The 115,343-nt window shown below is 53.1% G+C and carries 108 protein-coding genes, 1 tRNA gene and 1 pseudogene (2 of these 110 only partly in view); 59 read left to right on the top strand and 51 right to left on the bottom strand.

The genetic code is table 11. From position 1 onward, the window contains the following. From bcsE to OGV50_RS19895, 5 genes are all read left to right on the top strand, one after another. A protein-coding gene (gene bcsE, locus OGV50_RS19875; protein ID WP_200093132.1) for a cellulose biosynthesis c-di-GMP-binding protein BcsE crosses the window boundary here: on the top strand, positions 1–824 show its 3' portion. Its footprint begins 736 nt before the window's first position; the window shows 824 of its 1,560 coding nt (coding positions 737–1,560); its start codon lies off the left edge, out of view; it ends in the stop codon at positions 822–824. Further along, positions 821–1,012: a cellulose biosynthesis protein BcsF gene (gene bcsF / locus OGV50_RS19880; protein WP_012135666.1), complete on the top strand. Its 192-nt coding sequence runs from the start codon at positions 821–823 to the stop codon at positions 1,010–1,012. Before bcsE ends, bcsF begins: the two co-directional genes overlap by 4 nt. Next, positions 1,009–2,688, top strand: coding sequence for a cellulose biosynthesis protein BcsG (gene bcsG, locus OGV50_RS19885; protein ID WP_200093129.1), 1,680 nt, complete (start codon positions 1,009–1,011; stop codon positions 2,686–2,688). The genes bcsF and bcsG overlap by 4 nt, the downstream gene beginning before the upstream one ends. Before the next feature lie 282 nt (positions 2,689–2,970). Continuing rightward, complete coding sequence (gene megL / locus OGV50_RS19890; protein ID WP_012135669.1) at positions 2,971–4,167, top strand: methionine gamma-lyase; 1,197 nt, start codon at positions 2,971–2,973, stop codon at positions 4,165–4,167. A gap of 115 nt (positions 4,168–4,282) precedes the next feature. Beyond that, on the top strand, positions 4,283–5,581 hold the full coding sequence (locus tag OGV50_RS19895) for an aromatic amino acid transport family protein (protein WP_012135671.1): 1,299 nt from the start codon (positions 4,283–4,285) through the stop codon (positions 5,579–5,581). A gap of 33 nt (positions 5,582–5,614) precedes the next feature. On the opposite strand, the gene OGV50_RS19900 is transcribed toward OGV50_RS19895, so the two are convergent. From OGV50_RS19900 to OGV50_RS19945, 10 genes are all read right to left on the bottom strand, one after another. Beyond that, positions 5,615–6,817 carry a sigma-54 interaction domain-containing protein gene (locus tag OGV50_RS19900; protein ID WP_047460384.1) on the bottom strand — a complete coding sequence of 401 codons (1,203 nt, stop codon included), beginning with the start codon at positions 6,815–6,817 and terminating at the stop codon, positions 5,615–5,617. Positions 6,818–6,971: 154 nt separating this feature from the next. Continuing rightward, positions 6,972–7,976, bottom strand: coding sequence for a dipeptide ABC transporter ATP-binding subunit DppF (dppF, locus tag OGV50_RS19905; protein ID WP_012135673.1), 1,005 nt, complete (start codon positions 7,974–7,976; stop codon positions 6,972–6,974). Further along, positions 7,973–8,956 carry a dipeptide ABC transporter ATP-binding protein gene (dppD, locus tag OGV50_RS19910; RefSeq protein ID WP_012135675.1) on the bottom strand — a complete coding sequence of 328 codons (984 nt, stop codon included), beginning with the start codon at positions 8,954–8,956 and terminating at the stop codon, positions 7,973–7,975. The genes dppF and dppD overlap by 4 nt, the downstream gene beginning before the upstream one ends. Before the next feature lie 10 nt (positions 8,957–8,966). After that, positions 8,967–9,869: a dipeptide ABC transporter permease DppC gene (dppC, locus tag OGV50_RS19915; RefSeq protein ID WP_012135676.1), complete on the bottom strand. Its 903-nt coding sequence runs from the start codon at positions 9,867–9,869 to the stop codon at positions 8,967–8,969. Between the two features lie 9 nt (positions 9,870–9,878). Further along, entirely contained in the window at positions 9,879–10,898 is a 1,020-nt protein-coding gene (gene dppB, locus OGV50_RS19920; RefSeq protein WP_012135677.1) for a dipeptide ABC transporter permease DppB, read from the bottom strand. A 196-nt stretch (positions 10,899–11,094) separates the two neighbouring features. Next, positions 11,095–12,702, bottom strand: a complete 1,608-nt coding sequence (gene dppA, locus OGV50_RS19925; protein WP_012135678.1) for a dipeptide ABC transporter periplasmic-binding protein DppA — start codon at positions 12,700–12,702, stop codon at positions 11,095–11,097. Between the two features lie 1,310 nt (positions 12,703–14,012). Further along, positions 14,013–14,089: transfer RNA gene (locus OGV50_RS19930), tRNA-Pro, on the bottom strand. A gap of 91 nt (positions 14,090–14,180) precedes the next feature. Continuing rightward, complete coding sequence (gene eptB / locus OGV50_RS19935; protein WP_071259263.1) at positions 14,181–15,872, bottom strand: kdo(2)-lipid A phosphoethanolamine 7''-transferase; 1,692 nt, start codon at positions 15,870–15,872, stop codon at positions 14,181–14,183. A 213-nt stretch (positions 15,873–16,085) separates the two neighbouring features. Beyond that, positions 16,086–17,288, bottom strand: coding sequence for an L-lactate MFS transporter (locus OGV50_RS19940; RefSeq protein ID WP_024131048.1), 1,203 nt, complete (start codon positions 17,286–17,288; stop codon positions 16,086–16,088). Positions 17,289–17,540: 252 nt separating this feature from the next. After that, positions 17,541–18,245: an autotransporter outer membrane beta-barrel domain-containing protein gene (locus OGV50_RS19945; protein WP_104868051.1), complete on the bottom strand. Its 705-nt coding sequence runs from the start codon at positions 18,243–18,245 to the stop codon at positions 17,541–17,543. Between the two features lie 158 nt (positions 18,246–18,403). On the opposite strand from OGV50_RS19945, the gene tag reads away from it, so the two are divergent. Next, the gene (gene tag / locus OGV50_RS19950) at positions 18,404–18,985 is read left to right on the top strand and encodes a DNA-3-methyladenine glycosylase I (protein ID WP_012135682.1); all 582 of its coding nucleotides are present in this window, start codon (positions 18,404–18,406) and stop codon (positions 18,983–18,985) included. Next, entirely contained in the window at positions 18,963–19,394 is a 432-nt protein-coding gene (locus OGV50_RS19955; RefSeq protein ID WP_200093125.1) for an N-acetyltransferase, read from the top strand. Before tag ends, OGV50_RS19955 begins: the two co-directional genes overlap by 23 nt. On the opposite strand, the gene OGV50_RS19960 is transcribed toward OGV50_RS19955, so the two are convergent. Beyond that, complete coding sequence (locus OGV50_RS19960; RefSeq protein WP_286488721.1) at positions 19,372–21,705, bottom strand: molybdopterin guanine dinucleotide-containing S/N-oxide reductase; 2,334 nt, start codon at positions 21,703–21,705, stop codon at positions 19,372–19,374. The two genes, OGV50_RS19955 and OGV50_RS19960, sit on opposite strands and share 23 nt — an antisense overlap. A gap of 166 nt (positions 21,706–21,871) precedes the next feature. On the opposite strand from OGV50_RS19960, the gene OGV50_RS19965 reads away from it, so the two are divergent. The 6 genes from OGV50_RS19965 to ghrB all read left to right on the top strand — a co-directional run bounded on the left by OGV50_RS19965 (position 21,872) and on the right by ghrB (position 27,836). Further along, on the top strand, positions 21,872–22,534 hold the full coding sequence (locus tag OGV50_RS19965) for an OmpA family lipoprotein (RefSeq protein ID WP_049008917.1): 663 nt from the start codon (positions 21,872–21,874) through the stop codon (positions 22,532–22,534). Between the two features lie 148 nt (positions 22,535–22,682). Next, entirely contained in the window at positions 22,683–23,699 is a 1,017-nt protein-coding gene (locus OGV50_RS19970) for a LacI family DNA-binding transcriptional regulator (RefSeq protein ID WP_047463855.1), read from the top strand. Positions 23,700–23,799: 100 nt separating this feature from the next. Next, the gene (locus OGV50_RS19975; RefSeq protein WP_047460363.1) at positions 23,800–24,549 is read left to right on the top strand and encodes a sugar phosphate isomerase/epimerase family protein; all 750 of its coding nucleotides are present in this window, start codon (positions 23,800–23,802) and stop codon (positions 24,547–24,549) included. 3 nt (positions 24,550–24,552) lie between these two features. Beyond that, the gene (locus OGV50_RS19980; protein WP_012135690.1) at positions 24,553–25,491 is read left to right on the top strand and encodes a sugar kinase; all 939 of its coding nucleotides are present in this window, start codon (positions 24,553–24,555) and stop codon (positions 25,489–25,491) included. A 67-nt stretch (positions 25,492–25,558) separates the two neighbouring features. Continuing rightward, positions 25,559–26,839 (top strand): MFS transporter, encoded by a 1,281-nt coding sequence (locus OGV50_RS19985; RefSeq protein ID WP_049008241.1) that lies wholly within the window; start codon positions 25,559–25,561, stop codon positions 26,837–26,839. Between the two features lie 22 nt (positions 26,840–26,861). After that, positions 26,862–27,836, top strand: coding sequence for a glyoxylate/hydroxypyruvate reductase GhrB (gene ghrB / locus OGV50_RS19990; protein ID WP_047460360.1), 975 nt, complete (start codon positions 26,862–26,864; stop codon positions 27,834–27,836). A gap of 93 nt (positions 27,837–27,929) precedes the next feature. Here the strand turns inward: ghrB and OGV50_RS19995 are convergent, their stop codons facing one another. After that, the gene (locus tag OGV50_RS19995) at positions 27,930–28,640 is read right to left on the bottom strand and encodes a DUF3053 domain-containing protein (protein WP_024131051.1); all 711 of its coding nucleotides are present in this window, start codon (positions 28,638–28,640) and stop codon (positions 27,930–27,932) included. Between the two features lie 356 nt (positions 28,641–28,996). On the opposite strand from OGV50_RS19995, the gene OGV50_RS20000 reads away from it, so the two are divergent. Then, on the top strand, positions 28,997–29,287 hold the full coding sequence (locus tag OGV50_RS20000; RefSeq protein ID WP_012135694.1) for an HTH-type transcriptional regulator: 291 nt from the start codon (positions 28,997–28,999) through the stop codon (positions 29,285–29,287). 280 nt (positions 29,288–29,567) lie between these two features. Beyond that, entirely contained in the window at positions 29,568–29,780 is a 213-nt protein-coding gene (gene cspE / locus OGV50_RS20005) for a transcription antiterminator/RNA stability regulator CspE (RefSeq protein WP_000014594.1), read from the top strand. A 114-nt stretch (positions 29,781–29,894) separates the two neighbouring features. On the opposite strand, the gene glyS is transcribed toward cspE, so the two are convergent. The 3 genes from glyS to OGV50_RS20020 form a co-directional block, all read right to left on the bottom strand. Then, positions 29,895–31,964 carry a glycine--tRNA ligase subunit beta gene (gene glyS / locus OGV50_RS20010; RefSeq protein ID WP_058668264.1) on the bottom strand — a complete coding sequence of 690 codons (2,070 nt, stop codon included), beginning with the start codon at positions 31,962–31,964 and terminating at the stop codon, positions 29,895–29,897. A 9-nt stretch (positions 31,965–31,973) separates the two neighbouring features. Then, positions 31,974–32,885: a glycine--tRNA ligase subunit alpha gene (gene glyQ / locus OGV50_RS20015; RefSeq protein WP_001168544.1), complete on the bottom strand. Its 912-nt coding sequence runs from the start codon at positions 32,883–32,885 to the stop codon at positions 31,974–31,976. A gap of 95 nt (positions 32,886–32,980) precedes the next feature. After that, entirely contained in the window at positions 32,981–33,283 is a 303-nt protein-coding gene (locus OGV50_RS20020; protein WP_012135698.1) for a YsaB family lipoprotein, read from the bottom strand. Positions 33,284–33,472: 189 nt separating this feature from the next. Here OGV50_RS20020 and OGV50_RS20025 point away from each other — a divergent pair, with 189 nt between their 5' ends. Beyond that, positions 33,473–34,468 (top strand): acyltransferase, encoded by a 996-nt coding sequence (locus OGV50_RS20025; protein ID WP_047460352.1) that lies wholly within the window; start codon positions 33,473–33,475, stop codon positions 34,466–34,468. A gap of 7 nt (positions 34,469–34,475) precedes the next feature. On the opposite strand, the gene OGV50_RS20030 is transcribed toward OGV50_RS20025, so the two are convergent. The 3 genes from OGV50_RS20030 to xylA all read right to left on the bottom strand — a co-directional run bounded on the left by OGV50_RS20030 (position 34,476) and on the right by xylA (position 37,835). Further along, positions 34,476–34,829 carry a YiaA/YiaB family inner membrane protein gene (locus tag OGV50_RS20030; protein WP_071259248.1) on the bottom strand — a complete coding sequence of 118 codons (354 nt, stop codon included), beginning with the start codon at positions 34,827–34,829 and terminating at the stop codon, positions 34,476–34,478. Between the two features lie 174 nt (positions 34,830–35,003). Further along, the gene (xylB, locus tag OGV50_RS20035) at positions 35,004–36,458 is read right to left on the bottom strand and encodes a xylulokinase (protein WP_200075901.1); all 1,455 of its coding nucleotides are present in this window, start codon (positions 36,456–36,458) and stop codon (positions 35,004–35,006) included. A 54-nt stretch (positions 36,459–36,512) separates the two neighbouring features. Next, on the bottom strand, positions 36,513–37,835 hold the full coding sequence (gene xylA, locus OGV50_RS20040; protein WP_024131052.1) for a xylose isomerase: 1,323 nt from the start codon (positions 37,833–37,835) through the stop codon (positions 36,513–36,515). A gap of 366 nt (positions 37,836–38,201) precedes the next feature. Here xylA and xylF point away from each other — a divergent pair, with 366 nt between their 5' ends. From xylF to xylR, 4 genes are all read left to right on the top strand, one after another. After that, entirely contained in the window at positions 38,202–39,194 is a 993-nt protein-coding gene (gene xylF / locus OGV50_RS20045) for a D-xylose ABC transporter substrate-binding protein (RefSeq protein ID WP_012135703.1), read from the top strand. 77 nt (positions 39,195–39,271) lie between these two features. Continuing rightward, positions 39,272–40,813: a xylose ABC transporter ATP-binding protein gene (locus tag OGV50_RS20050; RefSeq protein WP_012135704.1), complete on the top strand. Its 1,542-nt coding sequence runs from the start codon at positions 39,272–39,274 to the stop codon at positions 40,811–40,813. Continuing rightward, positions 40,791–41,972, top strand: coding sequence for a xylose ABC transporter permease XylH (xylH, locus tag OGV50_RS20055; protein ID WP_012135705.1), 1,182 nt, complete (start codon positions 40,791–40,793; stop codon positions 41,970–41,972). The genes OGV50_RS20050 and xylH overlap by 23 nt, the downstream gene beginning before the upstream one ends. A gap of 82 nt (positions 41,973–42,054) precedes the next feature. Then, entirely contained in the window at positions 42,055–43,233 is a 1,179-nt protein-coding gene (xylR, locus tag OGV50_RS20060) for a D-xylose utilization transcriptional activator XylR (protein WP_012135707.1), read from the top strand. Between the two features lie 102 nt (positions 43,234–43,335). Here xylR and OGV50_RS20065 read toward each other — a convergent pair whose 3' ends face one another. Further along, entirely contained in the window at positions 43,336–44,160 is an 825-nt protein-coding gene (locus OGV50_RS20065; RefSeq protein ID WP_024131053.1) for a protein bax, read from the bottom strand. Between the two features lie 316 nt (positions 44,161–44,476). Between OGV50_RS20065 and malS the strand changes: the two genes are divergently transcribed. Further along, positions 44,477–46,507: an alpha-amylase gene (gene malS / locus OGV50_RS20070; protein ID WP_200093288.1), complete on the top strand. Its 2,031-nt coding sequence runs from the start codon at positions 44,477–44,479 to the stop codon at positions 46,505–46,507. Between the two features lie 175 nt (positions 46,508–46,682). Beyond that, the gene (gene avtA, locus OGV50_RS20075; protein ID WP_058668269.1) at positions 46,683–47,933 is read left to right on the top strand and encodes a valine--pyruvate transaminase; all 1,251 of its coding nucleotides are present in this window, start codon (positions 46,683–46,685) and stop codon (positions 47,931–47,933) included. 35 nt (positions 47,934–47,968) lie between these two features. Here avtA and OGV50_RS20080 read toward each other — a convergent pair whose 3' ends face one another. Both OGV50_RS20080 and yiaJ read right to left on the bottom strand, forming a co-directional pair. Continuing rightward, a complete protein-coding gene (locus OGV50_RS20080; RefSeq protein ID WP_012135712.1) occupies positions 47,969–48,442 on the bottom strand; it encodes a 4Fe-4S dicluster domain-containing protein in 474 nt (157 codons plus the stop codon). Between the two features lie 117 nt (positions 48,443–48,559). Continuing rightward, the gene (gene yiaJ / locus OGV50_RS20085; protein WP_058668270.1) at positions 48,560–49,375 is read right to left on the bottom strand and encodes an IclR family transcriptional regulator YiaJ; all 816 of its coding nucleotides are present in this window, start codon (positions 49,373–49,375) and stop codon (positions 48,560–48,562) included. A gap of 218 nt (positions 49,376–49,593) precedes the next feature. On the opposite strand from yiaJ, the gene yiaK reads away from it, so the two are divergent. The 8 genes from yiaK (at position 49,594) to araD (ending at position 57,242) form a co-directional block, all read left to right on the top strand. Further along, positions 49,594–50,592 carry a 3-dehydro-L-gulonate 2-dehydrogenase gene (yiaK, locus tag OGV50_RS20090; protein ID WP_071259234.1) on the top strand — a complete coding sequence of 333 codons (999 nt, stop codon included), beginning with the start codon at positions 49,594–49,596 and terminating at the stop codon, positions 50,590–50,592. 11 nt (positions 50,593–50,603) lie between these two features. Further along, positions 50,604–51,068 (top strand): YhcH/YjgK/YiaL family protein, encoded by a 465-nt coding sequence (locus OGV50_RS20095; RefSeq protein ID WP_200093286.1) that lies wholly within the window; start codon positions 50,604–50,606, stop codon positions 51,066–51,068. Between the two features lie 22 nt (positions 51,069–51,090). Beyond that, a complete protein-coding gene (locus OGV50_RS20100) occupies positions 51,091–52,020 on the top strand; it encodes a DUF4862 family protein (RefSeq protein ID WP_104868035.1) in 930 nt (309 codons plus the stop codon). Between the two features lie 105 nt (positions 52,021–52,125). Further along, entirely contained in the window at positions 52,126–53,445 is a 1,320-nt protein-coding gene (locus OGV50_RS20105) for an MFS transporter (protein ID WP_047460323.1), read from the top strand. Between the two features lie 90 nt (positions 53,446–53,535). Further along, positions 53,536–55,041, top strand: coding sequence for an FGGY-family carbohydrate kinase (locus OGV50_RS20110; protein WP_071259226.1), 1,506 nt, complete (start codon positions 53,536–53,538; stop codon positions 55,039–55,041). Continuing rightward, a complete protein-coding gene (ulaD, locus tag OGV50_RS20115) occupies positions 55,038–55,700 on the top strand; it encodes a 3-keto-L-gulonate-6-phosphate decarboxylase UlaD (protein ID WP_058668274.1) in 663 nt (220 codons plus the stop codon). Before OGV50_RS20110 ends, ulaD begins: the two co-directional genes overlap by 4 nt. After that, the gene (locus tag OGV50_RS20120) at positions 55,693–56,553 is read left to right on the top strand and encodes an L-ribulose-5-phosphate 3-epimerase (protein WP_012135721.1); all 861 of its coding nucleotides are present in this window, start codon (positions 55,693–55,695) and stop codon (positions 56,551–56,553) included. The genes ulaD and OGV50_RS20120 overlap by 8 nt, the downstream gene beginning before the upstream one ends. Beyond that, positions 56,547–57,242, top strand: a complete 696-nt coding sequence (araD, locus tag OGV50_RS20125) for an L-ribulose-5-phosphate 4-epimerase (protein ID WP_012135722.1) — start codon at positions 56,547–56,549, stop codon at positions 57,240–57,242. Before OGV50_RS20120 ends, araD begins: the two co-directional genes overlap by 7 nt. Positions 57,243–57,327: 85 nt before the next feature. Here araD and OGV50_RS20130 read toward each other — a convergent pair whose 3' ends face one another. From OGV50_RS20130 to OGV50_RS20165, 8 genes are all read right to left on the bottom strand, one after another. Then, a complete protein-coding gene (locus tag OGV50_RS20130; RefSeq protein WP_012135723.1) occupies positions 57,328–57,741 on the bottom strand; it encodes a winged helix-turn-helix domain-containing protein in 414 nt (137 codons plus the stop codon). 510 nt (positions 57,742–58,251) lie between these two features. Further along, positions 58,252–59,790, bottom strand: a complete 1,539-nt coding sequence (aldB, locus tag OGV50_RS20135; RefSeq protein WP_047460312.1) for an aldehyde dehydrogenase AldB — start codon at positions 59,788–59,790, stop codon at positions 58,252–58,254. A gap of 210 nt (positions 59,791–60,000) precedes the next feature. After that, positions 60,001–61,152, bottom strand: a complete 1,152-nt coding sequence (gene yiaY / locus OGV50_RS20140; protein ID WP_024131056.1) for an L-threonine dehydrogenase — start codon at positions 61,150–61,152, stop codon at positions 60,001–60,003. 186 nt (positions 61,153–61,338) lie between these two features. Then, positions 61,339–63,186 (bottom strand): selenocysteine-specific translation elongation factor, encoded by a 1,848-nt coding sequence (selB, locus tag OGV50_RS20145; protein ID WP_058668276.1) that lies wholly within the window; start codon positions 63,184–63,186, stop codon positions 61,339–61,341. Further along, positions 63,183–64,574, bottom strand: coding sequence for an L-seryl-tRNA(Sec) selenium transferase (gene selA, locus OGV50_RS20150; protein WP_286488722.1), 1,392 nt, complete (start codon positions 64,572–64,574; stop codon positions 63,183–63,185). Before selA ends, selB begins: the two co-directional genes overlap by 4 nt. 99 nt (positions 64,575–64,673) lie before the next feature. Continuing rightward, positions 64,674–65,282, bottom strand: coding sequence for a glutathione S-transferase (locus OGV50_RS20155; RefSeq protein WP_200093282.1), 609 nt, complete (start codon positions 65,280–65,282; stop codon positions 64,674–64,676). Positions 65,283–65,456: 174 nt separating this feature from the next. Continuing rightward, entirely contained in the window at positions 65,457–66,593 is a 1,137-nt protein-coding gene (locus OGV50_RS20160) for an HlyD family secretion protein (RefSeq protein WP_200093280.1), read from the bottom strand. 2 nt (positions 66,594–66,595) lie between these two features. Continuing rightward, positions 66,596–66,979, bottom strand: coding sequence for a DUF3302 domain-containing protein (locus tag OGV50_RS20165; RefSeq protein WP_200093278.1), 384 nt, complete (start codon positions 66,977–66,979; stop codon positions 66,596–66,598). A gap of 531 nt (positions 66,980–67,510) precedes the next feature. Here OGV50_RS20165 and mtlA point away from each other — a divergent pair. The 3 genes from mtlA (at position 67,511) to mtlR (ending at position 71,387) form a co-directional block, all read left to right on the top strand. Then, positions 67,511–69,424, top strand: coding sequence for a PTS mannitol transporter subunit IICBA (gene mtlA / locus OGV50_RS20170; RefSeq protein ID WP_012135735.1), 1,914 nt, complete (start codon positions 67,511–67,513; stop codon positions 69,422–69,424). A gap of 227 nt (positions 69,425–69,651) precedes the next feature. Beyond that, positions 69,652–70,800, top strand: coding sequence for a mannitol-1-phosphate 5-dehydrogenase (gene mtlD / locus OGV50_RS20175; protein WP_286488723.1), 1,149 nt, complete (start codon positions 69,652–69,654; stop codon positions 70,798–70,800). Further along, entirely contained in the window at positions 70,797–71,387 is a 591-nt protein-coding gene (gene mtlR, locus OGV50_RS20180) for a mannitol operon repressor MtlR (RefSeq protein WP_012135737.1), read from the top strand. Before mtlD ends, mtlR begins: the two co-directional genes overlap by 4 nt. A gap of 12 nt (positions 71,388–71,399) precedes the next feature. On the opposite strand, the gene OGV50_RS20185 is transcribed toward mtlR, so the two are convergent. Beyond that, on the bottom strand, positions 71,400–71,609 hold the full coding sequence (locus OGV50_RS20185) for a hypothetical protein (RefSeq protein WP_012135738.1): 210 nt from the start codon (positions 71,607–71,609) through the stop codon (positions 71,400–71,402). 290 nt (positions 71,610–71,899) lie between these two features. On the opposite strand from OGV50_RS20185, the gene OGV50_RS20190 reads away from it, so the two are divergent. From OGV50_RS20190 to trmL, 5 genes are all read left to right on the top strand, one after another. After that, positions 71,900–72,262, top strand: a complete 363-nt coding sequence (locus tag OGV50_RS20190) for a YibL family ribosome-associated protein (protein WP_012135739.1) — start codon at positions 71,900–71,902, stop codon at positions 72,260–72,262. 270 nt (positions 72,263–72,532) lie between these two features. Continuing rightward, positions 72,533–74,188 carry an L-lactate permease gene (lldP, locus tag OGV50_RS20195; RefSeq protein WP_012135740.1) on the top strand — a complete coding sequence of 552 codons (1,656 nt, stop codon included), beginning with the start codon at positions 72,533–72,535 and terminating at the stop codon, positions 74,186–74,188. After that, a complete protein-coding gene (gene lldR, locus OGV50_RS20200) occupies positions 74,185–74,961 on the top strand; it encodes a transcriptional regulator LldR (RefSeq protein ID WP_012135741.1) in 777 nt (258 codons plus the stop codon). Before lldP ends, lldR begins: the two co-directional genes overlap by 4 nt. Further along, positions 74,958–76,148, top strand: a complete 1,191-nt coding sequence (gene lldD, locus OGV50_RS20205) for a quinone-dependent L-lactate dehydrogenase (RefSeq protein WP_047460285.1) — start codon at positions 74,958–74,960, stop codon at positions 76,146–76,148. Before lldR ends, lldD begins: the two co-directional genes overlap by 4 nt. Before the next feature lie 140 nt (positions 76,149–76,288). Beyond that, positions 76,289–76,762, top strand: a complete 474-nt coding sequence (gene trmL / locus OGV50_RS20210; protein ID WP_012135744.1) for a tRNA (uridine(34)/cytosine(34)/5-carboxymethylaminomethyluridine(34)-2'-O)-methyltransferase TrmL — start codon at positions 76,289–76,291, stop codon at positions 76,760–76,762. Between the two features lie 82 nt (positions 76,763–76,844). Here trmL and cysE read toward each other — a convergent pair whose 3' ends face one another. The 5 genes from cysE to OGV50_RS20235 all read right to left on the bottom strand — a co-directional run bounded on the left by cysE (position 76,845) and on the right by OGV50_RS20235 (position 79,988). Then, positions 76,845–77,666 (bottom strand): serine O-acetyltransferase, encoded by an 822-nt coding sequence (gene cysE / locus OGV50_RS20215; RefSeq protein WP_012135745.1) that lies wholly within the window; start codon positions 77,664–77,666, stop codon positions 76,845–76,847. 77 nt (positions 77,667–77,743) lie between these two features. Further along, the gene (gene gpsA, locus OGV50_RS20220; protein WP_012135746.1) at positions 77,744–78,763 is read right to left on the bottom strand and encodes an NAD(P)H-dependent glycerol-3-phosphate dehydrogenase; all 1,020 of its coding nucleotides are present in this window, start codon (positions 78,761–78,763) and stop codon (positions 77,744–77,746) included. Then, a complete protein-coding gene (gene secB, locus OGV50_RS20225; RefSeq protein ID WP_003024155.1) occupies positions 78,763–79,230 on the bottom strand; it encodes a protein-export chaperone SecB in 468 nt (155 codons plus the stop codon). The genes gpsA and secB overlap by 1 nt, the downstream gene beginning before the upstream one ends. 47 nt (positions 79,231–79,277) lie before the next feature. Then, positions 79,278–79,529 carry a glutaredoxin 3 gene (grxC, locus tag OGV50_RS20230; RefSeq protein WP_200093274.1) on the bottom strand — a complete coding sequence of 84 codons (252 nt, stop codon included), beginning with the start codon at positions 79,527–79,529 and terminating at the stop codon, positions 79,278–79,280. A 27-nt stretch (positions 79,530–79,556) separates the two neighbouring features. Then, complete coding sequence (locus tag OGV50_RS20235; protein WP_012135748.1) at positions 79,557–79,988, bottom strand: rhodanese-like domain-containing protein; 432 nt, start codon at positions 79,986–79,988, stop codon at positions 79,557–79,559. Positions 79,989–80,235: 247 nt separating this feature from the next. Between OGV50_RS20235 and gpmM the strand changes: the two genes are divergently transcribed. From gpmM to OGV50_RS20250, 3 genes are read left to right on the top strand one after another with little or no spacing between them, the layout of a single operon-like run. Next, positions 80,236–81,780 carry a 2,3-bisphosphoglycerate-independent phosphoglycerate mutase gene (gene gpmM, locus OGV50_RS20240; RefSeq protein ID WP_286488724.1) on the top strand — a complete coding sequence of 515 codons (1,545 nt, stop codon included), beginning with the start codon at positions 80,236–80,238 and terminating at the stop codon, positions 81,778–81,780. Positions 81,781–81,813: 33 nt separating this feature from the next. Beyond that, a complete protein-coding gene (gene envC, locus OGV50_RS20245) occupies positions 81,814–83,073 on the top strand; it encodes a murein hydrolase activator EnvC (RefSeq protein WP_286488741.1) in 1,260 nt (419 codons plus the stop codon). A gap of 3 nt (positions 83,074–83,076) precedes the next feature. Beyond that, on the top strand, positions 83,077–84,042 hold the full coding sequence (locus OGV50_RS20250; protein WP_101744171.1) for a divergent polysaccharide deacetylase family protein: 966 nt from the start codon (positions 83,077–83,079) through the stop codon (positions 84,040–84,042). Here OGV50_RS20250 and OGV50_RS20255 read toward each other — a convergent pair. Next, positions 84,029–85,063 carry a glycosyltransferase gene (locus tag OGV50_RS20255; RefSeq protein WP_115608705.1) on the bottom strand — a complete coding sequence of 345 codons (1,035 nt, stop codon included), beginning with the start codon at positions 85,061–85,063 and terminating at the stop codon, positions 84,029–84,031. The two genes, OGV50_RS20250 and OGV50_RS20255, sit on opposite strands and share 14 nt — an antisense overlap. A gap of 179 nt (positions 85,064–85,242) precedes the next feature. Here OGV50_RS20255 and rfaY point away from each other — a divergent pair, with 179 nt between their 5' ends. Further along, positions 85,243–85,929, top strand: a complete 687-nt coding sequence (rfaY, locus tag OGV50_RS20260; protein ID WP_110493650.1) for a lipopolysaccharide core heptose(II) kinase RfaY — start codon at positions 85,243–85,245, stop codon at positions 85,927–85,929. 53 nt (positions 85,930–85,982) lie between these two features. On the opposite strand, the gene tdh is transcribed toward rfaY, so the two are convergent. Both tdh and kbl read right to left on the bottom strand, forming a co-directional pair. Beyond that, positions 85,983–87,008, bottom strand: a complete 1,026-nt coding sequence (gene tdh, locus OGV50_RS20265; protein ID WP_012135756.1) for an L-threonine 3-dehydrogenase — start codon at positions 87,006–87,008, stop codon at positions 85,983–85,985. A 9-nt stretch (positions 87,009–87,017) separates the two neighbouring features. Beyond that, complete coding sequence (kbl, locus tag OGV50_RS20270) at positions 87,018–88,214, bottom strand: glycine C-acetyltransferase (protein WP_012135757.1); 1,197 nt, start codon at positions 88,212–88,214, stop codon at positions 87,018–87,020. Between the two features lie 215 nt (positions 88,215–88,429). Here kbl and rfaD point away from each other — a divergent pair, with 215 nt between their 5' ends. The 7 genes from rfaD to OGV50_RS20305 are packed head-to-tail and all read left to right on the top strand — an operon-like array spanning position 88,430 to position 95,699. Further along, on the top strand, positions 88,430–89,362 hold the full coding sequence (gene rfaD / locus OGV50_RS20275) for an ADP-glyceromanno-heptose 6-epimerase (protein WP_012135758.1): 933 nt from the start codon (positions 88,430–88,432) through the stop codon (positions 89,360–89,362). A gap of 8 nt (positions 89,363–89,370) precedes the next feature. After that, positions 89,371–90,417: an ADP-heptose--LPS heptosyltransferase RfaF gene (gene rfaF / locus OGV50_RS20280; protein WP_058668282.1), complete on the top strand. Its 1,047-nt coding sequence runs from the start codon at positions 89,371–89,373 to the stop codon at positions 90,415–90,417. Positions 90,418–90,420: 3 nt separating this feature from the next. After that, positions 90,421–91,389, top strand: coding sequence for a lipopolysaccharide heptosyltransferase RfaC (gene rfaC, locus OGV50_RS20285; RefSeq protein ID WP_200093270.1), 969 nt, complete (start codon positions 90,421–90,423; stop codon positions 91,387–91,389). Between the two features lie 18 nt (positions 91,390–91,407). After that, positions 91,408–92,691, top strand: coding sequence for an O-antigen ligase family protein (locus tag OGV50_RS20290; RefSeq protein ID WP_181421280.1), 1,284 nt, complete (start codon positions 91,408–91,410; stop codon positions 92,689–92,691). Continuing rightward, positions 92,684–93,697 carry a glycosyltransferase family 2 protein gene (locus OGV50_RS20295; protein WP_101744167.1) on the top strand — a complete coding sequence of 338 codons (1,014 nt, stop codon included), beginning with the start codon at positions 92,684–92,686 and terminating at the stop codon, positions 93,695–93,697. The genes OGV50_RS20290 and OGV50_RS20295 overlap by 8 nt, the downstream gene beginning before the upstream one ends. 1 nt (position 93,698) lies before the next feature. Further along, positions 93,699–94,754, top strand: a complete 1,056-nt coding sequence (gene rfaQ / locus OGV50_RS20300) for a lipopolysaccharide core heptosyltransferase RfaQ (protein WP_286488725.1) — start codon at positions 93,699–93,701, stop codon at positions 94,752–94,754. After that, a complete protein-coding gene (locus OGV50_RS20305) occupies positions 94,755–95,699 on the top strand; it encodes a glycosyltransferase family 8 protein (protein WP_200093264.1) in 945 nt (314 codons plus the stop codon). It abuts the gene before it with no gap. 26 nt (positions 95,700–95,725) lie between these two features. Here the strand turns inward: OGV50_RS20305 and OGV50_RS20310 are convergent, their stop codons facing one another. Genes OGV50_RS20310 through OGV50_RS20325 form a run of 4 tightly spaced genes read right to left on the bottom strand, consistent with a single transcriptional unit; the run spans position 95,726 to position 99,721 of the window. Beyond that, entirely contained in the window at positions 95,726–96,718 is a 993-nt protein-coding gene (locus tag OGV50_RS20310; RefSeq protein ID WP_047460263.1) for a glycosyltransferase family 8 protein, read from the bottom strand. A 37-nt stretch (positions 96,719–96,755) separates the two neighbouring features. Beyond that, positions 96,756–97,775 (bottom strand): glycosyltransferase family 8 protein, encoded by a 1,020-nt coding sequence (locus tag OGV50_RS20315; protein ID WP_012135766.1) that lies wholly within the window; start codon positions 97,773–97,775, stop codon positions 96,756–96,758. A gap of 31 nt (positions 97,776–97,806) precedes the next feature. Next, the gene (gene rfaP / locus OGV50_RS20320; RefSeq protein ID WP_101744165.1) at positions 97,807–98,604 is read right to left on the bottom strand and encodes a lipopolysaccharide core heptose(I) kinase RfaP; all 798 of its coding nucleotides are present in this window, start codon (positions 98,602–98,604) and stop codon (positions 97,807–97,809) included. Then, positions 98,597–99,721, bottom strand: a complete 1,125-nt coding sequence (locus OGV50_RS20325; RefSeq protein ID WP_047460257.1) for a glycosyltransferase family 4 protein — start codon at positions 99,719–99,721, stop codon at positions 98,597–98,599. The genes rfaP and OGV50_RS20325 overlap by 8 nt, the downstream gene beginning before the upstream one ends. Before the next feature lie 422 nt (positions 99,722–100,143). On the opposite strand from OGV50_RS20325, the gene waaA reads away from it, so the two are divergent. Beyond that, positions 100,144–101,421: a lipid IV(A) 3-deoxy-D-manno-octulosonic acid transferase gene (waaA, locus tag OGV50_RS20330; protein ID WP_012135770.1), complete on the top strand. Its 1,278-nt coding sequence runs from the start codon at positions 100,144–100,146 to the stop codon at positions 101,419–101,421. Positions 101,422–101,429: 8 nt separating this feature from the next. After that, on the top strand, positions 101,430–101,909 hold the full coding sequence (gene coaD, locus OGV50_RS20335; RefSeq protein WP_012135771.1) for a pantetheine-phosphate adenylyltransferase: 480 nt from the start codon (positions 101,430–101,432) through the stop codon (positions 101,907–101,909). A 51-nt stretch (positions 101,910–101,960) separates the two neighbouring features. Here coaD and mutM read toward each other — a convergent pair whose 3' ends face one another. The 4 genes from mutM to radC form a co-directional block, all read right to left on the bottom strand. Further along, a complete protein-coding gene (gene mutM / locus OGV50_RS20340; protein WP_047460253.1) occupies positions 101,961–102,770 on the bottom strand; it encodes a bifunctional DNA-formamidopyrimidine glycosylase/DNA-(apurinic or apyrimidinic site) lyase in 810 nt (269 codons plus the stop codon). 98 nt (positions 102,771–102,868) lie between these two features. Next, positions 102,869–103,036: a 50S ribosomal protein L33 gene (rpmG, locus tag OGV50_RS20345; protein ID WP_001051798.1), complete on the bottom strand. Its 168-nt coding sequence runs from the start codon at positions 103,034–103,036 to the stop codon at positions 102,869–102,871. Between the two features lie 20 nt (positions 103,037–103,056). After that, entirely contained in the window at positions 103,057–103,293 is a 237-nt protein-coding gene (gene rpmB / locus OGV50_RS20350) for a 50S ribosomal protein L28 (RefSeq protein WP_003024071.1), read from the bottom strand. A 216-nt stretch (positions 103,294–103,509) separates the two neighbouring features. After that, positions 103,510–104,172, bottom strand: a complete 663-nt coding sequence (gene radC, locus OGV50_RS20355; protein WP_047460249.1) for a RadC family protein — start codon at positions 104,170–104,172, stop codon at positions 103,510–103,512. A gap of 173 nt (positions 104,173–104,345) precedes the next feature. Here radC and coaBC point away from each other — a divergent pair, with 173 nt between their 5' ends. The 3 genes from coaBC to slmA all read left to right on the top strand — a co-directional run bounded on the left by coaBC (position 104,346) and on the right by slmA (position 106,708). Then, positions 104,346–105,566 carry a bifunctional phosphopantothenoylcysteine decarboxylase/phosphopantothenate--cysteine ligase CoaBC gene (gene coaBC / locus OGV50_RS20360; protein WP_112001689.1) on the top strand — a complete coding sequence of 407 codons (1,221 nt, stop codon included), beginning with the start codon at positions 104,346–104,348 and terminating at the stop codon, positions 105,564–105,566. Next, the gene (dut, locus tag OGV50_RS20365; protein WP_006687626.1) at positions 105,544–106,002 is read left to right on the top strand and encodes a dUTP diphosphatase; all 459 of its coding nucleotides are present in this window, start codon (positions 105,544–105,546) and stop codon (positions 106,000–106,002) included. The genes coaBC and dut overlap by 23 nt, the downstream gene beginning before the upstream one ends. 109 nt (positions 106,003–106,111) lie before the next feature. Beyond that, positions 106,112–106,708, top strand: a complete 597-nt coding sequence (gene slmA / locus OGV50_RS20370) for a nucleoid occlusion factor SlmA (RefSeq protein ID WP_012135776.1) — start codon at positions 106,112–106,114, stop codon at positions 106,706–106,708. A gap of 75 nt (positions 106,709–106,783) precedes the next feature. On the opposite strand, the gene pyrE is transcribed toward slmA, so the two are convergent. Next, the gene (gene pyrE, locus OGV50_RS20375) at positions 106,784–107,425 is read right to left on the bottom strand and encodes an orotate phosphoribosyltransferase (protein ID WP_112001400.1); all 642 of its coding nucleotides are present in this window, start codon (positions 107,423–107,425) and stop codon (positions 106,784–106,786) included. A 64-nt stretch (positions 107,426–107,489) separates the two neighbouring features. Then, positions 107,490–108,206 carry a ribonuclease PH gene (rph, locus tag OGV50_RS20380; protein ID WP_012135779.1) on the bottom strand — a complete coding sequence of 239 codons (717 nt, stop codon included), beginning with the start codon at positions 108,204–108,206 and terminating at the stop codon, positions 107,490–107,492. Positions 108,207–108,331: 125 nt separating this feature from the next. Here rph and OGV50_RS20385 point away from each other — a divergent pair, with 125 nt between their 5' ends. The 3 genes and pseudogenes from OGV50_RS20385 to OGV50_RS20395 all read left to right on the top strand — a co-directional run bounded on the left by OGV50_RS20385 (position 108,332) and on the right by OGV50_RS20395 (position 111,898). After that, a complete protein-coding gene (locus tag OGV50_RS20385; RefSeq protein WP_012135780.1) occupies positions 108,332–109,195 on the top strand; it encodes a YicC/YloC family endoribonuclease in 864 nt (287 codons plus the stop codon). A 193-nt stretch (positions 109,196–109,388) separates the two neighbouring features. Next, positions 109,389–110,651, top strand: a pseudogene (locus OGV50_RS20390) (tyrosine-type recombinase/integrase). Between the two features lie 83 nt (positions 110,652–110,734). Then, positions 110,735–111,898, top strand: coding sequence for a hypothetical protein (locus OGV50_RS20395; protein ID WP_286488726.1), 1,164 nt, complete (start codon positions 110,735–110,737; stop codon positions 111,896–111,898). A 100-nt stretch (positions 111,899–111,998) separates the two neighbouring features. Here OGV50_RS20395 and OGV50_RS20400 read toward each other — a convergent pair whose 3' ends face one another. From OGV50_RS20400 to OGV50_RS20410, 3 genes are read right to left on the bottom strand one after another with little or no spacing between them, the layout of a single operon-like run. Continuing rightward, entirely contained in the window at positions 111,999–112,508 is a 510-nt protein-coding gene (locus tag OGV50_RS20400) for a restriction endonuclease (protein ID WP_193940949.1), read from the bottom strand. Further along, positions 112,508–112,963, bottom strand: a complete 456-nt coding sequence (locus OGV50_RS20405) for a hypothetical protein (RefSeq protein WP_193940950.1) — start codon at positions 112,961–112,963, stop codon at positions 112,508–112,510. The genes OGV50_RS20400 and OGV50_RS20405 overlap by 1 nt, the downstream gene beginning before the upstream one ends. After that, positions 112,960–113,601: a nucleotide-binding protein gene (locus tag OGV50_RS20410; RefSeq protein WP_193940990.1), complete on the bottom strand. Its 642-nt coding sequence runs from the start codon at positions 113,599–113,601 to the stop codon at positions 112,960–112,962. Before OGV50_RS20410 ends, OGV50_RS20405 begins: the two co-directional genes overlap by 4 nt. A 396-nt stretch (positions 113,602–113,997) precedes the next feature. On the opposite strand from OGV50_RS20410, the gene OGV50_RS20415 reads away from it, so the two are divergent. Both OGV50_RS20415 and OGV50_RS20420 read left to right on the top strand, forming a co-directional pair. Next, positions 113,998–115,041 (top strand): hypothetical protein, encoded by a 1,044-nt coding sequence (locus OGV50_RS20415; protein ID WP_193940951.1) that lies wholly within the window; start codon positions 113,998–114,000, stop codon positions 115,039–115,041. After that, positions 115,038–115,343, top strand: partial view of a hypothetical protein gene (locus OGV50_RS20420; protein ID WP_193940952.1) — the 5' portion only. Its footprint extends 213 nt past the window's final position; only the first 306 of its 519 coding nucleotides appear in the window; the start codon lies at positions 115,038–115,040; its stop codon lies off the right edge, out of view. Before OGV50_RS20415 ends, OGV50_RS20420 begins: the two co-directional genes overlap by 4 nt.

Below are 115,343 nucleotides of genomic sequence, written 5' to 3' on the forward strand. Positions count from 1 at the left end.
ATAACCAAACCTTGTTCAACGAAGCGCGAACTGCACAGGCGGCGACGATCATCTTCTCCCTGACGCAAAATAGCCAAATCGAACCCATGGCGCGAAATATCCATACGCTGCGCCGCCAGCGCGGAAGCGCGCTGAAAATTATCGTCCGCGAAAATCTCGCCAGTTTGCGAGCGACCGACGAGCGACTGCTGTTAGGCTGCGGCGCGAATATGGTTATTCCGTGGAATGCGCCGCTTTCCCGCTGCCTGACGCTGATTGAAAGCGTGCAGGGACAGCAATTCAGCCGCTACGTCCCGGAAGAGATCGCCACACTCCTGTCGATGACGCAGCCCATGAAGCTGCGCGGTTTCCAGACATGGGACGTCTTCTGCGAAGCCGTACATAACATGATGAGCAACACGCTGCTGCCCGCTGACGGGAAAGGCGTGATGGTCGCATTGCGCCCGGTGCCGGGTATCCGCATCGAGCAGGCGCTGACGCTCTGCCGCCCAAACCGTACCGGCGATATCATGACTATCGGCGGCAACCGGCTGGTGCTGTTTTTATCATTCTGTCGGGTCAACGATCTGGACACTGCGCTGAACCATATCTTCCCGCTGCCGACCGGCGATATCTTTTCCAACCGCATGGTCTGGTTCGAAGATAACCAAATCAGCGCTGAACTCGTGCAAATGCGCCTGCTGTCGCCTGAACTGTGGGGCACACCGCTGCCGCTGACTCAGGGGCCGAACCCTGTGCTCAATGCCGAGCATGACGGGCGGGTCTGGCGACGTATTCCCGAACCCTTACGACTGCTGGATGACAGCGTGGAGCGCCCACAATGATGAACGTCAACGATATCATCCAGATCATCGTCTTTTGCGCGCTGATCTTTTTTCCTCTGGGCTATCTGGCGCGCCATTCGCTTCGCCGCATCCGTAACACAGCCCGACTGTTATTCGCCAGACCCCGTTATGTAAAACCCGCCGGAACCTTGCGCCGTGCAACAAACGTCAAGGCAGACAAAAAATGACTCAGCATACTCAAACCCCATCCATGCCTTCACCACTCTGGCAATACTGGCGCGGCCTTGCGGGCTGGAATTTCTACTTTCTGGTAAAGTTTGGCCTGCTCTGGGCGGGATATCTCAACTTCCATCCGTTGCAGAACCTGGTATTCATGGCCTTTTTGTTAATGCCAGTCCCCAAACTCAGCCTGCACCGTCTGCGCCATTGGGTCGCTATCCCAATCGGCTTCGCGCTTTTCTGGCATGACACCTGGCTGCCTGGCCCACAAAGCATTATCAGTCAGGGCTCGCAGGTCGCGGGTTTTAGCGCGGACTATATGCTCGATCTGGTGACTCGCTTTATCAACTGGCAAATGATCGGCGCCGTGTTTGTGCTGCTCGTCGCCTGGCTGTTTTTATCGCAGTGGATTCGGGTCACTCTTTTTGTTGTCGCCATTATGATCTGGCTGAACGTGCTGACGCTGACAGGGCCAGTCTTTACGCTGTGGCCTGGCGGCCAGCCGACCGACACGGTGACGACCACCGGCGGCTCTGCGGCGGCGACGGTCGCAACGGCAGGAGACACCCCGGTGGTCGGCGATATCCCGGCGCAGACCGCGCCTCCGACCTCAGCCAATCTGAACGCGTGGTTGAACACCTTCTATAACGCGGAAGAAAAACGAAAAACGCCGTTCCCGACGGCGCTGCCGGCCGATGCGCAGCCGTTTGAACTGCTGGTGATCAACATCTGTTCCCTCTCGTGGTCTGATGTTGAAGCCGCAGGCCTGATGTCACATCCGTTATGGTCGCATTTCGATATTCTGTTTAAGCACTTTAACTCCGCCACCTCCTACAGCGGCCCGGCGGCGATCCGCCTGCTGCGCGCCAGCTGCGGCCAGTCGTCGCACACGAATCTGTATCAACCGGCAGGCAACGACTGCTACCTGTTTGATAACCTGTCGAAGCTGGGCTTCACGCAGCATTTGATGATGGGTCATAACGGCGAATTCGGCGGCTTCCTGAAAGAAGTGCGTGAGAATGGCGGTATGCAGACGGAGCTGATGGATCAAAAAGGGCTGCCCGTCACGCTGCTGGGCTTTGACGGTTCTCCGGTTTATGACGACACCGCCGTGCTCAATCGCTGGCTGGAAACCACCGAGAAAGATCAGAACTCGCGTAGCGCAACGTTCTATAACACGCTGCCGCTGCACGACGGGAACCACTTCCCTGGCGTCAGCAAAACGGCGGATTACAAAATTCGCGCGCAAAAGCTGTTCGATGAGCTGGACGCCTTCTTTACCGAGCTGGAGAAATCGGGCCGTAAAGTGATGGTGGTGATGGTCCCGGAACACGGCGGCGCGCTCAAAGGCGACAGAATGCAGGTTTCCGGGCTACGCGACATCCCCAGCCCGTCTATCACCAACGTACCGGCAGCGGTGAAATTCTTCGGCATGAAAGCGCCTCACCAGGGCGCATCGATTGAGATTGACCAGCCGAGCAGCTACCTGGCGATTTCCGAACTGGTGGTGCGCGCCCTTGACGGCAAACTGTTTGTCGAAGACAACGTCAACTGGGATCAGCTCACCCGTGGGTTGCCGCAGACCGCGCCGGTCGCTGAAAACGCCAACGCGGTGGTTATCCAGTATCAGGGTAAACCGTATGTGCGTCTGAACGGCGGCGACTGGGTGCCTTATCCGCAGTAAACGAAAAAGGCCTGATGGCGCTACGTTTATCAGGCCTACAGGTCAGGCACAATCTCCTGAAATTATGCCGATTTGTAGGCCGGATAAGACGCTTTCGTCGCCATCCGGCAAAACTCGCGCAAGCGCCGCAACACGCTGGAAAGATTCTTGCCAGCTGGCAACTTTTCTGACGACCCGTAAAAAACGAAACCCACTAACTCTTTGATATATAAAAACTCCTTTTCTGGCACAGCGATTGCTATTTGAGTGTGAGCTGTTCTGTTCCGAATCAAAGGAGATATCATGTCTGACTGTCGTACTTACGGATTCAACACCCAGATCGTTCACGCGGGGCAACAACCCGATCCTTCAACTGGCGCGCTCAGTACGCCAATCTTCCAGACGTCGACGTTTGTTTTCGACAGCGCCGAACAGGGGGCCGCCCGCTTTGCGCTCGAAGAGTCCGGGTACATTTACACCCGCCTGGGCAACCCCACGACGGACGCGCTGGAGAAAAAGCTGGCGGTACTGGAAAGAGGCGAAGCGGCGCTGGCGACCGCGTCCGGCATTTCCGCCATCACCACCACGCTGCTGACGCTCTGTGAGCAGGGCGATCACATTGTCTCAGCCAGCGCGATTTATGGCTGCACGCACGCATTTTTGTCGCACAGCATACCGAAGTTCGGTATTGACGTGAGTTTCGTTAATGCCGCCAACCCGGATGAGATCCGCGAAGCCATCCGCCCGGAAACCAAAGTGGTGTACATCGAAACGCCCGCCAACCCAACGCTCTCCCTGGTCGACATCGAAACAGTCGCCGGGATCGCCCATCAGCGGGGCGTGCTGTTGGTTGTGGATAACACCTTTATGTCGCCGTACTGCCAGCAACCCCTGCTCCAGGGAGCCGATATCGTGGTTCACAGCGTCACGAAGTACATCAACGGACACGGGGATGTTATTGGCGGGGTCATCGTCGGCAAGCAGGAGTTTATCGATCAGGCGCGGTTTATCGGGCTGAAGGATATCACCGGCGGCTGCATGAGCCCCTTTAACGCCTGGCTGACGCTGCGCGGCGTGAAGACGCTGGGGATTCGCATGGAGCGCCACTGCGAGAACGCGCTGAAAATCGCCCGTTTCCTGGAAAGCCATCCGAAGATTACCCACGTCTGGTATCCGGGGCTTCCTTCGCACCCGCAGTATGAACTTGGCAGACGCCAGATGAGCCTGCCCGGCGGCATTATCAGCTTCGAAATCGCGGGTGGCCTGGAGGCTGGCAGACGCATGATCAATTCGGTAGAATTGTGCCTCCTCGCGGTCAGTCTCGGTGATACCGAAACCCTCATTCAGCACCCTGCGTCTATGACACATTCGCCTGTTGCGCCAGAGGAACGGCTTAAAGCAGGTATTACCGACGGGCTAATCCGTCTTTCTGTGGGTCTTGAAGATCCAGAAGATATTATTAACGACCTTGAACACGCCATCAGAAAGGCGACATTCTGACCATTACGGTCGGAGCTGGCCTGCGTCGGCTCCGGCTGTTGAGAATCAAGGCACAACGGCCTGGCTATACGCATCATCCTTCCCGGGGTGACGCGTATTTTGGGCAGGGGGCTCTATGCAGGACAACACATTACAATTAAGCAACAGTAAAGCGACCACCGCAGCGTTCTCAGGAAAACTACCGTTTACGAAATACGATTTTGGCTGGGTGCTGTTATGTATCGGCATGGCCATTGGCGCCGGAACGGTGCTAATGCCGGTACAGATTGGGCTAAAAGGAATTTGGGTCTTTATCACCGCGTTTATTATCGCCTACCCCGCAACCTATATCGTGCAGGATATTTACTTAAAGACGTTATCAGAAAGTGAAACCTGTAATGACTACACCGATATTATCAGTCATTACCTGGGGAAAAACTGGGGCGTCTTCCTCGGCGTGATCTACTTTTTGATGATTATCCACGGCATTTTTATCTACTCTTTATCCGTGGTTTTCGACAGCGCGTCGTACATTAAAACCTTCGGTCTGACCGATGCCGATCTCTCGCAGTCCATCCTCTATAAAGTGGCGATCTTCGCCGTACTGGTCGCTATCGCCTCCGGTGGAGAAAAGCTGCTGTTTAAAATCTCCGGCCCTATGGTGGTGGTGAAAGTAGGCATCATCCTGATCTTCGGTTTCGCGATGATTCCGCACTGGAACTTCAGCAATATTACGGCCTTCCCGCAGGCGTCGGTCTTCTTCCGCGATGTGCTGCTCACCGTCCCCTTCTGTTTTTTCTCGGCGGTGTTTATTCAGGTGCTAAACCCAATGAACATTGCCTACCGCAAACGAGAAGCCGACAGAGTGCTGGCGACGCGCATGGCCATTCGTACCCACCGCATCAGCTATATCACGCTGATTGCCGTGATCCTGTTCTTCTCGTTTTCGTTTACCTTCTCCATCAGCCACGAAGAAGCCGTTTCCGCCTTTGAGCAGAATATCTCCGCGCTGGCATTGGCTGCGCAGGTCATTCCCGGACAGATCATTCATTTCACCTCAACGGTACTGAATATCTTTGCGGTTCTCACCGCCTTCTTCGGTATTTACCTGGGTTTTCATGAAGCGATTAAGGGCATCATTCTCAACGTGCTGAGCCGGGTTATCGACGTGGAGAAGATCAATCCGCTGGTACTGACGCTTGGCATCTGTACCTTTATCGTTATCACGCTGGTCATTTGGGTATCGTTCCGCGTCTCGGTGCTGGTGTTCTTCCAGTTGGGTAGCCCGCTGTACGGCATTGTGTCGTGCATCATCCCTTTTTTCCTGATCTATAAAGTCACGCAACTGGAAAAACTGCGCGGCCTGAAAACCTGGTTGATTCTGCTGTATGGGATTTTGCTGTGCCTGTCGCCGCTCCTGAAGCTGATTGAATAACGCGTTCTGTGCGCCGTCGGTTCCTGGCGGCGCTTAACTCACCCCCTCCAGTTGGTAGCTGCGTATTTTATTCAGCACCGTCGTGTGCGAAACCCCCAACGCTTTCGCGATATGCCGGGAGGAGACATTCTCTTCCACCATCTGCTCAATCAGCTGCCGCTCAGCATGTTGCACCTGCTCTTTGAAGGGGCGGTCGGGATGCCCCGGCAACGCTTGTGACACCGTTGAAAGCCCCAAATCATCGCAGGTGATGACATCACTTTCTGACATCAGCATCAGACGGATAATGGTGTTCTCCAGTTCGCGAACGTTGCCCGGCCAGTGGTGGTGACGCAGTGACTCAAAACAGGCTTTGTCCAGTATCAGCCGCCGTTGAAACTCTTTGGCATATTTCTGTACAAAATGGCGGATCAGTAAAGTGATATCCGAAGGGCGCTCGCGCAACGGCGGAATCGTGAGCGTCAGTACGTTAATGCGATACCAGAGATCGGCGCGCAGCAGGCGCTGTTCGACCATCTCTTCCAGGTTCGCGTTGGTGGCGACAATAATACGCGCGTTAACCGGGATCACCTGCGCCCCGCCGACGCGGCGGATGCCGCCGTCCTGAAGCACCCGCAGCAGCTTGGCCTGTAAATTCAGCGGCATTTCGCCAAATTCATCAAGAAACAGCGTTCCCTTATCCGCCATTTCAAACAACCCTTTTTTCCCTCTGCCGTCCGCACCGCTGAACGCCCCTTTTTCATAACCAAAAAGTTCGCTCTCCATCAATGCCTCAGGCAGCGTTGAGCAGTTGACGGGGATAAACGGATAAAAGCGCCGCTGCCCGGAATTATGAATGGCGCGCGCCAGTAGCTCTTTACCCGTGCCGGTCTCACCACGGATCAGGACGGTATATTTGCTGTCAGCGATTTTTAGCGCTTTTTCAATCAGCACCTGCATACTCTGGCTGCTACAGATAATGTCGGAGAAATAGCGCGGTCGCGTCAGTTCGGGCGTGGTCAGTTCAGAAAGATTCTCAGAGAGATAAGCGACATTAATAATATCGGCATGTTGATTGAGGCAGGTCTGGACGCTGGAAATATCCTGCAACTGGCGGCACCAGGATTTAATCAGAATCCGACCCGGCGTGACCTTCATGGAGATAATATTAATATCGCGGCAGGAAAACTCCTTGAGGACATCCTCAACCATAGACAGACGATCGATTGTTTTAATATCCCAGCGTATCGTGACCACGTTGGCTCCAGATATTTCTGTGGCAATCAGAAATCTGCTTACATTCTAGTCGCTATGGGATAATGTTCTGCCGATGGACTCACATTGTGGAGCCAAAAAAGGAATATAAAAAAACCGGAGCACAAGGCTCCGGTTATGAGGCAATAACCAACAGTTATTGCTGTCGGTTCTCATCCTGATCGACGGCGAAACAGGCCACCAGTTGACCGCCGTAATCTTTAAGCTGCGGCTGCAACTGGGTGCAGGGGCCAAAGCGACGACGGCAACGGGCGTTGAAGGCGCAGCCCGGTGGCGGATTCAGCGGGCTTGGCAGCTCGCCGGTCAGCTTGATGCGCTCGCGGCGGTCATCCGGGTTCAAACGCGGCGTCGCGGAGAGCAGCGCCTGCGTATACGGATGGCGCGGGTTGGTAAAGATCTGCTCTTTCGTCCCTTTCTCCACGCAGCGGCCGAGATACATCACCATCACCTCATCGGCAATGTGTTCGACCACCGACAGGTCGTGCGAGATAAAGACGTAAGACAGCCCCAGCTCCTGCTGCAAATCCATCATCAGGTTCAACACCTGCGCGCGCACGGAAACGTCCAGCGCGGAGACCGGTTCATCGGCGATCACCACGTCCGGGTCAAGCATCAGACCGCGGGCGATAGCAATACGTTGACGCTGGCCGCCGGAAAACATGTGCGGGTAGCGATCGTAATGCTCGGTTTTAAGGCCGACTTTCGCCATCATCGCCAGCGCTTTTTCACGACGCTGCTCTTTGCTGAGCGAGGTGTTGATCAGCAGTGGCTCTTCCAGAATCTGCCCCACTTTCTTACGCGGGTTCAGCGAACCATACGGGTTCTGGAACACAATCTGGATTTTCTGCCGACGCAGTTTTTGCGCCTGCGGATCGTGCCTGAGCAGATCCTGCCCCTGATAATACAGTTCTCCGCCGGTCGGCGTTTCAATCATCGTCAGCAGGCGGCCCAGCGTGGATTTCCCGCAGCCGGACTCGCCCACGACCGCCAGCGTTTTGCCGCGCTCAAGGGTGAACGATACGCCATCCAGCGCTTTTACCAGGCGCTCGGGCGCAAACAGCCCCTTCTTCACCGGGTAGTGTTTTTTCAAATCGATGGCCTGCAACAGCGGCTGTTGCAAGGTGGCCTCGTGCGTACTCATAGTGTGGGCCTCCCGGCATCATCGAGTGGATAGTGGCATTTGGACTGGCGGCCGTCGCCGAGCAGATTCAGATCCGGCTCTTCGCTACGGCACTTATCCGTGGCATACGGGCAGCGCGGGTTCAACAGACAACCGTTCGGGCGGTCATATTTTCCCGGCACCACGCCCGGCAGCGACGCCAGGCGCGCTTTATCCTGCGCGAATTCCGGCAGTGCGCGCAGCAACGCCTGCGTATACGGATGACGCGGCGCGCGGAAGATATCGTGCGCCGCCCCTGTCTCTACCACCTGTCCGGCATACATTACGATGATTTTATGCGCGGCTTCCGCCACCAGCGCCAGATCGTGAGTAATCAGCACCAGCGCCATATTTTCTTTCTGCTGCAATTCCAGCAACAGTTCGATGATTTGCGCCTGGATGGTCACGTCCAGCGCAGTGGTCGGTTCATCGGCAATCAGCAGTTTCGGACGACAGGCAATCGCCATGGCAATCATCACGCGCTGGCTCATCCCACCGGACAACTGGTGCGGATAGACATCCAGACGCGACGCCGGATCGGGAATCCCCACCTGAGTCAGCAGGTCAATCGCCCGCTGCCGACGGGTTTTCCTGTTGCCGCCCTGATGCACCTTAATCGCTTCCATAATCTGGAAACCTACGGTGTAGCACGGGTTCAGGCTGGTCATCGGGTCCTGGAAGATCATCGCCACTTCCGCGCCCACCAGGTTGCGGCGCTCTTTCTCAGAGATGCGCTGCAAGTCCTGGCCGTTGAATTCCAGTTTTTCCGCCATCACGCGGCCCGGGAAGTCAATCAGCCCCATAATCGCCAGCGAGCTAACCGATTTACCGGAGCCGGACTCGCCGACAATACCAACGACTTCGCCCTGATTTACGCTGTAGCTTACGCGGTCTACCGCGCGAAACGGCGTACCTTCGTCACCGAAGTGCACCGATAATTTATCTACGTTTAATAACGCCATCTCGAACCTCTTACTGCTTCAGTTTGGGATCGAGCGCGTCACGCAGACCGTCACCCATCAGGTTAAATGCCAGCACCGTCAGCAGGATCGCCAGACCCGGGAAGGTCACGACCCACCAGGCACTTTGTGCGAACTGCAACACGTCGGAGAGCATAGTGCCCCACTCCGGTGTCGGCGGCTGCGCACCCATGCCGAGGAAGCCCAGGGCGGCCATATCGAGAATGGCGTTAGAGAAACCGAGCGACGCCTGAACGATCAGCGGCGCAAGGCAGTTCGGGAAGATATTGACGAACATCTGGCGCATCGCGCCTGCGCCCGCCACGCGGGAAGCGGTAACGTAATCGCGGTTCACCTCCACCAGCACGGCGGCGCGGGTCAGACGCACGTAGTGCGGGAGCGCCACAAAGGTCAGCGCCAGCGCGGCGTTACCGATAGAGGGGCCAAAGATCGCCACCAGCACCAGCGCCAGCAGAAGGCTTGGCAGCGCCAGCATGATATCGACGACGCGCATGATGATGTTATCAACAATGCCGCCGAAGTAACCCGCGACCAGGCCGAGCACAATCCCCATCACCAGCGACAGCACCACCACCAGGCAGCCCACCAGCAGCGACAGACGTGCGCCATACATCAGGCGCGACAGCACATCGCGACCGACATCATCCGTTCCCAGCAGGTGCGCGATACTGCCGCCTTCCTGCCACGCAGGCGGCGCCAGCAGCACATCGCGGAACTGATCTGCCGGGTTATACGGCGCAATGACGTTCGCGAACACCGCAATCAGGATCATGATGACGACATACGCCAGACCGACAACCGCACCCTTGTTGCGTTTAAAATAGTGCCAGAACTCCTGCAACGGGGTCATCGGCACCGGTGCAGAGATAACTTTATTTTCAGTAACCTGTGACATGATGGCCCCTTACTTCTTATGACGAATACGCGGGTTCACCACGCCGTACAGCAGGTCGACCAGCAGGTTGACGAGAATAATCATCGTCGCTACCAGTAACACCCCGCCCTGTACAACCGGATAATCGCGTCGTTGCAGCGCATCAATCAGCCAACGGCCAAGGCCAGGCCACGAGAAGATGGTTTCGGTCAGGATCGCCCCTGCCAGCAGCGTCCCCACCTGCAAACCGATCACGGTCACGACCGGCAGCATCGCGTTACGCAGCGCGTGTACGATGATGACGCGCATCCTTGTGAGACCTTTGGCGCGCGCGGTACGGATATAATCTTCACCCAGCACTTCCAGCATGGAGGAGCGGGTCATACGTACGATAACCGCCAGCGGTATCGTACCGAGCACCATCGCAGGCAGGATCATGTGCGCGACAGCATCAATAAAGTTGCCCTCTTCGCCCCAGATAGCCGTGTCAATCAGCATAAAGCCGGTTAACGGATTGGAGTCATCAAGGAACACCATATCGCTGACGCGCCCGGAAACCGGCGTCAGGTTCCATTGCACTGATACCAGCATGATCAGCATCATGCCCCACCAGAAGATAGGCATAGAGTAACCGGTCAGCGCCAGGCCAACAGCGGTATGATCGAAAATGGAACCGCGCTTCACGGCGGCCAGCACGCCGACCGGAATCCCTACCGCGGTGGCGAAAATCATGGCGCAGACGCCAAGTTCCAGCGTCGCTTTAAAGCGAGGCACGAACTCGTCCCACACCGGCAAACGGCTTTTCAGCGAGATGCCCAAATCGCCATGCATCACCCCCCAGATGTAATGGAGGTACTGCTGCCACATCGGTTTATCCAGACCGAGTTCAGCCAGCAGTTGAGCATGACGCTCAGGAGAGATACCACGTTCACCTGCCATGATCATGACCGGATCGCCCGGGATCATATGGACGAAGGCAAAGGTGAGAAGGGTGATACCGATAAACGTGGGGATGACGAGTCCCAAACGTCGGAGGATGAACTGCAACATAACCCGGATTCTCTCTAATGACGCGCCGCCTGGTGACAGTGCGTCTGTATTGCTCACAAATCTTATCCCACGGCATACGCCGCCGTGGGGTAAAGCATTACGCCGGGTGGCGATGCGCTTATCCGGCCTACGATCGTAGGTTCGTGCAAACGCAGCGCCGCCGGGCATGGGGTGCTCAGGCACCCCTGGCTTTTAATTATTCGACAGAGACGTTTTCGAAGTGGTGTTTGCCCAGAGGATCAACCACATAGCCTTTGACTTCTTTACGCACAGGTTCGTACACAGTGGAGTGAGCGATGATCAGCGCAGGCGCCTGGTCATGCATCACCACCTGAGCCTGTTTGTAGAGTTCAACACGCTTGTTGTGGTCGTCAGTGGCGCGCGCCGGTTGAATCAAGTCTTCAAACGGCTTGTAGCACCAGCGAGAGTAGTTGGAACCGTCTTTCGCCGCAGCGCAGCTAAACAGGGTCGCGAAGAAGTTATCCGGGTCCCCGTTATCACCGGTCCAGCCCATCATCACCGCCTGATGTTCACCTGACTTCGCACGCTTGAGGTATTCACCCCACTCGTAGGTGACAATCTTGGCCTGTACGCCAATCTTCGCCCAGTCAGCCTGAATCATCTCAGCCATACGGCGAGCGTTCGGGTTGTACGGACGCTGTACCGGCATCGCCCACAGTTCAACGGTGAAGCCTTTATCCTGGCCCGCTTCTTTCAGCAGCGCTTTGGCTTTTTCTGGATCGTAGTTGTAGTCTTTAACGTCGTCGTTATAGCCCCACATGGTCGGCGGAATCAGGTTCTTGGCTTCAACGCCCGCGCCCTGATAAACCGCTTTAATGATCGCCTCTTTGTTCACCGCGTAGGTCAGCGCCTGACGGACTTTCACGTCATCAAACGGTTTCTTCTCGGTGTTGAAAGAGAGGTAGCCGACGTTCAGACCCGCCTGCTCCATCAGATTGATGTTTTTGTCCTGCTTCATGCGCGCGATGTCCGCCGGGTTCGGGTACGGCATCACCTGGCACTCATTTTTCTGTAGCTTGGCGTAACGCACGGACGCGTCAGGCGTAATGGAGAACACCAGACGGTCGATCTGCGGCTTGGTGCCCCAGAAACCATCAAACGCTTTATACAGAATGCGGGAGTCTTTCTGGTACTGCAACAGCTGGAACGGCCCCGTACCGATTGGGTTCAGATCCACTTTCTCCGGCGTACCGGCTTTCAGCATGTTGTCAGCATATTCTTTAGAGAGGATGGAGGCGAAGTCCATCGCCAGGTCAGCGAGGAACGGCGCTTCTGGACGGGTCAGCACGAACTGAACGGTGCTATCGTCCACTTTCTTCACTTCGCTTATCAGGTCTGGCAGACCCATCCCTTCGAAGTATTCATAGCTGCCGCCGGACACTTTGTGGTACGGGTTTTCAGCATTTTTCTGACGATCGAACGAGAACACCACGTCATCGGCGTTGAAATCGCGCGTCGGTTTAAAGTCTTTGCTGTCCTGCCACTTCACGCCCTGACGCAGGTGGAAGGTGTAGGTTTTGCCGTCTTCGCTGACATCCCACTTTTCAGCGAGGCCTGGAATAACTTCGGTTGTACCGATTTTAAATTCCACCAGACGGTTATAGATAGGTACTGAGCTGGCGTCATAGGTGGTGCCGGAGGTAAACAGCTGCGGGTTGAAGCCTTCTGGAGAACCTTCTGAACAATAAACCAGAGTTTTAGCCTGTACACTTGCTGCGACGGTCATGGCCACCAGGCTCAGACCAAGCTTCAGCATCCCTGACTTCTTCAAGGAAATACTCATTCTTCTGCTCCAAATGTGATGTTGTTGTTTTACCCTTTGCAGTGGGTTTGCACCGCCTGGCCTTTTTTGTTTTTTACCCGGCCGGGTCGGCGTTAAGAGGATGGGGATTCCGTTCACATAAGCGCCTGAGTTGCAGTGCGGATTCTCCATGAAATGCCCCTCATGCCCTACAATCTGTCAACAGAATGTGAAAACGTCAATACAGGCAACCATGATTTACAACAACGGTGAGAATTCACAAACAAAGATTAAAAAAACTTCAAACGACTATTTTCAGCAGGGAAATTTGTGCTACTCCGTTAACACCAGAATTAATCGCTTCATATTTCGCAACATTTGGTGATTAACGTTTGTGCAGATTGTGAAAAATTTCTGACGAAATGCTGCATATCTGAGCGATTAATATCACGAACGCTAAAACGCACAGCGGAAAATGCTGGGCTCAGCCATAAGTAACGCAAAAAAAAATTTAAGCAAAGATAAAAAAAGACAATGGAATATGTCACAAAAACGTGAACAAACAGTGAGAAGTGATGCACATTTTTTGCCAATGGCGAAATCGCCGTAGGCCGGATAAGGCGCTTGCGCCGCCATCCGGCGTTGCCGAAAGTGAGCGACCGATCCTGCCTGATGGCGCAGGCCTACAATGCTGAGCCGTAGGCCGGATAAGGCGCCTGCGCCGCCATCCGGCATTGCCGAAAGTGGGCTACCAATCCTGCCTGATGGCGCTGCGCTTATCAGGCCTACAATGCTGAGCCGTAGGCCGGATAAGGCGCCTGCGCCGCCATCCGGCGTTACCGAAAGTGGGCGACCGATCCTGCCTGATGGCGCTTCGCTTATCAGGCCTACAATGCTGAGCCGTAGGCCGGATAAGGCGCCTGCGCCGCCATCCGGCGTTGCCGAAAATGAGCGACCGATCCTGCCTGATGGCGCTGCGCTTATCAGGCCTACAATGCTGAGCCGTAGGCCGGATAAGGCGCCTGCGCCGCCATCCGGCGTTACCGAAAGTGGGCGACCGATCCCGCCTGATGGCGCTGCGCTTATCAGGCCTACAATGCTGAGCCGTAGGCCGGATAAGGCGCTTGCGCCGCCATCCGGCGTTACCGAAAGTGGGCGACCGATCCTGCCTGATGGCGCTTCGCTTATCAGGCCTACAATGCTGGGCCGTAGGCCGGATAAGGTGTCTGCGCCGCCATCCGGCGTTGCCGAAAATGAGTGACCGATCCTGCCTGATGGCGCTGCGCTTATCAGGCCTACAATGCTGAATTCCAGACAGCAAAAAGCCAGCCCGTAGGCTGGCTTTTCTGAATTGGTCGGTGATAGAGGATTCGAACCTCCGACCCCTTCGTCCCGAACGAAGTGCGCTACCAGGCTGCGCCAATCACCGAATGCGGGGCGCATCTTACTGCTCAGGTGCGCGCCCGTCAATCCCTTAGTTTGAAAATGCCATTCAATCGGCGAGAAAGTCAGCAGACCGCTTACTGCACCGCTGCATTCTGTTCAGCCGGAATATGGCACCAGTCGTTGTTTTCGTTAATTCCGCCATCTGGCGAGGTGTAGCCGAGACATCCCATCACCGTGTCATACAGCTCCACATGACGGCGCGGCGTTTTCATCGCCGCCGCCTGTTGCAGGCGCGCAAGCATCTGCGCATGCTGCGGGTTCTCCAGATACTTATCCGACATCCACACCAGCATTGGCACCCGGAACTGTTCTGGCGGCGCCATCTTGCGCGGCGTGCCGTGCAAATGCTCGCGCTCATTGATCGATTCGCCATGATCGGCGGCGTAAAACACAATGGCTTTCTTATCGCGCAGCTGATCGAACACGCGGGTAATAAAGTGATCAACATAGCTCACCGAGTTATCGTAAGAGTTGATCATCTCCGCTTTTGTGCAGCCGTCGTCAACGCCGACACACTCCGGCGTCCACTGCGCAAAGCTGCGGGGATAACGCTGCGTATAGTTATAATGCGACCCTTTGGTATGCATCACGATCAGGTGTTTCCCGTCAGGGGTTTGCGCTAACGAACGCTGCATTTCATCCACCAGCAACATATCATCAACCGTCTTACCCCGGTTGCGCGGCTCTGCGCCGATTTGCTCGCGGTAGGCAATGTTATCCGCCATCGTATTGCTGTAGAACCACATCTCGCTCTGCATCGCATACAGATCGGCGCTAAACCCTAACTGCTTCAGCACCGCAAAAATGTTTTGCTCTTTCAGCGTACGCTGCGGATTCTCCGACGCGCCACCCTCGCGCACAAACATACAGCGCAGCGAAAGTTTGGTCGCGGTATCACACGACTCACCCCGGAACGCCGCGAGATTTTTTTCCTGCGCCAGCTTCGGCGTCGTATTCCGCTCGTAGCCGAAGATGCCCATATGATCCCAACGCGTGGTTTCGCCGATGATAAACACAACATACGTGTCATCAATGCCTTCTGGCGCAACATAGGTAAACTTCTTCGCCGGGTTCATCAGCGAGTTATTATCCGACGACTCATCCACCTGCGCCCAGGCGTACAGCCCTAAAGCCGATAGCCAGTTCGACGGTAAATAAGAGTTCGCCACCACGCCGCCATAGCTCGGCAAATCGATACCCGTTGTTCGTTCAACATTCTTTTGCTGAACGTCGAGCAGGCGAATCGGCGCCCACACCATCACCCCAGCCAGAACCACCGCCGCCACGCTGCGAACGCGCTGGCCCGGCGTGCGTAACTGCCGCAGCAGGGTGTAACGACAGCGGTTACTCCAGATAAAGACCAGCGGCAGAATGCTCACCGCCACCAGCCACAAAATGAAGTGCCAGCCGACGACCTCTTTCGATAAATCGATATCCGTGGTCATCACGGAGGCAATAATGCCGTAGCCGATCACCACGTTCAGGAGGGTCATGTAATAGCTGGCGCTCGCGGAGAACAGCACCACCAGCGTAGCCAGAACCCGCCAGACGCGGCGACCAAACAGGGAAAGCAGACGGAGTAAGAAGAACGTGGCGAGAACCGTGGCCCCAAGTTCAACCACTGCCGAGAGGCCTTTCCAGACGGTAAATTCCTGCGCATAGCTGCCGAACCGGCGGTAAAACACTGCGCAATTCATAAACAGGCCGATATAGAGCGCAAGCAAGAAGCTCAGCTTCTGCTGCGTCATCGATTTAATGTATTTCATGCAAGCAAACCCTGGAAATCGGGATAAAAACCACCCGCAAAAGGCCATTCCAGACCGGGCAGGTGGATAAATGCGGTAACAGCAGATGTCAGACAGTCTACACGCGCGGGTATGTAGACCACAGGGAAGCGTAAAAGTGTCGGAAGAATAAGCAAGCGGCCCGGATATTTACAAAAATATCCAGGCCGGGAAGTGGTTAAATGATGAATAAAATCAGGCGTGAGCCTCTTTAAAGACGCGGCGCTGAGGCTGGCGAATCGTGGTCGAGAGCGCCAGAGAGAGGATCAGCAGAGCGAAAATAACGCAGAAGGTGACGTAGAACCCACCGAACAGCGAGGCGATAATCGACCCGCAAATACTGCCAATCCCAAAGCCCAGGTAAATCACGCCGTAGTTTTTCGCCAGGTTGTTCAGGCCGAAGAACTCGCTCACCAGCGACGGGAATACCGTGATCGTACCGCCGAAGTTAAAGGCGACGCAGGCAATCGCGGCAAAGAACGTCACATCATTCAGCGGCGCGAACAGTAACGCTGCCATCCCGACCAGCGAGACAACCTGACCGAGGGTAATCACGCGGATACGGGCGATTTTGTCAGACAGAATGCCCAGCACCAGGCGGCCTGACAGGTTAGCGATGGAAATCACCGTGACCGCGTTGGCCGCCGAAGCAACATCCATATGCGCCAGCCCCTGAGCAATGTCTTTCGCCACGCCGATGACATACAGACCGCTCATGCAGGCCGTCAGGAACATCACCGCCAGCATCCAGTACTGCGGTTTACGCATGGACTGCGCCAGGGTGAAGTCGTTTTCCACCACCCCGTTTACCGCTTTAACATCCTGATTCGGCGCGTCTTTCATCAGCGTTGAACCAAAGACAATCATCACCAGCACAATCGCGCCCCAGATCATAAATGTCTTTTCCAGACCGACCGTCGCCAGCAGCTGGCTGTCGATGAATTTGAAGCCGAGGCTACCGAGGCCATAAGAACCAATCGCGAAGGCGGAAATCAGCCCTTTACGTTCCGGGAACCATTTTACGCAGTTAGACAGCGTTAACAGGTATCCCGCCCCGTCCGCCAGGCCAACCAGCACCCCGGCGCTCAGCCACAGCATCATAAGGTTGTTGGAATGCGCCGTTAAAAAGAAGCCGATGCCCAGTAAAACACCCGACGCCATCGTGACGCGTTTTACGCCGAAACGTTCCTGTAATTTACCCGCCACGGAAGAGGAGATCGCCAGTCCCAGGCTCAACAAGCCAAATGAAAAGGCCACCTGACTGACGGGCTCATCCAGTTTCGCAGAGAGCGCGCCATTAAACAGGCTCCAGGTGTAAACAGAACCTAACGCAAATTGTGTGATGATGGTGCCGATAAGCGTCAGCCAACGGGTACGCTGATAATCAGAAGTTTTCATGGCAGTCTTCCTGCATAAACAAAGGAGAAATTCACTGCCGACAACAATAACGAAGTGCTTTTTATGCAGGGGAAAAACGGCATGAAATGCCATCAGAACGGAATGAAATGCCTGGATTGCGGAATGAATGACGAGACAAAGACTGCGCGGCGTGATTTTTTTAAGGTCAGTTAGTACCTACTATCGCTGTACACCTTGTTATGAAAGAGACTTAATTGTAAAAAACTTGTTTTTATTACGTGCGTATTCTCGTTAAAATCTGGCGCTAACGCCCAGGGTGTACAGATAGTCGCTATTGCTTGCGCTGTTATCTGCCTGAGAGAGCGCCGCATACGCCGCGATATGCGGGTTCAGTAGCATGTCCGCCCCCACCGTCACATCCAGCCAGTTGCCATTCTGATCCGCTGCCGTCATTCGACTCAGCCCCGACTGCGCTTTCCAGATGTTCTCGCCGTATTGCTGGTTATAGCTGATTTGCGCCCAGGGACGGATATCGCCAAACTGCGAATTCACCCGCCAGCCCAACGTACTGACGCTGGCATGCCACAGAGGGTCGGTCAGCGTCTGCGCCGTCACGCTGTCGCCAAATTCATTAAACATCGAGGTGGTTGAGCCGTCGTAATGCAGGCTGGCGACCGGCCCGGTCGTCACGCGCCCGGCAAGCGGAAAATTCCAGCCCATGCTCATGCCGCTGGTCGCGTCCAGTGGCGTTTGATCGGCCAGGCTCAGCACAGGGCCAGGCGCATTCTGGCTGGACCGAATCCGCTCCGCCAGAATATCGTTGTAACTTGGTTGGTGATCGCTGTCCCATGTATAGCGTTCTGTCGTATGACCCGATACGGCATCAGCGATATATTCTTGTTGCCAGGCATATGCTGTGTTAGTGAAAATTGCACAGACGATAACGCTCGCCAGGCAGCACCACACCTGGCGACCACTGCATTTTTTTATAATCATCAACGCGACTCCAGAGAAGAGCCGAATTCGGCGATATTATTGTCATTGTTTGGCGGTTCCAGGGCTTATTAGCCCTGTATTAAATATTGTCTTTTTAGCTGGCGCGTCAAGGCGGGCCGAATGAAATTTTTGCGGTAGTCAAAACAGCGAGGAAGAGTATGCAGCGTTGCGGATGGGTCAGTCAGGACCCACTATACATCGCCTATCACGACAAGGAGTGGGGCATTCCCGAAACCGACGGCAAAAAGCTGTTCGAGATGATCTGCCTTGAAGGCCAGCAGGCGGGGCTTTCCTGGATCACCGTGCTGAAGAAACGGGAAAACTATCGCGCAAACTTCCACCACTTTGATCCCGTTCGCGTCGCGGCGATGCAGGAAGACGACGTTGAGCGTCTGTTGCAGGATGCGGGCATTATTCGCCATCGGGGAAAAATTCAGGCCATCATCGGCAATGCCAGGGCGTATCTCGCGATGGAGCAAAATGGCGAACCGTTTGCTGAATTCGTCTGGTCTTTTGTCGAAAACCAGCCGCAGGTAACGCGCGCCGCCAGCCTGAGCGAGATCCCCACCTCAACCCCCGCGTCGGATGCGCTGGCAAAAGCGCTGAAAAAACGCGGCTTCAAGTTCGTCGGCACCACCATTTGCTACTCCTTTATGCAGGCGTGCGGGCTGGTCAACGACCATATCACGGGCTGTTTCTGCCATCCTGGAGGTCAGCATGATTCGCGAATCCCGGACTGACGATATGGCGTCAATTTTGACGCTCTGGATGGAAAGCACGATCTATGCCCACCCGTTTATCGAAGCGCGCTACTGGCGCGAAAGCGAAGCGATAGTGCGTGACGTGTACTTGCCCGCCGCGCAGACCTGGGTGTGGGAAGAAGCAGGTTTACTGAAAGGCTTTGCCAGCGTGATGGAAGCGCGCTTTTTGGGCGCGCTGTTTGTCACGCCAGACGCGATCCGCCGCGGGATTGGCAAGGCGCTGGTGCAGCATGTTCAGCAGCGCTTTACCGCGCTCAGCCTGGAGGTTTACCAGAAAAATCAGTCGGCGGTGAATTTCTACCATGCGCTGGGTTTTCGTATCGAAGACAGCGCATGGCAGGAAGATACACAGCATCCGACATGGATTATGGGCTGGCAGGCGGATTAAACGCCGTAAGCGTCAGCGAAGGGCCGGTATACTTTTCAATCCACGCCAGCGCGGTGTTGCCCGCACAGCCGTTCCCCAGTCGCGAGCTGGGGAGATCTTTGGTCAACACGTTTACCGCGCCATTTTTACAGATGCCGCCAGCCGACACCTCTAAATCCGGCCATGCCCCTTCATGAATGCAGATAACGCCGGGTCTAATGCCCTCCGTCACCACCGCGCCCGCCAGAATTTGTCCTCGGTAATTCCAGACCCGCACCGTGTCGCCGTCGGCAATGCCCCGCGTCTGCGCATCCTGCGGATGCAGAGTAACCGGTTCGCGCCCCGCCACCGCATACTGTTCACGAAGCTGGCTGTAGTTAAGCTGGCTGTGCAGACGATGCGCCGGATGGGCGGACAGCACCTGTAGCTGACCGGGTTCGGCATTGCCGTGCCATTCGTCTGGCTCCAGCCACATTGGGTGTCCTGGGCAGTCCGCATAGCCGTAGTCCGCAATTCGCCGGGAGTAGATCTCTATCTTGCCGCTGTCCGTTTTCAGTGGATGCGCGTCGGGGTCACGGCGGAAATCCGCAAAGCGGATAAACTGCGCGTTGGCCGCATTCTCCGGCATTTCAATCAGATCGTTGGCTTCCCAGAACTGTGCAAACGGCGGCAGCGTCACCTGCTGGCTGGCGCCGCGTTGCCCGGCGATGTTGTAGAAGGTTTCCAGCCACTCAAGCTCGCTTTTCCCTTCGGTGAAGCGCGCATGACCGCCCGTTTCCCAGCGCTCGCTCAGTTCGGCAAACACGTCAAAGTCATTACGGGCCTCATCACGCGGCGGCACAACCTGCTTCATCGGCACCAGATGCTGGTTGCTGTAGTCGCCGGTCATGGTTAAGTCGTTACGTTCATAAGAGGTCGTGGCAGGTAACACGATATCGGCATGTTTCGCCGCAGCGGTCCAGAAACATTCGGAGATCACCACCAGTTCCGGCTTTTGCCAGGCGCGAATCAGACGGTTGGTATCCTGATGATGCGTAAAGTTCGCGCCACCGGCCCACCAGACGAAGCGGATATCCGGGAAATGGCGGTTCATACCGTTGTGCTGATAGGGCGCGCCGGGATTCTCCAGCGCCTCGACAATGCGCGCCACCGGAATTTTGTCTACCGCATCGGTGCCGCCTGGCAGACTGCCCTGCATTGAAGCCAGTACGGCGGCGCGGCGCGTCGGGTTTCCCCCGTTGGCGAAATGGTACGAGAGGCCAAAACCGCCGCCGGGCGTGCCAATTTGCCCTAACATGGCGGCAAGCGTTACCAGCATCCAGTGTTTTTGCTCGCCGAACTGCTGACGCTGCATCCCCCAGCCAGACATCAACATGGTGGTGTTTTTATGGAAGAGTTCCGCCAGTTCGTGAATTTTAGCGGCGGATACGCCGCAAATATCTGCCGCCCATTCCGCCGTTTTCGCCACGCCGTCGCTCACGCCCAGCAGATAGTCGGCGAATGTCTCGTAACCGGTCGTGCAGCGCGCCAGAAACGCGTTATCATGCCAGCCGTTTTTTACCAGCGTATGCGCAATCCCCAGCATCAGCGCCACGTCAGTCCCCATATGCGGGGCGATCCACTCCATCTTATCGCCAAAGAACGCCGCGCTTTCCGATCGCATTGGATCGATGCAGATCAGTCGTTTCCCGCTGTTGCGCAGCGCGGCAAAGTAAGCAATGCCCTGCTCATCCGACGCATTCCAGGCAATTTTTAGCGTATTCAAAGGGTTGGCGCTCCATAGCACCACCACGTCACTGTGTTCCAGCACAACCGGCCAGCTGGTCTGCTGCTGGTAGACTTCGTTTCCGCCCACCACATACGGCATGATGGCCTGCGCCGCCCCCGTGGAGTAATCCCCCAGATGCCCGGTATACCCGCCCGCCAGCGCCATATAACGCTGCAACAGGGTGGAAGCTTTATGCAGCACGCCATTCGAGCGCCAGCCATAAGAACCGGCAAAAATCGAGGACGGCCCATATGTTTCACGAATACGTTTGTGTTGGGTATGGATCAGATCCAGCGCCTCATCCCAACTCACCCGCACAAATTCATCCTGACCGCGCACGCCCTGTGGCTTCTCTGGCGAGGCGAGAAATCCTTTACGCACCATCGGGAAACGCACCCGGGTAGGGCTGTGAACCTGGTCGCGCACGACGGTTTGCAGGGAATTGAGATGCGAAGTGGGCAGCGCCCCGCGAGACGCGAGAATCGTCTCGCCGTCAGTGTCGACCCGGACAGGTCCCCAGTGGGCAGCGGTTAATACCGAATAGTGCGATGGTGCGTTGATCAAAATGCGCTCCTGAATGCGATGCAGGTGTGACGGCTTATTTATTATGCCGCTCAATGTTACTTACAAATTTAAGAGTCTTCCCTGGAATTTTCTTCATGTTCGCACATCATAATCAACCGCCACCGTCGCTGTGGCGAAAAAATAAAAAAGTCATTAAGGAACTAAGATGAAAAAACGTGTTTTGGTCATTGCTGCTATCGTGAGCGGCGCCCTGGCAGTATCTGGCTGCACAACAAACCCTTACACCGGCGAGCGCGAAGCGGGTAAATCCGGCATTGGCGCGGGCATTGGTTCTCTGGTCGGCGCAGGCGTCGGCGCACTCTCCTCTTCCAAGAAAGATCGCGGCAAAGGCGCGCTGATTGGCGCAGCGGCAGGCGCGGCGCTGGGCGGCGGCGTTGGCTATTACATGGACGTACAGGAAGCGAAACTGCGTGACAAAATGCAGGGAACGGGCGTGAGCGTGACGCGAAGTGGCGATAACATCATCCTGAATATGCCGAATAACGTCACCTTCGACAGCAGCAGCGCAACCCTGAAACCGGCAGGCGCCAACACGCTGACCGGCGTGGCGATGGTGCTGAAAGAGTACAACAAAACCGCCGTTAACGTAGTGGGCTACACCGACAGTACCGGCGGGCAGGATCTGAACATGCGTCTGTCGCAGCAGCGCGCGGACTCCGTGGCCAGCGCGCTGATCACCCAGGGCGTTGCCGCCAACCGCATCCGCACCAGCGGCATGGGCCCGGCGAACCCGATCGCCAGCAACAGCACCGCCGAAGGTAAAGCGCAAAACCGCCGCGTGGAAATCACCTTAAGTCCGTTGCAGTAATCGTTGTGCCGGGTGGCGACAGCGCCACCCGGCACATCGCCAGATGGCGGCTTCGCCTTATCCGGCCTACATTCTTATCCGGCATGAAGCGCTTGCCATCGTTGATTTTCGCGTTAAGGTGTTGTCACCAAATTCAGGGAAATCAGCGATGAGCAAATCAACACGGGCAACCATCAGCGATGTGGCGAAAGCCGCTAAAACCGGAAAAACCAGCATTTCACGCTACCTCAACGGTGAGAAGCATTTGCTGTCCGAGGCCCTGCTGGCGCGCATTGAAAAAGCCATTGCCGAACTCGATTATCGCCCAAGCCTGATGGCCAGAGGCCTGAAACGCGGCCGTACCCGTCTGATTGGCCTGATCATCGCCGATATTACCAACCCCTATTCCGTTAACGTGTTGAGCGGCATTGAAGCCGCCTGCCGCGAGAAAGGGTTCACTCCTCTGGTCTGTAACACCAACAATGAGGTGGATCAGGAACTGCACTATCTGGATCTGCTGCGCAGCTACCAGGTGGAAGGCATCGTGGTGAACGCCGTCGGGATGCGCGAGGAGGGGCTGAACCGCCTGCAACAGTCGGCGCTGCCGATGGTTCTGATTGACCGTAAAATCCCTGATTTCGCCTGCGATGTCGTCGGTCTGGATAACACCCAGGCGGCAACAACCGCCACCGAACATCTCATTGAGCAAGGGTTCGAGGCGATCCTGTTTCTCAGCGAACCGCTCGGTATGGTCAATACCCGCCGCGAGCGCCTGAACGCATTTCGTGCGACGCTGGCGCGTTACCCTGGCGTGGTGGCGGAAAACGCCGAGGTGCCGCTGGCGGAAAATACGCAACTGGATAACACCCTGCGCCAGTTTCACCAGCAGCACCGGGGGATGCGCAAAGCCGTGATCTCCGCTAACGGCGCGCTCACATTGCAGGTCGCCCGTTCGCTCAAACGCATTGGTCTTAACTGGGGCAGCGACATCGGCCTGCTCGGTTTTGACGAACTGGAATGGGCAGAGCTGGCAGGCGTCGGCATCACCACGCTGAAACAGCCGACCTGGCAAATTGGTTTTGCCGCTGTCGAGCAGGTTGTACGCCGCATTGAAGGGGGCAGCGACGCGATTCACGAGCAGGTTTTCTCCGGCGAGCTGATCGTTCGCGGCTCCACCGCCCGCTAATTTTCCTTCGTGATGGTGATCATAATTTCGACACACTGCACTTTTCTTTGGAACCGGTTCCATCTAGCGTAATAGCAAGAGCGATAGATTTGGAGTTCCCATGCAAAGAAAAATTATGGTGGTCACCGCCGCCTATGGCTACGACCAGGTGCGTGCCGCAGGCGGGCAAACCGCGATGCTGCCCATCATTGCCGGAGCGGGGGCGGATGGCGTCGAGATTCGCCGTGAAATGTTCACTGACGCCGAGCTTAACGCGCTCCCGCTGCTGGCGGCCGCCATTGACATTTTCGGCCTGCTGGCCTGCTATTCCGCGCCGGAACCGCTGTTCCTGGAGGATGGCAGCCTCAACCCCCACCTTCCCGACCTGTTACAGGAAGCCCGTACGCTGCAAGCGCTGTGGCTGAAAGTGTCGCTGGGTCATTTTGAACGCCAGGATCAGCTCGACACCCTGCGTGACTGGCTGGAGAGCAGCGGCATGGCGCTGGTGGTGGAAAATGATCAAACCGCCTGCGGGAAATTGCGCCCGATGCAACGCTTCAATGCCGCCTGTCAGGTACAGAACCTGCCCATCAGACTGACGTTTGATATGGGGAACTGGCTGTGGGTAGGCGACTCGCCGGAAGACGCCGCACGCTACCTGGCGCCCGCCGTCGGCTATATCCACGTTAAAGCCGCCACGCCCCATCACGACAGTTTCCGCGCCGTTGCGCCGGATGACGCCGATCCCCGCTGGCTGGCGCTGCTGAACGCGCTGCCTGTTGATGTACCGCGCGGTATTGAGTTCCCACTGGAAGGGCAAGATTTGACGGCGGTGACTCGTCGCTACGTCGATTTGTTACGTGAGGAGTAACGCATGAAAAATTCTCTGGATGTCATCACGATTGGTGAAGCAATGGCGATGTTCGTCGCCACGCAAACGGGCGATCTCGCGGACGTAGACGCGTTTATCAAACGCGTCGCCGGGGCCGAACTTAACGTAGCGACCGGCCTGGCGCGCCTGGGGTTAAACGTCGGCTGGGTAAGCCGCGTCGGTGATGACAGCTTTGGCCGTTTTGTCCTTAAGTCGCTTGAAAAAGAAGGGATTGATGCGCAGGGCGTCACGCTGGACGGACGTTACGCAACCGGCTTTCAGCTTAAATCTAAAGTCGAAAATGGAACCGATCCCATTGTGGAATATTTCCGTAAAGGTTCTGCTGCAAGCCACCTTTCCGTGGACGATTACCACGATGCGTACTTCTCCGGCGCGCGTCATCTGCACTTAAGCGGCGTTGCGGCGGCGCTTTCCGCCAGCTCTTATGAACTGCTGGCGCATACCGCCCGCACCATGAAAGCGCAGGGCAAAACGATTTCATTCGATCCGAATCTGCGCCCGGTGCTGTGGAAAAGCGAAGCCGAAATGGTGGAAAAACTTAACCGCCTCGCCTTCCAGGCCGACTGGGTGCTGCCCGGTCTGAAAGAGGGAATGATATTAACCGGACAGCAAACGCCTGAGGGCATTGCCGATTTTTATCTGCGCCACGGCGTGAAAGCGGTGGTGCTGAAAACCGGCGCGGATGGCGCCTGGTACAAAACCGCTGAGGGCGAGCAAGGCTGCGTCGCACCGGTGAAAGTGGACAACGTGGTCGATACGGTTGGTGCGGGCGATGGCTTTGCCGTGGGCGTGATCAGCGCCCTGCTGGAAGGCCGCACGCTGCATCAGGCAGTGACGCGAGGCAATAAAATTGGCGCGCTGGCGATTCAGGTTCAGGGCGACAGCGAAGGATTACCCACTCGTGAAGCGTTAGGCGAATAACTTCACGCAATGATAACAGCCCCCTGTACCCTACATACAGCGGCGGCATAGTGACAGAGGCAGGCCTATGACAAGCTCAACAAATGCAGCAAAACGCTGGTGGTACATCATGCCTATCGTGTTCATCACGTACAGCCTGGCGTACCTGGATCGCGCAAACTTCAGCTTCGCTTCCGCAGCGGGGATTAACGAAGACCTCGGCATCACGAAAGGGATCTCCTCCCTGCTGGGCGCCCTGTTCTTCCTCGGTTATTTCTTCTTCCAGATCCCAGGCGCGGTGTACGCCGAGCGTCGCAGCGTACGTAAGCTGATCTTCATCTGCCTGATTTTATGGGGAGCATGCGCATCGCTGACCGGGATGGTGAGTAATATCCCAATGCTTGCCGCCATCCGCTTTATTCTCGGCGTCGTGGAAGCGGCCGTTATGCCCGCCATGCTGATTTACATCAGCAACTGGTTCACGAAGTCAGAGCGTTCGCGCGCCAATACGTTCCTGATTCTCGGCAACCCGGTGACGGTGCTGTGGATGTCCGTAGTTTCAGGCTACCTGATTCAGGCGCTCGGCTGGCGTGAAATGTTCATTATTGAAGGTTTCCCCGCCATCATCTGGGCGTTCTTCTGGTGGGTGCTGGTGAAAGACAAACCGTCACAAGCTGGATGGCTGACGGAGTCAGAAAAAGCCGCGCTTCAGGCGCAGTTGGAAAAAGAGCAGCAGGGCATCAAAGCGGTACGCAATTACAGCGAGGCATTCCGCTCACGCAACGTCATCCTGCTGTGCATGCAGTATTTCACCTGGAGTATCGGAGTGTACGGGTTTGTTCTGTGGCTGCCGTCCATCATCCGTAGCGGCAGCGCGAATATGGGTATGGTGGAAGTCGGCTGGCTCTCTTCAGTGCCGTACCTGGCGGCGACGATCGCGATGATCGTGGTCTCCTGGGCATCCGATAAACTGCAAAACCGTAAACTGTTCGTCTGGCCGCTGCTGTTGATTGCCGCCTTTGCCTTTATCGGCTCATGGGCCGTTGGTGCGAACAACTTCTGGCTCTCTTATACCCTGCTGGTTATCGCCGGTGCGGCGATGTATGCCCCTTATGGCCCGTTCTTCGCCATTATTCCTGAAATGCTGCCGCGTAACGTCGCGGGCGGCGCAATGGCGCTGATCAACAGTATGGGCGCGCTGGGCTCTTTCTTTGGTTCATGGTTCGTCGGCTATCTCAACGGCGCAACCGGCAGCCCGGCCGCCTCGTACATTTTTATGGGGGTGGCGCTTTTCGCCTCAGTATGGCTAACTTTAATTGTTAAGCCTGCTAACAATCAGCAATTACCGATTGGCGCACGCCACGCTTAAACCTTAACTCACGGAGATCCGCATGAAGCCGTCCATTATTCTCTACAAAGCGTTACCTGACGATTTACTGCATCGCCTGGAAGAGCATTTCACCGTCACGCAGGTGCCAAATCTTCGCCCGGAAACGGTAGAACAACACGCCCAGGCTTTCGCCAGCGCGGAAGGTTTGTTGGGCTCCAGCGAAACCGTCAATAGCGCACTGCTGGAGAAGATGCCGAAACTACGCGCGGCATCGACCGTCTCCGTGGGTTATGACAATTTTGATGTGGCTGCCCTCAACGCGCGCAGCGTATTGCTGATGCACACGCCGACCGTGCTGACGGAAACCGTTGCGGATACGGTAATGGCGCTGGTGCTGAGTACCGCCCGCCGCGTGGTGGAAGTGGCCGAACGCGTCAAAGTGGGGGAATGGACAAAAAGCATCGGGCCAGACTGGTTTGGCACTGATGTACACCACAAAACGCTGGGGATTGTCGGGATGGGGCGCATTGGTCTTGCGCTGGCGCAACGCGCCCACTTCGGCTTTAACATGCCGATTCTCTACAACGCCCGCCGCCATCATCCTGAGGCGGAAGAACGCTTCAACGCCCGGTACTGCGATCTGGACACCCTGTTACAAACGGCGGATTTTGTCTGCCTGATCCTGCCGCTGACGGAAGAGACGCATCACCTGTTTGGCGCGGCGCAGTTTGCCAAAATGAAGTCCTCCGCCATTTTCATTAACGCAGGGCGCGGCCCGGTCGTGGATGAAAACGCGCTGATTGCCGCCCTGCAAAGCGGTGAAATTCATGCGGCGGGTCTGGATGTGTTTGAACAAGAACCGCTGCCGGTCGATTCGCCGCTGCTGTCGCTGCCGAACGTTGTGGCGCTGCCGCACATCGGCTCCGCCACCCATGAGACGCGCTACAACATGGCCGCCTGCGCGGTGGATAACTTAATTGATGCGTTACAAGGCAAGGTGGAGAAGAACTGCGTGAACCCGCAGGTCGCAGGATAATAAATGGCCGGGCGGCGGCGTTGCCCTGCCCGGCCTACAACGTTGCTTAACCGTATGCCCGATCGACGCCAGCGCCATCGGGCATAAACAGCGTTACTGGATCGCGTTTACCGCAGTGGTCCAGGCCTGATTAAATGCCTGGTGCTGAGACGCCAGCGGCCCAATCAGCGTGTTGTACTGGCTGGCCTGCTGTGACGTTGGGAACTGAATGCCGTTCGCGACAAAGCTCACCTGCGTATCCTGCTGCGCCACAAAGTCGCCGACCTGCACCAGTTGCTGCGTGAAAATTTGCGCAGCCGGAATCAGCGGCTGTAACGCCTCCGAAGGCGCCGTCACCACTTTACTGTAAACCTGATCAAAGACCGGTTTCAGGTCGTCGGACTGTTTCAGCGCGCTGTGCGCGGCATCTGCCTGCAATTTCGCATTCTGCAACTGCTGGCCCAGCACGCCCAGAGAACCATTTGCCTGACGCAGCGGCTCGCGCTGAGTGACATAGTCCTGAGGAACGCGGATTGCATTGACGCTATCCACAACCGGACGCAGACCGGAATCCATCGCCTGATTCACCTGCTGCGAATAGCCATACAGAATCGCATAATCAGACACGAACGGACCAAATTGTTTTTTCTGATCGGCGGTCAACGTCGGCAGACGCTCCCCGCTACGCATCGCAGTATTCTGCAGGAAATCAATAAACGCTTTACGCTGATCACCTTCTTTATCAAAACACCCGCTCAGGCTAACTACCATTAATAACGCCATAACAGGCGCAAACCAGCGAGAGCAGGACTTACCTGTCGCCATTTTAATACTCCTTTCACCCAAAAATGCGCACAACGATGCCGCGTGCCTGACGCTGACAAGGATAGTCCAGGACAGCCTTGCAAGATACCCTTTCTGCGTAATCTTGCCGTGGAATATTATACGAAGAAACGGCCAGCTTTTTTACGTGATAAAATTTTTGTTATCTTTACAATTGCGCGCCGTCGATCCGATATGTCGGCCTTTTTCAGATCCTTAGCCAACGCGCGATCCTGACCGGAATGCGCTGAAACGAATCCACTTCTTTGCCGCTTCCAACCGGCTTCACGTTTCCCGACTATTCTTAATGAGCTTCGATGAAATTCACGATCCCGCTGTGTGATTTATAGGAGTTCTCAATGGAATACAAAGATCCTATGTTTGAACTGCTGAGCAGTCTGGAACAAATTGTTTTTAAAGATGTATCGCAGACGATTATCCTGACAAACAAGCCCAACCCTTTTACAGAGTTTGAACAGTTACGAAGAGGAACCGGGCTAAAAACAGATGATTTTGCCCGGGCGATGGGCGTAACCGTTGCCACGGTGCAGGAATGGGAATCCAGACGGGTAAAACCGTCGAGTACCGAGTTAAATCTGATGCGCCTGATCCAGGCCAACCCAGGTTTAAGTAAGCAGTTGATGAAATAGATTATTGCCTGATTTTTTCGTTTAACGGTCCTGTTAAGGGGCCGTTTCCCGACAGACTTACCCGAAAGAAGTAAAATAAAAGTTGCATCCACAAGCGTTACATGAGTTAATGCGTCCAACGGTTTGACGTACAGACCATTAAAGCAGTTTAGTAAGGCAGTCCCCTTCAAGAGTTATCCGTTGATACCCCTCGTAGTGCGCATTTCCTTAACGCTTAAAAAATCTGTAAAGCACGCCATATCGCCGAAAGGCACACTTATTTTTTAAAAGGTAATACACTATGTCCGGTAAAATGACTGGTATCGTAAAATGGTTCAACGCTGATAAAGGCTTCGGCTTCATCACTCCTGACGATGGCTCCAAAGACGTGTTCGTACACTTCTCTGCTATCCAGAACGACGGTTACAAATCCCTGGATGAAGGTCAGAAAGTTTCCTTCACCATCGAAAGCGGCGCTAAAGGCCCGGCAGCTGGTAACGTAACCAGCCTGTAATCTTAGCTTTATAAGCTCAGAATTGAAGATCCCTGCCAATCGGCGGGGATTTTTTTTACCTTTTTCCCCATAAAAAAACCTGCCAGATGGCAGGTTTTTTTTATTGCGACGAACTTACTGCAACAGGGAAATATCCGCTACTTGCAGGAACAGCTCACGCAGTTTCGCCAGCATAGAGAGGCGGTTGATGCGCAGATCTTTGTCATCAACCATCACCATCACTTTTTCAAAGAACGTATCGACCGGTTCACGCAGTTCAGCCAGTTCGACTAACGCTTCCTGGTAACGACCTTCAGCAAACACGGGTTCAAGTTTGTCACGCAGAACCACAACTTGCAGAGCCAAAGCAATTTCCTCTGGTTCCTTCAACGTTGCCGCATTGACACGATCGTTCAGCACTTCGTCGGACTTCGCCAGAATGTTGGACACACGTTTGTTCGCCGCCGCCAGCGCGGAGGCTTCTTCCAGCGTGCGGAAGTGCGACACGGCCTTCATACGGGCATCGAAATCCGCCGGACGGGTCGGACGACGCGCCAGAACCGCCTGAATGGTGTCCACGGTGTAACCTTCATCCTGATACCAGGCGCGGAAACGACCGAGCATAAAGTCGATAACGTCATCAACCACATTCGCGTTGGTCAGCTTGTCGCCGTACAGACGCGCCGCTTCTTCGGTCAGCGTTTGCAGATCCAGATTCAGGTTCTTCTCAACGATGATACGCAGCACGCCCAGCGCGGCACGACGCAGCGCGAACGGGTCTTTATCGCCTTTCGGATGCTGACCGATACCGAAGATACCCGCCAGCGTGTCCATCTTGTCGGCAATCGCCAGCGCGCAGGCAACCGGGTTAGACGGCAGATCGTCACCAGCAAAGCGCGGCTGATACTGCTCGTTCAGCGCGACAGCTACATCTTCCGCTTCGCCGTCATGGCGCGCGTAGTGCATCCCCATGACGCCCTGCGTGTCGGTGAACTCAAAGACCATGTTGGTCATCAGGTCACATTTCGACAGCAGGCCCGCACGGGTAGCGTGGTTGACATCCGCGCCAATTTGTTCAGCAATCCAGCCCGCCAGCGCCTGAATACGGTCGGTCTTGTCGCGCAGCGTACCCAACTGTTGCTGGAACAGCACGGTTTGCAGACGCGGCAGGTTATCTTCCAGACGTTTTTTACGGTCGGTATTGAAGAAGAACTCGGCATCTGCCAGACGCGGACGCACCACCTTCTCGTTACCGGAGATGATTTGCTGCGGATCTTTAGATTCGATGTTCGCCACGAAGATAAAGTTCGGCAGCAGTTTGCCGTCTGCGGCGTAAACCGGGAAGTATTTCTGGTCGCCCTTCATGGTGTAAACCAGCGCTTCAGACGGCACCGCGAGGAATTTCTCTTCGAATTTCGCCGTCAGCACCACCGGCCATTCCACCAGCGAAGTGACCTCTTCCAGCAGGCTCTCGCTCAGGTCAGCGTTACCGCCAATCTGACGCGCCGCTTCTTCTGCATCGGCTTTGATTTTCGCTTTACGCGCTTCGTAATCAGCAACAACTTTACCGCGCTCCAGCAGGATTTGCGGATACTGGTCAGCAGTGTCGATGGTGATTTCCGGCTCGCCCATAAAACGATGGCCGCGAATGACGCGATCGGACTGGATACCCAGAATCGTTGCCGGAATGAGCTTGTCGCCCAGCAGCAGCGTTACGGTGTGTACCGGACGCACGAAGTGAACGTCAGACGCGCCCCAGCGCATCAGTTTCGGAATCGGCAGTTTCGCCAGAGAGGTGGCAATCATGTTCGGCAGCAGCGCTTCTGCGCTTTCGCCTTTCACATGCGCGCGATACAGCAGCCATTCGCCTTTGTCAGTGGTCAGACGTTCAGCCTGGTCCACGGTAATGCCGCAACCACGCGCCCAGCCTTCCGCCGCTTTGCTCGGTTTGCCTTCCGCGTCAAACGCCTGGGCAATCGCCGGGCCGCGTTTTTCAACTTCGCGATCGGGTTGAGAAGCAGCAAGATTCGCCACTTTCAGCGCCAGACGGCGCGGTGCGGCGAACCACTCTACGTTGCCGTGTGCGAGGCCAGCGTTATCCAGCTCCGCAGTAACGTTCGCAGCAAAGGACTCCGCCAGGCTGCGCAGGGCTTTTGGTGGCAGCTCTTCAGTGCCGATTTCCACCAGAAAAGTTTTCTCAGACATGGCCGCCTCTTATTTGTCTTTGTTGCACATCGGGAAGCCAAGGGCTTCACGGGAAGCGTAGTAAGCTTCTGCCACTGCTTTGGTCAGGGTGCGAATGCGCAGGATGTAGCGCTGACGCTCGGTAACGGAGATGGCTTTACGCGCATCCAGCAGGTTAAAGCTATGGGCGGCTTTCAGAATACGCTCGTAAGCAGGCAGCGGCAGCGGGTTTTCCAGCGCCAGCAGTTGCTGTGCTTCTTTCTCATACTGTTCGAAACAGGTGAACAGGAAATCCACATCGGCGTATTCGAAGTTGTAGGTGGATTGCTCCACTTCGTTCTGATGGAACACGTCGCCATAGGTGGTTTTACCCAGCGGGCCGTCGCTCCAGACCAGGTCGTAAACGCTGTCTACGCCCTGAATGTACATAGCCAGACGTTCCAGGCCGTAGGTGATCTCACCGGTAACCGGCTTACACTCCAGACCGCCAACCTGCTGGAAGTAGGTGAACTGAGTCACTTCCATGCCGTTCAGCCACACTTCCCAACCCAGACCCCAGGCGCCCAGCGTCGGGTTTTCCCAGTTATCTTCCACGAAACGGATATCGTGGATAGTCGGGTCCATCCCCAGCTCTTTCAGAGAACCGAGATACAGCTCCTGGATGTTATCCGGCGATGGCTTAATTACCACCTGGAACTGATAGTAGTGCTGTAAACGGTTCGGGTTTTCGCCATAGCGACCATCGGTCGGACGACGAGAAGGCTGCACATAGGCAGCCGCCATCGGCTCTGGCCCCAGCGCGCGCAGACAGGTCATTGGGTGAGAAGTCCCCGCGCCGACTTCCATGTCCAATGGTTGAACAATGGTGCAGCCCTGGCGAGCCCAGTAATCCTGTAAGGTCAGGATCAAGCCCTGGAAGGTCCTGGTATCAAACTTTTGCATATTATTTCGTGCTGGATACGTGTGGATTTAAAGGAAGGGATCAGTATACCCGCTGACCGCAAGATATACAGTACGAAACGGGAAAAAGGGGGAACTTAGCGCATGGAAAGATGTAAAAACTGCCCTTCTGCGTCAAAAGAGCAAACAAAACTCTCTTTGCGGAAAGTATTGCCGCGCATCTCATAGCTACCCTGGTATTGCTCAAAACCGGTCACATCAATTTTCTGCGTGCCGGTGTTATAACGCCGCGCCGCCTGCGCTTTGCACAATGCTTCCATATCCAGTGAGCGTTCCGGGTTCACGTTGACCTTCTGCGCCTTCTGAACCGGCTGCGCCGTCGTCGCGCATCCCACCAGCAGGAGGGTTAACAGCGCCGGAAAAACAGACTTCATCATCATTTTTATTACCGCCTTATTTGCCGGTCGCTCTTATTATTATTAAGGTTAGGGTTTAGCCCAAAAGACAGGCGCATTTTGCGAATCTCGCTGAGCCATCACAAGCTTTAGCGTAAAAACTCAGAATATTCCAGTGAGATACCGCGCCAATAAACAAGTCAGACCCTATTTAAAACGGAAGCAGAGGAACTGATGCAACCCAAAATATACTGGATTGATAATTTGCGAGGGATCGCCTGTTTAATGGTCGTGATGATCCACGCCACCACCTGGTACGTCACCAATGCGCAAAGCATCAATCCGTTTAGCTGGGATTTTGCCAATGTCCTGAACTCCGCCTCACGCGTCAGCGTACCGCTGTTTTTTATGATCTCGGGCTATCTCTTTTTTGGCGAACGTAGCGCCCAGCCGCGACATTTCCTGCGCATTGCGCTCTGCCTGCTGTTCTATAGCGCCGTCGCGCTGGTATATATCACCCTTTTTACGTCGATTAACGCAGAGCTATCGCTGAAAAACCTGCTGCAAAAACCGGTGTTCTACCACCTGTGGTTTTTCTTCGCGATCGCGGTGATCTACCTGGTATCGCCGTTAATACAGGTTAAAAACATCAGCGGCAAAATGCTGTTGGTGCTGATGATCGTCATTGGCGTTGTCGCCAACCCCAATACCGTGTCGCAAAAAATCGGCGGATTTGAGTGGCTCCCCGTTAACCTGTATATCACCGGCGACACGTTTTACTACATCCTCTATGGCATGCTGGGTCGGGCGATTGGCATGATGGAGACACAAAAACGTTCGCTGACCTGGATAAGCGCCGCGCTTTTCATTACGGCGGTATTGATTATTTCTCGCGGAACGCTACATGAACTCAACTGGCGCGGAAATTTTGCCGATACCTGGTACGTCTATTGCGGCCCAATGGTGTTTATTTGCGCCGCGTCGCTGCTCACGCTGGTCAAAAATACCCTGAATACGCGCACGGTTCCCGGGCTGGCGCTGATTTCCCGCCACTCACTCGGTATTTACGGGTTTCACGCGCTGATAATCCATGCGCTACGGACGAATGGCGTGGAGTTTAAACGCTGGCCGCCGCTGGATATCGTATGGATTTTTACCCTCACCCTGGCCGGAAGTTTGCTGCTGTCGATATTGCTACAGAAGATTGATACGCGCAGGCTGGTCAGTTGACCGGCCCTTATTCGTCATCAGAATACGTGGCGTACATATCCGTACCCAACAGACTCACGCCCAGCCCCAGAAGGCACATCACTTTGACGGCGGCCGGTAAATCAATATTCCATAGACCGACAAAAAGCATACCTGCGGCGAGAAGTAACAGATATTTGCACCGGGTGAGCAGACGCTCATTTCCCGTCGGCTCCTGGCGTATTAACAGGGGAAAACCACTCATCACCATTATCGCAAAAAAATAGCCCTTATCGCTCAACGAGTGGCAAGCAGGCCACAGCCCTGTCAGATAGACCAGCGCACCGCCCGCCAGCATGATTAAACCGACCAGACGCTTCCTGCGCGCAACCTTATCGTCCATATCACTCTCCTTATGCTTTGCCGATTCACATTAAGACAAGAAATAAGAATGGAAAAGACGATAACCGGACAATAACGTGAAAATCAGAAAACACACATATTGATTTCGATATATATCGAGGCAATCAATATGAAATAAGAATTCCTTCCGGCCACTGCCGGAAGGAATAGCGGATTAAGACATGAGTGATAATAACTGCTGATAAATGCGGCGGAACGTTTCGCGACGTTCAAGGTAACGCGCATGGCGTTCAGCATCAGGGAAATGCGCTTGCTCCAGCGGAAGCTGCGGTAATAAATCAGATAATGGTTGCTCTTTATTCATCGCAATTTGCGCCAGACGCGCGGCACCCAATGCCGGGCCTACATCTCCGCCGGTACGGTAATCAAGCTGTAGCCCGCTGATATCCGCCAGCATTTGTCGCCAGTATTCACTGCGCGCCCCGCCGCCGATCAGCGTCACGCTGCCGGGTTTCACGCCACAGGCATGCACAACATCCATGCCATCCGCCAGCGCATAACCGACGCCTTCCAGCACCGCCCGCGCCAGCTCTGCGGGGCCATGCTGATGCGTAAGGCCAAAGAATACGCCCTTCGCCTGCGGATTATTATGCGGCGTGCGTTCGCCGGAAAGATAAGGCAGGAACCAGACGGCATCCGCGTTATCATCCGCCTGGCATGCCGCGTCAATCAGCGCAGGAACAGACGCCTGACCGGTCAATTTTGCCGCCCAGTCCAGGCAGGATGCCGCGCTCAGCATGACGGACATCAAATGCCAGCGTTCGGGCAGCGCGTGGCAAAAACTGTGTACCGCACTTTCTGGTTTACTGAGAAAACCGTCGCTCACCGCAAAATAGACGCCTGATGTTCCCAGCGACAGCATGGCCTGACCCGCATTGATCATCCCCACGCCCACCGCGCCCGCCGCGTTATCTCCGCCCCCTGCAACAACAGGCACCGCAGGCATCCCCCAGGAGTGCGCCACCTCAGGCAACACCGTACCGGTGATGTCGCTGCCTTCGTACAAAGCGGGCATGTGTTCACGGGTTAGCTGACAAGCGTTGAGCATGGTGTCGCTCCAGTCGCGCGCTGCGACATCCAGCCACATCGTTCCCGCCGCGTCCGACATATCGCTGGCAAAATCCCCCGTCATACGCAGACGCAGGTAATCTTTAGGCAGCAGCACCTTTGCAACCTGGCGGAAGATATCCGGCTCATGGCGCTGAACCCACAGCAGTTTTGGCGCGGTAAAGCCGGGCATCATCAGATTGCCGGTAATGGCGCGAGACTGCGGAACCTGCTGCTCAAGCAGCGCGCACTCTTCACCACAGCGTCCGTCATTCCATAAAATCGCCGGGCGTAGCACCTTCTGGTGTTTATCAAGCAATGTGGCGCCGTGCATCTGCCCGGCAATCCCCAGCGCCTTTACATCACGCAATGAATGCTCTCGCCCCAGCGCTTTTACGGCGCGATCCGTCGCCAGCCACCACTGTTCGGGATCCTGCTCCGACCATAATGGATGCGGGCGAGAGACGGACAGTTTCTCCGTCTGCGAGGCCAGCACGTCTCCCTGCTCATTCAGCAGGATGGCTTTCACACCGGACGTGCCCAGATCTATCCCGATATACATCGTGACCACTCCTTTATCGATGCGCCGCGTTGGCTAAACGCGGCGCAATGGCGATTACTTGTCGAACAGATAATGATTCACCAGATTTTCCAGCAGTTCCTGATGGCCGCTTTGATGCACCGGCGCCAGATTACGCTGTTCAGCATAGTGCGCGACGTCGCTCAGGGATAACTGGCCTTTCAAAATTTGCTGGCCCAGTTCGCTATTCCAGCCGGAATAACGTTTCGCCACGCGTTTATCCAGTTCGCCATCTTCAATCATGCGCGCTGCCACTTTTAATGACAGCGCCATCGTGTCCATCGCGCCAATATGACCATAGAACAGATCGTATTTGTCGGTGCTCTGGCGACGAACCTTCGCGTCAAAGTTCAGCCCGCCGGTCGTGAAACCGCCCGCTTTCAGGATTTCATACATCACCAGCGCGTTCTCTTCGACGCTTACCGGGAACTGGTCGGTATCCCAGCCCAGCTGCGCATCGCCACGGTTGGCATCCACAGAACCAAAAATGCCCAGCGCAATGGCGGACGCAATCTCATGATGGAAAGAGTGGCCCGCCAGCGTAGCGTGGTTGGCTTCAATGTTCACCTTGATCTCTTTTTCCAGGCCGAACTGCTTGAGGAAGCCGTAAACCGTTGCCACATCGTAGTCATACTGGTGTTTTGTCGGCTCCTGCGGTTTTGGCTCGATCAGCAGCGTGCCCTGGAAACCTGTTTTATGTTTATGCTCCACCACCATCTGCATAAAGCGGCCAATCTGCTCGCGTTCCTGGCGCAGATCGGTATTCAGCAGGGTTTCATACCCTTCACGGCCCCCCCACAGAACGTAGTTTTCGCCGCCCAGTTTGTGCGTGGCGTTCATCGCGTTCACCACCTGCGTCGCCGCCCAACTGAAGACTTCCGGGTCCGGGTTCGTCGCCGCCCCGGCGCCGTAACGCGGGTTGGTAAAGCAGTTCGCGGTGCCCCATAACAGCTTCACGCCGCTCTGTTCTTGCTTCGACTCCAGCACATCGACCATCTGCGCAAAGTTGTTTTTATACTCTTTCAGCGAGGCGCCTTCCGGCGAAACATCCACATCGTGGAAGCAGTAGTAAGGCACGTTCAGCTTATGGAAAAATTCAAACGCCACATCCGCCTTGCGCTTCGCCAGCTCCAGCGCATCGCCGGGCTGTTGCCACGGACGGTTGAACGCGCCTACGCCAAACATATCCGCGCCGTTCCAGCAGAAGGTATGCCAGTAGCAGGCCGCAAAACGCAGATGATCTTCCATGCGTTTACCCAGTACGATTTCATCTGGATTATAATGGCGGAAAGCTAACGGATTAGTGCTTTTAGGGCCTTCATAACGAACACGATCGAGTTGGTCAAAATAAGCCTGCATAATGAACTCCATAATCAGGTAATACGGCGAGGGATGGGTAATGGCGTAATATTGGTTACTCGATTCACATTGCTCAATTATGTTATTTCACTCTGCTATTTAGATAATTCGTAAGTGTGCGCCGCCTCGCAAAATAAAAGTAACCGTCTGCAAAAAATGGTTATTCATCAACAACGAAATGTAACGGGCGTAATGCGTCATTAAAAGTACGATCTCGGTCATAATTCCCGAAATAAACCAAAAATCGTAACTGCAAGATAAAAATCTATAATTGCCTTCCGCGTATTAACTGCTAAAAATCTGCTACGTCTCACGCTGTGATTGTTACTTTTACCGCTGTTCCCTCTAACAAAAGGCATCACGATTATGAAGATAAAAAACATCTTACTCACCGTCTGCACTTCACTCCTGCTCACCAGCATAACGGGACATGCCAAAGAAGTTAAAATTGGTATGGCTATCGATGACTTACGTCTGGAACGCTGGCAAAAAGATCGCGATATTTTCGTGAGCAAGGCCGAATCCCTCGGCGCAAAAGTATTTGTACAATCTGCCAATGGTAATGAAGAAACCCAAATGTCGCAGATTGAAAACATGATCAACCGTGGCGTTGATGTTCTGGTCATTATTCCTTATAACGGGCAAGTATTAAGCAATGTCGTAAAAGAAGCGAAACAAGAAGGAATAAAAGTATTAGCGTACGACCGTATGATAAATGATGCCGACATCGATTTTTATATTTCTTTTGATAACGAAAAAGTCGGCGAATTACAGGCTCAGGCGTTGGTCGATAAAGTGCCTGAAGGGAATTATTTCCTGATGGGCGGCTCGCCGGTAGATAATAATGCAAAATTGTTCCGCGCCGGGCAAATGAAAGTATTAAAACCTTATATCGACTCAGGAAAAATTAACGTCGTCGGCGATCAATGGGTGGACGGATGGTTGCCTGAAAATGCGCTGAAAATTATGGAAAATGCGCTGACCGCAAACAATAACAAAATTGACGCGGTTGTCGCTTCCAATGACGCAACCGCAGGCGGTGCGATTCAGGCGCTCAGCGCTCAGGGATTATCGGGAAAAGTCGCTATTTCCGGTCAGGATGCCGACCTTGCGGGCATTAAACGTATTGTCGCAGGCACGCAGACCATGACGGTTTATAAACCCATCACGCTACTGGCGAATACCGCCGCCGAGATCGCCGTCGAGCTGGGTAACGGGCAACAACCTAAGGCCGACGCCACGCTGAATAACGGTCTGAAAGATGTCCCTTCCCGTCTGCTTACTCCAATTGATGTTAATAAAACCAATATTGACGAAACCGTGATTAAAGACGGGTTCCACAAAAAGAGTGATCTGTAAACGTTGCGCCCTCTACAACAGCGGAGGGCGTCAAACCCTCCATGCCGGGTTCTCGCATTGGCTTATGTGGAGTAGTTATGCCCTATCTACTTGAAATGAAAAACATTACCAAGACCTTCGGCGCAGTGAAGGCAGTTGATAACGTCAGCCTCAGGCTTAATGCCGGGGAAATCGTTTCATTGTGCGGTGAAAATGGTTCGGGTAAATCAACGTTAATGAAAGTGCTGTGCGGTATTTACCCTCATGGCTCTTATGAAGGTGAAATTCTGTTTGCGGGAGAAACACTGCAAGCCAGCCATATTCGTGATACCGAACGTAAGGGCATTGCTATTATTCACCAGGAGTTAGCGCTGGTTAAACACTTAACCGTGCTGGAAAATATCTTCCTGGGCAGCGAAATCACCCGTAACGGCATTCTTGATTACGACATGATGACGCTACGCTGCCAGAAGCTGTTAGATCAGGTCAGCTTGTCTATCTCACCGGATACCCGCGTGGGCGACCTGGGCCTGGGGCAACAACAGCTGGTAGAAATTGCCAAAGCGCTTAATAAACAAGTTCGGCTGCTGATTCTCGATGAGCCGACGGCCTCCCTCACGGAACAAGAAACCACCGTGCTGCTGGAAATTATTCGCGATCTGCAACAGCATGATATTGCGTGTATTTATATCTCACACAAGCTCAATGAAGTTAAAGCTATCTCGGACACAATCTGCGTGATCCGCGACGGCCAACATATTGGCACCCGCGCAGCCGCCGGAATGGAAGAAGACGATATCATCACCATGATGGTCGGTCGCGAGCTGACGGCGCTCTATCCTAATGAACCGCATGCCACCGGGGAGGAGATTTTGCGCGTTGAGCGCCTTACCGCCTGGCATCCCGTCAACCGTCACATCAAACGCGTCAATGATGTCTCCTTTTCGCTGAAACGGGGCGAGATTCTCGGCATTGCAGGGCTGGTCGGCGCGGGCCGCACGGAGTTAGTGCAATGCCTGTTCGGCGTCTGGCCCGGGCGCTGGGAAGGAAAGGTCATGATCGATAATCAGGCCGTGGATATTCGTCATTGCCAGCAAGCGATCGCTCATGGCATTGCAATGGTGCCTGAAGACAGGAAACGCGACGGCATTGTGCCGGTTATGGCCGTCGGGAAAAATATCACGCTGGCGGCGCTCGATCGGTTCACCGGGAAGATAAGCCATCTTGACGATGCCGCAGAGCAAAAATGCATTCTGGAATCACTGCAACGCCTGAAAGTGAAAACATCCTCGCCTGATTTAGCGATTGGGCGCCTTAGCGGCGGGAACCAACAAAAGGCCATACTGGCGCGCTGTCTCCTGCTGAACCCGCGTATTCTCATCCTCGATGAACCCACCCGAGGAATCGATATCGGCGCGAAATATGAAATCTACAAACTCATTAACCAGCTTGTTCAGCAAGGTATTGCTGTCATCGTCATCTCGTCGGAACTCCCCGAGGTTCTTGGATTAAGCGATCGCATCCTGGTGATGCACGAAGGAAAACTGAAAGCCAACCTGGTGAATCATAACCTGACTCAAGAACAGGTGATGGAAGCCGCATTGAGGAGCGAATATCATGTCGAAAAACAATCCGTCTGAAGTGAAACTCTCAGCCCCTCTGACGGGCGGTTTTCCTGGGTTAAAATCACTGAACCTACAGGTGTTCGTCATGATCGCGGCGATTATTGTGATCATGCTGTTCTTTACCTGGACCACGGAAGGCGCATACCTGAGCGCGCGCAACGTCTCCAACCTGCTTCGTCAGACGGCGATCACCGGTATTCTGGCTGTGGGGATGGTTTTCGTAATTATCTCTGCGGAAATCGACCTCTCCGTTGGCTCAATGATGGGGCTATTAGGCGGCGTCGCGGCAATCTGCGACGTCTGGCTGGGCTGGCCATTGCCGCTTACGATTGTTGTCACGCTGGCGCTGGGTTTACTGCTCGGCGCCTGGAACGGGTGGTGGGTCGCCTACCGGAAAGTCCCTTCGTTTATCGTCACCCTGGCCGGGATGCTGGCTTTCCGTGGCATTCTCATTGGCATCACGAATGGTACGACCGTCTCGCCCACCAGCTCGGCGATGTCGCAGATTGGTCAGAGCTACTTATCCAACGGTCTGGGCTTCACAATAGGCGCCATCAGCTTAATGGCGTTTATCGGCTGGCAATGGCGCGGGCGTATGCGTCGGCAGGCTCTGGCGCTTAGCACCCCGGCTTCTACTGCGGTAGTCGGTCGCCAGGCGCTAACCGCCGTCATTGTCCTGGGCGCAATCTGGCTGCTGAACGATTATCGCGGCGTTCCAACACCCGTACTGCTGCTGGTATTCCTGCTGCTTGGCGGTATGTTTATGGCGACGCGAACGGCGTTTGGCCGGAGAATTTATGCGATTGGCGGCAATCTGGAAGCCGCTCGTCTCTCCGGCATTAACGTTGAGCGAACCAAACTGGCGGTCTTCGCCATCAACGGCCTGATGGTGGCGATTGCAGGGCTGATACTCAGTTCGCGCCTCGGCGCCGGATCGCCTTCCGCCGGGAACATTGCCGAGCTGGACGCGATTGCCGCCTGCGTGATCGGCGGAACCAGCCTGGCGGGTGGCGTGGGTAGCGTCGCGGGCGCCGTCATGGGGGCGTTTATTATGGCCTCTCTTGATAACGGAATGAGTATGATGGACGTGCCCACATTCTGGCAGTACATCGTGAAAGGTGCGATCTTGTTACTGGCAGTATGGATGGACTCAGCAACTAAACGTCGTTCCTGAATTCCAGAAAAGGGGTCATGCTCAATGCCGGTCAACACGTACCGGCATTGTCCTTTATGACTGATTCAGCAGGGAAAGAACTATGTTTGAGAAACGCCACCGTATCACACTGTTATTTAATGCAAATAAAGCCTACGACCGTCAGGTAGTGGAAGGCGTGGGTGAATATTTACAGGCATCGCAATCGGAATGGGATATCTTCATTGAAGAAGACTTCCGCGCGCGAATTGATAACATCAAAGAGTGGTTGGGCGATGGCGTCATTGCCGACTACGATGACGATGACATTGCTCAGGCGCTTGCCGATGTGGATGTGCCCATTATCGGCGTCGGCGGTTCTTACCACCTTGCTGCACACTATCCATCCGTCCATTATATCGCCACCGATAACTACGCTCTGGTGGAAAGCGCCTTTCTGCACCTGAAAGAAAAAGGGATCAATCGCTTCGCCTTTTATGGCCTGCCCGCCTCCAGCGGCAAGCGCTGGGCGGCCGAGCGTGAATACGCGTTCTGCCAACTGGTTGCACAAGAAAAATACCGTGGCGTGGTCTATCAGGGGCTGGAAACCGCACCGGAAAACTGGCAGCACGCGCAAAACCGGCTGGCGGACTGGCTGCAAACCCTGCCGCCGCAAACCGGGATTATCGCCGTTACCGACGCCCGGGCAAGACATGTGCTGCAAGTTTGCGAGCATCTGCATATCCCGGTTCCCGAAAAGCTGTGCGTCATCGGTATTGATAACGAAGAACTGACCCGTTATCTGTCGCGGGTCGCGCTGTCATCGGTCGCTCAGGGAGCCAGGCAGATGGGCTATCAGGCGGCAAAACTGCTACACCGCCTGCTGGATAAGGAAGTGCTGCCGCTGCAACGTATTCTGGTTCCGCCTGTGCGCGTCGTTGAGCGTCGCTCGACGGACTACCGCTCATTGACCGACCCGGCCGTCATACAGGCGATGCATTTCATCCGTAACCATGCCTGCAAAGGTATTAAAGTCGATCAGGTGCTGGACGCGGTCGGTATCTCCCGCTCGAACCTGGAGAAACGGTTTAAAGAAGACGTCGGGGAGACCATTCACGCCGTTATTCATGCTGAAAAACTGGAAAAAGCGCGCAGCCTGTTAATTTCAACCACGCTGCCGATTAACGAAATATCACAGATGTGCGGCTACCCATCCCTGCAATATTTCTATTCTGTTTTCAAAAAGGAGTATGACACGACGCCAAAAGAGTACCGCGATCGGTACAGTGAGGTGTTGTTGTAGCGGTGGCAGGTGGTCGTTTGTAGGCCCGGTAAGCGAAGCGCCACCGGGCGTTTGTGCCGGATGGCGGCGCAAGCGCCTTATCCGGCCTACAAAATCGGGTCATTACATATGCGCGGCGATTAAACGCTGGTTATCCTGATACATCGCGAACAGATAGTTGTTGTAGCTCTGCCCTTTCGTCGAATAACCCTTCAGCTTATGAATCATCGCGCTTGCGGTAACTTCCTGATCCGCCTTACGCAACTGGGCGCGAGACTTACGGAAAGACGAGTAAGCAGGATGCGTGTTCAGGTTAATCACGTACGCGTTAACCGACTCTTTAACCGAGCCGAACTGCGAGTAACCTTTCACTTTACCCGGCGCATTGGTACAACGCCCTTTTCCGCATTTCATGCCGAACAGGTTATTGTTGTTGCGCGCCAGTTTAGAGGTTCCCCAGCCGCTTTCCGCCGCCGCCATCGTCGCCACCATACTGGTCGGGATGATGTCTACGCGTTCCAGCAAGGTATTCCACGGAATGTTACGCGTGTTGCCAGACCACTTTACCTTGTAGCGCGCTGCGATATCTTTCATACGCGTACGTTCAGAAGGCGACCAGCGGTTCTGGTACTGTTTTGAAATCAGCCAGTTACGATCCGCAGTAATCGCAGCATTTTGACTGGTGATAAAAGGCATAACCGTCCGGAGAAACGCTTTTTTCCTTGGTGTTCCAGAAGGGTATTTTCGCAAATCAGGAAGTGAACTACTCTTTGCACTATTGCGAGAATACTCTTGTTTACTGCTTACCTGTTTATGACCTGTCTTGGTTACGTGGGACTTTTGACTCGTTGTTGTCGTGTGCGCCTTCGCCAGCACCTCACCCGAAAATACTACGGTGAGTAACATAAGAATCATTGCCCCATATCGTCGTATGGGCGTCAATATCATTAGGTCTCCTGGTCGGATTTATACATTCCAACGCCTTATATTTTTCAAAAAAATGAGAGATGAATCTCAAATCATATCAAAAATAACCGTCAAGAGCACCCCAAGGAATAGTCCAATTCCGAAACCCTGTCACGCAATAATGGCGAAGAACGCTATTAATACGAAGAAAATGTGGTGGTTATCGCAAAACATGGCTATTTTCTGCGCACGATCGCTCACCCTCGCGCCTCAGCCTGGCGGAATACGCCAGAGGGATGAGTTATCCGCTATCTTTCAACGGCATACTGGCTAAAATCGCAGCAATAAGGAAAGCGTAATGAAACTTACCGCTTTTGCGCTGGCGCTCATGCCCGGCATCGTATTCGCCTCATCATGGACATCTCAGGGATTCCCGCCCTTTACGGCGGAAGGTACGGGTAAGTTTGTCAGCCATGCCGCGTTGACGAAAGGTACGCACCCTTTGACGCTGCATATTGACCAACAGTGCTGGCAACCTGCTGATGCTATAAAACTCAATCAGATGCTGTCGCTCAAACCGTGTGAAGGCACGCCGCCGCAGTGGCGACTGTTTAAAGACGGCGACTATTCGCTGGAGATTGATACCCGCTCCGGTACGCCAACGCTGACGCTGTCGATAAAAAGCACCGCCGATCCCGTCGCCAGCACGGTGCGCCAGTGCCCGACGTGGAACGGCTCGCCGCTGACCCTGGAGGTGAGTCACACCTTCCCGGAAGGCGCGATCGTGCGCGATTACTACAGCCAGCAAACCGCTACCGTTAAGAACGGTCAGATTACGCTGCAACCCGGCGCGACCAGCAACGGGCTTTTGTTGCTTGAACGCGCGGAAACCGACACGCCCGCCGCATTCAACTGGCATAACGCGACGGTCTACTTTGTGCTGACAGACCGTTTCCAGAACGGCGATCCGACGAATGACCAAAGCTATGGCCGCCACAAAGACGGCATGGAGGAGATTGGCACTTTTCATGGCGGCGACTTACGCGGGCTGGCAGACAAGCTGGACTATCTGCAACACCTGGGGGTGAATGCCCTGTGGATCAGCGCGCCGTTCGAGCAAATCCATGGCTGGGTCGGCGGCGGTACGAAAGGGGATTTCCCGCATTATGCCTACCACGGCTATTACACCCAGGACTGGACCACGCTGGACGCCAATATGGGCAGCGAGGACGACCTTCGCGCGTTAGTCGATGGCGCACACCAGCGCGGCATCCGTATTCTGTTTGATGTGGTGATGAACCACACGGGCTACGCCACGCTGGCGGACATGCAGACATTCCGGTTTGGCGCGCTGTATCTGCAAGGCGATGAGCTGAAAAAGACGCTGGGCGAACGCTGGACCGACTGGAAGCCCGCCGCCGGGCAAAGCTGGCACAGCTTTAATGACTACATCAACTTCAGCGACAAAGCGGCATGGGAAGCATGGTGGGGGAAAGAATGGATTCGCACGGATATTGGCGATTATGACAATCCAGGCTTTGACGATTTGACCATGTCGCTGGCCTTCCTGCCCGATATTAAAACGGAATCCACAACCCCTTCCGGCCTGCCGGTGTTCTATAAAAACAAACCGGATACCCATGCAAAAGCCATTGAGGGCTACACGCCGCGGGATTATCTGACCCACTGGCTCAGTCAGTGGGTGCGTGATTACGGCATCGACGGGTTCCGCGTAGATACCGCCAAACACGTCGAACTTCCTGCCTGGCAGCAGTTGAAAACCCAGGCCAGCGCGGCGTTGACCGAGTGGAAACAGGCCAACCCGGAAAAGACGCTGGACGACACGCCTTTCTGGATGACCGGTGAAGCCTGGGGCCACGGCGTCATGCAGAGTGATTATTACCGCCACGGCTTTGATGCGATGATCAACTTTGACTACCAGGAGCAGGCGGCAAAAGCGGTCGATTGTCTGGCGGATATGGACGCCACCTGGCAGCAAATGGCAGAGAAATTACAGGATTTCAACGTGCTGAGTTATCTCTCCTCGCACGACACGCGCCTCTTTCGGGAAGGTGGCGATAAGGCCGCAGAGCTTCTGCTGCTGGCGCCCGGCGCCGTGCAGATCTTTTATGGCGACGAATCCGCACGTCCCTTTGGCCCGACGGGTTCCGATCCGCTGCAAGGCACCCGTTCTGACATGAACTGGCAGGATATCAACGGTAAATCCGCCGCCACCGTTGCCCACTGGCAGCGAATCAGCCAGTTCCGCGCCAGACACCCCGCCATCGGCGCCGGTAAGCAAACCACGCTCTCGCTGAAGCAGGGGTACGGTTTTGTGCGCGAGCACGACGACGATAAGGTCATGGTCATCTGGGCGGGTCGCCCTTAATCCTGCCTGACGTCCGGCGTGCCCATCCGCCGGACGTCTCATCAAAACAAAACACCAGCCAGATAAAAATCTTCAGCATAAAGCATCAACCACGGCGTTAACGCCTGATTTGCACCCTGCCATAGGTAGCGCTATGGTTAGCCACTTTGATAATGAGTTCGACAGACCACCTGCTATGACATTCTCACTTTTTGGCGACAAATTTACCCGCCATTCAGGCATTACCCGCCTGATGGAAGACCTCAATGACGGCTTACGCACGCCCGGCGCAATCATGCTCGGCGGGGGTAATCCAGCGCAAATCCCGGAAATGCAGAATTACTTCCATTCGCTACTGGGCGAAATGCTGGAAAACGGCAAAGCCACTGATGCGCTTTGTAATTATGACGGTCCGCAGGGAAAAACGGAGCTACTGACAGCGCTCGCGTCGCTGCTGCGTGAGAATCTGGGTTGGGATATCGAACCACAGAATATTGCACTAACAAACGGCAGTCAGAGCGCGTTTTTCTACTTGTTTAATCTCTTCGCCGGACGCCGCGCCGACGGGACGACTAAAAAAGTGCTGTTCCCGCTGGCGCCGGAATACATTGGTTATGCCGATTCCGGGCTGGAAGAGGATCTTTTCGTTTCCGCTCGCCCAAATATCGAGCTATTGCCGGAAGGTCAGTTCAAATACCACGTTGATTTTGAACATCTGCGCATCGGGGAAGAGACTGGCATGATCTGCGTGTCGCGCCCGACTAACCCAACAGGCAATGTGATCACCGACGAAGAGCTGATGAAGCTGGATACCCTTGCCAATCAGCACGGCATCCCGCTGGTGATCGATAACGCCTACGGCGTTCCCTTCCCGGGCATTATTTTCAGCGAAGCACGCCCGCTGTGGAATCCGAATATCATCCTGTGCATGAGCCTCTCCAAACTGGGGCTGCCCGGCACCCGCTGCGGCATCATTATCGCCAATGAAAAAATCATCACCGCCATCACCAATATGAACGGCATTATCAGCCTGTCGCCTGGCGGTATTGGCCCGGCAATGATGTGCGAAATGATCAAGCGTAACGACCTGCTGCGCCTGTCGGAAACGGTAATAAAACCGTTCTACTACCAGCGCGTACTGGAGACAATCGCGACCATTCGCCGGTATTTACCGGAAAATCGCTGCCTGATCCATAAACCGGAAGGCGCTATTTTCCTCTGGCTGTGGTTCAAAGATTTGCCGATTTCGACTGAATTGCTGTACCAGCGTCTGAAAGCGCGCGGCGTATTGATGGTTCCCGGCGACTACTTCTTCCCGGGGCTGGACAAACCCTGGCCACATACGCATCAGTGCATGCGGATGAACTACGTTCCCGATCCGCAAAAAATTGAGGCAGGGGTGAAAATTCTTGCTGAAGAGGTTGAGCGCGCCTGGCGCGAAGGCTGACAGCCCCCCCGGTCATCGCCTGACCGGGGTGACACTCAGACGGGTTGCGCGTGCAGTCGTTGTCGCTGCACGTTTTCCACATCAAGGCACTGCAACGCGTCAGTCGGGCAGGCCTCCACGCATGCCGGGCCCGTTTCACGGTGCCAGCAGAGATCGCATTTAATCGCCTGTACGCGTGAGGTTCGCGACACAACGTTCATCGCGCCGAACGGGCACGCCAGCATACAGCTTTTACACCCGATACAGCGCGCTTGTTCCACGAAGATGTGCCCATGATCGCGACGAATAGCCTGCGTTGGGCACACGTTCGCGCAGGGGGCATCTTCACACTGGCGACATGCCGCCGCCGTGGTAAACGCATCGTCTTTAATGACCCGGATGCGGGAGACAAATTCCCCGGACGACACCGCCGCACAGTCCTGGTTCTCCTGATGCGCCACTACGCAGGCAACCTCACAGGTACGACAGCCGATACATTTCGCCGCATCCGCCATGATAAATCGGTTCATTGCCCTCTCCACCTGCGTAAAACCCCAGAGTGCCAGAGAGGGCGCGATCGCTGCTTTGATCCGACGAGGGAAACGATTAAATTTTGTCAGATGCCCATCATCTTCCGGGCGCCTGCCTTAATCGCGCACGGTAAAACCCAACTCATTCGAGATCGCCTGCGCGGTGTCACGCAGGGGCTTGAGCAGATTCTTCTCGCCGATTTGCTTAAGCCGGGACGTCGAAAGCGAAATAGAGATGGCGTATGGCACCCGATGGTGAATATCAAACACCGGCACGGCAATGCAGGAAACGCCCAGCTCATTCTCTTCGCGATCCATCGCCATACCGCTTTCACGAATTTGCGCCAGCTCGTCATACATTGCCGGCAACCCGGTAATGGTGTTACGGGTCAACGGCTGGATCTGATCCTTGTGGCTTTCCCAATAGGTTTCCACATAGTCAGGATGGCCGAACGCCATGTAAATCTTCCCCATCGCAGAGCAATACAGCGGCATATGCTGACCGATATAGGCACGGGTGCGCAGCATGCCAGTGGTCGGCTCCAGCTTATAGATCAGGATGGCATGATCGTCTTCACGGCTGGAGAAGTTGACGGTCTCGCCAGTGGCGATATTCAGCGTCTCAAGATGCGGCGCAGCCACATGAATGATATTCAGCGATGACAGGGCTTTCTGCCCGACAGCGATAAATTTAGTGGTCAGACGATAGCTTCCGGCGGCAGGCGCGGGAGTGACATACCCGCAGGACTGCAATCCCTGTAGCAGTCGATGCACGGTACTTTTGTTCAGCCCGGCCAGTTCAGACAAGTGCGCCAGCGGGCATCCGTTCGGGTAGTTACTGAGGATCTCAATCAGCATCAAACCACGGAACAGGCTCTGACTACCGGCTGGCCTCTCTTTTTCTTGCGTCATTTCGCTCTCTTTTATGCCCATCGCTTCCGCTCCCCTTTTCGTCGCGCTCTGATGGTAGCGCAAAGTGTGTTTCAGTTCACGATCTGAACCGAAAAAACACAACTATTTGATTTTGATGATTTTAAAAAATAGACCACCCCGTTGATCTGTCAAAATTTGATCGCTATATTTGAAATCAGATTTCGCATAGTGAAATTTAAAGATAAAAAAGCGGTCAAAAATAAACGGGAGAAGCAGGAATGAAAGTGACTTTTGAGCAGTTAAAAGAGGCGTTCAATCGGGTGCTGCTGGCGCGCGGCGTTGCGGCGGAAACGGCTGACGCCTGTGCAGAGATGTTTGCCCGTACCACAGAATCCGGCGTCTATTCGCATGGCGTGAATCGCTTTCCCCGTTTCATTCAGCAACTGGATAATGGCGACATCATTCCTGATGCCAGACCGCAGCGCATCACCAGCCTTGGCGCCATCGAGCAGTGGGATGCTCAGCGATCCATCGGCAATCTGACGGCGAAAAAAATGATGGATCGCGCCATTGAACTGGCTTCCGACCACGGCATCGGCCTGGTGGCGTTACGCAATGCCAACCACTGGATGCGCGGCGGCAGCTACGGCTGGCAGGCGGCGGAAAAAGGCTACATCGGCATCTGCTGGACCAACTCTATCGCCGTGATGCCGCCGTGGGGGTCAAAAGAGTGCCGCATTGGCACAAACCCGCTGATCGTCGCCATCCCTTCATCACCAATCACCATGATCGATATGTCGATGTCGATGTTCTCCTACGGCATGTTAGAGGTAAACCGGCTGGCGGGACGTGAGCTGCCGGTAGACGGCGGGTTCGACGATGAAGGCAATTTGACCAAAGAACCTGGCGTGATCGAAAAAAATCGCCGCATTTTGCCGATGGGCTACTGGAAAGGGTCAGGTCTGTCGATTGTGCTGGATATGATCGCCACCCTGCTTTCCGACGGTGCTTCCGTTGCCGAAGTTACCCAGGAAAACAGCGACGAATACGGCGTTTCGCAGATCTTCATCGCTATTGAGGTCGATAAGCTGATTGATGGCGCCACGCGCGATGCCAAACTCCAGCGCATTATGGATTTCGTCACCACCGCTGAGCGCGCCGATGAGAACGTGGCAATCCGTCTGCCAGGCCACGAATTTACCCGGCTGCGGGATGAGAATCGCCGCAACGGCATCACCGTCGATGACAGCGTATGGGCCAAAATCCAGGCGCTGTAAGGAGGCATAGCATGATATTTGGACATATCGCACAGCCCAATCCGTGTCGTCTGCCAGACGCGATTGAAAAGGCGCTCGATTTCTTACGTACCACCGACTTTCGCACGCTGGACCCTGGGGTGGTGGAAATCGACGGCAAAAATATTTTTGCCCAGATAATTGATTTAACCACCCACACTGCGGCTGAAAACCGTCCAGAAGTTCATCGCCGTTATCTGGATATTCAGTTTCTCGCCTGGGGTGAAGAAAAAATAGGGGTTGCCATCGACACCGGTAATAACCAAATCAGCGAATCGTTATTAGAACAGCGCGATATTATTTTCTATCACGACAGTGAACATGAATCTTTCTTTGAAATGGTTCCGGGAAGCTACGCTATTTTTTTCCCGCAGGATGTTCATCGCCCTGGCTGCAATAAAACGGTCGCGACACCCATACGGAAAATCGTCGTTAAAGTGGCAATATCCGCTTTATAAAACGTTATCTTTGGAGCACAACATGAAAACGAACAATACCGGTTATATTATCGGTGCGTATCCCTGTGCACCCTCATTTCACCAAAAGAGTGAAGAGGAAGAGAAGGAATTCTGGCGGCAACTCTCCGATACTCCTGATATTCGTGGGCTGGAGCAACCCTGCCTTGAACATCTTCACCCACTCGGCGACGCGTGGTTATTGCGCCATACGCCAGGCAACTGGCAAATCGTCGTGACGGCGATTATGGAAACCATGCGCCGTCGCGGTGAAAACCGCGGCTTTGGGCTGGCCTCCAGCAATGAAGATCAGCGTCAGGCCTGTGTGGCGTACTATCGCCACCTTTACCAGAAGATCACGACAATCAACGCGGCAAGCGCCGGGAAAGTGATCGCACTTGAGCTGCACGCCGCACCGCTGGCCGATAACCCAAACGTCGCGCAGGCAACGGACGCATTTGCCCGTTCAGTGAAAGAGATCGCTGGCTGGGACTGGCCGTGCGACCTGGTGCTGGAACACTGCGACGCGATGACCAGCGCCGCGCCGCGCAAAGGATTCCTGCCTCTGGACAACGTGCTGGAGGTGATTGCCGACTACGACATCAGCGTTTGCATTAACTGGGCGCGTTCCGCCATTGAAGGACGCAACACCACCCTGCCACTGACCCATACGCAGCAGGTAAAACAGGCCGGTAAACTCGGCGCGCTGATGTTCTCCGGTACAACGCAAAGCGGTGAATACGGCGAATGGCAGGATTTACATGCGCCTTTCGCGCCTTTCTGCCCTGACAGCATGATGACGCAAGAACATGCCCGTGAATTACTGACCTGCGCAGGAACAGACGTTCTGCAATTCATGGGTATTAAGTTACTGGAAATTAACGCTAATGCAGACGTCAGTCACCGCGTAGCGATATTACGCGACGGCATTACGGCATTAAATAACGCCAAATAATAAGACGTTGCCGGATGGCGGCGTAGGTCTGATAAGCAAAACGTCATCAGGCATTAAATAATTTACTTTTCATCGCCAGAATACTTACTTTACGAGAATACGAAGATGAATATGACCTCTCGCCCTACAGAAAAAGATATACCTCGTCAGCGTTGGCTGCGAATTATTCCGCCCATTCTGATTACCTGTATTATTTCTTATATGGACCGCGTGAATATTGCTTTCGCGATGCCTGGCGGAATGGATGCTGAATTAGGTATTTCCGCCACTATGGCCGGTCTGGCTGGCGGGATTTTCTTCATCGGCTATCTGTTCTTACAGGTTCCCGGCGGCAAAATCGCCGTTCACGGCAGCGGCAAGAAATTTATCGGCTGGTCGCTGGTTGCCTGGGCGGTTATTTCCGTCCTCACAGGCTTAATCACCAACCAGTATCAATTGCTTGCCCTGCGTTTCTTACTGGGTGTGGCGGAAGGCGGTATGCTGCCCGTCGTACTGACGATGATCAGCAACTGGTTCCCGGACGCTGAACGCGGTCGTGCGAACGCCATTGTGATTATGTTTGTGCCGATTGCCGGGATTATCACCGCCCCGCTCTCCGGCTGGATAATCACCGTACTCGACTGGCGCTGGCTGTTCATTATTGAAGGTCTGCTCTCTCTCGTCGTGCTGGTGCTGTGGGCGTACACCATTTATGACCGGCCGCAGGAAGCCCGCTGGATCTCCGGGGCGGAAAAAAACTATCTGGTGGAAACCCTCGCCGCAGAACAGAAAGCCATTGCCGGAAGCGAAGTCAAAAACGCCTCTCTCAGCGCGGTCCTTTCCGACAAAACCATGTGGCAACTTATCGCCCTGAACTTCTTCTATCAGACCGGGATTTACGGTTACACCCTCTGGCTGCCAACCATCCTCAAAGAGCTGACCCACAGCAGCATGGGGCAAGTCGGTATGCTCGCCATTTTGCCATACGTCGGCGCGATCGCCGGGATGTTCCTGTTCTCTTTCCTTTCCGACCGCACGGGTAAACGCAAACTGTTTGTCTGCCTGCCGCTGATTGGCTTCGCCCTGTGCATGTTCCTGTCGGTGGCGCTGAAAAACCAAATCTGGCTGGCCTATGCCGCGCTGGTCGGCTGCGGCTTCTTCCTGCAATCGGCGGCGGGCGTTTTCTGGACGATCCCGGCACGTCTGTTCAGCGCCGAGATGGCGGGCGGCGCACGCGGCGTTATCAACGCGCTTGGCAACCTCGGCGGCTTCTGCGGCCCCTACGCGGTTGGCGTACTGATCACGTTGTACAGCAAAGATGCGGGCGTCTATTGCCTGGCAATCTCCCTGGCGCTGGCCGCGCTGCTGGCGTTGTTGCTGCCCGCGAAATGCGATGCGGGTTCGACACCAGCAAAGACAATGAGCCCGCGTAAACACGCCGCGTAACACCATGCCCGGGGCGCAGCGCTTACCGGGCCTACAAAACCCGTAGGCCGGATAAGCGTGGCGCCATCCGGCAAAAATGAGACATGAAAGATGAGAGAGAAAGAGGCCTTCTGGCTGGGCATCGATTGTGGCGGTACTTATCTGAAAGCCGGTTTGTATGACGCCAAAGGTCATGAGCATGGGATCAACCGGCAGTCGTTACAGACGGCAACGCCACTGCCGGGTTACGCCGAACGCGACATGCACCAGCTCTGGCAACAGTGTGCAGCCACCATTACCGGGCTTTTGCAGCGTACAGGCATCTCCGGCGAGCAAATTAAAGGCGTCGGTATCTCCGCTCAGGGTAAAGGACTGTTTCTGCTCGACAGGCAGGATCAGCCGCTGGGCAGCGCCATTCTCTCTTCCGACCGCCGGGCGCTAAAGATTGTCCAGCGCTGGCAGCAGGATGGCATTCCTGAACAGCTTTACCCCGTTACCCGCCAGACGCTGTGGACCGGGCATCCCGCCTCTCTGCTGCGCTGGATTAAAGAGAACGACCCTCAACGTTACGCACAAATTGGCTGCGTGATGATGGGGCATGACTATCTGCGCTGGCGCTTAACCGGCATAAAAGGGTGCGAAGAGAGCAACATTTCTGAGTCCAACCTCTACAACATGAGCAGCGGGCAGTATGACCCGCGCCTGACCCAATGGTTGGGCATCAGTGAAATCGACGATACGCTGCCCCCCATTATGGGGTCAGCCGAAATATGCGGGGAGATCACTGCTCAGGCAGCCGCCATCACCGGTCTGAAGGCGGGCACGCCCGTCGTCGGCGGTCTGTTTGACGTGGTTTCCACCGCGCTCTGCGCCGGTATTGAAGATGAATTCACCCTCAACGCGGTGATGGGCACCTGGGCGGTGACCAGCGGGATCACCGAGGGGTTGCGCGACCACGAAGCGCACCCTTATGTCTATGGCCGCTACGTCAACGACGGGCAGTACATCGTTCACGAAGCCAGCCCTACCTCCTCCGGCAATCTTGAATGGTTTACCGCCCAGTGGGGCGAACTCTCTTTTGACGAGATCAACCAGGCCGTCGCCAGTCTGCCGAAAGCGAGCGGCGAACTCTTTTTCCTGCCGTTTCTGTACGGCAGCAATGCCGGGCTGGAGATGACCTGCGGCTTTTACGGCATGCAGGCGCTGCATACCCGCGCGCATCTGCTACAGGCCATTTACGAAGGGGTGGTGTTCAGCCACATGACCCATCTCAACCGTATGCGCGAACGCTTTACTGAGGCTCACACCCTGCGCGTAACCGGCGGCCCGGCGCACTCCGACGTCTGGATGCAGATGCTGGCGGATGTCAGCGGGCTGCGCATCGAACTGCCGCAGGTTGAAGAGACCGGCTGCTTTGGCGCCGCGCTCGCCGCCCGCGTCGGCACCGGCGTATACCGCAGTTTCAGCGAGGCTCAGCACGCCTTACGGCACCCGGTACGCACGCTGATGCCCGACATGGCCGCGCACCGTCTTTATCAGCGCAAATACCACCAATACCAGGATTTGATTCAGGCATTACAGGGCTACCACGCCCGCATTAAGGAGCACGCATTATGAGCCGACCATTACTGCAACTGGCGCTCGACCACACCAACCTTCAGGCGGCGCTTCACGATGTCGCCCTGTTACAGGACCACGTCGATATCGTTGAGGCTGGCACCATCCTCTGCTTAACCGAGGGGCTGGGCGCGGTGAAAGCGCTGCGCGCCCAGTGCCCGGATAAAATCATCGTTGCCGACTGGAAAGTGGCCGATGCGGGCGAAACGCTCGCGCAGCAGGCTTTTGCCGCCGGCGCCAACTGGATGACGATTATCTGTGCGGCGCCGCTCGCCACGGTGGAGAAAGGCCATGCCGTCGCGCAATCCTGCGGCGGTGAAATTCAAATGGAGCTGTTCGGCAACTGGACGCTGGACGATGCCCGCGCGTGGTATCGCACCGGTGTGCGCCAGGCGATTTACCACCGTGGGCGCGACGCGCAGGCCAGCGGACAGCAGTGGGGAGACGCGGATCTGGCACGGATGAAGGCGCTTTCTGATATTGGCCTGGAGCTGTCGATTACCGGCGGCATTACGCCTGCCGATCTGCCGTTGTTTAAAGATATTCGCGTCAAAGCATTTATCGCCGGACGCGCGCTGGCAGGGGCGGCGCATCCGGCGCAGGTTGCAGCCGGGTTCCACGCGCAAATTAACGCCATCTGGGGAGAGCAGCATGCGTAATCATCCGTTAGGTATCTATGAAAAAGCGCTGGCAAAAGACCTCAGTTGGCCGGAGCGCCTGGTGCTGGCGAAAAGCTGCGGCTTTGACTTTGTCGAAATGTCGGTGGATGAGACCGACGAACGCCTGTCGCGCCTGGACTGGAGCCCCACGCAGCGGGCGTCGCTGGTGACCGCCATGCTGGAAACCGGCGTGGCCATCCCGTCAATGTGCCTGTCCGCGCATCGTCGCTTTCCCTTCGGCAGTCGCGATGAGGCCGTACGCCAGCGGGCACGCGACATCATGACCAAAGCGATTCACCTGGCGCGCGATCTGGGTATCCGCACCATTCAACTGGCGGGTTATGACGTCTATTACGAAGAACATGACGAAGGTACGCAACAACGCTTTGCCGAAGGGCTGGCGTGGGCGGTGGAGCAAGCCGCAGCGGCGCAGGTGATGCTGGCGGTGGAGATCATGGACACCGCCTTTATGAACTCCATCAGCAAATGGAAAAAATGGGACGCGCTGCTCGCCTCGCCGTGGTTTAGCGTTTACCCGGATGTCGGCAATCTCAGCGCCTGGGGCAACGACGTCGCCGCTGAGCTGAAGCTCGGTATTGACCGCATCGCCGCCATCCACCTGAAAGACACGCAGCCGGTGACAGAGAACAGCCCCGGTCAGTTCCGCGACGTGCCGTTCGGTGAAGGGTGCGTGGATTTTGTAGGCATCTTCAAAACGCTGCATGAGCTGAACTACCGTGGCGCGTTTTTGATTGAGATGTGGACGGAAAAGGCCAAAGAGCCGGTGCTGGAAATTATCCAGGCGCGGCGCTGGATAGAAGCGCGTATGCAGGAAGGAGGATTCACATGTTAGAGCAGTTAAAAGCCGAGGTGCTGGCAGCCAATCTGGCGCTTCCGGCACACCATCTGGTGACATTCACCTGGGGTAACGTCAGCGCCGTCGATGAAACGCGAAAACTGATGGTCATTAAACCTTCCGGCGTTGAATATGACGTCATGACCGCCGACGATATGGTGGTGGTGGAGATCGCCAGCGGCAAGGTCGTTGAAGGCAGCAAAAAGCCCTCATCCGATACGCCGACGCATCTGGCGCTCTATCGTCGTTATCCGCAGATCGGCGGAATTGTGCATACCCATTCCCGCCATGCAACGATCTGGTCACAGGCGGGTCTTGACCTGCCCGCCTGGGGCACCACGCATGCCGACTATTTCTATGGCGCAATCCCCTGTACCCGGCTGATGACCGTGGAGGAAATTAAAGGGGAATACGAATACCAGACGGGCGAGGTAATCATCAAAACCTTTGAAGAACGCGGTCTGAACCCAATGCAAATCCCGGCGGTATTAGTCCACTCACACGGGCCATTCGCCTGGGGGAAAGACGCCGCTGACGCCGTGCATAACGCCGTGGTGCTTGAGGAGTGCGCCTATATGGGGCTGTTTTCGCGCCAGCTCACGCCACAGCTACCGGATATGCAGCCAGAATTGCTCGACAAACATTATCTGCGTAAACACGGCGCGAACGCCTATTACGGGCAGTAAGACAATAAAAAAATCCCTGGGCGTAAAACGTCCAGGGTAAGAATCCGAAGGCGACATCACGCTACGGAATAAACGGTTACTGACCTCAGCGATATCGGTATTGATAATCTACATTGTCCACCACACTATAAAGCGGTTGAATATCATCCAGTGCCAGTATGTATCCACTTCCTTTCACGCAGACAATTGAATTCTTCGGTAGCCCCAGCAGACTTAATTTATTATTTAGATTTTTGACGACTTTAGATAAACGCTGCGTGGAAGCACATAATTCATTTTTTTCCCAAACGTTGATGAGTAATTCATCCTTTGAGACATATTGTGAACGTGCATTGACCAAAAGGTAAACAAACAGATGGAGCATTGTCCGATTAAAAAACACTCCACAGAAAGAGATGACGCTATCCATTTTATTAACCGGCAGCCGGAAAATTCGAGCTTCGTTAATATCAAGGAATATTTCCCTGCCAATCATAAATCCATGTAACTGATATTCCATACTTTAGATACTCACGTTGAGCTAAACCAGAGATACCTGCTCATGTTCACCTCCTCCTTGATTATTGTGTAAGCCTCAAGTGTAAAAAAAAGCAATTTATTTTCAATAGTTAACCGACACAACTCTTTTCCCACACCTTTCTGATGGGGTATAGGTTTAATAGCTGAAAAAAATATTTGTATAAATTAATGTAATTACTAAAGACAAACGATTAGCAGTATAAGCTAAATAGACAGGGCCGGTGCATGTGACAATTAAATATTATATATTTATCTCAAATTACAGTTAATAATGCTGCGCCGGGTTCCCAACGACCGAACAGCGGCTTCACTCTCTCCGGCAAATCTGCCCGATGGCGCTACGCTTATCGGGCCTACATGTGCGGTTTCCCGTAGGCCGGATAAGACGAACCTCATGCCCGATGGCGCTATGCTTATCGGGCCTACATGTGCAGTTTCCCGTAGGCCGGATAAGGCGAAGCCGCCATCCGGCAACGTGGTTATACGGCGCTTAAAACAGCCCCAGCGGTTTATCGGAATAGCTCACCAGCAGACATTTGGTTTGCTGATAATGCTCCAGCATCATTTTGTGGGTTTCGCGGCCAATCCCCGACTGCTTATAGCCGCCGAACGCAGCATGCGCCGGGTAAGCATGATAGCAGTTGGTCCATACGCGTCCCGCCTGAATACCGCGCCCCATTTTGTACGCCAGGTTGCCGTTACGACTCCAGACTCCGGCGCCAAGCCCGTACTGGGTGTCATTAGCCAGTTCCAGCGCTTCCTCCATCGTCCTGAAGGTCGTCACCGCCAGCACCGGGCCAAAAATCTCCTCCTGGAAGACGCGCATATTGTTCTTACCAAACAGGATGGTCGGTTCGAGGTAATAGCCCTCTTTCAGCTCTCCTTCCAGCTGCTTGCGCCGTCCGCCGGTTAACACATCCGCGCCTTCTTTCTTACCGATATCAATGTAGTTGAGGATGGTTTCCAGTTGACCCTGGGAGACCTGCGCGCCCATCTGCGTAACGCTGTCGAGCGGGTTACCGCTGCGAATGCTTTCGACGCGACGAATGGCCCGCTCCATAAAGCGCTCATAAATGGACTCCTGTACCAGCGCGCGGCTCGGGCAGGTACAAACTTCGCCCTGATTAAAGGCAAACAGCGCAAAGCCCTCCAGCGCCTTGTCAAAAAACGCATCCTCTTCATCCATCACATCGGCGAAGAAAATATTGGGGGACTTACCGCCCAGCTCCAGCGTTACCGGGATAATGTTTTGTGTCGCGTACTGCATGATCTGTTGCCCGACTTCCGTCGAACCGGTAAACGCCACCTTCGCGATCCGCTTCGACGTCGCCAGATATTCGCCGATCTCTCCGCCCGCGCCGTTCACGACGTTGACCACGCCCGGCGGGAGCAGGTCGCCAACGATTTCCATCAGCAACAGAACCGAAAGCGGCGTCAGACGCGCAGGTTTGAGCACCACGCAGTTCCCCGCCGCCAGCGCCGGGGCCATTTTCCAGCTCGCCATCAGCAGCGGGAAGTTCCACGGGATGATCTGCCCCACCACGCCCAGAGGTTCATGGAAGTGATAGGCCACTGTTTCGCTGTCAACTTCGCTGATACCGCCCTCTTGTGCGCGGATACAGGACGCAAAATAGCGGAAATGGTCGATCGCCAGCGGCACGTCGGCGGCGCTGGTTTCACGGATGGGTTTGCCGTTATCCCAGGTTTCCGCCGTTGCCAGCAGTTCCAAGTTTTGCTCCATGCGATCGGCAATCTTAAACAGAATCGCGGCGCGATCCTGCACGGACGTATGCGCCCACTGTTCTTTCACGTTATGCGCGGCATCCAGCGCCAGATCGATATCTTTTTTGCCGGAAGAGGCGACTTCACACAGCAGTTGCCCGGTCACCGGCGTCAGATTCTGGTAATACTCGCCGTCTACCGGTGCGACCCAGTCTCCGCCGATAAAGTTGTCGTAGCGGGCTTTTAATTTCAGAGGAAAACCATACTCGCCGGGCTGAATACGCGTTGAAGGGGGATTATTGGTCATGACCGTCTCCTTACTGTAGGGGTACTACAAAGGTTAGACGGGACTGGCGAAATCTTCGCCAGCCTTTTACTGCTTTACGACTGCGGTCACGATATAGACAAGCGGATGTTTAAGCCGTTTCACCTTACCGCACAGTGTAGGCCCGATAAGCGCAGCGCCATCGGGCATGACGCCGGAATGACACGATGCGTATATCCGGCAATCACTCAATTACATCGCCGCGTGGTAAATCGCCATGATCTCGTCGTGGGTCGCCTGAATAGGGTTGGTCAGGCCACAGGCGTCTTTCAGCGCATTGGTCGCCAGCACCGAAATATCTTCTTCTTTCACATTCAGGTCGCGCAGACCCGCCGGAATGTTGACCTGCTGCGCCAGCTGACGGATAGCGTCAATGCACGCTTTCGCGCCGTCGGCTTCACTCATCCCGGTTACATTAACGCCCATCGCAGCCGCACAGTCACGCAGACGGCCTGCCGCGACCTGGCTGTTAAATACCTGAACGTGCGGCAACAGCACCGCATTACATACGCCGTGCGGCAGATTGTAGAAGCCGCCGAGCTGGTGCGCCATCGCGTGGACATAGCCCAGAGAAGCATTGTTAAACGCCATACCAGCCAGGAATTGCGCATAGGCCATCGCTTCGCGCGCCTGCGCGTTGCTGCCCTCTTCCACGGCAATCGCCAGGTTTTCCGCAATCATAGAGATGGCTTTCAGCGCGCACGCATCAGTAATCGGCGTTGCGGCAATAGAAACATAGGCTTCAATGGCGTGGGTTAACGCATCCATGCCGGTCGCGGCGGTCAGCGATTTTGGCATCCCCATCATCAACGAAGAGTCATTCACAGAGAGCAGCGGCGTAACGTGTTTATCCACAATCGCCATCTTAATATGGCGCGCCTCATCCGTAATGATGCAGAAGCGGGTCATTTCTGATGCCGTTCCCGCCGTCGTGTTGATGGCAATCATCGGTAGCTGAGGTTTCGCGGAGCGATCCACACCTTCATAGTCGCGGATGTCGCCGCCGTTCGCCGCCACCAGCGCGATGCCTTTCGCGCAGTCGTGCGGAGAGCCGCCGCCCAGCGAAATTACGCTATCGCACCCGTGTTCTTTCAGGAGTTTCAGCCCGGCAGCCACGTTTTCGGTGGTCGGGTTCGGCTGCGTGCCATCATAAATAACGCTGAAAATATCGCGTTCCTGCAACGCTTTCTGAATATCTCCAGCCATGCCTAATGTTGTTAACATGCTATCCGTGACAATTAATGTACGGCGAAAACCATATTCCGCCATGGTATTCATTGCTTCTTTTAATGCACCAGCGCCGATTACATTCACGGAAGGAATAAAAAATGTTGAAGCAGCCATTGTACCATCCTTAATTACTGAAATAAGGCTGGCAGCATACGGATGAACCTGTCGTGAAAATATGATCGCTGTTGTTATTTTCCCATTATAAAATATAAAAAAGCACATTAGGTTCATCGCCTGCTGTGCTTTATATAATTCAAGAAAATAATTGTATTAATTCATTTTCTATTTTAATAATTCGTATCATTCTTTTGCCGGAAATAATAACGCATCGCGTAATAAATGATCGTTTCCGCGACGGCGCGTGAATCCTGTCCGGTCAAAATACTCCAGAATCTGAATGGCGAGTTTTCGTCCAACATTCAGCCGATCGCGAAAATCAGCGGCGCAGGTCGAGCCTCTCTCCTGATCCAGTTCGCGGATCAGGTTCGCAAAAGCGACAATCCGATCGTTACGGTAATAACGATCTTTCACGATCGCGGTAATCATGCCCTGCTGTGCCGCCTGTCGCAGCACCTGCCGCATAACCTGCTCGTCCACGCCCTTTTCTTTCGCCAGATCGCGCACCCACCAGGGGTCGTCGCCAAACAGCGGCTCAATGTTTTGCCAGACGGCCTGCTGCTCGTCGCTGAAACCGGCTTTGTGATCCGGTAAATGCAACCAGCCGTGGTGGCTGTGAATCACGCCGCTTTCACGCATACGGTCGATGAGCAGCAGCACCAGCGCTTCGTCTTCCATCGGGAGCGCCATGCGCCGCAAACGCTCGCGCCCCGGGCCGGGCTCATCGCGATGGTGTTCGTGGTACATCGCGAGCGTATCCAGAATCTTACGCTGCCAGCGCGCGGCGACAGGGGCGTTCAACAGGCTGTAACCCGCCTGAATAAAACCATGCTGTTCAATAAGCTGGCGCATACCGTCGCCGTTGAGCTGCCGCGCCCACACGAAATCAGGAATATTCACCGCGCCGCGTTCGAGATGCGTCGCCAGCGCGGCGCTGTCATCCCTGGCGTTTTCCAGCGCCGACAGCCATTGCAGATATTCCGGTTTACGTTTACCGCGACGCGGCGAGTTGAGCGTCACCACGCGTGCGCCAGCAAGCGTGGTACGGGCAGAAATATCGCGTAATACCAGCCGGTCGTTATCGGCAAGCCATAGCGGCGTATCGAACACCAGTTCCGCCAGCGTGCCCTCCAGCAGGGAAATGCGTCCGGTGACATGGCTGGCGGCGTGGTGAATATGCAACGGTTGCCATTGCACGAGCGGCGCAGCATGTTCTAACGAAACGATGACGCGTGAAAAGGCATCCGGCGGTACGTCAGAGAGAAGCCAGTCGCCACGATTAAGCTGCTCTTTTTCCGCATCGCCCGCGATATTCAGCGCAATACGCTGTCCGGCATGAGCGTGTTCAGTCGCCTGATTCTGCGCATGCAGGCTGCGCACGCGCATTGGCTTATTCACACCGGTCAGCCACAGCGTATCGCCAACGTTCACTTCGCCGCTGAGCGCCGTACCGGTCACCACCAGCCCTGCGCCTTTCACCGTAAACGCGCGATCGATCGCCAGGCGGAAGCTCTGATGGCCGGGATGCGCGCGGCCCGTCAACTGCCGTAAATGCTCGCGCAATGCCTCAATACCGCGCCCTTCATTCGCGGCAGTGACAAACAGCGTCGCGTCGGCAAACCCGTAATGGCCCAGCGTCGCCAGAATCTCTTCCCGCACCTCTTCTATTCGCGCTTCGTCCACGCGGTCGGCTTTGGTCAGCGCAACCGTAAGCTGCGGATTACCCGTCAGTTGTAAAATTTGCAGATGCTCGCGGGTCTGCGCCATCACGCCGTCATCGCAGGCGACAACCAACAGCGCATGATCGATACCGCCCACGCCCGCCAGCATGTTGGAGAGAAACTTTTCATGACCGGGAACGTCGATAAATCCCAGCACGCGGCCATCCGGCTGCGGCCAGTAGGCATACCCCAGATCGATAGTCATACCGCGTTTTTTTTCTTCCGGCAGACGATCGGCATTCACGCCGGTAATCGCCTGTAATAGCGTTGTTTTTCCGTGGTCAACGTGTCCGGCGGTTGCAATAATCATTTCAACATCATCTCCATAAACCGGGTCTCGTCTTCAAGGCAGCGGATATCCAGCCACAGGCGACCATCGTAAATTCGGCCAATGATCGGGACCGGCAGCGCGCGCCAGCGGGCCGCCAGCGCCTCAAGACGGCTTCCGCGCCCGTCATGCGGCGTAAAGGTCAGCGCCGCGCTGGGCAGCCGATCAACCGGCAGCGAACCGCTGCCGATCTGCGACAGGCAAGGCATCACGTTTACCGCGAACTCCGCGCTAAAGCGTGCGGCAAGCGCCGTCTGTAGCCGCTGCGCCTGCGCCTGAATCGCCGCTTCACTGCGGGTTAACAGCCGCAGCGTCGGCAGTTTCTCCGCCAGCGCTTCCGGGTGCAGATAAAGTTGCAGTGTTGCCTCCAGCGCCGCCAGCGTCATTTTGTCGGCACGCAGGGCCCGCTTCAGCGGGTGGCTTTGCAGTTGCGCAATCATCTCTTTCTTGCCGACAATGATCCCGGCCTGCGGCCCGCCCAGCAGCTTGTCGCCAGAGAAGCTGACCAGGCTGACGCCTGCGGCAATCAGCTGCTGCGGCATCGGTTCTTTCGGCAAGCCGTACTGACTGAGATCCACCAGCGAACCGCTGCCCAGATCCGCCACCACCGGGATATCCAGCTCCAGCCCAATAGCGGCCAGCTCTGCCTCATCCACCGCTTTGGTGAAGCCTTCAATACTGTAATTACTGGTATGCACTTTCATCAACAGGCCGGTGTTTTCATTCACCGCCTGACGATAATCTTTCGCGTGAGTCCGGTTGGTGGTGCCCACCTCATGCAGCGTACAACCCGCCTGACGCATCACATCAGGAATACGAAACGCGCCGCCAATCTCCACCAGTTCGCCACGCGATACCACCACCTCTTTACCGTTCGCCGTCGCCGCCAGCATCAGCAACACGGCCGCCGCGTTGTTGTTCACAATACAGGCGTCTTCCGCCCCGGTAATGCGACACAACAGATCCGCCAGCGCCCGATCGCGGTGCCCGCGCCCGGCGCCATCCAGATCATATTCCAGTGTGACCGGAGCGCGCATTGCCTGCGCCACTGCGTCAATCGCCTCTTCCGCCTGCTGCGCTCGCCCCAGATTGGTGTGCAGCACCGTTCCCGTCAGGTTAATCACCGGACGCAGCGCGCTTTGCGCCTCTTTCGCCAGCCGGACATTCACCTCTTGCGCCCAGTTCTCGCACCACGTGGGCAGCGCCTGCGTATCGCGAATCGCTTCCCTTGCTTCATCCAACATCTGGCGAAGCAGATCCACCACCCTGGTGTGCCCGTGGGTGTCACGTAAAGAGAGAAAAGTGCTGTCACGCAGTAAGCGATCGATAGCAGGAAGCTGGCTGTAGAGTGAACGCGTTTCGGTTGTCATGAAAAAGGCCTGGCTGTTGGTGGCCCCCTCCGGTGCGGAGAGGGATATCGACATGAGGGGGATTGTACCGTGAGTTTGCTCAGGCGGACATAATACGCATCAAGCCTTTGGCGGTTCCGTGCGGGCAAAGCTTTCGCGTTGAAAGAGCGTTTCCACCAGTTTGACTAAGTGCGGTCTGTCCACACACCAGCCCGGCGCCACGCGGCGGAAATTGAGATAGCCCACAGCGCAGGCAATGGCGATGGTTGCCAGATTCACGGTATCGGTCTTAATCGTCCCGTCCACCAGATAGCCTTCCAGCGCGTCCAGGCTACGGTTGATTTTCTCGCGCTGGCGCAACAGTTCCGTTTCAGACTGCTGCGCCGCCGGGCGCGCCTGTTCACGCACGGAAACCAGACCGGCATCCATAATGCCGTCCGCCAGCGCTTCAATCTGCCGTACTTTCAGTGAGGCCAGCGGTTCACGCGGAATCATCACCGGAGCAATATCCAGTAACTCAATATATTCGGCGATTATCGGGGAATCGAACCAGCACTCTCCCTTATCCGTCACCAGCGCGGGGACTTTGCCAAGCGGGTTGAACTGCGCCACGCCGTTTTCCGCGTTGTAGGGAAGTTCATTCACAAATTCGAAAGTGATGCCCTTTTCCAGCAATAAAACCGAAATCTTTCGCACAAAAGGGCTGGTATAGCTGCCGATGAGTTTCATGCCGTGTCCTTTTTGCCAACAAAAAATAAAGTGGTATCAATAAATCTTGCCTTAGTTTTGCCGGATGGCGGCGCAAGCGCCTTATCCGGTCTACACATTGCAGACATTGTTCCTGTCGGTCTGATAAGCATAGCGCCATCAGGCATTTTTACTAAAAAGCAGGTGACGACCCGCTTAATGATCCAAATAAAGATAGTGCATCCAGCTGGTCATGCGCAGTAGCACCTTACGCATCACGGAGACATGGGCGAAGTGATCGGAGTAAACCGCAACCTGGGCGTAAATGCCGTCAGGCAGGGCATCCACATCACTATTCGGCTCCAGCTCAATCAACGCAAGCACGCCGTCCATCCCCGGCGTTACGCTTAAGGACTGTAATGTTCCCTGCGCCTGGTAAGAACCGCCGGGCACAACCGGTAAAATACTCAACAAATTGCCCTGGAATACCTGGCCGGGCAGCGCATTGAACACCACTTCGGCCTCATCTCCCGCCTCAAGACGTAATAATGAGTTCTGCCGGAACTGGGCGACAATTTGCCGTTTTTGTTCGGGAATAAAAACCATTACCGGGCGCAACGGCAGCGCGGCGGCATAGCTACCGGGCCGGATGAGCACCTGGGTCACATAGCCATTGCTCGGCGCGCGAATAACCGTCTGTTCAAGATTGTATTTCGCCTCGGCCAGTTGCGCCCGCAGGCTGACGATTTGCGACTGCTCGCCATCGACCATGCTGTCCAGTTGGCTCTGGATCTGCGTTTGCTCAGCAACAGAACCTTTTACCATCGCATCCTGCGCTAAATAGTTTTGCCGCGCGTTATCGATATCGCTTTCAGAAAACGGATTCACCCTCGCCTGACTGCCTTTCAGATAGCGCTGATAATCCTTATAGAGGCGGTCGCGTTCTGCGGACACCCGCGTGGTATTGGCCTGAGCCTCCGCTAATTGCGCCTTCAGGGTATGTATATTATGCGTGGCCGTGACCAGGTCAGCCTGTAACCTGTCGACCCGCGCCTGATACCGCACGGGATCGATTTTGAATAAAACATCGCCTTTTTTAATCAGCTGATTATTTTTATCCGTAACCTCACTCACAATACCTGTTACCTGCGGCGTAATGGGAATAGAAATAACCGCTTTCTGCGCCGTAAAAGTATAGGGGTGGTTATAGTTCATTAATAATATAAGTCCGCTAACTAAAAATACCCCGCCTAATGCCGCCGTGGAAAGTGTCCATTGGTTCACCGGAATCCTGAATATTTTAAATACCGCCCAGGCTAATGCTACGTAGGTCAAAACAATCAACAGATCCATGATTAGCTCTCCGACGGGGGAATATCAGGGGACTGTACCTCAGCCAGCTTTCGCTCCAGCGCTTCCACACGTTTCGACAAGGCGATAAGTTCCGGGTCAGGCTCCGGTTCTGACCCCGGCTCAGGCTCCTTTTCCTGTGGTGAAACATGCGCTTGCATGCCCCAGCCCCGTTCAGGCTGATAAAGCGTGGCCCAAATCCACAGAAACGGCCAAATAACATGAAGCGTAAACAGACTGACCCAACCAGCAGTATGAATAGCATCAGCATGGGGGTGGTTTCGTTTTTTAGCGATCAGATAAGGGATGTCATGAATCATGATGATTCCATAAAAAATCACCAGAAAAACAAAGATCAATACCCCTAACGCGAAATAATTTAGAAACATACCTGCTCCGGCTTCACGCTAATAAGAGTGTTAAATGACAGGCGGCGTATTACGATTCCACCGATATTTTGAACATAATTCGAGTCCGCCATTTTCGCCATCAAACCAAAAGATAATTTTGCACGGCGAGAGGTTGCTCAATTACACATCAGAATGAAGCATGAGACGGAATCTGCTTAAGATCACACCACACAGGTTTCGGATGAAAATATCTTGTGATTCAGATCACAAAAACCTAACAAACCCTCAAATCAAAAATGTGAAACAGTTCACATTTAAACGCTATTTCCATCGGTGATTCCGGGTTTGTTGTTTTTTTACACAGCTGTTTTGTGATCAATATCACATCAATAACCACCATCTACCCTATATTCATGTGATCTAAATCACACAACAAGCCAGCAACTGGACAGTTGAACGATTCAGTGCCAGATTTCGCACTATCTACAGGGTCCGGCTACCTCTGCCGCTACATTAACAAACCTCGGGCTTCGAGCCTGCGCGACAGCAAACATAAGAAGGGGTGTTTTTATGTCATCCGATATTAAGATCAAAGTGCAAAGCTTTGGTCGTTTCCTCAGCAATATGGTGATGCCAAATATCGGCGCGTTTATCGCGTGGGGTATTATCACCGCATTATTTATTCCAACAGGGTGGTTGCCTAACGAAACGCTGGCAAAGCTCGTTGGTCCGATGATCACCTACCTCCTGCCGCTGCTGATCGGTTATACCGGTGGTAAGCTGGTAGGCGGCGAGCGCGGCGGCGTGGTCGGTGCTATCACCACGATGGGCGTTATCGTCGGTGCGGACATGCCGATGTTCCTCGGCTCAATGATCGCAGGCCCGCTGGGCGGCTACTGCATCAAGAAATTCGATAGCTGGGTAGACGGTAAGATCAAATCCGGTTTCGAAATGCTGGTGAATAACTTCTCCGCTGGCATCATCGGGATGATCCTCGCGATTCTGGCGTTCCTCGGCATTGGCCCGGCGGTTGAAGTCCTGTCCAAACTGCTGGCAGCCGGCGTTAACTTCATGGTTGTCCATGATATGCTGCCGCTGGCGTCTATCTTCGTTGAACCGGCGAAAATCCTGTTCCTCAACAACGCGATCAACCACGGTATCTTCTCGCCGCTGGGTATTCAGCAGTCCCATGAGCTGGGTAAATCCATCTTCTTCCTGATCGAAGCTAACCCAGGCCCGGGTATGGGCATCCTGATGGCGTACATGTTCTTCGGTCGCGGCAGCGCAAAACAGTCTGCTGGCGGTGCGGCAATCATCCACTTCCTGGGCGGTATCCACGAAATTTACTTCCCGTACGTGCTGATGAACCCGCGTCTGATCCTGGCCGTTATCCTCGGTGGTATGACTGGCGTGTTTACGCTGACCATCCTGAACGGCGGTCTGGTTTCTCCGGCGTCTCCGGGTTCTATCCTGGCGGTACTGGCGATGACGCCAAAAGGCGCCTACTTCGCTAACATCACGGCGATTATCGCTGCTATGGCGGTCTCCTTCATCATTGCCTCCATTCTGCTGAAAACCAGCAAAGTGAAAGAAGATGATGATATCGACGCGGCAACCCGTCGCGTGCAGGATATGAAAGCGGAATCTAAAGGCGCATCCGCGCTGTCCGCTGGCGATGTGACCAACGACCTGAGCCATGTACGTAAAATCATCGTTGCCTGTGATGCCGGTATGGGTTCCAGCGCAATGGGTGCGGGCGTACTGCGCAAAAAAGTTCAGGATGCGGGTCTGAGCCAGATTTCCGTCACCAACAGCGCGATCAACAACCTGCCGCCGGATGTCGACCTGGTCATCACTCACCGTGACCTGACCGAGCGCGCCATGCGCCAGGTTCCGCAAGCGCAGCACATTTCGCTGACCAACTTCCTGGATAGCGGACTGTACACCAGCCTGACCGAACGTCTGGTTGCCGCGCAGCGCCACAACACCAACGAAGAGAAAGTACGCGACCATCTGAAAGACAGCTTTGATGAAGGGGATAACAACCTGTTCAAGCTGGGCGCAGAAAACATCTTCCTGGGTCGTAAAGCCGCCACTAAAGAAGAAGCCATTCGCTTTGCGGGCGAGCAACTGGTGAAAGGCGGTTATGTTGAGCCAGAATACATCGACGCCATGCTGGAACGTGAAAAACTGACCCCGACTTATCTGGGTGAGTCTATCGCCGTACCGCACGGCACCGTGGAAGCCAAAGACCGCGTGCTGAAAACCGGTGTGGTCTTCTGCCAGTACCCGGAAGGCGTTCGCTTCGGTGAAGAAGAAGACGATATCGCCCGTCTGGTCATTGGTATCGCGGCGCGTAACAACGAGCACATCCAGGTCATCACCAGCCTGACTAACGCGCTGGATGATGAGTCCGTGATCGAGCGTCTGGCGCATACCACCAGCGTGGATGAAGTGCTGGAACTGCTGGCCGGTCGTAAGTAAGTCCGTTGCCCGGTGGCGCTCGCGCTTACCGGGCCTACGATGTGCAGTTCCCGTAGGCCGGATAAAGCGTTTACGCCGCCATCCGGCATCATGTCCGGTGGCGCTGCTACCGGGCCTGCGGTGTACGGTTTCCTCTCCCGCAAGGGAGAGGGTTTGGGTGAGGGGGGAAGCCATGCGGTCCCTCACCCCAGCCCTCTCGGGTAAAAACATTAATGAAGGTTAACACTATGAAAGCATTACATTTTGGCGCAGGTAATATCGGTCGTGGATTTATCGGCAAACTGCTGGCTGACGCGGGGATACAACTGACGTTCGCGGATGTAAACCAGGTCGTGCTCGACGCCCTGAATGCCCGTCATAGCTATCAGGTTCATGTGGTGGGTGAAAATGAGCAGGTTGATACGGTTTCCGGCGTTAATGCCGTGAGCAGCATCAGCGATGACGTGGTTGAGCTGATTGCGCAGGTCGATTTGGTCACCACCGCCGTTGGGCCGGTGGTACTGGAACGCATTGCTCCGGCCATCGCCAAAGGCCTGGTTAAACGTAAAACGCAGGGGATTGAAGCGCCGCTTAACATCATTGCCTGCGAAAACATGGTGCGCGGCACCACGCAATTGAAAGGTCATGTGATGAACGCCCTGGCGGATGAAGACAAAGCCTGGGTTGAACAGCATGTCGGTTTTGTCGATTCCGCCGTCGACCGTATCGTGCCACCTTCTGCCTCCGCCACGAACGACCCGCTGGAAGTCACCGTGGAAACCTTCAGCGAGTGGATTGTCGATAAAACGCAGTTCAAAGGCGCGCTGCCAGATATTCCAGGTATGGAATTAACCGATAACCTGATGGCATTTGTCGAACGTAAACTCTTCACGCTGAACACCGGGCATGCTATAACCGCGTACCTCGGAAAATTAACCGGTCATCAGACCATCCGTGACGCGATTCTCGATGAGAAAATCCGCGCTGTGGTAAAAGGGGCGATGGAAGAGAGCGGCGCGGTGCTGATCAAACGCTACGGTTTTGATGCCGACAAACATGCGGCATACATTCAGAAAATCCTCGGTCGTTTTGAAAACCCGTATCTGAAAGATGACGTTGAGCGCGTTGGCCGCCAGCCGCTGCGTAAACTGAGTGCGGGCGACCGTCTGATCAAACCGCTGCTGGGCACGCTGGAATACGGCCTGCCGCACGTTAACCTGGTCAACGGCATCGCTGCCGCGATGCACTTTACCAGCGAAGACGATCCGCAGGCCCAGAAACTGGCTGCGCTGATCGCAAAGAAAGGGCCGCAGGAAGCGCTGGCGCAAATTTCCGGGCTGGATGTAAACAGCGAAGTGGTAGCGGAGGCGGTTAACGCATACAACGCGACCAAATGAGGCAAAATACGGCGCAGGTCATCCTGCGCCCGAATGACAGATTGTCAGATATGCAGGCAATAATGGAACAAACCCAGGCCTTTGAAAACCGCGTGCTTGAGCGTCTGAATGCTGGCAAAACCGTACGAAGTTTCCTCATCACCGCCGTAGAGTTACTCACCGAGGCGGTGAATATTCTGGTACTTCAGGTGTTTCGCAAAGACGATTATGCGGTGAAATACGCAGTGGAACCGTTGCTCGACGGCGATGGACCGCTGGGCGATCTCTCGGTACGTCTGAAACTGATCTACGGTCTGGGGGTACTCAGTCGCCCTGAATACGAAGATGCGGAACTGCTGATGGCGCTGCGTGAAGAACTGAATCACGACGGTAATGAATATGCGTTCACCGACGACGAAATTCTCGGGCCGTTTGGCGAACTGCACTGCGTGACGGCGTTACCGCCGCCGCCGCATTTTGAGACCTCTGACCCGGGTTTATACGCCATGCAAATTCAGCGCTACCAGCAAGCGGTACGCTCAACGATGGTGCTTTCCCTGACCGAGCTGATTTCTAAAATCAGCTTAAAAAAAGCCTTTCAAAAATAGACCGTCAACCACTTACTGTTTTTCTTCCGGCTGCGGCTGATAGAGCTGGCGATAATATTCCAGACGTTGCAGGTACATCTGCGCATTTGCCTTCGGCACCTCATCAGGAACCATATCGCGCGGCGGCGTTTTATTCAGATACTCCCGAAATGCCTGACTCGAAGCCATGAAATCTACAGCCTTATCAATAAGAAGCGGAACGTTGTCACCTATTTTAACCATGATGATATCTCCATGTATTCTCCGCGTCGGGGAATGCGCGGCCGCTAATTTTAGTTTAGGCTCAGACAGGGTTTTCTATTGGGGAAAACGTGCTTAATCGCAAACCGCCATGCAGAAACCGTTAACATCACGTTTTGTTTATTAAATAAGTATTAAATCAAGACGTTACACAATCAATTAGCATTATAATACTTGCCTTATTTGATTATTTTTATCCCATTAGTTGTGAATAATCCCGCTCTGCGCGCATACTATAGAAAATTCATCCTGGTTCCATCAGAAGCTATCCCATGAAAGAAGTCGAAAAAAACGAAATTAAACGTCTGAGCGATCGCCTGGACGCCATCCGCCACCAGCAGGCCTCACTATCCCTTGTCGATGCCGCTGACAAATATGCCGAGCTGGAAAAAGAGAAAGCCACGCTGGAAGCCGAGATCGTGCGCCTGCGTGACGTTCACAGCCAGAAGCTGAGTAAAGAAGCGCAAAAGCTGATGAACCTGCCGTTTCGCCGCGCGATTACCAAAAAAGAACAGGCCGATATGGGCAAGCTGAAGAAAAGCGTGCGCGGTCTGGTTGTCGTCCACCCAATGACGGCGTTAGGCCGTGAAATGGGCCTGAAAGAGATGACCGGTTTCGCAAAAACCGAGTTTTAACCTTCTGCCGGGTACGCGCACGCTTGCCCGGCCCGCCCTTTCCCTCCCCTCCCTCAATTGGCCCAACCAATTATCCCTTAATCCGATCACTGGTTCACAGTTCATTAAAATTCACCTACACTAGCGTTGCCAATAAGCAACATTTGATTAACCATTTATTGTCATTACCCCTACATCCCAATATTGGCAGGGCCACTTTTACACATAATGTGATAAAGAGATGAGCAAAAGACTCATTGCATTATGCGTGTGACCCTCAGGAGACCTGCAATGAATCTCTGGCAACAAAACTACGATCCGGCCGGTAACATCTGGATTTCCAGCCTGATCGCATCGCTTCCGATCCTGTTCTTTTTCTTCGCGCTGATTAAGCTCAAGCTGAAAGGCTACATCGCCGCCTCCTGGACGGTCGCAATCGCGCTGGCTGTCGCGCTGCTGTTTTACAAAATGCCGGTGGATAACGCTCTGGCTGCGGTGGTGTATGGCTTCTTCTATGGTCTGTGGCCAATTGCCTGGATCATTATCGCCGCCGTCTTTGTCTATAAAATCTCTGTCAGAACCGGGCAATTCGACATCATCCGGTCATCAATATTGTCGATTACCCCTGACCAGCGTCTGCAAATGCTGATCGTCGGCTTTTCCTTCGGGGCATTCCTTGAAGGGGCAGCGGGCTTTGGCGCGCCAGTGGCGATTACTGCGGCTCTGCTAGTCGGCCTGGGCTTTAATCCGCTGTATGCGGCGGGTTTGTGCCTGATCGTCAACACCGCGCCAGTCGCGTTTGGCGCGATGGGGATTCCGATTCTGGTGGCCGGTCAGGTCACCGGGCTGGACAGCTTTGAGATCGGCCAGATGGTCGGCCGTCAACTGCCGTTCCTGACCATTATCGTACTGTTCTGGATCATGGCGATTATGGACGGCTGGCGCGGCGTGAAAGAGACCTGGCCTGCGGTGATGGTGGCGGGTGGTTCATTTGCTATCGCCCAGTACCTCAGCTCTAACTTTATCGGCCCGGAACTGCCGGACATCATCTCGTCGCTGGTCTCGCTGGTCTGCCTGACGCTGTTCCTGAAACGCTGGCAGCCGGTACGTATTTTCCGCTTTGGCGATATGGGCGCTTCACAGGTCGATCAGACGCTGGACCGCACCCATTACACGGTTGGTCAAGTCGTTCGCGCATGGTCGCCGTTCCTGTTCCTGACAGCGACCGTTACCCTCTGGAGCGTTCCGCCGTTTAAAGCGATGTTTGCCCCAGGCGGCGCGCTGTACGACTGGGTGATTAATATTCCGGTTCCGCATCTCGATAAGCTGGTTGCCCGTATGCCGCCAGTGGTGCATGAAGCAACCGCCTACGCTGCGGTCTATAAGTTCGACTGGTTCTCCGCTACCGGTACGGCCATTCTGTTCGCTGCGCTGCTGTCCGTCGTCTGGCTGAAAATGAAACCATCTGCCGCAATCCAGACATTCGGCAGCACGCTGAAAGAGTTAGCGCTGCCGATCTACTCCATCGGGATGGTGCTGGCATTCGCGTTTATCTCTAACTACTCCGGGCTCTCCTCTACGCTGGCGTTAGCGCTGGCGCATACGGGCAGCGCCTTTACCTTCTTCTCGCCGTTCCTTGGCTGGCTGGGCGTATTCCTGACGGGGTCTGATACCTCATCAAACGCGCTGTTTGCCGCCCTGCAGGCGACGGCCGCCCAGCAAATCGGCGTCTCTGACGTGCTGATGGTGGCGGCGAATACCACCGGCGGCGTAACCGGTAAGATGATCTCTCCGCAGTCTATCGCCATTGCCTGTGCGGCAGTGGGTCTGGTAGGGAAAGAGTCCGACCTGTTCCGCTTTACCGTTAAACACAGCCTGATTTTCACCTGCATGGTGGGTGTGATTACCACACTTCAGGCCTATGTCTTAACCTGGATGATTCCGTGATTGTGATGCCAAAACGCCTGTCAGACGAGGTTGCCTCTCGTGTGCGGGCGCTGATTGAAGAACAACAGCTGGAGGCGGGCATGAAGTTGCCCGCCGAGCGCCAGCTGGCCGTACAACTGGGCGTGTCGCGCAATTCTCTGCGCGAGGCGCTGGCGAAACTGGTCAGTGAAGGCGTGCTGATAAGCCGCCGGGGCGGCGGAACGTTCGTTCGCTGGCAGCATGAAACCTGGTCCGAACAGAATATCGTTCAGCCGCTGAAAACGCTGATGGCGGACGACCCGGACTACAGCTTCGACATTCTGGAAGCCCGCCACGCCATTGAAGCCAGCACCGCCTGGCACGCCGCGATGCGCGCCACGCCCGCTGATAAAGAGAAAATTAAGCTCTGCTTCGACGCCACGCTCAGTGAAGACCCGGACCTCGCCTCCCAGGCGGATGTTCGCTTCCATCTCGCGATTGCGGAGGCCTCGCACAACGTCGTGCTGTTGCAGACCATGCGCGGCTTCTTTGATGTCCTGCAATCATCCGTGAAGCAGAGCCGCCAGCGTATGTATCTCGTTCCGCCGGTGTTTTCAAAACTGACGGAACAACATCAGGCGGTGATGGACGCCATTCTGGCCGGTGATGCCGACGGCGCACGTAAAGCCATGATGGCGCACCTCAGTTTCGTCCACACCACCATTAAACGATTTGATGAAGACCAGGCCCGCCAGGCGCGTATTACCCGCCTGCCCGGTGACCATAATGAGATTTCCAGGGAGAACAAAGCATGATCATTTCAGCAGCCAGCGATTATCGCGCCGCAGCCCAACGCATTCTGCCCCCTTTCTTGTTCCACTACATCGACGGCGGCGCCTATGCGGAATATACCCTGCGTCGTAACGTGGAAGACTTGTCAGAGGTGGCGCTCCGCCAGCGCGTGCTGAAGAATATGTCCGACCTGAGCCTGGAAACCACCCTGTTTAACGAAAAGCTGTCGATGCCGGTTGCACTGGCTCCGGTTGGCCTGTGCGGAATGTATGCGCGTCGCGGTGAAGTTCAGGCCGCCGCCGCCGCCGATGCGAAAGGGATTCCGTTTACCCTCTCCACCGTTTCTGTCTGCCCCATCGAGGAAGTCGCGCCGACGATTAAACGCCCGATGTGGTTCCAGCTGTACGTCCTGCGCGATCGCGGTTTTATGCGTAACGCGCTGGAGCGCGCCAAAGCGGCGGGCTGCTCCACGCTGGTCTTTACCGTCGATATGCCAACGCCTGGCGCGCGTTACCGTGACGCCCACTCCGGGATGAGCGGCCCGAATGCCGCCCTGCGCCGCTACTGGCAGGCTGCGACCCATCCACAATGGGCCTGGGATGTCGGCCTGAACGGTCGTCCGCACGATCTTGGCAATATCTCCGCCTACCTTGGCAAACCGACCGGGCTGGAAGATTACATCGGCTGGCTGGCGAACAACTTCGATCCGTCGATTTCCTGGAAAGACCTGGAGTGGATCCGTGAATTCTGGGACGGCCCAATGGTGATCAAAGGGATCCTCGATCCCGAAGACGCCCGCGACGCGGTACGCTTTGGCGCTGATGGCATCGTGGTCTCTAACCACGGCGGCCGCCAGCTCGACGGCGTACTCTCCTCCGCCCGCGCCCTGCCCGCCATTGCCGATGCGGTGAAAGGCGATATCGCCATTCTGGCGGACAGCGGAATTCGTAATGGTCTGGACGTGGTACGCATGATTGCGCTTGGGGCCGATAGCGTACTGCTTGGCCGTGCGTATCTGTACGCGCTGGCGACGGCGGGTCAGGCTGGCGTGGCGAACCTGCTGGATCTGATCGAAAAAGAGATGAAAGTCGCCATGACGCTGACCGGCGCAAAATCAATCAGCGAGATCAGCCGTGATTCACTGGTGCAGGAACTCGGTAAGTCTGTTCCGGCTGCGCTGGCGCCACTATCGCAGGGTGATGCGGCGTAGTCTGGATAAGGCGTCAGCCGCCATCCGGCAATGTAATGTGCATCGGGGAGCCTGATGGCGCTACGCTTATCAGGCCTACAGGATGAGGGTGAACGTATTTTCTGCTATTCTGCCCCCCGCACTTAAGGGGGCAGTTAAGCATGTTGAATATCGTATTATTCGAACCAGAAATCCCACCAAACACCGGCAATATTATTCGTCTTTGCGCCAATACCGGTTTTCGTCTGCATATTATCGAACCGATGGGCTTCACATGGGATGATAAACGTCTGCGCCGCGCGGGGCTGGACTATCACGAGTTTGCCGCCGTACAGCGCCATCACGATTACGCCGCCTTTGTCGCTGCCGAAAACCCACAGCGTCTGTTTGCTCTGACCACCAAAGGCACCCCTGCCCATAGCGCGGTGAGTTATCAGGATGGGGACTACCTGATGTTTGGCCCGGAAACGCGCGGTTTACCGGCGACCATTCTCGACGCGCTGCCCGCAGAACAAAAAATTCGTATTCCAATGATGCCGGACAGCCGCAGCATGAACCTGTCGAACGCGGTGTCGGTCGTGGTGTATGAGGCATGGCGCCAGTTGGGGTATCCTGGCGCGGTATTGCGTCGTTGATTTTTGTCGGATGGCGGCTGACGCCTTATCCGACCTACGGAGCTGGTAGGCCCGGTAAGCGGTAGCGCCACCGGGCATAAAGTCAGATGCCGTCGCCGTATTCGAACGTATGGTGAATCCCGTTAAAATGCTGATCCATATCCATTGACGGCTTATCGCTGTCGGGCTTGCCGACAATCCGCGCCGGAACGCCCGCTGCGGTGGTGTGTGGCGGTACGGGCTGTAAGACCACGGAGCCCGCGCCAATCTTCGCGCCGCGCCCCACTTCGATATTGCCAAGGATCTTCGCCCCGGCGCCAATCATCACGCCTTCACGAATTTTGGGATGACGATCGCCGCTGGTTTTCCCGGTCCCGCCAAGTGTGACCGATTGCAGGATCGAGACATCGTTTTCGATTACCGCCGTTTCACCGACCACAATCCCCGTCGCGTGATCGAGCATAATGCCGCGTCCAATTTTCGCCGCCGGGTGAATATCGACCTGGAAGGTGACAGAAACCTGATTTTGCAGGAATATCGCCAGCGCGCGGCGGCCTTCATTCCATAACCAGTGGCCGATACGGTAGGCCTGGAGAGCATGGAAGCCTTTCAGATACAGAAGCGGCGTCGAGTATTTGTCTACCGCCGGGTCGCGGGTGCGTACCGCCTGAATATCACAGGCAGCAGAGGCGATCATTTCCGGGTCGGCGGCGTAGGCCTCTTCCACCACTTCACGGATGGCGATGGCAGGCATAATCGGAGATGCGAGTTTGTTCGCCAGCATATAGCTCAGCGCACTGCCCAGGTTTTCATGCTTGAGTAGCGTCGCGTGGTAGAAACTGGCCAGCATCGGCTCACAGTCCGCCAGAGCCCGGGCTTCGGCTTTAATATTGTTCCAGACGATATCCAGTTCTTCACATGACATTGCTGACTCCAGGTATCAGGCTAACGACCGGCCCGTTCTTCGCGGGCCGGGTCATTTAATAAAACAGATCCTTACGGCTAGTGGCGACTACGCTCGTCCTTGCGTGCACGACCTAATAACGTCAATGCTGCCTCGCGCGCGTTTTTTCCGCAATACAATACTTGATAAATTTCCTCGGTTATTGGCATTTCGACACCAAAACGGTGCGCCAACTCACGAACTTCTTTTGTATTACGGTAGCCTTCAACCACCTGACCAATTTTGTCCTGCGCGCTCTGAACATCCATGCCCTGACCGAGCATCATGCCAAAACGGCGGTTACGCGACTGGTTGTCGGTACAGGTCAGAACCAGGTCGCCCAGACCCGCCATTCCCATAAAGGTGGTCGGATCGGCCCCCAGCGCCGCGCCAAGACGCGACATTTCCGTCAGCCCACGCGTGATCAGCGCGGTACGTGCGTTTGCGCCAAAACCGATGCCGTCAGACATGCCTGCGCCAATCGCAATCACGTTTTTCACCGCACCGCCCAGCTGCACGCCGATGAAATCGGGGTTGCTGTAGACGCGAAAACTCTTACCGCAGTGCAAAAGTTCCTGCAAATCATCCGCAAAGGTTTCGTCCGTCGACGCCAGAGAAATTGCCGTCGGCAAACCCGCCGCCAGTTCTTTAGCGAACGTCGGGCCGGATATCACCGCCAGCGGGATGTCATCGCCCAGCGCTTCACGGGCGACATCCTGCAACAGGCGCCCCGTTTCCGCTTCCAGACCTTTGGTCGCCCAGACCAGGCGCGCATCAGGACGCATCAGCGGTTTAATCTGTCGCAGCACCTCGCCAAAGACATGGCTTGGCACCACCACCAGAATGTTACGGCTGGCCGCCAGCGCGGTGGCTAAGTCGCTTTCAAGGCGTAGCGTATCGGGAAAAGGCACATCAGGGAGGAACGCGACGTTGCAGCGGTCTCGCTCAAGGGTCGCGACATGTTTAGGATCGTGGCCCCACAGGACAACCTGGTGGCCGTTTCTCGCCAGGGTGATGGCAAGAGCGGTGCCGTACGAGCCAGCACCGATCACAGTCATTGAAGCATTACTTTGGTTCATCAGGCATCCTGATGTTCTTCAGTACCTTCGCCAGCCTGCTGCTGTAAATAGTTCATGAACAGCGCATCGAAGTTAACCGGCGCAAGATTCAGTTGCGGGAACGTGCCGCGTGAAACCAGGCTGGTGATGCATTCGCGGGCATACGGGAACAGAATGTTCGGGCAGTATGCCCCCAGGCAATGCGCCATCTGAGTTCCTTCAATACCACTGATGGAGAAAATGCCGCCCTGCTGAACTTCGCACAGGAAAGCGGTCTCTTCGCCCAGGGAAGCCGTTACGGTAACACGCAGTACCACTTCGTATACGTCATCTGCCAGTTGAGTAGACGCCGTATCAAGATCAAGTTTAACCTCTGGCTGCCAATCTTTCTGGAAAACATGCGGTGCATTTGGCGCTTCGAAAGACACATCCTTGGTGTAGATACGTTGGATCTGGAAAGCCATTTCGGTGTTATTTTGTTCTGACATGTGTAGAAAACCCTTTAGTGTTGTCCTTAAAATACTTGCGGCATGTTTTAACGCAGCAGGGGATCCAGTCCACCACGCGCATCCAACGCATACAAGTCGTCACAGCCGCCAATGTGCTGTGCATCAATAAAAATCTGCGGAACCGTCGTGCGGCCACTACGCCTGATCATCTCTTCACGTTTTACGGCATCGCCGTCAATCGGAAGTTCCTGGAAACTCACACCCTTACTGCTCAACAGCGCTTTTGCACGATGGCAAAACGGGCAGGTTGCTTTGGTGTAGATCTCGATGTTGGCCATGACTTATCTCCCGTGTTGAGTAACGCGTTATTTCCCGCGCACTAATGGCAGGTTCTCACCGCTCCAGCCCGCAACGCCTTCTTTCAGCACAAAAACTTTCTCAAAGCCCGCTTTGATCAGTGCGTTTGCGGATTCCTGACACTGCATACCGGAACCATCAACCACGATCAGAGGCTTATCTTTGTGCTTTTCAAGCTCGCCAACGTTGTTGGCCTTGATTTCGCTCGGCAGCAGGTTAGTCGCGCCCGCGATATGGCCTTTGCGGAAGTCGTCACGCTGACGTAAATCCACCACAACGGCGTCTTCTTTGTTGATAAGACGCGTCGCTTCGCCGCGAGTAATAACCTTAACTTTAGACATCAGGCCTTTGAAAGTGGTGAACAACACCGCCACCAGTAACGCAATCCAGGCGATACTCAGTATGGGATGGCGGCCAACAAATTGCATAATTTCTTGCATGGGGGGTAACAACTCCCGACTCAGTGATTAAAAAACCAGGAAAGGAGTATACCTGCGCGTTGGCGCAAATACAGCCAGAGCGTGCAATGGATTGCATTTTTGCGGGGCGCTACGGAAAAAAAACGTCGATCCGCGCCGTCCCCGGCTCGCTCTCTGCCCCATTCTTTGATCTTCTGAGGCTATTTTATCGATTCAGCTGTAGTAAAATTACGCAATTATTTTGTCTATTGAGTGTGAGGTTGTCGCAATGTCGGTTTCTAAAAAACCTATGGTACTGGTGATTCTGGATGGCTATGGCTACCGTGAAGACAGCCAGGATAACGCCATTTTGAATGCCAAAACCCCGGTAATGGATGCTCTGTGGGCAAAACGTCCGCATACCCTGATCGACGCTTCCGGTCTGGAAGTGGGTCTGCCGGACCGTCAGATGGGCAACTCCGAAGTGGGTCACGTTAACCTGGGCGCGGGCCGTATCGTGTATCAGGATCTGACGCGCCTGGATGTTGAAATTAAAGAACGTACCTTCTTCGCTAACCCGGTACTGACGGCGGCGGTCGATCAGGCGAAAAATACCGGTAAAGCCGTGCACATTATGGGTCTGCTGTCTGCGGGCGGCGTGCACAGCCACGAAGACCACATCATGGCGATGGTCGAGCTGGCCGCAGAACGCGGCGCAGAGAAAATTTATCTGCACGCCTTCCTTGATGGCCGCGATACCCCGCCACGCAGCGCGGAATCCTCGCTGAAAAAATTCGAAGACAAGTTTGCCGCGCTGGGCAAAGGCCGCGTAGCGTCCATTATTGGTCGTTACTATGCAATGGACCGCGACAACCGCTGGGATCGCGTTGAGCAGGCCTATGACCTGATGACGCTGGCGCAGGGTGAATTCCAGGCCGATACCGCCGTTGCTGGCCTGCAGGCCGCTTACGCGCGCGACGAAAACGACGAATTTGTGAAAGCGACCGTCATTCGCGCGGAAGGTCAGGCCGATGCCGCGATGGAAGACGGCGACACGCTGATTTTCATGAACTTCCGTGCTGACCGCGCCCGCGAAATTACCCGCGCGTTCGTTAATGCGGATTTCAACGGCTTCGCCCGTAAGAAAGTGGTTAATCTGAACTTCGTCATGCTGACCGAGTACGCCGCTGATATCAAAACCGCCGTGGCTTACCCACCGGCATCGCTGGCAAACACCTTCGGCGAGTGGATGGCGAAGAACGACAAAACCCAACTGCGCATTTCCGAAACGGAAAAATACGCCCACGTCACCTTCTTCTTCAACGGCGGCGTAGAAGAACCGTTTGCAGGCGAAGAACGCATCCTGATCAACTCGCCTAAAGTGGCGACCTACGATCTACAGCCGGAAATGAGTTCCGCAGAACTGACCGAAAAACTGGTTGCGGCTATCGGGAGCGGCAAGTATGACACCATCATCTGTAACTACCCGAACGGTGATATGGTCGGTCACACTGGCGTGATGGAAGCGGCGGTTAAAGCAGTTGAAGCGCTGGATCACTGTGTTGAGCAGGTTGCTAAAGCGGTTGAGTCCGTTGGCGGCCAACTGCTGATCACCGCAGACCACGGCAACGCCGAGCAGATGCGCGATCCATCCACCGGCCAGGCGCACACCGCGCATACCAACCTGCCGGTTCCGCTGATTTATGTCGGCGCGAAAAGCGTAAAAGCGGTCGAAGGCGGCAAACTTTCTGATATCGCACCGACGATGTTGACGCTGATGGGTATGGAAATCCCGAAAGAGATGACTGGTAAGCCGCTGTTCATCGTGGAATAATCCTTCCCCATGAGGGGAAAGGCGTTTAATTCCATTACACGGGCCGTGAAACCACGCAGGTTTTCAGTCAGGCCCGTGATTTACGCCAGCGTGTTGAGCGCTGGCGTATTGTTGTGCGCCTTTTCCGCCCATGCGGATGACCGCGATCAGCTCAAATCCATCCAGGCGGATATCGCCGCCAAAGAGCGCGCCGTACGCCAGCAACAGCAGCAACGTTCCAGTTTGCTCGCACAGCTCAAAACGCAGGAAGAGGCCATCTCCGCCGCCGCGCGTAAACTGCGTGAAACCCAGAATACCCTTGCCCAGTTGAATAAGCAGATCGACGCGATGAACGCGTCTATCGCGAAGCTGGAACAACAAAAAGCCATTCAGGAACGCAGCCTTGCCGCACAGCTGGATGCGGCGTTTCGCCAGGGCGAGCATACGGGGATTCAGCTCATTCTTAGCGGTGAAGAGAGCCAGCGCGGGCAGCGTTTGCAGGCCTATTTCGGTTATCTGAACCAGGCGCGCCAGGACACCATTGCCGAACTGAAACAGACGCGTGAAGAGGTGGCGTCTCAGAAAGCGGCGCTGGAAGAGAAACAGAGCCAGCAACAGACGCTGCTGTATGAACAACGCGCCCAACAGGCGAAGCTGGAGCAGGCGCGTAATGAGCGTCAGAAAACGATCGCCGGTCTTGAGTCGTCAATCCAGCAGGGGCAACAGCAGTTAAGTGAATTGCGAGCGAACGAATCCCGCCTGCGCAACAGCATCGCGCGCGCAGAGGCGGCCGCCAAAGCCCGGGCGGAGCGAGAAGCCCGCGAAGCGCAGGCGGTGCGCAATCGTCAGCAGGAAGCCACCCGCAAAGGCACAACCTACAAACCAACCGAAAGCGAAAAATCGTTGATGTCCCGTACCGGCGGTCTGGGTTCACCGCGCGGTCAGGCATTCTGGCCCGTTCGCGGCCCAACGCTGCATCGTTATGGCGAACAGCTGCAAGGTGAGCTACGTTGGAAAGGGATGGTTATCGGTGCGTCTGAAGGCACTGAAGTCAAAGCAATCGCGGACGGTAGGGTGATTCTGGCGGACTGGTTGCAGGGCTACGGTCTGGTCGTCGTCGTGGAACACGGTAAAGGCGATATGAGCCTTTACGGGTATAACCAGAGCGCACTGGTCAGCGTTGGCACACAGGTTCGCGCAGGCCAGCCTATTGCGCTTGTAGGCAGCAGCGGCGGTCAGGGCCGACCGTCACTCTATTTCGAAATTCGTCGCCAGGGTCAGGCCGTCAATCCACAGCCGTGGTTGGGAAGATAAGTTTTGCCTCACTTTCGTCGCACAATACTCTCACTCGCCAGCCTACTGGCATTCGCCACCCCTGTTTTTGCTGGCAAACTCGCCATCGTAATCGACGATTTTGGTTATCGTCCGCACAATGAAAATCAGGTGCTGGCGATGCCGTCCGCCCTCTCCGTTGCCGTCCTGCCCAATGCCCCACATGCCCGTGAAATGGCAACCAAAGCGCACAACAGCGGGCATGAGGTGCTGATCCATCTGCCGATGGCGCCGCTGAGCAAGCAGCCGCTGGAGAAAGATACGCTGCGCCCGGAGATGAGCAGCGACGAAATTGAACGCATTATTCGCGATGCGGTGAATAAGGTGCCGTATGCCGTGGGTCTCAACAACCACATGGGCAGCGCGATGACCTCCAGCCTGTTTGGCATGCAAAAAGTGATGCAGGCGCTGGAGCGTTATAATCTTTACTTCCTCGACAGCATGACCATTGGCAACAGTCAGGCGATGCGTGCCGCCTCCGGGACGAGCGTGAAGGTGATTAAGCGCAAAGTGTTCCTTGATGATACGCAGAACGAAGCGGATATTCGTCGCCAGTTTAATCGCGCCATTGAGTTAGCCCGTCGCAACGGGTCAGCTATCGCGATTGGGCACCCGCATCCATCAACGGTGCGAGTCCTTCAGCAGATGGTCTATAACCTGCCTGCGGATATTACGCTGGTGCGTCCGAGCAGCCTGCTCGACGAGCCGCAGACAGATACCTCTACGCCAAATCTGACGCCACCGAAAAACGGTACGCCGGATGCACCGCGAAATCCGTTCCGCGGCGTGAAGGTGTGTAAATCGAAGAAACCGTTAGAACCTGTCTACGCCAGCCGGTTCTTTAGCGTGTTAAGCGAAAGCATTACGCAGAGCACGATGGTGAACTACTTCCGGCATCAGTGGCAAGGCTGGGGCAAGATCGCTGCCCCCCAGAACGCTAACGCGGATTAATCGCTTTACGGGCAACGCGGTGGTGCGAGGCCGTTTTATCACGCCACCGGTATAACCGACCCGACCACAACAGCGCCTGATAAGCCGCCTTCGCGCTTCGTATGTTAAGCATCATGCGCTTATACATGCCAGAGGCAAATATTTCGGCGATCATCCGCTGGCGAATAAGCGTGTCCTGCTCCTTACGCACCGCATGACACACCCGCAGCGCTTCCCAGGTAATTTGTTGCTTAAATTCAGGATAGACGGGAATGCGATCCGCATAATCACTATTCAGCTTTTCTAATAAACGCGTGATTTTAATGTAGTGTCGCTGGTAATGCAGATTACGCTCACCTTGTCGTTTCAGGCGGCTAACAGACTGATCGTGAAGAAAATATTTATACAACGCCTGTTCGGTATAGCGTACGCGCGTGGCATTGAACATCACTTCCGTGGTCCACAGAATATCCTGATGATGTAATCCAGGAACAAAGCTAATCGCGTGTTTTTCAATAAGGGCGCGCCGATAAACGCCCATCCAGACAACATGCGTCCAGCGGCGTGAAGCCAGCCCCATACGCAGCCAGTCCGGGCCGGTTAATACCCCTGTCGACCGAATGCGATCCGTGGGGATGGATGGCCAGGTATGCCCCGTCTCAAGAATGCACCAGTCTGCATTACACTGCGCCACATCCAGGTCATCCTGTAGCGCCATGGTCATCAGCGTTTCATACATGTTCGGATACACCAAATCATCGGCATCGACAAAAGCAACGTAGTCGCCGGTCGCCGCGGCCAACCCCCGGTTGCGGGCCACGGACGCGCCTGCATTATCCTGATGCAACAGGTGAACATGTGAATGGGTATCGGCAAAATACCTTGCGATATCAACGGAGTTGTCGGTAGACCCGTCGTTAACAATGATGATCTCCAGCGCATTCCATGTTTGTGCAATCAAAGATTCCATGCATGCCTGGAAGCTATTACCCGCATTGTATAACGGAATAATAACACTCAGTGTACTTGTGCTGCTTTTCATAGAATGGCCCGTCAGTCTTTAATACATTGGCCTTTTCTACCGTGCTTTCATTAAGAAATTATTAAGTCCAGTGGAGATAATGGTTAAGGCGCACAAAACACCCTACAGATGAGAAGCCTCACCATGTATACTACGCCTTTGTATTATACGTATTTAGAATACTTATCTTGAGGGAAGTGATGACCATCAGTAAGACACATGAAAAGGGCTATACGGTCTATTACAAAGAGGAAAATAAAGACCTTAAGTCCCTGATGGATAAGTATATGAATAACGAAATCAGTGGCAAACCGCTGAACAGCGGCAACGAATTCCGCAGCGTAGAACTTGTTGAATACCAGTCACGGAAGTTCATCATCAAAAACGATCGCGAAATAGACCCACGATTTGAGAAAAAGATTCAGAATTTTCTCTCCGGGCCTTTTTATTCTCAGCTGATCCAAAAACTGGACAGCCTGGCGCCACAAGTGCGTGCCTGTACCGCCGATCTCTACTGTGTGGCCGAGAAAACACGTTTTCGCCAGTGCTATGATGTGTATACCCTTCATGAATATATTGAAGGGGAGCCATTAAATGATATTAATGAAAGCAATAAAGAAGATATTAAGGCGTGTATTCAGCAACTGCACCGGGCAGGTCTGGCCTCCAATGATATTCATGCCGGAAACTTTATCCGCACACCTTCCGGGGAATTGCGCATCATCGATTTATCCTGCAAAGGAAGTCTGAAAATTTGCCAGGCAAATGATATTTTAGTATTACAAAATAAATACCATATGAATATTGAAGGTCAGGGTCTGGTTTATAAGCTTATTCAGCTTAAAGAGAAATTCAGACGCTTATCCCGCAAGATGCGCGGAAAATAAAAACGCCATTTTACGGCCAGGTTCGGGAAAACCTGGCCGCCAGCAGGATGCTATCAGTCCCAGCTCAGAATCACTTTTCCTGACTGGCCTGAACGCATCGCATCAAAGCCTTTCTGGAACTCATCGATGGAGAAACGGTGGGTGATGATCGGAGACAGATCCAGACCAGACTGAATCAGCGCCGCCATCTTATACCAGGTTTCAAACATCTCACGACCGTAAATACCTTTAATAAACAGCCCCTTGAAGATCACCTTCGTCCAGTCGATAGACATATCCGAAGGCGGAATCCCCAGCATCGCGATACGACCGCCGTGGTTCATGGTATCCAGCATGGCGCGAAACGCAGGCGGCGCACCGGACATCTCCAGGCCGACATCAAACCCTTCAGTCATGCCCAGATTAGCCATCACGTCGGTCAGGTTCTCTTTCGCAACGTTCACCGTGTGGATGATGCCCATTTTACGCGCCAGTTCCAGACGGTACTCATTCACATCCGTGATCACGACATGACGCGCGCCCACATGTTTCGCTACCGCCGCCGCCATGATGCCGATCGGGCCGGCACCGGAAACCAGCACATCTTCACCGACCAGATCGAACGACAGCGCCGTGTGTACGGCATTGCCGAAGGGGTCGAAGATAGAGGCTAAATCATCGGAGATGTTATCCGGGATCTTAAAGGCGTTAAACGCCGGAAGTACCAGATATTCCGCAAAACAACCGGGACGGTTAACACCGACACCCAGAGTATTGCGGCACAAATGCGTACGGCCACCGCGACAGTTACGACAATGGCCGCAGGTAATATGGCCTTCGCCGGAAACGCGATCGCCAATCCTGAAGCCTTTAACTTCCTGACCGATACCGACCACCTCGCCGACATATTCATGCCCTACCACCATCGGAACTGGGATGGTTTTTTGCGACCATTCATCCCAGTTATAGATGTGAACGTCAGTGCCGCAGATGGCTGTTTTACGGATTTTAATCAGCAGATCGTTATGCCCGACTTCCGGTACCGGAACGTCAGTCATCCAGATGCCCTCTTCCGCTTTCAGTTTGGATAACGCTTTCATCTCACATCCTCAGGCAATAACGCCCAGTTGTTTACCAATACGTGTGAACGCCTCAACCGCACGCGTGATTTGCTCAGGGGTATGCGCCGCAGACATCTGGGTACGAATACGCGCCTGACCTTTCGGAACAACCGGATAGAAGAATCCGGTCACGTAAATCCCCTCTTTTTGCAGTTCGCGGGCAAATTGCTGCGCAACCACCGCATCACCCAGCATCACTGGAATAATAGCGTGATCGGCGCCAGCCAGCGTGAAGCCCGCAGCGGACATTTGCTCACGGAACTGACGCGCATTCGCCCACAGGCGATCGCGCAGTTCGCTCCCCGCCTCAACCATCTCCAGCACTTTAAGGGAGGCCGCCACAATGGCAGGCGCCAGGGAGTTAGAGAACAGATACGGACGGGAACGCTGACGCAGCCACTCCACCACCTCTTTACGCGCCGCCGTATAACCGCCAGATGCCCCACCCAGCGCTTTGCCTAACGTACCGGTAATGATGTCCACGCGTCCCATTACGTCACAGTATTCGTGAGAACCGCGACCGTTCTCCCCGACAAAACCGACAGCATGGGAGTCATCAACCATCACCAGCGCGCCGTAAATGTCTGCCAGGTCACAGACGCCTTTCAGGTTGGCGATAACGCCGTCCATCGAGAACACGCCGTCGGTGGCGATCAGCACATGACGAGCGCCAGCTTCACGGGCCTCTTTCAGACGCGCTTCCAGCTCCTGCATATCGTTGTTGGCATAGCGAAAACGCTTCGCTTTACACAGGCGAACGCCATCAATAATCGAGGCGTGGTTTAACGCATCCGAGATAATCGCATCTTCTGCGCCCAGCAGGGTTTCGAACAAGCCGCCGTTGGCGTCGAAGCAGGAAGAGTACAGAATAGCGTCTTCCATACCGAGGAAGTCCGCCAGTTTTTGCTCCAGCTGTTTATGGCTGTCCTGAGTGCCGCAGATAAAGCGCACTGAAGCCATGCCAAACCCGTGAGAATCCATTCCCGCTTTTGCTGCCGCAATCAGTTCGGGATGGTTAGCCAGCCCCAGATAGTTGTTGGCGCAAAAGTTGATGACGTGGCTTCCGTCTGCCACGGTGATGTCCGCCTGCTGCGCAGACGTGATAATGCGCTCTTCTTTAAACAATCCTTCCGCACGGGCGGTTTCCAGATCGTTGGTTAACTGCTTATAAAAATCCCCACGCATTGCGATTCTCCAGACTGGGCAAATTTCAGCACATATTACCCAAAGCTATACATTGATACGAGATGACGCATCATCACTTCTTGAAAATGCAGCATAAATCACGCGTACCCGCACAGCTTATCGGTGAATGGCTGAAGCCTGGGCCGTGTAGTGATATGATAAGAAGTATTCGTGTCTGAGATTGTCTCTGACTCCATAATTCGAAGGTTACAGTTATGATCATCGTTACCGGCGGCGCGGGCTTTATCGGCAGCAACATCGTTAAGTCCCTGAATGATAAAGGCATCACCGATATCCTGGTGGTGGACAACCTGAAAGACGGCACCAAGTTCGTCAACCTGGTGGACCTGAATATTGCTGACTATATGGATAAGGAAGACTTCCTGATCCAGATTATGGCCGGAGAAGAGTTCGGCGATATCGAAGCGGTTTTCCACGAAGGCGCCTGCTCTTCCACCACCGAGTGGGACGGCAAGTATATGATGGACAACAACTATCAATACTCCAAAGAGCTGCTGCACTACTGCCTGGAACGTGACATTCCGTTCCTGTATGCCTCCTCTGCGGCAACTTACGGCGGTCGCACCTCTGACTTCATTGAGTCTCGTGAATATGAGAAACCGCTAAACGTTTACGGCTACTCTAAATTCCTGTTCGACGAGTATGTGCGCCAGATCCTGCCTGAAGCCAGCTCGCAGATTGTGGGTTTCCGCTATTTCAACGTTTACGGACCGCGTGAAGGCCATAAAGGCAGCATGGCGAGCGTCGCTTTCCATCTGAATACTCAGCTCAACAACGGTGAAACGCCGAAACTGTTTGAAGGCAGCGAAAACTTCAAACGTGATTTTGTCTACGTCGGCGACGTGGCTGATGTAAACCTGTGGTTCTGGGAAAACGGCGTGTCCGGCATCTTTAACCTGGGCACCGGGCGCGCGGAATCCTTCCAGGCCGTGGCGGATGCCGCGCTGGCTTATCACAAGAAAAGCGATCTTGAGTACATTCCGTTCCCGGAAAAACTGAAAGGCCGTTACCAGGCGTTCACGCAGGCGGATCTGACCAATCTGCGCGCCGCAGGCTATGACAAACCGTTCAAGACCGTTGCCGAAGGCGTAACGGAGTATATGGCCTGGCTGAATCGCGACGCGTAAGAAGAAACATGAAAATACTGGTGATTGGTCCGTCCTGGGTAGGCGACATGATGATGTCGCAAAGTCTCTATCGCACGCTCAAGGCGCGCTATCCCCAGGCGATAATCGACGTGATGGCGCCCGCGTGGTGCCGCCCGTTATTGTCGCGTATGCCGGAGGTCAACGACGCGATCCCCATGCCGCTTGGCCACGGGGCGCTGGAAATTGGCGAGCGGCGCAAGCTCGGTCATCGTCTGCGTGAAAAGCGCTATGACCGCGCCTATGTTTTGCCGAATTCGTTTAAATCCGCGCTCGTTCCTTTTTTTGCCGGCATCCCGCATCGCACCGGCTGGCGCGGCGAGATGCGCTACGGCCTGCTCAACGACGCGCGCGTGTTAGATAAAGAGGCCTGGCCATTAATGGTGGAACGCTATGTGGCGCTGGCCTACGACAAAGGCGTTATGCGTACTGCCCAGGATCTGCCGCAGCCTCTGTTATGGCCGCAGCTACAGGTGAGCGAGGGCGAAAAGTCCCTCATCTGCAACGAATTTTCTCTTTCCGCTGAACGTCCGATGATTGGTTTTTGCCCCGGCGCGGAATTTGGCCCGGCGAAACGCTGGCCGCATTATCACTATGCGGAACTGGCAAAGCAGCTCATCGATGAAGGCCACCAGATCGTCTTGTTTGGCTCAGCAAAAGATCATGACGCCGGAAATGAAATTCTGGCTACACTGAATACTGAGCAGCAGGCCTGGTGCCGCAATCTGGCGGGAGAAACGCAGTTGGAACAAGCTGTTATCCTTTTATCCGCCTGCAAAGCAGTTGTCACGAATGACTCTGGTTTAATGCATGTCGCCGCTGCGCTGAACCGTCCGCTGGTCGCGCTGTACGGCCCCAGCAGCCCGGACTTTACTCCCCCACTTTCGCATAAAGCGCGGGTTATCCGTCTGATTACGGGTTATCACAAGGTGCGCAAAGGGGATGCTGCGGAGGGGTATCATCAGAGCCTGATTGACATCACGCCGACGCGTGTCCTGGAAGAACTCAATAGTCTGTTATTACAAGAGGAAGCCTGACGGATGCGGGTTCTGATAGTCAAAACATCATCAATGGGGGATGTGTTACACACATTGCCCGCACTGACTGACGCACAGCAAGTCATCCCGGGTATTCAGTTTGATTGGGTGGTAGAAGAAGGATTCGCGCAAATTCCATCCTGGCACGATGCTGTCGATCGCGTGATTCCCGTCGCTATTCGCCGTTGGCGTAAGGCCTGGTTTTCCGCGCCCATCAAAGCTGAACGTAAAGCCTTTCGCGATGCCGTACAGGCACAGCAATACGATGCGATTATTGATGCCCAGGGGCTGGTAAAAAGCGCGGCGCTGGTCACAAGACTGGGACGCGGCATAAAGCACGGCATGGACTGGAGTACGGCCCGGGAGCCCCTGGCCAGCCTGTTTTACAACCGAAAGCATCACATCGCTAAAGCGCAGCATGCCGTTGAACGCACCCGCGAGCTGTTCGCTAAAAGCCTGGGGTACAGCAAGCCACAGTCCCAGGGCGATTATGCGATTGCGCAACATTTCCTGAGCAATCTGAATGCAGACGCAGGGCAATATGCGGTATTTTTACACGCGACCACCCGAGACGATAAGCACTGGCCGGAAGCAAACTGGCGAGATCTGATCGGCCAACTGCGTGATGCGGGTGTACGCATTAAGCTGCCCTGGGGTGCGCCCCATGAAGAAGCACGGGCAAAAAGATTAGCGGAAGGATTTGATTATGTGGATGTTTTACCACGAATGAGTCTGGAAGAGGTCGCACGCGAGTTGGCGGGGGCAAAATTTGTAGTGTCCGTTGATACCGGGCTTAGCCATTTAACCGCCGCCCTTGATCGACCTAATATCACGCTGTATGGCCCGACCGATCCGGGACTGATTGGGGGATATGGGAAGAATCAGTGCGCGCAAAAGAGTCATTCAGGGAAGATGTCAACTCTGGGTGCGGATGCCGTCAAAGTATCATTGCTTGATTTTAATTTGCTATAACTTTTAAAGAGATTAATCATGCTTCGTGGACACACGTTTTCTCGCTTTATCCGCAGCACGCAAAATAATCCGTTTAACGTTATCTATTTTTTATTTTATGCCGGGTGCCTGACGACCCTGGCGATGCTGCTGATCAATCCAGACGAAGCTTTAAAAGTTTTTATTGCATGTGCGGTTCTGTCGCTACCGATTATCGGTAAACACAGCAAGTCACTTCTGAGTGATAAGAAAAACCTGCTGTTACCCGTGATGCTGTTGCTCTTCGGTTTAGTACAAATTATTTGGGTTGAGATCTTTAAAGAACCGGGCTCATCCTTTACTGGCGCTTATCGCTCATACCAGAACGGCGGTAAAGTGATGATCTTTGCCGCACTGATTGTCACAGCCCTGCAATCGCCAATCGCATGTGCGATGAAAGATCGTATAACCCGCTACTGGGTGATTGCGACGGCTGTTGGTTTGTATCTTTTTGCGGGTTATCAACTCCTCACCTCACCAGATCCGCTTAACTACCGTGTCGAACTGGGTTTTGAACATCCGACAGGAGCGGCTTATGCGTTGACGTTTGTCGCATTGCTTGCGTCCCAGGCCATCATCAACTTGCGGCTGAAGCATACAATCCTGCTCTATTTATTACACTTTTTGGTATCACTGGCGGTTATCACTATAACGCAAACCCGCGCCGCCATTCTGGTCTATCCGGTTCTGAGCATAGGGCTATTTTTCTTACACTATCGGCATAACCGTACCGTTTTGCTGCGTACGTTACTGGCCTTTATTGTTCTCGCGGGGCTGGCGGCAATCCCTTTAAAATCGGTGATTGAAAAGCGCTATAACAGCTTCGTAACCGATATGCATTCTTACAGTAAGAAGAACAGTAATACCTCGATTGGCGCCCGACTCGCGATGCAACGGGCGGGTATTGATGCTGGAAAAAACCACTACTGGGGCCAATCACTTGAACAACGCGATGCTGGAATGCGGGATTTTGCCCGACAGGATACCTCGTTAAGAGGAGCACTTGGGTTCGTCGACATCCATTTGCATAACGAATTCATTGATACTTTTTCTCTTAAAGGGATTTCTGGCGTCATCGCTCTGCTCTTTTTGTATCTGGCGATGTTTTTAAAAGCTTATACACAACGTAGCCCTCTGTTATTCATCATTTCCAGTGCTATAGTTATCTATGGTTTAAGCGACTTATTATTATACGCCAAAGGTGAAACTCTGAGCAGTATGCTGGCATTATGCGCGGCGATGATGCTGACACCAGGCACGATGAGAGAGTTATGCCATGATTAACGCTTCAGATTATTTGCTGAGCATTATTATACCGGCATACAACAATGCCGAATTCATTACGGATACGCTGGCGTCTTTACATCAGGGCATCACTAATGAGGTAGAAGTAATCATTATTAATGATGGCTCAACGGATTTGACTGAAGAACGCATAAATGCGTTTTATCGCGAACATCATTGCAATAACGTGAAATACATCTACCAGGAAAATCATGGTGTTGCGATTGCCCGCAACGTCGGGTTGTCACATGCGACAGGGAAGTATATTGGCTTTGTTGACAGCGATGACATTATTAGCCCGGATTATTTTTCGGTTCTTCTCCCTAAATTAAGAGAAGAGAAATATGATATCGTTGAATTCAACTTAACCCGTGACATTAATAATCTCTATCAATGCAAAAAAGATAAGCCGGATGCGGTAAAACAGAGTGAAATTACGTTAACTGATGAAAATTTAACGCAGTTATTACCCACTTTCCGTGCGGGTCAATGGCACCTTGTAACAAAATTCTTTCGCCGTGACATTATTGGGCAAGACCGCTTCGAAGAACATCATCGTTATGAGGACATTATTTTTTGTCCATTTCAATACTTTAAATGCCATAAGATCTTAAAAATAGATAACAAGCTATATTATTATCGAATAAACGATCGGAGCATTACCGAGAATATTCTTGAAAATGATGCGCAATATATTTTCTTCGCCATGCGTAAAATGTGTGACTATATAAAAGAAAATGATGAAAAACGAACTGTAGCCACATTAATGATCATTAACTGCTTCCTTGAGGGACGCAAGTTGCTGCGCAAGAAGAAAGGTTATTATCGCTACGAAGAAGATATGATCAGTGACATTCAAGATGCACTAACATGCTGTGATACAAGCATCGTTAAAAGAAAAGTCATTTATAAAATGAAGTACCCACACATTGATCGTTTTATTTCAAAAATACGATTTAAAGCCATAAACGCTTGCAAAATGTTATTTGTTAGCAAGGAAAGTTAATATGTTTGATAAAGTAGAAAGAATTCTTATTTGCAAGCTTAAGTTTTATGGCGATGTTCTGCTCATTACCCCTGTTATTGCCAGTCTCCAGGCAAGTTATCCGCACGCAAAAATTGATATTCTTCTTTATAAAGACACCAGGGCAATTTTAGCTGCTGATGAGAGAATCAACAACTTTTACCTTATTGAAAAAAAGAAAGGTCTGCTGGAAACCATTAAAAATTATATATCGGTACGCCGCCAGCTGAAAAAAAACCACTATGACCTTATTGTCAACTTAACCGAGCAATGGCCTATTGGCGCACTTATCGCTTCCCTACGCCGCCCCTCTATTGCCTTTAAAAGGGACAAGAAGCAGTGGAATTGCCTTTTTACAAAAGTCACACCAACAACCGGAACTCATATTGTTGAGCAAAACTTATCCATTCTAAAAGGCCTCGACTTTAGTGAAAGCGAGCTCAAAAAAGAGATGTTGCTCTGCTATCGCGAGAGTGACTATCAATATTTACTGACTCAGCTTCCCGCGCTTCCCACGCAAAAATACGTTGTGATTCAACCCACTGCAAGACAGTCCTTTAAGTGCTGGGATGATGAGAAATTTGCGCATGTCATAGATTATTTGCAGCAACGCGGTCTGCATGTTTACCTGACCTGTGGACCCGCAGTACAAGAACAGCAGCAGGTAGCGCGTATCGCCGGACTGTGTCAATCACCACCAGACCTGACGGTGGCAGGTAAAACGACCTTCCTGCAACTGGCGGCGTTAATCGATCATGCAGTACTGTATATCGGCGTGGACTCCGCCCCCATGCATATGGCTGCCGCATTAGGTACGCCGCAGGTATGTTTGTTTGGCGCCACAAATTATCAACAGTGGAAACCCTGGTCAGATAAAGCTGCGCTGATCTGGGCAGGCGATTATCATCCAATGCCGACCCGGGCAGAACTGGACAGATCCCGGAAATACCTGACCTGGATACCAGAACACGCAGTTATTGACGCTATCGACACCGTGCTCCATGATAGCAACCCGGTTGAAGGAAATGAGACAGCGTAAATGGATAACAAAACTAACGTAATTAATATTGCCTACTGCACAGATGCTAATTATCTGGAGTATGTTGCCGTATCCATTATGTCTGTCATAATGAATAACCCTGAGCAATCTCTCGCATTTTTTGTCTTTGTCTATGATGTCAGCGATGAAGATATTGCGAAGCTACAGTCGACCAGTCATAAAATTCAGGTTATCACGATCGATAAGGCTGATATTGAAAAATATAACAATGATTTTGCGATAAAACATCTCAATCGCTCAACTTATATGCGTCTGGCTGTGCCCCGTTTACTTAAAGACAAAGTAGAGCGTTTTATCTATCTTGATGCCGATACGCTATGCTTTGACTCACTCAGTGAGATTAACAGCGTTGATATTGATGATGTTGTTTGCGCCGTCAGCCATGACTCTCTCAACATTCATGATAATAAACACGCCCGGCGATTAGGGCTGAGCATCGATCACTATTTTAACGCTGGTTTCCTTTATATTAATGTCGCGAACTGGATTAAGCATGACATTGAACATAAAGCAAATACCGTGTTATTTGAGCAAGGAAAATCATTGCCTTACTTTGATCAGGACGCACTCAACATTGCAATGAACGGCAATATTACGTTTATTGATAACCGCTGGAATTTCCTGTTTAACTGGTTTACTGACGAACAGAAAGAAAATTTCTTCTATCACAGTGACACGCTGCCAAGAATCATTCATTTTACGGGTGGAAGAAAACCGTGGTATAAAGAACATACGGGGCTGTCGCAACAGCTTTATATTTTCTACCACCATTTCACGCCCTGGCGGAATGCAGAGTTACGCTCTTATGCCCCTCGTATGAGGCCTACCGATTATCGGGTGTACTCCCGTCAGGCGGCAAAAAAAGGTAATTATTTTACCGCCATAAAATGGTACGCAAAGTACCTCAAAACCAAGATTCATTAAAAAAAAGCTCCCCTCGGGGAGCTTTTTTACTTACCTTTGACTTTTTCGGCCAGATAGCCTATGTAGCTGATAATTGAAGCAATATATTTACCCTGTAGCCTTTCATGACGTGACTTCTTCTTATACTGCTTTGGCGTTCTGGCAGGCAACAACGGCACATTCGCCCATGGTGAAGCCTTCCATGCCTCCACAAAATACTGTGCAGACGGATAATTTGCCCAGGAATTCCAGGGTTTAGTTACCCCAATATAGTGAATAAGAATGGTATCCGCCGTTATATATTCTTTATAGCGTGATATATCTTTGCTTTTTAACTCTTGTTTTATACCATATATCGCATTGTAGATACGCGGTAAAAAGATCACCTTATTTAAGAAAAGAATATTTAAAACATCCTGATCGGGAAAAGAGAGTTTCTGATTTTTATCCAGGAGGATATCAAATGCAGCACCAATAAAGTTCTGCTCTTTCCACTTTTTAAGATTCGCATAGATCACACCAGAGTTAAAATAATCACTATTTTTCTCAATATCTCTGGCAGGACTATCATCGACGTCCCTTACTACCGCAGCAACATGCTCATCAAGGTTGAGATGACTCAATTCAACAAGTGAGCCTTTGCATATTACGTCTGCATCAATGTACAGGAGTGAATCAACTTTTTCGCCTAAATATTCAAATGCGATAAAGCGGAAATACATCGCATGAGACCAGGCATTACCGCTGGGCAATACCTTTAGCCCCTCGGCATCCATAACATATATTGAGATGTTAGTAGAGAATTGCTGCGCCAGCATACTTATTTTCTGTTGATAATCATCATCCACATAATCAGTAAAAAGATGGAAATGGATATTGATGTCTTTATTATGTATCAACACTGACGTCATCGAAATCGCGGCGCCAAACATGAAGTTTTTATCAACACCCCAGGCGATATTGAGCTGTGGACTCTCCCCGGCTGGTGCTTGATTAAAATCAAGTATCTTTTTTATAGACTGATGGCAATCAAAAATCATTCACTACACCTATTTAAATTTATTTTCAACAAGCCACTCAATGCACTTTAGCGCCGTGTAGCTTATTTTTAATATACATTATATGGCTAAATATAGAACGAATATATTTTCGCTGTATCCTTTCATGGCGTGACTTACGCTTATATAATTTCGCCGTATTTGCATTGAGTAACGATTTTTCTGCCCATGCCGATTTTTTATAAGCCTCAATAAAGTACTTAGAAACCGGATAGTTAGCCCACGTATGCCACGGTTTTGTCACGCCGACATAATGAATTAATACCGTACTCTCAGTGATAAAGTCCTGATAACGATATTCATTTTTATTCTTCAGTTCCTGGTCTACGCCATAAATACAATTAAAATCACGCCTCAGCAGGATCACATGTCCAACAAATAAGATATTCAGGATATCCTGGTCAAAATAAAGCAGTTCTTTCTGACGCTCATGCAAAACCTCAAAGGCTTTGGATAACAGTTTTTTTTCTCTCCAGACATGGAGATTAGCGAATACCACCCCTGAATTAAAATAGTCACGAGCTAACTCAGGAATACCCAGTCTCTGCCCGGATTTTAAACGTACTCGATCAATATCATTAACAACAGCCGCATATTCTCCGGCAAAATGAATATCTGTCAGTTCCCGCAGCGAATTTTTACAAACGATATCGGCATCCAGATACAGCACAGAATCCAGTTCACGACTTAAATACTCGAACGCAAAATAGCGATAGTACATCGCATAGGTCCATGCTTTAGTACTCGGCAACTTGCGAAACGCCTCATTATCGAAAACCAGAACCGTTACCGTTGTTCCATACATTTGCGTGAGTCGTTCCACGCTTTCCAGGTACTCATCATCAACATAGTCCGTCACAACATAGAAATGGATATCAATATCAGGGTTGTTCACCAACACTGATGTCATTGAAATTCCAGAGCCAAATAAAAAATTTCGATCTACACCATATGCAATATTCAACTTTTTGCTTTTCTGGTGTGTAGCGTTGTCGATAACCTTTTTTTGAATTATTACGTTTTCAAAATCAATGTTCATGATGAGATCACCTCAAACCCTGTATGTGATTTTATAACGCTTTTCTTATCGTTCTTTGTTTGATTTTTTGTGCTTTCGCCGCCGCTTGTTCAAGCAAACTGGCTTCCTTGCGAAGAATTTCACGCAGTGGCATCGAGAAATAAACGCGTAAAAAACGATAAATATCTCTCGAGGTCAGGCCAATTTCGAGTGAGGAGAAATAGAGTCCAATCAGATCCTTATCACGCCAGCGACGCGGCACCCGGCGACGAATTTGCGCGCGATGCAGATCAATCACGGAAAGTTTTATATCAGCCACATCAGTCGGTAATGGTTGCTGTAGTAAAAAATGGCAAATATAACAATCCCGATGATTCACCCCGCCACGATGCATTTTCCCCACCATCTCCGCCAGTCGGGTGATAATGGTTCGTTTTAAGGTGAGGTCAGGACGTTCTTCACTCCACCTGGCGCAAAAGTCTTCAAGGCTTATTGCCGGCGAGAGATCTTCCGTGATGATAAACGATGTCCGCTGCAACGGATTAAACCCTTTTTGCCCAAACGCGACGCCGGTCATGGTATCAACATTCAGTGATTGCAGACGGTGAATAGCCAGCCACTCGCGATCCGCGCCAAGAACGGGCATACGCAAGGAAATGAGGTTTTTTAGCACTTCTTTCAGCGTGGTTCCGTGATGGTATTTCAGGAAATACCCTTTACCCATCATCTCAAAACGCAGCGTCCTCCGGGTCTCCAGAGCGCGGAAAACCTCTCCGTCCAGTTTCGTTACTTCGACAAACGGATCTTTACCTTGCCACTGCGTAGCGAATGGCTCTTTTAATTCAATCATTCTCAAAACCTAAAATGATATCAGCCGCTTTATCAGCCAGACTGTAGAGATCTTCTGTATCGGCAAAGTGTCTTGCATGACTTGCCCATTCACTTCGCTGCTCACCTTTCTCCAGCGCATCGCAGAGGGAAGCATTCAGGACTTCCTGTGCAAAAGGCTCCGGTATAACAACGCCACACTGCGCAGCATTGATATAGTGCGCATATCCACAAACTTCGGTGGTCAGCACGGGTAGCCCGGCGACAATCGCCTCTAATAATACGATTCCGGCCGCTTCCTGAACGGCAGGATGAAGCAGCAAATCAGCAGCAGACATCAGCGCTGAGATATCATCGCGCCCTGAAAAAAACTGCACCTGCTTCTCAATCCCTAGTTGACGCGCCTGGGCCTGATACCGGTCGGCCTTGTCTTGCCCGACAACCATCAATCGCGTACGTTGACGTATTGCTTCAGGTAAAGAAGCTACCGCCAGTAACGTTCTTGGTACGCCTTTGCGTTTAAAATCCGAACCTACCTGCAAAAGCAGGAACTGATCTAACCCAATGCCATTTTTTTCTCTGACAATCTGTCTGCTGTTTTCAGGTTGCTGGCTGTATTTCCTGTCCGGGTATATCCCTGGCGGCAAAATATGAAAACGGCGATCCTCAGTATGATAATGATGCTTAAAGTCACCGATTTGCTTATTTGTTAACATCAAAAGCTCGGTATGAGCACCTTGCTGGAAGGTCGCTTTTTCAAAAGCTGCATAGTGCTTATAACGACTGGTCAGCTTATAAAAGAAACCCTTTTCACGGGCGACTTTTTCCGCGTAGCACACATCTGCCGCATAATAGACATCAAGCCCGGGCATTTTATTAAACCCAACGACGCGATCGACGGGATGTTGGCTCAGGTAACTCTGAACCCACTGATAATACTGCTCATTTTTTCCATGATTAGTTCTGGCAGTCACCGGAACAAGGATAATTTCAAGGTCGGAGGGACGTTCGCCCTGCCACTGTTGAGTCAATACCTGAACATGATGGCCACGCGCCGCAACCGTATGCGCTATTCGCAGGAAATCACGCTGCAACCCGCCATAGGGAAAATATTTGTACAAACAAAAAGCAATGGTCATGCAATAATATCCGCGTTACGTCGCCAAACATCCCAGGCCAGGCAGGTAAAAGCGCCGTAATCTTTGTCTGCAAACAAAGACTACCCTCCATATTCCCGGCGCCCTGAAGGCTGATGGCTGCCTGAATTTGCGCAGTAGTATACCATTGATTAGCTCCCGAACCGAAATGAATATTTTTTAAGCAAAAAGTTAATTTTTAATTTCAAAACAATAAGATGTAAACCATTACTATTGAAGGACAGAGTAGGATTTCACGCGTTATTCGGCGTTAACAGCCTGTTTTGATGTATCTGGAGAAAAACACCTACCGCAAATAATGTATTGTCAATTCAGGTGTTTTAGTGCAACAAGGATAAAAATGATGGTAAAGCCCAGGCTAAATACATAGAATCCCCAGCACATCCATCAGTCAGCTATTTACTATGCTCGAATTGCTTTACACCGCCCTTCTCTACCTTATTCAGCCCTTGATCTGGATACGGCTTTGGGTGCGTGGACGTAAAGCGCCAGCCTACCGTAAACGCTGGGGCGAACGTTACGGTTTTTACCGTCATCCGCTTAAACCTGGCGGGATCATGCTGCATTCCGTCTCTGTGGGTGAAACACTGGCGGCAATTCCTTTAGTTCGTGCCCTGCGACACCGTTATCCTGATTTGCCGATTACCGTCACCACCATGACGCCTACCGGCTCAGAGCGCGTACAGTCCGCATTTGGCAGCGATGTTCAGCACGTCTATCTTCCTTATGATTTGCCCGATGCGCTCAACCGTTTCCTGAATAAAGTTGACCCTAAACTGGTGTTGATTATGGAAACCGAGCTCTGGCCGAACCTGATTGCCGCGCTGCATAAACGTCATATTCCGTTGGTTATCGCCAACGCGCGCCTTTCCGCCCGGTCGGCTGCTGGCTATACAAAGCTGGGGAAATTTGTTCGCAGACTGCTGCGCCGCATTACGCTAATCGCGGCGCAAAATGAAGAAGATGGCGCGCGTTTTATCGCGTTAGGTGCGAAAAATAACCAGCTCACCGTCACCGGCAGTCTGAAATTTGATATTTCCGTGACGCCGCAGCTTGCAGCAAAAGCAGTTACGCTGCGTCGCCAGTGGGCGCCGCACCGCCCGGTGTGGATCGCCACCAGTACGCATGACGGCGAAGAGAGTATTGTTATCGCCGCCCATCAGGCATTGCTGCATCAATTCCCTAACCTGCTGCTGATTCTGGTTCCTCGCCATCCAGAGCGGTTCCCGGATGCGATTAACCTCGTGCGCCAGGCAGGGCTCAGCTATACCACGCGTTCCTCAGGAGAGGTGCCGTCCGCCAGTACCCAGGTTGTTATTGGCGATACAATGGGCGAATTAATGCTACTGTATGGTATTGCGGATCTCGCATTTGTCGGCGGTTCGCTGGTTGAACGCGGAGGACATAACCCGCTGGAAGCTGCCGCACACGCGATACCGGTATTGATGGGCCCTCATACCTTTAACTTCAAAGATATTTGCGCCCGACTGGAGCAAGCAAGCGGGCTGATTACCGTAACCGATGCCACTACGCTGGTAAAAGAGGTTTCGTCTTTACTGACCGACGCGGATTATCGTAATTTCTACGGTCGACACGCCGTTGAAGTGCTGTACCAAAACCAGGGTGCGCTACAGCGTCTGTTACAACTGCTGGAACCTTACCTGCCACCGAAAACGCATTGAGGGCTGTCATGCAAAAACGGGCGATTTATCCAGGAACCTTCGATCCGATCACCAACGGCCATATTGATATCGTGACGCGCGCGACGCAGATGTTCGATCACGTTATCCTCGCCATTGCCGCCAGCCCCAGCAAAAAACCGATGTTTACCCTTGAAGAGCGTGTAGCGCTGGCGCAACAGGCGACGGCGCACCTCGGCAACGTGGAAGTCATGGGATTCAGCGACTTAATGGCCAACTTCGCGCGCATTCAGCAGGCCAATATTTTGATTCGCGGCTTGCGCGCCGTGGCTGATTTTGAATATGAAATGCAACTGGCGCACATGAATCGCCATTTAATGCCGCAGCTTGAAAGCGTCTTCCTGATGCCTTCAAAAGAGTGGTCTTTTATCTCTTCTTCGCTGGTAAAAGAGGTGGCGCGCCATCAGGGCGACGTTACCCACTTTTTGCCGGAGAACGTTCATCAGGCCTTGATGGATAAGCTGAAGTAAAACGCTTTTGCCGGATGGCGCGTCAGCGCGTTATCCGGCCTGCAATCCATCTTATTTCTGACACTGACGGCAGTAGAACGTCGCCCGTTGCGCGTGTTTAGCCGCAACGATCGGCGTACCGCAAACCCGGCACGGTTCCCCTTTACGTCCGTAAACCTGCAACTCCTGAGCAAAATAGCCCGGCTTACCGTCGCTTTGCAGAAAATCTTTCAACGTTGTACCACCCTGCTCGATGGAACGCAGTAAAACGGCCTTAATCACGCGGGCCAGCAGCTCACACTCAGCCTGCGATAATGACGACGCCAGACGGTCAGGATGGATGCCTGCCGCAAACAACGACTCGCTGGCGTAGATATTTCCCACGCCCACCACCAGTTTGTTATCCATCAGCCAGGGTTTAATTGCCGTTTTCTTCTTCGCACATTTCTGCTGCAAATAGGCTCCGTTAAAATCGTCGCTCAGCGGCTCCGGGCCGAGATGCGCCAGCACGTTATGCCCTTCCAGCTCTTTCGTCCACAGCCAAGCGCCAAAGCGGCGAGGATCGGTGTAGCGCAGGACTTTGCCATTGCTCATCACCAGATCAACGTGGTCATGTTTTTCAGCGGGAAGTTCTTCAGGAAGGATACGCAAACTGCCCGACATTCCCAGATGAATGATTATCCAGCCATCCGGTAACTCCAGCAGCAAATATTTCGCGCGGCGTTGAACGCTGAGTACGGGTTTATCGCTCAGGCGGTAGATCTCTTCCGATACCGGCCAGCGCAGACGTCCATTGCGCACATTGGCATGCAGAATGGTTGCCCCAACCAGATGCGGTTCAATGCCGCGGCGGCTGGTTTCAACTTCAGGTAATTCAGGCATAACGTCTCCGGCTCTGTTTCAGGTCTCATTAATATGGGGACGGCCAGAAAACAAAAAACCCCGCCGAAGCGAGGTTTTTCACTACATCAAAGCGAGAATTATTTGATTTTCGCTTCTTTGTAGATAACGTGCTGACGGACAACTGGATCGAACTTTTTCAGTTCCAGTTTTTCCGGCTTAGTACGTTTGTTCTTCGTGGTGGTATAGAAGTGACCAGTACCAGCAGAAGAAACCAGCTTGATTTTCTCACGAATACCTTTAGCCATGATTTATTTCCTCTAAGTACTTAGTACTTTTCGCCACGGGCACGCAGTTCGGACAGAACTGTTTCGATGCCTTTCTTATCAATTACACGCATACCTTTAGCAGATACACGCAGGGTGACAAAACGCTTCTCGCTCTCAACCCAGAAACGGTGAGAGTGCAGGTTAGGCAGGAAACGGCGTTTAGTCGCGTTCAGTGCGTGGGAACGGTTGTTACCGGTCACCGGACGCTTGCCAGTAACTTGGCAGACTCGGGACATGTCTATTCTCCAAAAATCAAATTAGCTCGAGCTTCGTATGGGGTATTGGCGCCTCGTCAGGCTTCTCAGCCTGGTTATCGCAGTTCATTGTGAACTCTCGATTGCCAGGCCCAAATGCCAAACCCGAGATTCTCAAAGGTGGCGTAGTATACGCTGTGTAAGCGATGTGCTCAAGTCCCGAACAGACAAAGATCCCGATGGATCGCGCGAAGTGTTCTAAATCCAACCACGTTCGGCAAAAGAAACGTACTCTCCGCGCCCAATCACAAGGTGATCCAGTACTCGTATATCCATGAACTGACAACATTTTACGACACGTTCGGTGATGAGTTTATCCGCTTTGCTCGGTTCTGCACACCCCGAGGGGTGATTATGCGCAAGGATCACCGCAGAAGCATTTAATTTTATCGCCTCGCGGATAATCTCGCGCGGATGCACCTCGACATGATTCAGCGTGCCGGAAAAAAGACGGCTGTGTTTAATCACCCGGTGCCGGGCATCCAGAAAGATCACAAGGAAGATCTCCCGCTCTTCCCCCGCCAACTGGCTTTGCAGAAACTCACGCGTCATTTCCGGGCTCAACAACGCGTTTTCCTTCATCATGCGCGCCTTGTAATAGCGCCTTGCCAGTTCGGCAATCCCCTTAAGCTGCGCATACTTAGCGATACCGATACCTGTACCGCGAAATTGCGCGAAATCCGCAGACAGCAACCCATAGAGCGACCCACTGCGTTGCAGCGTTTCATGCGCCAGAGCCATCACATCTTTTCCTGGCACTCCTGTACGTAAAAAGAGCGCCAGCAGTTCAACATCCGTCAGCGAACCAATTCCTGACTTCAACATTTTTTCCCGGGGCATTAAACGTTCCGGCGCATCCATACGTTCACCTCCTTAAGCACGCCTCATGGTGGCATAGCTCCTGGGGTGAATCGACGCCCGTATTTCACTCCTGCGTAGCGCCTCGCAAAGTGAATTACGGGCAACTGCACGACGGGATTCAGGATTGTGATAAAATGTTCGCCTTCTGGTGCAATCCAACAGGAAAGATCATGATGAGCCTGGCTGGCAAAAAAATCGTTCTCGGCATGAGCGGCGGCATTGCTGCCTATAAAGCCCCTGAACTGGTGCGTCGTTTACGCGAACGTGGCGCCGACGTTCGCGTGGCGATGACCGAAGCGGCAAAAGCCTTTATCACGCCCCTGAGCCTACAGGCGGTGTCGGGTTATCCCGTCTCTGACAGTCTGCTTGACCCTGCCGCAGAAGCCGCGATGGGCCATATTGAGCTGGGGAAATGGGCGGATTTAGTTATCCTCGCGCCAGCCACGGCAGATCTGATCGCTCGCGTCGCTGCCGGTATGGCCAACGATCTGGTTTCAACGATTTGTCTGGCGACACCCGCCCCGATTGCCGTGCTTCCGGCCATGAATCAGCAAATGTATCGCGCCGCCGCCACGCAACATAATCTGGATGTACTCGCGTCACGCGGAATGCTTATCTGGGGGCCGGACAGCGGCAGCCAGGCGTGTGGAGACGTGGGGCCAGGACGCATGCTCGACCCGTTGACCATTGTGGATATGGCGGCAGCGCATTTCTCCCCTGTCAACGATCTGCAACATCTCAACATCATGATTACGGCGGGCCCGACGCGCGAGCCGCTCGATCCGGTGCGTTATATCTCTAACCACAGCTCCGGTAAGATGGGATTTGCCATTGCCGCCGCCGCCGCACGACGCGGCGCCAACGTTACGCTGGTTTCCGGCCCCGTTGCGCTGCCCACGCCACCTTTTGTTCAGCGCATTGATGTGATGACCGCGCTGGAAATGGAAGCGGCAGTCCAGGCAGCGGTTCAGAAGCAGCATATTTTCATCGGCTGTGCTGCGGTTGCTGATTACCGTGCAGCCGCCGTCGCCAGTGAAAAAATTAAGAAACAGGCGACGCAGGGCGATGAATTAACAGTAAAAATGGTCAAGAACCCTGATATTGTCGCCGGGGTCGCCGCACTCAAAGACAAGCGTCCTTATGTCGTTGGGTTTGCCGCGGAAACAAATAATGTGGAAGAATACGCCCGGCAAAAACGTATCCGCAAAAACCTTGATCTGATCTGCGCGAACGATGTTTCGCTTTCAACTCAAGGATTTAATAGCGACAGCAACGCATTACACCTTTTCTGGCAGGATGGAGATAAAGCCTTACCGCTCGAACGGAAAGCGCTCCTGGGCCAATTATTACTCGACGAGATCGTGACCCGTTATGATGAAAAAAATCGACGTTAAGATTCTGGACCCGCGCGTTGGGCAGCAATTTCCGCTTCCAACTTATGCCACCTCCGGCTCCGCCGGACTTGACCTGCGCGCCTGTCTCGATGACGCCGTAGAACTGGCGCCTGGCGCAACAACGCTGGTGCCGACCGGTCTGGCGATTCATATTGCCGATCCGTCTCTGGCGGCGGTAATGCTGCCACGTTCCGGCCTGGGCCATAAGCATGGTATTGTGCTCGGCAATCTGGTCGGCCTGATCGACTCTGACTATCAGGGTCAGTTAATGGTTTCCATCTGGAACCGTGGCCAGGACAGCTTTACCATTGAGCCAGGCGAACGTATTGCTCAGATGGTTTTCGTACCGGTTGTACAGGCCGAATTTAATCTGGTGGAAGAGTTTGAAGCCACCGACCGTGGTGAAGGCGGCTTCGGCCATTCTGGTCGCAAGTAAGACATTTACGCATCCTGATAACGACATAACATCGCCGCAAACGCTGAGTTTGCGGTCATAGTGTGGATGCTCGCCTGGCAAGTGCTTATTTTCAGGGGTATTTTGTAACATGGCAGAAAAACAAACTGCGAAAAGGAATCGTCGCGAAGAAATACTTCAGTCTCTGGCGCTGATGCTGGAATCCAGCGATGGAAGCCAACGCATCACAACAGCGAAACTGGCAGCCTCCGTCGGCGTTTCTGAAGCGGCGCTGTATCGCCATTTTCCCAGTAAGACTCGCATGTTCGATAGTCTGATTGAGTTTATCGAAGACAGTCTGATTACCCGTATCAATCTGATCTTAAAAGATGAGAAAGACACCAGCGCGCGTCTGCGTTTAATTGTGTTGTTGATTCTGGGCTTCGGCGAACGCAACCCAGGCCTGACGCGTATTCTCACCGGTCATGCGTTAATGTTTGAACAAGATCGCCTGCAAGGACGAATTAACCAGCTGTTTGAGCGCATTGAAGCGCAGCTGCGTCAGGTTCTGCGGGAAAAAAGAATGCGCGAAGGCGAAGGGTACGCCACGGATGAAACCCTGCTGGCAAGTCAGTTGCTGGCGTTTTGTGAAGGGATGTTGTCCCGCTTTGTACGCAGCGAGTTCAAATACCGCCCAACGGACGATTTCGACGCCCGCTGGCCGTTGGTTGCCGCGCAATTGCAGTAACAGCGTAGCCGGATGGCGGCGATGCCTTATCCGGCCTTACAGGCCCGGTAAGCGCTACGCCGCCGGGCAATTTACTTAAACCCCGTACGCTTCCCGATACGCGCGCACTGCCGCCAGATGTTCCGCCATCTCTGGTTTCTCTTCCAGATACGCAATCAGGTCTTTCAGCGTGATAATCGAGATCACCTGACACTCGTAATCGCGTTCCACTTCCTGAATTGCGGAAATCTCGCCACGGCCACGCTCCTGACGATCCAAAGAAATCAGCACCCCCGCCAGACTTGCGCCATTCGCCTGGATAATCTCCATTGATTCACGAATCGCAGTACCCGCAGTGATCACATCATCCACCAGCATCACGCGTCCCTGTAATGGGCTCCCGACCAGACTTCCGCCTTCACCGTGGTCTTTGGCTTCCTTACGGTTAAAGCAGTACGGCAGGTCTTTGTCATGGTGTTCCGCCAGTGCAACAGCGGTGGTCGTCGCAATCGGAATACCTTTATAGGCCGGACCAAACAGCAGATCGAAACCGATACCCGAATCCACCAACGCTTCGGCATAAAAACGTCCCAGCAGAGCCAGATCGCGCCCGGTATTAAACAGCCCGGCGTTGAAGAAATAGGGGCTTTTGCGCCCGGATTTCAGCGTAAATTCGCCAAACTTTAGTACCTGCTTGTTAAGCGCAAACTCAATAAACTGGCGCTGATACGGTTTCATGGATTCGCTCCTCATTTCACTTTATTACAGACAAAAAAAAGGCGACTCGCTGGTCGCCTTAAAATCAATTTTCTAACGCTGCTTTCTGCGTCGCTACAATGGATTCGATTCCCCCTCGGGCTAATGCCAACAAGGTAAGGAGTTCTTCGTGACTGAACGGCTCGCCTTCTGCCGTTCCCTGCACTTCAATAATTCGACCGTCTTCGGTCATTACCACGTTCATATCGGTTTCAGCCGCGGAGTCTTCAACGTACTCCAGATCGCAGAGCGCTTCACCATTCACGATGCCGACGGAAACCGCAGCCACCATCCCTTTCATCGGGTTGGTTTTCAGCTTACCGTTCGCGACCAGCTTGTTCAGCGCATCGGCCAGCGCAACGCAAGCCCCGGAGATAGATGCAGTACGCGTACCGCCGTCCGCCTGGATCACATCGCAATCCAGAGTGATAGTAAACTCGCCAAGCGTTTTAAGATCGACAGCAGCGCGCAGCGCGCGGGCGATCAGACGCTGGATTTCCATCGTGCGGCCGCCCTGCTTGCCTTTCGCCGCTTCACGCGCGTTACGAGTATGCGTAGCGCGTGGCAACATGCCATATTCTGCGGTGATCCACCCTTGGCCCTGCCCTTTCAAAAAGCGCGGTACGCCTTCTTCGATGGATGCCGTGCACAGCACTTTGGTATCTCCAAATTCGACCAGCACCGAGCCTTCAGCGTGTTTTGTATAGTTACGGGTCAGGGTTACGGGACGCACCTGATTAGCGCTACGGCCTGCTGGACGCATATTGAGATCTCCGGCTTGAAACGAATGTGGCTGCGCATTATACGGACTTCCGGCGGTTATTCCTATCCTGACAAGGCATGGATGGCTATAATCCTTCCATCTCTCCTTTAAAAACAGGAACGTCTATGATCCGCAGTATGACCGCCTACGCCCGGCGTGAAATCAAGGGTGAATGGGGTAGCGCTACCTGGGAAATGCGCTCGGTAAACCAGCGTTATCTGGAAACGTATTTTCGTCTGCCGGAACAGTTCCGTAGCCTTGAACCTGTTGTACGCGAACGCATTCGTACACGCCTGACGCGCGGAAAAATCGAATGTACTTTACGCTTTGAACCCGATGCCAGCGCGCAAGGCGAACTCATTCTGAATGAGAAGCTGGCAAAGCAGCTCGTTGCCTCCGCGAACTGGGTCAAAATGCAGAGCGATGAAGGGGAAATCAACCCGGTAGATATCCTGCGTTGGCCGGGCGTCATGGCCGCCCAGGAACAGGATCTGGACGCGATTGCCGCAGAGATCCTCGCCGCGCTGGACGGGACGCTGGATGACTTCATTGTCGCCCGGGAAACCGAAGGCCAGGCTTTGAAAGCGCTGATTGAGCAGCGTCTGGAAGGCGTCAGCGCTGAGGTAGTGAAAGTCCGCGCCCATATGCCGGAAATCCTGCAATGGCAGCGCGAACGTCTGGTAGCAAAACTGGAAGACGCACAGGTACAACTGGAAAATAACCGCCTGGAGCAAGAGCTGGTGCTGATGGCACAGCGCATTGACGTGGCAGAAGAGCTGGATCGTCTGGACGCGCACGTCAAAGAAACCTACAACATCCTGAAGAAAAAAGAGGCGGTTGGCCGTCGTCTGGACTTTATGATGCAGGAGTTCAACCGCGAGTCGAACACGCTGGCCTCCAAATCCATCAATGCTGATGTCACCAATTCTGCAATTGAGCTGAAAGTATTGATCGAGCAAATGCGCGAACAGATCCAGAATATCGAGTAAAGTTTCACGCGATCTCGCGTAGTCTCATAAAGTCACATCAGGATAAAAAGGCCATTGTAAATAATGGCCTTTTTGTTTTATATAGTCTCATATCGTATCACTACAGCGCGTGTTTTGTGTGTACTTAAAGGTGTACTTACTCAGTCTTAAGTACACTCATTTAAGTACACCCCCCTCTGAAGATGAGAGACATATGGGAAATCTGACCGACATACAAATCCGTACATGGAAAAGAAACAACGAGCGCTTCGCAGGACGCTCTGATGGGAATGGGTTATATCTATGTTTTCCTGAGAAATATAAAGAGTTGTTCTGGCGCTTTCGTTACAAAATCGCAGGAAAATCCAGGGTGATGCTCATTGGCTACTACCCCACCATTTCTCTCGCTAAAGCGCGGGAAATTGCTAAAGAGCTTTCCGCCCGTGTCGCTCTGGGTCATGACGTAGCGGGAGAGAAGCAGGAACGTAAGGCTGAAGCGCTGAAGAAGATGGAGGAAGAGAAACATGCGCTCCGCGTTTCAGAACTAGCGGCAGAATACTTTGAACGTCAAATCCTCAATCGGTGGAAGCACCCTGACATTCTGCGACGTCGCATAGATAAAGACATCAACCCTAATATCGGGCATCTCAGAATCGAAGAGGTTAAAGCCTGACATATCGACGATATGCTGCAAAAAATCGTCCAACGTGGCGCGCCTACAGTTGCTAATGACGTGCTTCGCTGGACTCGCCGTATTTTTGATTACGGTATCAAACGGCATATGCTTGAAAGCAATCCTACTAGTGCTTTTGAAATCTCAGATGCTGGTGGGCAGGAGCAAAGCAGAGAACGCTGGCTCAGCCGTGAAGAGTTGATGAAGCTCTTCCAAGCTATGCCCATGACAAAAGGCTTCTCACGTCAAAACGAGCTGACAATGAAGCTTCTACTGGTATTCTGCTGCCGTAAGATGGAGCTTTGCGGTGCACGCTGGGAGGAGTTCGATCTTGATGAAGCGGTCTGGCACTTACCCGCTGAACGAGTGAAGAATGGTGATGCGATCGACATCCCTATCCCTGCACCTGCGCTTGAATGGTTGAAAGAACTGCATCAGATGTCCTGCAATAGCCAGTGGGTTCTTCCAGCAAGAAAGATGCAGCACCGCATGATCCCTCATATTCAAGAAAGCACACTGCCTGTAGCATTGAGCAAGGTGAAGGGTAACCTCCCCGACGTGCCTAATTTTACTATTCATGATTTTCGACGCACCGCGCGATCTCATCTGGCTGCGTTAGGAGTTGATCCGGTAGTTGCAGAACGCTGCCTGAATCACAGAATTAAAGGCGTAGAGGGGATTTATAACCGTTATCAGTACTTCGATGAGAGGAAGCAGGCGTTGGAATTGTGGGCTGACTTGCTTGTTTCTTTGGAAAGAGGTGAGGGTTATAACGTGATGCCACTAAAAAAAACACTGGCATGAAGTGTGCTAACTCGCAATAGCTAGTATTATCATTGAAAATACATATTGCGAATCAAATTACCACTAAATCCGAGGTTAGGATAATGCTCCAAGAAGAAATTGAAAATTTAAAAGAAAAAATCAATAAAATTATTTATCCCATATGCCCTGCAATAGATAAAAAAACCAAAGTAGAACAAGACTTCTTTTTTACTGCTGTTCGTACCGATGCTGGAAGGTCTCTACCCCCATATTATCTCATTTACTTTTTATTCGTGGATCTTCTAAGCTATAGAAACTTAGGTCAGTCTGAAAAAACATCTTGGTCTGTTCCTATTGACTATAACGGCACAGTTTATCTTTTAGAACATCGTAAATTTGGAATGGGGCTTTTTGCCGCGAATCAAGATGTTCAAGAAAATAACTGTAAAGAGATCGTAAAAAAGATAACCAACGCAATAAAAACAGCTCAACCGTATTTTGAATTCATTGCAAAGGAGGCTTCAAAGCGCTCAGATTTAAATGTACTTAATCACAGTTTACGTCTTCATGAACGTTATCTTTTTCTGAAACGTCAATACAAGGAAAAAATAAATGAAGCTGCAAAAAGAAAAGATGAGAAAACAAGAATTCAATACTCCAAAAATTCATGGGGTATTGAAACACCATATTATGAACTAAAAAACCAAGCAGAGTGGTTAGCAATATCAACTATAGATGCTTTCTTCAGTCTTACAGAACATATTTTTATTCACGCCGCAGTCCTAAAGGGACAATTAGTTACTGGTGAAGAAGTGGCTAATTTAGCAGATAAAGACTGGGCATCAAAATTCAAATCATGCCTTGACATTACAGATCCAAAAATAAAAAAACACTATGATCTACTAGTTCAGATCAAAAGACAGATTAGGAATTATATAGCTCATGGTGCATTCGGAAAAAATGGAGAGGCATTTCAAATCCATTCTCACGCTGGGGCTGTTCCTTTAATTATGCCCCACCAGAAAGGTGACTCTCGCTTTTCCATGGGAAATGGTACTTCCTTCGAGGAAGAGGAAGCAATACTGGCAATTGAAGAGTTCATGTCTTTTTACTGGGATTCTCAAAACTTACCTGAGATCATCTATATACAAAGTAATTTACCAACTATACTTCCCTACACTACAGACTCTACTTATGCCAGAGCAATGAAATCAGTAGCAGACATGCTGATATTTGTGGAATATCTTACAGAATTGCATGACAACGCTGCAAATATGGACTGGTAGACCAACCTCTCAAAAGTAGCCCGCTGCGGTCCATTACATGTGTTAAAACTAGAGACACCTTCGATTGCAGCGAACACTTTTGTCGGGAAAATTAATGATTTTATGTTAATAACTCCTTAATATTCCTCATTAAAATATCATTAAGATTGTCATTACCAATGTAGATATGGGGAGCAATAATTTTACCACTTAAGATGTCAGAAAGCCGAATATGAACTAAATAAATATTACCTTCTGAATTCTTCCGATTGAATTCATATTGAGCGTCTGGAGAAAGATATGCTGCTGTAATGATAATTCCAACTGAAATATTTTCTCTGTCCATATCGAGTAGAAAACAACCTAGCTGTTCTCTAGAGAAATTTGAGCTTCGCACTTTTACATTAAGTCCGGCTCTTTTAGCAGTTAATTCTCCTTGCTGGAGATGTAAGATATCGATAACTCCGTCGAACCCTCCATCAGCCGCACCTCTCCTTGCAGGTAAACCAGTAACCTCTTCAAGTTCTCTAGCACCGAGTAAATTTCGTAAAGTATTTTCCATCACATCTCTTTTATATGAAGGAGATGTTTCAAGAATACGTGTAATCAGCGCCTCCTCTAACACTCCCACTAGCTCCCCTCCTTATGAAAAACATTAAATAGCTTTTTGTATACCTCTTCTAGGCTAATTTTGATAAACTCATTTGCAGAGTGACATTTTGGTAATGAGCTAGAAATCAATGCAACTTGCCAATAGGGTATTTTGATAAGAACGTTCTCTCCCATGGTTTTCTTTAATTTAAAATTATTTGGAAAAACACGCCCTTTAATTACATCCAAAATACTATCATATTTAAGCTGATCAAAATAACTTTTTTCAGAATTAACTAACACGCCAGATAAATATATCATCGCGTGTTTAACTACTGTTGCCTTTGATTTGGTTTGAAAAAAAACCATCATTGCATCCCATACATGAGAGGGGATTTCTTCAGAGTAAATATGTAACTCAACTTTTCTTTTAAGTGAATTCTCCGTGGCCATTTTTGAGCTATCTAATTCAATTCTAGTTTTGCTTTTAATCATAAAATCACCCCCAATGTTTGTAACAGCGTCCTCATAGCAGAAGAATAATTAACATCATCTAGCAACACCAGTGGAACTTGCCCCCTTGAACTTACGTACGGCAATACGATAGAGCTAAGTAAACTAGCAATGCTATTATTATCAAGCACTAATTGTAATATATCATAACCACCTTGAGAGTTTCCTCCATAAGCTATATTTGCAAAAACTGTCAGACTCAACTCACTTGGTGTGAGTAAAGCAGCTAACATCACGGCTCTGATCTCTCGAGGAATTCTATCAAGCCCGACGCTATCATATGGATTTACCGGGGAAATAACTTTCCAGCCAGGACGGGTCCCTAGTAAGAGGTCTTGCCCAACAGTAAAACTATCATCTGTATCCAACACGGCATAATCGAAGCTATTTGCCCCGGGGAAGGTTTGTGGGATCCTTTGTGCTTCTTTCTGCACTATTCTATTACTGCCATCTTCAGAAAACTCAGGACAAGATGACAATGTTTGGCTCATTAGCAAGCCAGCAGCAAGATCAACAGCCATAACTCTATATCCTTCCCGGGCTAAGAGTAATGCGATATTGGTCGCTGTTGTTGTCTTACCTACTCCACCTTTAGGAGTATTCACTACAAATTTTATCATATAAAATCCCCTATATTTTAATGAATTATATCCATTTATAGAAAACAGGTATAGTGAGATCAACTTAGATACAGGGCAAACTATCAAGATAGCTTGCCAATAAGTTAGCGACATTTTTTCAGCTATATCTTCGATCGCGGTGAAGCTTCTCATAACCGTGCCACCACATCGCCAATGCCATCAGCCCTAGTGTCGCCATGTCCTAAATCCATTGAGGTCTGCACCAGCGCGTTCTGCGTCAAGATAGCATCCGCGGCATGCAATAAGCTGAAAAACGAATTGCAGATCAGACACAATACTGTATACTTATACAGTATTGTGTCTGATCGATCAGTAGTATAGAACCGTAAAATTATACTACATTAGGATTTTCATAATCATTACAGGTCTATACACATGGCATTTGAGCAGGCGGTTTTCACTTTTTATAGAATAAATAAAGCGGGTTATTACGCGCATGGTAAGCCGGTCCCAGAATTCGGAAATGTAACGGAGATGTTAGCAGACCTGCAGCACTGGGCTAGTACGAAGACCTTAAAGCAGACCAAAACCTTCGAAGCCAATGAAGAGAGATACCCATGTTATCTTGTGGATGCAAAAAGGAATGGGGATGATTGGACATTGCTTATGTGGAATGAGATTCCAACAAATGGACAACAAGTACCTTCCATAAGTGAAACCGCAAGATTCGGCGCCGATCCAGAAGTTATCTTAAACGCAGTACAAGGGGGAAGTATACCGGGCTATGCAACCTACTTCTGGTTTCTTCCTGAGAGAGGTTTATTAGCTACAGTCAGGCTTCATAACAAGCTAACATCTCAGTCTTCTCTCCAACAGTATCTTCACTGTTTCCTCAAACAATCTTCACAGCATGTTATTGCTGAACCCGTGACTAATGAAGATGGAAGTGTTGAAGTCCGGATTACTGGTTATAAAAATAATCCACGAGATCCAGATGAAGAGAAAAAGCATTACATCCCAAAATTCAGTTCGAGTTTGGTAAGAAATCGAGGGAAACATGAAGTTATTAAACAAAATGCCAATCGCATTAAGAAAATTGAACGTATTGTTGAACTGGACTTGAGTAAACCTGAGGAGCTTGGGTTGTGGCAGAGAATGCTTCAGGTTGTTCATCTTGGAGCACCACAGGGGGCAGGGATAAGCACTAAGGTTAGGTATACTGTTTCACCTCAAGTAACCTTACAAGATGTAAATTCAATGATTGCTGATTGGGAAGCAGACCCAAGCGAAGTAAACGACTATGGTTTTTATTTTGAAGGTGAAGCAAACAAACCTTATTGGCTAAGTAAATCTTTGGCGCGAATGGAGTTTCAGCTTGATCTGGAAAGAGAGAACATTGAATTTGTTCAACTCGATTCACTACTAAGTGAGCTGGTTGCAAAGAAAAACGCTATTTTGACTGGTGCGGGGCTATTATGAAATTGAAAGTGGTCATTGGGATTGCATGCGTAGTAGTAGTAGTACTTGCAGGAATATTGGGCAGAAATGTTGCTTTTGCTCTCCAGTGGCCGCTTTTTGAAGCTTTACGAACTACTGCCTCCATCATTTTTGCAGTTGTGGGGGCGTGGTTTGCTATCATTTACCCTGAAAGATTAAAGAAATCTTTCAGGGGGGGGACTACTGATAGTAACGGTCAAGGCATTCATCGTCTTTTCACTCCGATTGTTCACTCAACAGCTATCTTAGCGACAGTGTTAATTATTGGGGTTGTTGCTCCATTG

The sequence above is a fragment of the Citrobacter sp. CK180 genome (assembly GCF_030333655.1).
In the GTDB taxonomy this organism is placed as follows: Bacteria; Pseudomonadota; Gammaproteobacteria; order Enterobacterales; family Enterobacteriaceae; genus Citrobacter_B; species Citrobacter_B koseri.

Excerpts from the sequence above, each read along its gene's own strand:
- bcsF (WP_012135666.1), top strand. The coding sequence starts at position 821 with ATGATGAACGTCAACGATATCATCCAGATCATCGTCTTTTGCGCGCTG.
- bcsG (WP_200093129.1), top strand. The coding sequence starts at position 1,009 with ATGACTCAGCATACTCAAACCCCATCCATGCCTTCACCACTCTGGCAA.
- megL (WP_012135669.1), top strand. The coding sequence starts at position 2,971 with ATGTCTGACTGTCGTACTTACGGATTCAACACCCAGATCGTTCACGCG.
- OGV50_RS19895 (WP_012135671.1), top strand. The coding sequence starts at position 4,283 with ATGCAGGACAACACATTACAATTAAGCAACAGTAAAGCGACCACCGCA.
- dppF (WP_012135673.1), bottom strand. The coding sequence starts at position 7,976 with ATGAGTACGCACGAGGCCACCTTGCAACAGCCGCTGTTGCAGGCCATC.
- dppD (WP_012135675.1), bottom strand. The coding sequence starts at position 8,956 with ATGGCGTTATTAAACGTAGATAAATTATCGGTGCACTTCGGTGACGAA.
- dppC (WP_012135676.1), bottom strand. The coding sequence starts at position 9,869 with ATGTCACAGGTTACTGAAAATAAAGTTATCTCTGCACCGGTGCCGATG.
- dppB (WP_012135677.1), bottom strand. The coding sequence starts at position 10,898 with ATGTTGCAGTTCATCCTCCGACGTTTGGGACTCGTCATCCCCACGTTT.
- dppA (WP_012135678.1), bottom strand. The coding sequence starts at position 12,702 with ATGAGTATTTCCTTGAAGAAGTCAGGGATGCTGAAGCTTGGTCTGAGC.
- eptB (WP_071259263.1), bottom strand. The coding sequence starts at position 15,872 with ATGAAATACATTAAATCGATGACGCAGCAGAAGCTGAGCTTCTTGCTT.
- OGV50_RS19940 (WP_024131048.1), bottom strand. The coding sequence starts at position 17,288 with ATGAAAACTTCTGATTATCAGCGTACCCGTTGGCTGACGCTTATCGGC.
- OGV50_RS19945 (WP_104868051.1), bottom strand. The coding sequence starts at position 18,245 with ATGATTATAAAAAAATGCAGTGGTCGCCAGGTGTGGTGCTGCCTGGCG.
- tag (WP_012135682.1), top strand. The coding sequence starts at position 18,404 with ATGCAGCGTTGCGGATGGGTCAGTCAGGACCCACTATACATCGCCTAT.
- OGV50_RS19955 (WP_200093125.1), top strand. The coding sequence starts at position 18,963 with ATGATTCGCGAATCCCGGACTGACGATATGGCGTCAATTTTGACGCTC.
- OGV50_RS19965 (WP_049008917.1), top strand. The coding sequence starts at position 21,872 with ATGAAAAAACGTGTTTTGGTCATTGCTGCTATCGTGAGCGGCGCCCTG.
- OGV50_RS19970 (WP_047463855.1), top strand. The coding sequence starts at position 22,683 with ATGAGCAAATCAACACGGGCAACCATCAGCGATGTGGCGAAAGCCGCT.
- OGV50_RS19975 (WP_047460363.1), top strand. The coding sequence starts at position 23,800 with ATGCAAAGAAAAATTATGGTGGTCACCGCCGCCTATGGCTACGACCAG.
- OGV50_RS19980 (WP_012135690.1), top strand. The coding sequence starts at position 24,553 with ATGAAAAATTCTCTGGATGTCATCACGATTGGTGAAGCAATGGCGATG.
- OGV50_RS19985 (WP_049008241.1), top strand. The coding sequence starts at position 25,559 with ATGACAAGCTCAACAAATGCAGCAAAACGCTGGTGGTACATCATGCCT.
- ghrB (WP_047460360.1), top strand. The coding sequence starts at position 26,862 with ATGAAGCCGTCCATTATTCTCTACAAAGCGTTACCTGACGATTTACTG.
- OGV50_RS19995 (WP_024131051.1), bottom strand. The coding sequence starts at position 28,640 with ATGGCGACAGGTAAGTCCTGCTCTCGCTGGTTTGCGCCTGTTATGGCG.
- OGV50_RS20000 (WP_012135694.1), top strand. The coding sequence starts at position 28,997 with ATGGAATACAAAGATCCTATGTTTGAACTGCTGAGCAGTCTGGAACAA.
- cspE (WP_000014594.1), top strand. The coding sequence starts at position 29,568 with ATGTCCGGTAAAATGACTGGTATCGTAAAATGGTTCAACGCTGATAAA.
- glyS (WP_058668264.1), bottom strand. The coding sequence starts at position 31,964 with ATGTCTGAGAAAACTTTTCTGGTGGAAATCGGCACTGAAGAGCTGCCA.
- glyQ (WP_001168544.1), bottom strand. The coding sequence starts at position 32,885 with ATGCAAAAGTTTGATACCAGGACCTTCCAGGGCTTGATCCTGACCTTA.
- OGV50_RS20020 (WP_012135698.1), bottom strand. The coding sequence starts at position 33,283 with ATGATGATGAAGTCTGTTTTTCCGGCGCTGTTAACCCTCCTGCTGGTG.
- OGV50_RS20025 (WP_047460352.1), top strand. The coding sequence starts at position 33,473 with ATGCAACCCAAAATATACTGGATTGATAATTTGCGAGGGATCGCCTGT.
- OGV50_RS20030 (WP_071259248.1), bottom strand. The coding sequence starts at position 34,829 with ATGGACGATAAGGTTGCGCGCAGGAAGCGTCTGGTCGGTTTAATCATG.
- xylB (WP_200075901.1), bottom strand. The coding sequence starts at position 36,458 with ATGTATATCGGGATAGATCTGGGCACGTCCGGTGTGAAAGCCATCCTG.
- xylA (WP_024131052.1), bottom strand. The coding sequence starts at position 37,835 with ATGCAGGCTTATTTTGACCAACTCGATCGTGTTCGTTATGAAGGCCCT.
- xylF (WP_012135703.1), top strand. The coding sequence starts at position 38,202 with ATGAAGATAAAAAACATCTTACTCACCGTCTGCACTTCACTCCTGCTC.
- OGV50_RS20050 (WP_012135704.1), top strand. The coding sequence starts at position 39,272 with ATGCCCTATCTACTTGAAATGAAAAACATTACCAAGACCTTCGGCGCA.
- xylH (WP_012135705.1), top strand. The coding sequence starts at position 40,791 with ATGTCGAAAAACAATCCGTCTGAAGTGAAACTCTCAGCCCCTCTGACG.
- xylR (WP_012135707.1), top strand. The coding sequence starts at position 42,055 with ATGTTTGAGAAACGCCACCGTATCACACTGTTATTTAATGCAAATAAA.
- OGV50_RS20065 (WP_024131053.1), bottom strand. The coding sequence starts at position 44,160 with ATGATATTGACGCCCATACGACGATATGGGGCAATGATTCTTATGTTA.
- malS (WP_200093288.1), top strand. The coding sequence starts at position 44,477 with ATGAAACTTACCGCTTTTGCGCTGGCGCTCATGCCCGGCATCGTATTC.
- avtA (WP_058668269.1), top strand. The coding sequence starts at position 46,683 with ATGACATTCTCACTTTTTGGCGACAAATTTACCCGCCATTCAGGCATT.
- OGV50_RS20080 (WP_012135712.1), bottom strand. The coding sequence starts at position 48,442 with ATGAACCGATTTATCATGGCGGATGCGGCGAAATGTATCGGCTGTCGT.
- yiaJ (WP_058668270.1), bottom strand. The coding sequence starts at position 49,375 with ATGGGCATAAAAGAGAGCGAAATGACGCAAGAAAAAGAGAGGCCAGCC.
- yiaK (WP_071259234.1), top strand. The coding sequence starts at position 49,594 with ATGAAAGTGACTTTTGAGCAGTTAAAAGAGGCGTTCAATCGGGTGCTG.
- OGV50_RS20095 (WP_200093286.1), top strand. The coding sequence starts at position 50,604 with ATGATATTTGGACATATCGCACAGCCCAATCCGTGTCGTCTGCCAGAC.
- OGV50_RS20100 (WP_104868035.1), top strand. The coding sequence starts at position 51,091 with ATGAAAACGAACAATACCGGTTATATTATCGGTGCGTATCCCTGTGCA.
- OGV50_RS20105 (WP_047460323.1), top strand. The coding sequence starts at position 52,126 with ATGAATATGACCTCTCGCCCTACAGAAAAAGATATACCTCGTCAGCGT.
- OGV50_RS20110 (WP_071259226.1), top strand. The coding sequence starts at position 53,536 with ATGAGAGAGAAAGAGGCCTTCTGGCTGGGCATCGATTGTGGCGGTACT.
- ulaD (WP_058668274.1), top strand. The coding sequence starts at position 55,038 with ATGAGCCGACCATTACTGCAACTGGCGCTCGACCACACCAACCTTCAG.
- OGV50_RS20120 (WP_012135721.1), top strand. The coding sequence starts at position 55,693 with ATGCGTAATCATCCGTTAGGTATCTATGAAAAAGCGCTGGCAAAAGAC.
- araD (WP_012135722.1), top strand. The coding sequence starts at position 56,547 with ATGTTAGAGCAGTTAAAAGCCGAGGTGCTGGCAGCCAATCTGGCGCTT.
- OGV50_RS20130 (WP_012135723.1), bottom strand. The coding sequence starts at position 57,741 with ATGGAATATCAGTTACATGGATTTATGATTGGCAGGGAAATATTCCTT.
- aldB (WP_047460312.1), bottom strand. The coding sequence starts at position 59,790 with ATGACCAATAATCCCCCTTCAACGCGTATTCAGCCCGGCGAGTATGGT.
- yiaY (WP_024131056.1), bottom strand. The coding sequence starts at position 61,152 with ATGGCTGCTTCAACATTTTTTATTCCTTCCGTGAATGTAATCGGCGCT.
- selB (WP_058668276.1), bottom strand. The coding sequence starts at position 63,186 with ATGATTATTGCAACCGCCGGACACGTTGACCACGGAAAAACAACGCTA.
- selA (WP_286488722.1), bottom strand. The coding sequence starts at position 64,574 with ATGACAACCGAAACGCGTTCACTCTACAGCCAGCTTCCTGCTATCGAT.
- OGV50_RS20155 (WP_200093282.1), bottom strand. The coding sequence starts at position 65,282 with ATGAAACTCATCGGCAGCTATACCAGCCCTTTTGTGCGAAAGATTTCG.
- OGV50_RS20160 (WP_200093280.1), bottom strand. The coding sequence starts at position 66,593 with ATGGATCTGTTGATTGTTTTGACCTACGTAGCATTAGCCTGGGCGGTA.
- OGV50_RS20165 (WP_200093278.1), bottom strand. The coding sequence starts at position 66,979 with ATGTTTCTAAATTATTTCGCGTTAGGGGTATTGATCTTTGTTTTTCTG.
- mtlA (WP_012135735.1), top strand. The coding sequence starts at position 67,511 with ATGTCATCCGATATTAAGATCAAAGTGCAAAGCTTTGGTCGTTTCCTC.
- mtlD (WP_286488723.1), top strand. The coding sequence starts at position 69,652 with ATGAAAGCATTACATTTTGGCGCAGGTAATATCGGTCGTGGATTTATC.
- mtlR (WP_012135737.1), top strand. The coding sequence starts at position 70,797 with ATGAGGCAAAATACGGCGCAGGTCATCCTGCGCCCGAATGACAGATTG.
- OGV50_RS20185 (WP_012135738.1), bottom strand. The coding sequence starts at position 71,609 with ATGGTTAAAATAGGTGACAACGTTCCGCTTCTTATTGATAAGGCTGTA.
- OGV50_RS20190 (WP_012135739.1), top strand. The coding sequence starts at position 71,900 with ATGAAAGAAGTCGAAAAAAACGAAATTAAACGTCTGAGCGATCGCCTG.
- lldP (WP_012135740.1), top strand. The coding sequence starts at position 72,533 with ATGAATCTCTGGCAACAAAACTACGATCCGGCCGGTAACATCTGGATT.
- lldD (WP_047460285.1), top strand. The coding sequence starts at position 74,958 with ATGATCATTTCAGCAGCCAGCGATTATCGCGCCGCAGCCCAACGCATT.
- trmL (WP_012135744.1), top strand. The coding sequence starts at position 76,289 with ATGTTGAATATCGTATTATTCGAACCAGAAATCCCACCAAACACCGGC.
- cysE (WP_012135745.1), bottom strand. The coding sequence starts at position 77,666 with ATGTCATGTGAAGAACTGGATATCGTCTGGAACAATATTAAAGCCGAA.
- gpsA (WP_012135746.1), bottom strand. The coding sequence starts at position 78,763 with ATGAACCAAAGTAATGCTTCAATGACTGTGATCGGTGCTGGCTCGTAC.
- secB (WP_003024155.1), bottom strand. The coding sequence starts at position 79,230 with ATGTCAGAACAAAATAACACCGAAATGGCTTTCCAGATCCAACGTATC.
- grxC (WP_200093274.1), bottom strand. The coding sequence starts at position 79,529 with ATGGCCAACATCGAGATCTACACCAAAGCAACCTGCCCGTTTTGCCAT.
- OGV50_RS20235 (WP_012135748.1), bottom strand. The coding sequence starts at position 79,988 with ATGCAAGAAATTATGCAATTTGTTGGCCGCCATCCCATACTGAGTATC.
- gpmM (WP_286488724.1), top strand. The coding sequence starts at position 80,236 with ATGTCGGTTTCTAAAAAACCTATGGTACTGGTGATTCTGGATGGCTAT.
- OGV50_RS20255 (WP_115608705.1), bottom strand. The coding sequence starts at position 85,063 with ATGAAAAGCAGCACAAGTACACTGAGTGTTATTATTCCGTTATACAAT.
- rfaY (WP_110493650.1), top strand. The coding sequence starts at position 85,243 with ATGACCATCAGTAAGACACATGAAAAGGGCTATACGGTCTATTACAAA.
- tdh (WP_012135756.1), bottom strand. The coding sequence starts at position 87,008 with ATGAAAGCGTTATCCAAACTGAAAGCGGAAGAGGGCATCTGGATGACT.
- kbl (WP_012135757.1), bottom strand. The coding sequence starts at position 88,214 with ATGCGTGGGGATTTTTATAAGCAGTTAACCAACGATCTGGAAACCGCC.
- rfaD (WP_012135758.1), top strand. The coding sequence starts at position 88,430 with ATGATCATCGTTACCGGCGGCGCGGGCTTTATCGGCAGCAACATCGTT.
- rfaF (WP_058668282.1), top strand. The coding sequence starts at position 89,371 with ATGAAAATACTGGTGATTGGTCCGTCCTGGGTAGGCGACATGATGATG.
- rfaC (WP_200093270.1), top strand. The coding sequence starts at position 90,421 with ATGCGGGTTCTGATAGTCAAAACATCATCAATGGGGGATGTGTTACAC.
- OGV50_RS20290 (WP_181421280.1), top strand. The coding sequence starts at position 91,408 with ATGCTTCGTGGACACACGTTTTCTCGCTTTATCCGCAGCACGCAAAAT.
- OGV50_RS20295 (WP_101744167.1), top strand. The coding sequence starts at position 92,684 with ATGATTAACGCTTCAGATTATTTGCTGAGCATTATTATACCGGCATAC.
- rfaQ (WP_286488725.1), top strand. The coding sequence starts at position 93,699 with ATGTTTGATAAAGTAGAAAGAATTCTTATTTGCAAGCTTAAGTTTTAT.
- OGV50_RS20305 (WP_200093264.1), top strand. The coding sequence starts at position 94,755 with ATGGATAACAAAACTAACGTAATTAATATTGCCTACTGCACAGATGCT.
- OGV50_RS20310 (WP_047460263.1), bottom strand. The coding sequence starts at position 96,718 with ATGATTTTTGATTGCCATCAGTCTATAAAAAAGATACTTGATTTTAAT.
- OGV50_RS20315 (WP_012135766.1), bottom strand. The coding sequence starts at position 97,775 with ATGAACATTGATTTTGAAAACGTAATAATTCAAAAAAAGGTTATCGAC.
- rfaP (WP_101744165.1), bottom strand. The coding sequence starts at position 98,604 with ATGATTGAATTAAAAGAGCCATTCGCTACGCAGTGGCAAGGTAAAGAT.
- OGV50_RS20325 (WP_047460257.1), bottom strand. The coding sequence starts at position 99,721 with ATGACCATTGCTTTTTGTTTGTACAAATATTTTCCCTATGGCGGGTTG.
- waaA (WP_012135770.1), top strand. The coding sequence starts at position 100,144 with ATGCTCGAATTGCTTTACACCGCCCTTCTCTACCTTATTCAGCCCTTG.
- coaD (WP_012135771.1), top strand. The coding sequence starts at position 101,430 with ATGCAAAAACGGGCGATTTATCCAGGAACCTTCGATCCGATCACCAAC.
- mutM (WP_047460253.1), bottom strand. The coding sequence starts at position 102,770 with ATGCCTGAATTACCTGAAGTTGAAACCAGCCGCCGCGGCATTGAACCG.
- rpmG (WP_001051798.1), bottom strand. The coding sequence starts at position 103,036 with ATGGCTAAAGGTATTCGTGAGAAAATCAAGCTGGTTTCTTCTGCTGGT.
- rpmB (WP_003024071.1), bottom strand. The coding sequence starts at position 103,293 with ATGTCCCGAGTCTGCCAAGTTACTGGCAAGCGTCCGGTGACCGGTAAC.
- radC (WP_047460249.1), bottom strand. The coding sequence starts at position 104,172 with ATGGATGCGCCGGAACGTTTAATGCCCCGGGAAAAAATGTTGAAGTCA.
- coaBC (WP_112001689.1), top strand. The coding sequence starts at position 104,346 with ATGAGCCTGGCTGGCAAAAAAATCGTTCTCGGCATGAGCGGCGGCATT.
- dut (WP_006687626.1), top strand. The coding sequence starts at position 105,544 with ATGATGAAAAAAATCGACGTTAAGATTCTGGACCCGCGCGTTGGGCAG.
- slmA (WP_012135776.1), top strand. The coding sequence starts at position 106,112 with ATGGCAGAAAAACAAACTGCGAAAAGGAATCGTCGCGAAGAAATACTT.
- pyrE (WP_112001400.1), bottom strand. The coding sequence starts at position 107,425 with ATGAAACCGTATCAGCGCCAGTTTATTGAGTTTGCGCTTAACAAGCAG.
- rph (WP_012135779.1), bottom strand. The coding sequence starts at position 108,206 with ATGCGTCCAGCAGGCCGTAGCGCTAATCAGGTGCGTCCCGTAACCCTG.
- OGV50_RS20385 (WP_012135780.1), top strand. The coding sequence starts at position 108,332 with ATGATCCGCAGTATGACCGCCTACGCCCGGCGTGAAATCAAGGGTGAA.
- OGV50_RS20395 (WP_286488726.1), top strand. The coding sequence starts at position 110,735 with ATGCTCCAAGAAGAAATTGAAAATTTAAAAGAAAAAATCAATAAAATT.
- OGV50_RS20405 (WP_193940950.1), bottom strand. The coding sequence starts at position 112,963 with ATGATTAAAAGCAAAACTAGAATTGAATTAGATAGCTCAAAAATGGCC.
- OGV50_RS20410 (WP_193940990.1), bottom strand. The coding sequence starts at position 113,601 with ATGATAAAATTTGTAGTGAATACTCCTAAAGGTGGAGTAGGTAAGACA.
- OGV50_RS20415 (WP_193940951.1), top strand. The coding sequence starts at position 113,998 with ATGGCATTTGAGCAGGCGGTTTTCACTTTTTATAGAATAAATAAAGCG.